112 protein-coding genes, 1 other RNA gene and 2 pseudogenes (1 of these 115 running past the window's edge) are annotated in these 112,085 nt (G+C 69.6%); 49 read left to right on the top strand and 66 right to left on the bottom strand.

Translation table 11 applies throughout. The features are described 5' to 3' along the window. The 15 genes from fdhF to MKK84_RS23315 all read right to left on the bottom strand — a co-directional run. Positions 1-2,500 carry the 5' portion of a formate dehydrogenase subunit alpha gene (fdhF, locus tag MKK84_RS23385; RefSeq protein ID WP_243924178.1) on the bottom strand. 362 nt of this gene lie to the left of the window's left edge, so the window shows 2,500 of its 2,862 coding nt (coding positions 1-2,500); the start codon lies at positions 2,498-2,500; its stop codon lies off the left edge, out of view. Positions 2,501-2,510: 10 nt separating this feature from the next. Next, positions 2,511-4,070 carry a formate dehydrogenase beta subunit gene (locus tag MKK84_RS23380; protein ID WP_243924176.1) on the bottom strand — a complete coding sequence of 520 codons (1,560 nt, stop codon included), beginning with the start codon at positions 4,068-4,070 and terminating at the stop codon, positions 2,511-2,513. Further along, complete coding sequence (locus MKK84_RS23375; protein ID WP_243924175.1) at positions 4,067-4,540, bottom strand: formate dehydrogenase subunit gamma; 474 nt, start codon at positions 4,538-4,540, stop codon at positions 4,067-4,069. Before MKK84_RS23375 ends, MKK84_RS23380 begins: the two co-directional genes overlap by 4 nt. Before the next feature lie 386 nt (positions 4,541-4,926). Next, positions 4,927-5,583 carry a glutathione S-transferase family protein gene (locus tag MKK84_RS23370; RefSeq protein WP_243924326.1) on the bottom strand — a complete coding sequence of 219 codons (657 nt, stop codon included), beginning with the start codon at positions 5,581-5,583 and terminating at the stop codon, positions 4,927-4,929. Positions 5,584-5,679: 96 nt separating this feature from the next. Beyond that, entirely contained in the window at positions 5,680-6,138 is a 459-nt protein-coding gene (locus MKK84_RS23365; protein ID WP_243924174.1) for a cytochrome c-type biogenesis protein, read from the bottom strand. Positions 6,139-6,218: 80 nt separating this feature from the next. Continuing rightward, positions 6,219-8,219 (bottom strand): heme lyase CcmF/NrfE family subunit, encoded by a 2,001-nt coding sequence (locus MKK84_RS23360; RefSeq protein ID WP_243924173.1) that lies wholly within the window; start codon positions 8,217-8,219, stop codon positions 6,219-6,221. A 10-nt stretch (positions 8,220-8,229) separates the two neighbouring features. Then, the gene (gene ccmE, locus MKK84_RS23355; RefSeq protein WP_243924172.1) at positions 8,230-8,742 is read right to left on the bottom strand and encodes a cytochrome c maturation protein CcmE; all 513 of its coding nucleotides are present in this window, start codon (positions 8,740-8,742) and stop codon (positions 8,230-8,232) included. Positions 8,743-8,896: 154 nt separating this feature from the next. Beyond that, the gene (gene ccmI, locus MKK84_RS23350) at positions 8,897-10,393 is read right to left on the bottom strand and encodes a c-type cytochrome biogenesis protein CcmI (protein WP_243924171.1); all 1,497 of its coding nucleotides are present in this window, start codon (positions 10,391-10,393) and stop codon (positions 8,897-8,899) included. Positions 10,394-10,591: 198 nt separating this feature from the next. Next, positions 10,592-12,010 carry a sensor histidine kinase gene (locus tag MKK84_RS23345; protein WP_243924169.1) on the bottom strand — a complete coding sequence of 473 codons (1,419 nt, stop codon included), beginning with the start codon at positions 12,008-12,010 and terminating at the stop codon, positions 10,592-10,594. A gap of 249 nt (positions 12,011-12,259) precedes the next feature. Continuing rightward, positions 12,260-14,914, bottom strand: a complete 2,655-nt coding sequence (locus tag MKK84_RS23340) for a hypothetical protein (RefSeq protein WP_243924167.1) — start codon at positions 14,912-14,914, stop codon at positions 12,260-12,262. Positions 14,915-15,137: 223 nt separating this feature from the next. Then, complete coding sequence (locus tag MKK84_RS23335) at positions 15,138-16,157, bottom strand: ABC transporter ATP-binding protein (RefSeq protein WP_243924166.1); 1,020 nt, start codon at positions 16,155-16,157, stop codon at positions 15,138-15,140. A 43-nt stretch (positions 16,158-16,200) separates the two neighbouring features. Then, positions 16,201-17,046, bottom strand: coding sequence for a carbohydrate ABC transporter permease (locus MKK84_RS23330; protein ID WP_243924165.1), 846 nt, complete (start codon positions 17,044-17,046; stop codon positions 16,201-16,203). Positions 17,047-17,048: 2 nt separating this feature from the next. Continuing rightward, the gene (locus MKK84_RS23325; protein ID WP_243924325.1) at positions 17,049-17,999 is read right to left on the bottom strand and encodes a carbohydrate ABC transporter permease; all 951 of its coding nucleotides are present in this window, start codon (positions 17,997-17,999) and stop codon (positions 17,049-17,051) included. A 54-nt stretch (positions 18,000-18,053) separates the two neighbouring features. Next, entirely contained in the window at positions 18,054-19,310 is a 1,257-nt protein-coding gene (locus MKK84_RS23320) for an ABC transporter substrate-binding protein (RefSeq protein ID WP_243924164.1), read from the bottom strand. Between the two features lie 66 nt (positions 19,311-19,376). Further along, positions 19,377-20,870, bottom strand: coding sequence for an alpha-glucosidase/alpha-galactosidase (locus MKK84_RS23315; protein WP_243924161.1), 1,494 nt, complete (start codon positions 20,868-20,870; stop codon positions 19,377-19,379). Positions 20,871-20,957: 87 nt separating this feature from the next. On the opposite strand from MKK84_RS23315, the gene MKK84_RS23310 reads away from it, so the two are divergent. Further along, positions 20,958-21,890, top strand: coding sequence for an AraC family transcriptional regulator (locus MKK84_RS23310; RefSeq protein WP_313899365.1), 933 nt, complete (start codon positions 20,958-20,960; stop codon positions 21,888-21,890). Positions 21,891-21,975: 85 nt separating this feature from the next. Here MKK84_RS23310 and MKK84_RS23305 read toward each other — a convergent pair whose 3' ends face one another. Together MKK84_RS23305 and MKK84_RS23300 are read right to left on the bottom strand one after the other, a co-directional pair. Continuing rightward, entirely contained in the window at positions 21,976-22,653 is a 678-nt protein-coding gene (locus tag MKK84_RS23305; RefSeq protein ID WP_091717324.1) for a response regulator transcription factor, read from the bottom strand. Between the two features lie 35 nt (positions 22,654-22,688). Continuing rightward, on the bottom strand, positions 22,689-23,060 hold the full coding sequence (locus MKK84_RS23300) for a PepSY domain-containing protein (RefSeq protein WP_243924159.1): 372 nt from the start codon (positions 23,058-23,060) through the stop codon (positions 22,689-22,691). A 256-nt stretch (positions 23,061-23,316) separates the two neighbouring features. On the opposite strand from MKK84_RS23300, the gene ssrA reads away from it, so the two are divergent. Continuing rightward, positions 23,317-23,693: a transfer-messenger RNA gene (gene ssrA, locus MKK84_RS23295) on the top strand. A gap of 340 nt (positions 23,694-24,033) precedes the next feature. Next, positions 24,034-24,747 carry a hypothetical protein gene (locus tag MKK84_RS23290; RefSeq protein ID WP_243924157.1) on the top strand — a complete coding sequence of 238 codons (714 nt, stop codon included), beginning with the start codon at positions 24,034-24,036 and terminating at the stop codon, positions 24,745-24,747. 288 nt (positions 24,748-25,035) lie between these two features. On the opposite strand, the gene MKK84_RS23285 is transcribed toward MKK84_RS23290, so the two are convergent. The 6 genes from MKK84_RS23285 to MKK84_RS23260 form a co-directional block, all read right to left on the bottom strand. Next, on the bottom strand, positions 25,036-25,401 hold the full coding sequence (locus tag MKK84_RS23285) for a c-type cytochrome (protein ID WP_243924155.1): 366 nt from the start codon (positions 25,399-25,401) through the stop codon (positions 25,036-25,038). A gap of 291 nt (positions 25,402-25,692) precedes the next feature. Then, positions 25,693-26,034, bottom strand: a complete 342-nt coding sequence (locus MKK84_RS23280; RefSeq protein WP_243924152.1) for a hypothetical protein — start codon at positions 26,032-26,034, stop codon at positions 25,693-25,695. A 95-nt stretch (positions 26,035-26,129) separates the two neighbouring features. Beyond that, positions 26,130-26,540 carry a 3TM-type holin gene (locus MKK84_RS23275; protein ID WP_243924150.1) on the bottom strand — a complete coding sequence of 137 codons (411 nt, stop codon included), beginning with the start codon at positions 26,538-26,540 and terminating at the stop codon, positions 26,130-26,132. A 2-nt stretch (positions 26,541-26,542) separates the two neighbouring features. Then, complete coding sequence (locus MKK84_RS23270) at positions 26,543-27,196, bottom strand: hypothetical protein (protein WP_243924147.1); 654 nt, start codon at positions 27,194-27,196, stop codon at positions 26,543-26,545. Between the two features lie 115 nt (positions 27,197-27,311). Next, entirely contained in the window at positions 27,312-28,769 is a 1,458-nt protein-coding gene (locus MKK84_RS23265; protein ID WP_243924145.1) for a DUF2793 domain-containing protein, read from the bottom strand. Between the two features lie 15 nt (positions 28,770-28,784). Further along, on the bottom strand, positions 28,785-32,681 hold the full coding sequence (locus MKK84_RS23260) for a glycoside hydrolase/phage tail family protein (protein WP_243924143.1): 3,897 nt from the start codon (positions 32,679-32,681) through the stop codon (positions 28,785-28,787). Positions 32,682-32,835: 154 nt separating this feature from the next. Between MKK84_RS23260 and MKK84_RS23255 the strand changes: the two genes are divergently transcribed. The 3 genes from MKK84_RS23255 to MKK84_RS23245 all read left to right on the top strand — a co-directional run bounded on the left by MKK84_RS23255 (position 32,836) and on the right by MKK84_RS23245 (position 35,193). Next, positions 32,836-34,533 carry a methyl-accepting chemotaxis protein gene (locus tag MKK84_RS23255; RefSeq protein WP_243924141.1) on the top strand — a complete coding sequence of 566 codons (1,698 nt, stop codon included), beginning with the start codon at positions 32,836-32,838 and terminating at the stop codon, positions 34,531-34,533. A gap of 73 nt (positions 34,534-34,606) precedes the next feature. Continuing rightward, positions 34,607-34,909 carry a type II toxin-antitoxin system RelE/ParE family toxin gene (locus MKK84_RS23250; RefSeq protein ID WP_243924139.1) on the top strand — a complete coding sequence of 101 codons (303 nt, stop codon included), beginning with the start codon at positions 34,607-34,609 and terminating at the stop codon, positions 34,907-34,909. Next, a complete protein-coding gene (locus MKK84_RS23245; RefSeq protein ID WP_243924137.1) occupies positions 34,909-35,193 on the top strand; it encodes an addiction module antidote protein in 285 nt (94 codons plus the stop codon). The genes MKK84_RS23250 and MKK84_RS23245 overlap by 1 nt, the downstream gene beginning before the upstream one ends. Here MKK84_RS23245 and MKK84_RS23240 read toward each other — a convergent pair. The 10 genes and pseudogenes from MKK84_RS23240 to MKK84_RS23195 form a co-directional block, all read right to left on the bottom strand. Beyond that, the gene (locus MKK84_RS23240) at positions 35,124-35,660 is read right to left on the bottom strand and encodes an NlpC/P60 family protein (protein WP_243924135.1); all 537 of its coding nucleotides are present in this window, start codon (positions 35,658-35,660) and stop codon (positions 35,124-35,126) included. The two genes, MKK84_RS23245 and MKK84_RS23240, sit on opposite strands and share 70 nt — an antisense overlap. Continuing rightward, positions 35,657-36,532, bottom strand: coding sequence for a DUF2163 domain-containing protein (locus MKK84_RS23235; RefSeq protein ID WP_243924133.1), 876 nt, complete (start codon positions 36,530-36,532; stop codon positions 35,657-35,659). Before MKK84_RS23235 ends, MKK84_RS23240 begins: the two co-directional genes overlap by 4 nt. Before the next feature lie 10 nt (positions 36,533-36,542). Further along, entirely contained in the window at positions 36,543-37,184 is a 642-nt protein-coding gene (locus MKK84_RS23230) for a DUF2460 domain-containing protein (RefSeq protein ID WP_243924131.1), read from the bottom strand. A gap of 54 nt (positions 37,185-37,238) precedes the next feature. Continuing rightward, positions 37,239-37,812, bottom strand: a pseudogene (locus MKK84_RS23225) (phage tail tape measure protein). 14 nt (positions 37,813-37,826) lie between these two features. After that, positions 37,827-38,246, bottom strand: a complete 420-nt coding sequence (locus tag MKK84_RS35735) for a phage tail assembly chaperone (RefSeq protein WP_313899366.1) — start codon at positions 38,244-38,246, stop codon at positions 37,827-37,829. Between the two features lie 240 nt (positions 38,247-38,486). Beyond that, positions 38,487-38,813: pseudogene (locus MKK84_RS23215) on the bottom strand (gene transfer agent family protein); the annotation flags it as partial. Positions 38,814-38,829: 16 nt separating this feature from the next. After that, positions 38,830-39,240, bottom strand: a complete 411-nt coding sequence (locus MKK84_RS23210) for a phage major tail protein, TP901-1 family (protein ID WP_243924129.1) — start codon at positions 39,238-39,240, stop codon at positions 38,830-38,832. A 104-nt stretch (positions 39,241-39,344) separates the two neighbouring features. Further along, positions 39,345-39,761 carry a DUF3168 domain-containing protein gene (locus tag MKK84_RS23205; protein ID WP_243924127.1) on the bottom strand — a complete coding sequence of 139 codons (417 nt, stop codon included), beginning with the start codon at positions 39,759-39,761 and terminating at the stop codon, positions 39,345-39,347. Beyond that, the gene (locus MKK84_RS23200) at positions 39,758-40,135 is read right to left on the bottom strand and encodes a head-tail adaptor protein (protein ID WP_409566536.1); all 378 of its coding nucleotides are present in this window, start codon (positions 40,133-40,135) and stop codon (positions 39,758-39,760) included. Before MKK84_RS23200 ends, MKK84_RS23205 begins: the two co-directional genes overlap by 4 nt. Continuing rightward, positions 40,135-40,695 carry a hypothetical protein gene (locus MKK84_RS23195; RefSeq protein WP_243924126.1) on the bottom strand — a complete coding sequence of 187 codons (561 nt, stop codon included), beginning with the start codon at positions 40,693-40,695 and terminating at the stop codon, positions 40,135-40,137. The genes MKK84_RS23200 and MKK84_RS23195 overlap by 1 nt, the downstream gene beginning before the upstream one ends. Positions 40,696-40,722: 27 nt before the next feature. On the opposite strand from MKK84_RS23195, the gene MKK84_RS23190 reads away from it, so the two are divergent. Then, entirely contained in the window at positions 40,723-41,460 is a 738-nt protein-coding gene (locus tag MKK84_RS23190; protein WP_243924319.1) for a S1 family peptidase, read from the top strand. 879 nt (positions 41,461-42,339) lie between these two features. Here MKK84_RS23190 and MKK84_RS23185 read toward each other — a convergent pair. Beyond that, entirely contained in the window at positions 42,340-42,567 is a 228-nt protein-coding gene (locus MKK84_RS23185) for a hypothetical protein (protein ID WP_243924124.1), read from the bottom strand. Between the two features lie 507 nt (positions 42,568-43,074). Here MKK84_RS23185 and MKK84_RS23180 point away from each other — a divergent pair. Then, a complete protein-coding gene (locus MKK84_RS23180) occupies positions 43,075-43,983 on the top strand; it encodes a S1 family peptidase (protein WP_243924122.1) in 909 nt (302 codons plus the stop codon). Between the two features lie 175 nt (positions 43,984-44,158). Further along, positions 44,159-44,704, top strand: coding sequence for a DNA starvation/stationary phase protection protein Dps (gene dps / locus MKK84_RS23175; protein ID WP_243924120.1), 546 nt, complete (start codon positions 44,159-44,161; stop codon positions 44,702-44,704). A 174-nt stretch (positions 44,705-44,878) separates the two neighbouring features. Here dps and MKK84_RS23170 read toward each other — a convergent pair whose 3' ends face one another. From MKK84_RS23170 to MKK84_RS23150, 5 genes are all read right to left on the bottom strand, one after another. After that, entirely contained in the window at positions 44,879-46,168 is a 1,290-nt protein-coding gene (locus MKK84_RS23170) for a phage major capsid protein (protein WP_243924118.1), read from the bottom strand. Positions 46,169-46,194: 26 nt separating this feature from the next. After that, complete coding sequence (locus MKK84_RS23165) at positions 46,195-46,695, bottom strand: HK97 family phage prohead protease (protein WP_243924116.1); 501 nt, start codon at positions 46,693-46,695, stop codon at positions 46,195-46,197. Between the two features lie 360 nt (positions 46,696-47,055). Beyond that, complete coding sequence (locus MKK84_RS23160) at positions 47,056-48,243, bottom strand: phage portal protein (RefSeq protein WP_243924114.1); 1,188 nt, start codon at positions 48,241-48,243, stop codon at positions 47,056-47,058. Between the two features lie 348 nt (positions 48,244-48,591). Next, entirely contained in the window at positions 48,592-49,899 is a 1,308-nt protein-coding gene (locus MKK84_RS23155; protein ID WP_409566535.1) for a DNA-packaging protein, read from the bottom strand. After that, positions 49,865-50,515, bottom strand: coding sequence for a helix-turn-helix domain-containing protein (locus MKK84_RS23150; protein ID WP_243924112.1), 651 nt, complete (start codon positions 50,513-50,515; stop codon positions 49,865-49,867). The genes MKK84_RS23155 and MKK84_RS23150 overlap by 35 nt, the downstream gene beginning before the upstream one ends. Before the next feature lie 357 nt (positions 50,516-50,872). On the opposite strand from MKK84_RS23150, the gene MKK84_RS23145 reads away from it, so the two are divergent. Together MKK84_RS23145 and MKK84_RS23140 are read left to right on the top strand one after the other, a co-directional pair. Continuing rightward, complete coding sequence (locus MKK84_RS23145; protein ID WP_243924109.1) at positions 50,873-51,967, top strand: sensor histidine kinase; 1,095 nt, start codon at positions 50,873-50,875, stop codon at positions 51,965-51,967. Positions 51,968-52,063: 96 nt separating this feature from the next. Further along, positions 52,064-52,492 (top strand): SufE family protein, encoded by a 429-nt coding sequence (locus MKK84_RS23140; RefSeq protein ID WP_243924107.1) that lies wholly within the window; start codon positions 52,064-52,066, stop codon positions 52,490-52,492. A 171-nt stretch (positions 52,493-52,663) separates the two neighbouring features. Here the strand turns inward: MKK84_RS23140 and MKK84_RS23135 are convergent, their stop codons facing one another. Together MKK84_RS23135 and MKK84_RS23130 are read right to left on the bottom strand one after the other, a co-directional pair. Beyond that, positions 52,664-53,518: a DUF6456 domain-containing protein gene (locus MKK84_RS23135; protein ID WP_243924106.1), complete on the bottom strand. Its 855-nt coding sequence runs from the start codon at positions 53,516-53,518 to the stop codon at positions 52,664-52,666. 95 nt (positions 53,519-53,613) lie between these two features. Beyond that, a complete protein-coding gene (locus MKK84_RS23130; RefSeq protein ID WP_243924105.1) occupies positions 53,614-53,835 on the bottom strand; it encodes a hypothetical protein in 222 nt (73 codons plus the stop codon). Positions 53,836-54,064: 229 nt separating this feature from the next. Here MKK84_RS23130 and MKK84_RS23125 point away from each other — a divergent pair, with 229 nt between their 5' ends. Further along, positions 54,065-56,212 (top strand): S9 family peptidase, encoded by a 2,148-nt coding sequence (locus MKK84_RS23125; protein WP_243924104.1) that lies wholly within the window; start codon positions 54,065-54,067, stop codon positions 56,210-56,212. A gap of 10 nt (positions 56,213-56,222) precedes the next feature. Here MKK84_RS23125 and MKK84_RS23120 read toward each other — a convergent pair whose 3' ends face one another. Beyond that, the gene (locus MKK84_RS23120) at positions 56,223-59,666 is read right to left on the bottom strand and encodes an AsmA protein (protein WP_243924103.1); all 3,444 of its coding nucleotides are present in this window, start codon (positions 59,664-59,666) and stop codon (positions 56,223-56,225) included. 392 nt (positions 59,667-60,058) lie between these two features. On the opposite strand from MKK84_RS23120, the gene MKK84_RS23115 reads away from it, so the two are divergent. The 8 genes from MKK84_RS23115 (at position 60,059) to MKK84_RS23080 (ending at position 67,408) form a co-directional block, all read left to right on the top strand. Continuing rightward, positions 60,059-60,256, top strand: a complete 198-nt coding sequence (locus tag MKK84_RS23115) for a hypothetical protein (RefSeq protein WP_243924102.1) — start codon at positions 60,059-60,061, stop codon at positions 60,254-60,256. A gap of 299 nt (positions 60,257-60,555) precedes the next feature. After that, on the top strand, positions 60,556-62,910 hold the full coding sequence (locus tag MKK84_RS23110) for an ATP-dependent helicase (RefSeq protein ID WP_243924101.1): 2,355 nt from the start codon (positions 60,556-60,558) through the stop codon (positions 62,908-62,910). Between the two features lie 421 nt (positions 62,911-63,331). After that, the gene (locus tag MKK84_RS23105) at positions 63,332-64,048 is read left to right on the top strand and encodes a PhoH family protein (RefSeq protein WP_243924100.1); all 717 of its coding nucleotides are present in this window, start codon (positions 63,332-63,334) and stop codon (positions 64,046-64,048) included. 133 nt (positions 64,049-64,181) lie between these two features. After that, positions 64,182-64,415, top strand: coding sequence for a hypothetical protein (locus tag MKK84_RS23100; RefSeq protein ID WP_243924098.1), 234 nt, complete (start codon positions 64,182-64,184; stop codon positions 64,413-64,415). 146 nt (positions 64,416-64,561) lie between these two features. After that, entirely contained in the window at positions 64,562-64,846 is a 285-nt protein-coding gene (locus MKK84_RS23095; RefSeq protein ID WP_243924096.1) for an accessory factor UbiK family protein, read from the top strand. A gap of 294 nt (positions 64,847-65,140) precedes the next feature. Further along, on the top strand, positions 65,141-65,650 hold the full coding sequence (locus MKK84_RS23090) for a YbjN domain-containing protein (protein WP_243924094.1): 510 nt from the start codon (positions 65,141-65,143) through the stop codon (positions 65,648-65,650). Positions 65,651-65,676: 26 nt separating this feature from the next. Then, positions 65,677-66,480, top strand: coding sequence for a pyrroline-5-carboxylate reductase (proC, locus tag MKK84_RS23085; RefSeq protein ID WP_243924092.1), 804 nt, complete (start codon positions 65,677-65,679; stop codon positions 66,478-66,480). A 103-nt stretch (positions 66,481-66,583) separates the two neighbouring features. Then, positions 66,584-67,408, top strand: a complete 825-nt coding sequence (locus tag MKK84_RS23080; protein WP_243924089.1) for a TetR/AcrR family transcriptional regulator — start codon at positions 66,584-66,586, stop codon at positions 67,406-67,408. Positions 67,409-67,434: 26 nt separating this feature from the next. Here the strand turns inward: MKK84_RS23080 and MKK84_RS23075 are convergent, their stop codons facing one another. Together MKK84_RS23075 and MKK84_RS23070 are read right to left on the bottom strand one after the other, a co-directional pair. Further along, the gene (locus MKK84_RS23075) at positions 67,435-69,330 is read right to left on the bottom strand and encodes a methyl-accepting chemotaxis protein (protein ID WP_243924087.1); all 1,896 of its coding nucleotides are present in this window, start codon (positions 69,328-69,330) and stop codon (positions 67,435-67,437) included. A gap of 655 nt (positions 69,331-69,985) precedes the next feature. After that, entirely contained in the window at positions 69,986-70,420 is a 435-nt protein-coding gene (locus MKK84_RS23070) for a histidine kinase (protein ID WP_243924086.1), read from the bottom strand. A gap of 230 nt (positions 70,421-70,650) precedes the next feature. On the opposite strand from MKK84_RS23070, the gene argJ reads away from it, so the two are divergent. The 3 genes from argJ to MKK84_RS23055 are packed head-to-tail and all read left to right on the top strand — an operon-like array spanning position 70,651 to position 73,033. Then, positions 70,651-71,901 (top strand): bifunctional glutamate N-acetyltransferase/amino-acid acetyltransferase ArgJ, encoded by a 1,251-nt coding sequence (gene argJ, locus MKK84_RS23065; RefSeq protein ID WP_243924085.1) that lies wholly within the window; start codon positions 70,651-70,653, stop codon positions 71,899-71,901. Beyond that, complete coding sequence (locus MKK84_RS23060; protein WP_243924084.1) at positions 71,898-72,608, top strand: SIMPL domain-containing protein; 711 nt, start codon at positions 71,898-71,900, stop codon at positions 72,606-72,608. The genes argJ and MKK84_RS23060 overlap by 4 nt, the downstream gene beginning before the upstream one ends. Continuing rightward, a complete protein-coding gene (locus tag MKK84_RS23055; RefSeq protein ID WP_243924083.1) occupies positions 72,605-73,033 on the top strand; it encodes a (deoxy)nucleoside triphosphate pyrophosphohydrolase in 429 nt (142 codons plus the stop codon). Before MKK84_RS23060 ends, MKK84_RS23055 begins: the two co-directional genes overlap by 4 nt. A 10-nt stretch (positions 73,034-73,043) precedes the next feature. Here the strand turns inward: MKK84_RS23055 and MKK84_RS23050 are convergent, their stop codons facing one another. From MKK84_RS23050 to MKK84_RS23035, 4 genes are all read right to left on the bottom strand, one after another. Continuing rightward, entirely contained in the window at positions 73,044-74,021 is a 978-nt protein-coding gene (locus MKK84_RS23050; protein WP_243924082.1) for a Gfo/Idh/MocA family protein, read from the bottom strand. Between the two features lie 95 nt (positions 74,022-74,116). Further along, positions 74,117-74,539, bottom strand: a complete 423-nt coding sequence (locus MKK84_RS23045) for a DoxX family protein (RefSeq protein WP_243924081.1) — start codon at positions 74,537-74,539, stop codon at positions 74,117-74,119. Positions 74,540-74,576: 37 nt separating this feature from the next. Continuing rightward, a complete protein-coding gene (locus tag MKK84_RS23040; RefSeq protein ID WP_243924079.1) occupies positions 74,577-75,209 on the bottom strand; it encodes an alpha/beta hydrolase in 633 nt (210 codons plus the stop codon). 59 nt (positions 75,210-75,268) lie between these two features. Next, positions 75,269-76,192, bottom strand: coding sequence for a ring-cleaving dioxygenase (locus tag MKK84_RS23035; protein ID WP_243924077.1), 924 nt, complete (start codon positions 76,190-76,192; stop codon positions 75,269-75,271). A gap of 121 nt (positions 76,193-76,313) precedes the next feature. Between MKK84_RS23035 and MKK84_RS23030 the strand changes: the two genes are divergently transcribed. After that, positions 76,314-77,279, top strand: coding sequence for a LysR family transcriptional regulator (locus MKK84_RS23030; protein ID WP_243924075.1), 966 nt, complete (start codon positions 76,314-76,316; stop codon positions 77,277-77,279). A 317-nt stretch (positions 77,280-77,596) separates the two neighbouring features. Then, positions 77,597-78,292, top strand: coding sequence for a GntR family transcriptional regulator (locus tag MKK84_RS23025; protein ID WP_243924073.1), 696 nt, complete (start codon positions 77,597-77,599; stop codon positions 78,290-78,292). Positions 78,293-78,340: 48 nt separating this feature from the next. Here the strand turns inward: MKK84_RS23025 and MKK84_RS23020 are convergent, their stop codons facing one another. From MKK84_RS23020 to MKK84_RS23005, 4 genes are read right to left on the bottom strand one after another with little or no spacing between them, the layout of a single operon-like run. Continuing rightward, the gene (locus tag MKK84_RS23020) at positions 78,341-78,907 is read right to left on the bottom strand and encodes a GbsR/MarR family transcriptional regulator (protein WP_243924071.1); all 567 of its coding nucleotides are present in this window, start codon (positions 78,905-78,907) and stop codon (positions 78,341-78,343) included. Between the two features lie 34 nt (positions 78,908-78,941). Continuing rightward, positions 78,942-79,064 (bottom strand): DUF2474 family protein, encoded by a 123-nt coding sequence (locus MKK84_RS23015; RefSeq protein ID WP_243924069.1) that lies wholly within the window; start codon positions 79,062-79,064, stop codon positions 78,942-78,944. After that, positions 79,064-80,071 (bottom strand): cytochrome d ubiquinol oxidase subunit II, encoded by a 1,008-nt coding sequence (cydB, locus tag MKK84_RS23010; RefSeq protein ID WP_243924067.1) that lies wholly within the window; start codon positions 80,069-80,071, stop codon positions 79,064-79,066. Before cydB ends, MKK84_RS23015 begins: the two co-directional genes overlap by 1 nt. A 7-nt stretch (positions 80,072-80,078) precedes the next feature. Then, on the bottom strand, positions 80,079-81,497 hold the full coding sequence (locus tag MKK84_RS23005) for a cytochrome ubiquinol oxidase subunit I (RefSeq protein ID WP_243924065.1): 1,419 nt from the start codon (positions 81,495-81,497) through the stop codon (positions 80,079-80,081). Between the two features lie 252 nt (positions 81,498-81,749). Here MKK84_RS23005 and MKK84_RS23000 point away from each other — a divergent pair, with 252 nt between their 5' ends. Beyond that, entirely contained in the window at positions 81,750-82,964 is a 1,215-nt protein-coding gene (locus MKK84_RS23000; protein ID WP_243924062.1) for a pyridoxal phosphate-dependent aminotransferase, read from the top strand. 7 nt (positions 82,965-82,971) lie between these two features. Here the strand turns inward: MKK84_RS23000 and MKK84_RS22995 are convergent, their stop codons facing one another. After that, on the bottom strand, positions 82,972-83,898 hold the full coding sequence (locus MKK84_RS22995; protein ID WP_243924060.1) for a dihydrodipicolinate synthase family protein: 927 nt from the start codon (positions 83,896-83,898) through the stop codon (positions 82,972-82,974). A 329-nt stretch (positions 83,899-84,227) separates the two neighbouring features. Between MKK84_RS22995 and MKK84_RS22990 the strand changes: the two genes are divergently transcribed. The 3 genes from MKK84_RS22990 to MKK84_RS22980 all read left to right on the top strand — a co-directional run bounded on the left by MKK84_RS22990 (position 84,228) and on the right by MKK84_RS22980 (position 86,886). Continuing rightward, positions 84,228-85,004 carry an amino acid ABC transporter substrate-binding protein gene (locus tag MKK84_RS22990; protein WP_243924058.1) on the top strand — a complete coding sequence of 259 codons (777 nt, stop codon included), beginning with the start codon at positions 84,228-84,230 and terminating at the stop codon, positions 85,002-85,004. A 446-nt stretch (positions 85,005-85,450) separates the two neighbouring features. Further along, on the top strand, positions 85,451-86,131 hold the full coding sequence (locus MKK84_RS22985) for an amino acid ABC transporter permease (RefSeq protein ID WP_243924057.1): 681 nt from the start codon (positions 85,451-85,453) through the stop codon (positions 86,129-86,131). Then, a complete protein-coding gene (locus MKK84_RS22980) occupies positions 86,128-86,886 on the top strand; it encodes an amino acid ABC transporter ATP-binding protein (RefSeq protein WP_243924055.1) in 759 nt (252 codons plus the stop codon). The genes MKK84_RS22985 and MKK84_RS22980 overlap by 4 nt, the downstream gene beginning before the upstream one ends. A 16-nt stretch (positions 86,887-86,902) precedes the next feature. Here MKK84_RS22980 and MKK84_RS22975 read toward each other — a convergent pair whose 3' ends face one another. The 3 genes from MKK84_RS22975 to MKK84_RS22965 are packed head-to-tail and all read right to left on the bottom strand — an operon-like array spanning position 86,903 to position 89,567. Continuing rightward, entirely contained in the window at positions 86,903-87,058 is a 156-nt protein-coding gene (locus MKK84_RS22975) for a hypothetical protein (protein WP_243924053.1), read from the bottom strand. Beyond that, on the bottom strand, positions 87,055-87,558 hold the full coding sequence (locus tag MKK84_RS22970; RefSeq protein WP_243924051.1) for a DUF2243 domain-containing protein: 504 nt from the start codon (positions 87,556-87,558) through the stop codon (positions 87,055-87,057). The genes MKK84_RS22975 and MKK84_RS22970 overlap by 4 nt, the downstream gene beginning before the upstream one ends. Positions 87,559-87,560: 2 nt before the next feature. Next, positions 87,561-89,567, bottom strand: a complete 2,007-nt coding sequence (locus tag MKK84_RS22965; protein ID WP_243924049.1) for an OPT family oligopeptide transporter — start codon at positions 89,565-89,567, stop codon at positions 87,561-87,563. Positions 89,568-89,789: 222 nt separating this feature from the next. Between MKK84_RS22965 and MKK84_RS22960 the strand changes: the two genes are divergently transcribed. The 3 genes from MKK84_RS22960 to MKK84_RS22950 all read left to right on the top strand — a co-directional run bounded on the left by MKK84_RS22960 (position 89,790) and on the right by MKK84_RS22950 (position 91,027). Beyond that, the gene (locus tag MKK84_RS22960) at positions 89,790-90,248 is read left to right on the top strand and encodes a DMT family transporter (protein WP_243924047.1); all 459 of its coding nucleotides are present in this window, start codon (positions 89,790-89,792) and stop codon (positions 90,246-90,248) included. Between the two features lie 39 nt (positions 90,249-90,287). Next, the gene (locus tag MKK84_RS22955; protein ID WP_243924045.1) at positions 90,288-90,731 is read left to right on the top strand and encodes a DMT family transporter; all 444 of its coding nucleotides are present in this window, start codon (positions 90,288-90,290) and stop codon (positions 90,729-90,731) included. A 71-nt stretch (positions 90,732-90,802) separates the two neighbouring features. Continuing rightward, a complete protein-coding gene (locus tag MKK84_RS22950) occupies positions 90,803-91,027 on the top strand; it encodes a hypothetical protein (RefSeq protein WP_243924043.1) in 225 nt (74 codons plus the stop codon). A gap of 34 nt (positions 91,028-91,061) precedes the next feature. On the opposite strand, the gene egtD is transcribed toward MKK84_RS22950, so the two are convergent. Then, complete coding sequence (gene egtD / locus MKK84_RS22945; protein WP_243924041.1) at positions 91,062-91,985, bottom strand: L-histidine N(alpha)-methyltransferase; 924 nt, start codon at positions 91,983-91,985, stop codon at positions 91,062-91,064. Next, a complete protein-coding gene (locus MKK84_RS22940) occupies positions 91,982-92,959 on the bottom strand; it encodes a methyltransferase (protein WP_243924039.1) in 978 nt (325 codons plus the stop codon). The genes egtD and MKK84_RS22940 overlap by 4 nt, the downstream gene beginning before the upstream one ends. A gap of 613 nt (positions 92,960-93,572) precedes the next feature. Here MKK84_RS22940 and MKK84_RS22935 point away from each other — a divergent pair. Further along, on the top strand, positions 93,573-94,148 hold the full coding sequence (locus MKK84_RS22935) for a YgjV family protein (RefSeq protein WP_243924037.1): 576 nt from the start codon (positions 93,573-93,575) through the stop codon (positions 94,146-94,148). A gap of 216 nt (positions 94,149-94,364) precedes the next feature. Next, positions 94,365-95,105: a DUF4336 domain-containing protein gene (locus MKK84_RS22930; RefSeq protein WP_243924035.1), complete on the top strand. Its 741-nt coding sequence runs from the start codon at positions 94,365-94,367 to the stop codon at positions 95,103-95,105. 24 nt (positions 95,106-95,129) lie between these two features. Here MKK84_RS22930 and MKK84_RS22925 read toward each other — a convergent pair whose 3' ends face one another. The 3 genes from MKK84_RS22925 to MKK84_RS22915 form a co-directional block, all read right to left on the bottom strand. Further along, positions 95,130-95,375 carry a hypothetical protein gene (locus MKK84_RS22925; RefSeq protein WP_243924033.1) on the bottom strand — a complete coding sequence of 82 codons (246 nt, stop codon included), beginning with the start codon at positions 95,373-95,375 and terminating at the stop codon, positions 95,130-95,132. Positions 95,376-95,638: 263 nt separating this feature from the next. Further along, complete coding sequence (locus tag MKK84_RS22920; RefSeq protein WP_243924032.1) at positions 95,639-95,938, bottom strand: hypothetical protein; 300 nt, start codon at positions 95,936-95,938, stop codon at positions 95,639-95,641. 57 nt (positions 95,939-95,995) lie between these two features. Beyond that, positions 95,996-96,262, bottom strand: a complete 267-nt coding sequence (locus tag MKK84_RS22915; RefSeq protein WP_243924030.1) for a hypothetical protein — start codon at positions 96,260-96,262, stop codon at positions 95,996-95,998. A 154-nt stretch (positions 96,263-96,416) separates the two neighbouring features. Here MKK84_RS22915 and MKK84_RS22910 point away from each other — a divergent pair, with 154 nt between their 5' ends. Further along, positions 96,417-96,677, top strand: coding sequence for a hypothetical protein (locus MKK84_RS22910; RefSeq protein WP_243924028.1), 261 nt, complete (start codon positions 96,417-96,419; stop codon positions 96,675-96,677). 133 nt (positions 96,678-96,810) lie between these two features. After that, positions 96,811-96,999, top strand: a complete 189-nt coding sequence (locus MKK84_RS22905) for a hypothetical protein (RefSeq protein ID WP_243924026.1) — start codon at positions 96,811-96,813, stop codon at positions 96,997-96,999. Between the two features lie 12 nt (positions 97,000-97,011). Here MKK84_RS22905 and MKK84_RS22900 read toward each other — a convergent pair whose 3' ends face one another. The 3 genes from MKK84_RS22900 to MKK84_RS22890 form a co-directional block, all read right to left on the bottom strand. Next, positions 97,012-97,257 (bottom strand): hypothetical protein, encoded by a 246-nt coding sequence (locus MKK84_RS22900; RefSeq protein ID WP_243924024.1) that lies wholly within the window; start codon positions 97,255-97,257, stop codon positions 97,012-97,014. A 106-nt stretch (positions 97,258-97,363) separates the two neighbouring features. Further along, the gene (locus tag MKK84_RS22895; RefSeq protein ID WP_243924023.1) at positions 97,364-97,786 is read right to left on the bottom strand and encodes a hypothetical protein; all 423 of its coding nucleotides are present in this window, start codon (positions 97,784-97,786) and stop codon (positions 97,364-97,366) included. Positions 97,787-97,867: 81 nt separating this feature from the next. After that, positions 97,868-98,626, bottom strand: coding sequence for a CDP-diacylglycerol diphosphatase (locus tag MKK84_RS22890; protein WP_243924021.1), 759 nt, complete (start codon positions 98,624-98,626; stop codon positions 97,868-97,870). Positions 98,627-98,722: 96 nt separating this feature from the next. Between MKK84_RS22890 and MKK84_RS22885 the strand changes: the two genes are divergently transcribed. The 6 genes from MKK84_RS22885 (at position 98,723) to MKK84_RS22860 (ending at position 103,785) form a co-directional block, all read left to right on the top strand. Next, complete coding sequence (locus MKK84_RS22885; protein ID WP_243924019.1) at positions 98,723-99,103, top strand: hypothetical protein; 381 nt, start codon at positions 98,723-98,725, stop codon at positions 99,101-99,103. Positions 99,104-99,250: 147 nt separating this feature from the next. After that, positions 99,251-99,553, top strand: coding sequence for a hypothetical protein (locus MKK84_RS22880; protein WP_243924017.1), 303 nt, complete (start codon positions 99,251-99,253; stop codon positions 99,551-99,553). Positions 99,554-100,055: 502 nt separating this feature from the next. Continuing rightward, on the top strand, positions 100,056-100,571 hold the full coding sequence (locus MKK84_RS22875; protein ID WP_243924015.1) for a MucR family transcriptional regulator: 516 nt from the start codon (positions 100,056-100,058) through the stop codon (positions 100,569-100,571). Positions 100,572-100,679: 108 nt separating this feature from the next. After that, on the top strand, positions 100,680-100,931 hold the full coding sequence (locus tag MKK84_RS22870; RefSeq protein WP_243924013.1) for a hypothetical protein: 252 nt from the start codon (positions 100,680-100,682) through the stop codon (positions 100,929-100,931). A 106-nt stretch (positions 100,932-101,037) separates the two neighbouring features. After that, on the top strand, positions 101,038-102,081 hold the full coding sequence (locus MKK84_RS22865) for a phosphatase PAP2 family protein (RefSeq protein WP_243924011.1): 1,044 nt from the start codon (positions 101,038-101,040) through the stop codon (positions 102,079-102,081). A gap of 237 nt (positions 102,082-102,318) precedes the next feature. Next, positions 102,319-103,785 carry a protein adenylyltransferase SelO gene (locus tag MKK84_RS22860; protein ID WP_243924009.1) on the top strand — a complete coding sequence of 489 codons (1,467 nt, stop codon included), beginning with the start codon at positions 102,319-102,321 and terminating at the stop codon, positions 103,783-103,785. A 7-nt stretch (positions 103,786-103,792) separates the two neighbouring features. Here the strand turns inward: MKK84_RS22860 and MKK84_RS22855 are convergent, their stop codons facing one another. Further along, complete coding sequence (locus MKK84_RS22855; RefSeq protein ID WP_243924007.1) at positions 103,793-104,008, bottom strand: hypothetical protein; 216 nt, start codon at positions 104,006-104,008, stop codon at positions 103,793-103,795. A 338-nt stretch (positions 104,009-104,346) separates the two neighbouring features. On the opposite strand from MKK84_RS22855, the gene MKK84_RS22850 reads away from it, so the two are divergent. The 7 genes from MKK84_RS22850 to MKK84_RS22820 all read left to right on the top strand — a co-directional run bounded on the left by MKK84_RS22850 (position 104,347) and on the right by MKK84_RS22820 (position 110,427). After that, positions 104,347-105,255 (top strand): ABC transporter substrate-binding protein, encoded by a 909-nt coding sequence (locus MKK84_RS22850; RefSeq protein ID WP_243924005.1) that lies wholly within the window; start codon positions 104,347-104,349, stop codon positions 105,253-105,255. Between the two features lie 107 nt (positions 105,256-105,362). After that, positions 105,363-106,580, top strand: coding sequence for an ABC transporter permease (locus MKK84_RS22845; RefSeq protein WP_243924003.1), 1,218 nt, complete (start codon positions 105,363-105,365; stop codon positions 106,578-106,580). An 11-nt stretch (positions 106,581-106,591) separates the two neighbouring features. Continuing rightward, on the top strand, positions 106,592-107,524 hold the full coding sequence (locus MKK84_RS22840) for an ABC transporter ATP-binding protein (protein ID WP_243924315.1): 933 nt from the start codon (positions 106,592-106,594) through the stop codon (positions 107,522-107,524). Beyond that, positions 107,521-108,264, top strand: coding sequence for an ABC transporter permease (locus MKK84_RS22835; protein WP_243924001.1), 744 nt, complete (start codon positions 107,521-107,523; stop codon positions 108,262-108,264). Before MKK84_RS22840 ends, MKK84_RS22835 begins: the two co-directional genes overlap by 4 nt. A gap of 256 nt (positions 108,265-108,520) precedes the next feature. Beyond that, entirely contained in the window at positions 108,521-108,739 is a 219-nt protein-coding gene (locus tag MKK84_RS22830; protein ID WP_243923999.1) for a hypothetical protein, read from the top strand. A 643-nt stretch (positions 108,740-109,382) separates the two neighbouring features. After that, positions 109,383-109,952 (top strand): hypothetical protein, encoded by a 570-nt coding sequence (locus MKK84_RS22825; RefSeq protein WP_243923997.1) that lies wholly within the window; start codon positions 109,383-109,385, stop codon positions 109,950-109,952. Between the two features lie 43 nt (positions 109,953-109,995). Further along, positions 109,996-110,427, top strand: a complete 432-nt coding sequence (locus MKK84_RS22820) for a hypothetical protein (protein WP_243923994.1) — start codon at positions 109,996-109,998, stop codon at positions 110,425-110,427. Between the two features lie 9 nt (positions 110,428-110,436). On the opposite strand, the gene MKK84_RS22815 is transcribed toward MKK84_RS22820, so the two are convergent. Beyond that, the gene (locus MKK84_RS22815) at positions 110,437-111,684 is read right to left on the bottom strand and encodes an ABC transporter substrate-binding protein (RefSeq protein ID WP_243923992.1); all 1,248 of its coding nucleotides are present in this window, start codon (positions 111,682-111,684) and stop codon (positions 110,437-110,439) included. Positions 111,685-112,085 lie beyond the last annotated feature (401 nt).

The raw sequence follows: 112,085 nt of genomic DNA, 5'->3' as shown, positions 1-112,085 counted from the left end.
TGCGCCGGGTCTGCGCGCCGACATTGTACTGGGACAGGATCCGGCCCGTGGTCAGGATCAGCGGGAACTTCGCCCCCGTGCGCTCCTCGGTGGCCACGAACTCGGTGATCATGAACCGGCCTTTGCCGCGGACGAACCGGTCCACGTGCATCATCGGTGTGCCGAGCGGCGCCTTCTCGTTGCAGGGCCACTGCACCGAACCCAGCTCGTCGAGCTTGGCGTAGGACACGCCGGTGAAGCTCGGCGTCAGGCCTGCGATCTCGTCCATGATCTCGGACGGGTGGTTGTAGTTCATCGGGTAGCCCAGCGCGTTGGAGAGCAGCACCGTGCCCTCCCAGTCGCCGTAGCCGCCCATCGGGGCCATGACCTTGCGCACGCGGGAGATGCGGCGCTCGGCATTGGTGAAGGTGCCGTCCTTTTCCAGGAACGAGGCGCCCGGCAGGAAGACGTGGGCGTATTTGGCGGTCTCGTTCAGGAACAGGTCCTGGATGACGATGCACTCCATCGCCATCAGGCCCGAGGTCACATGGTGCGTGTCGGGATCCGACTGCGCGATGTCCTCGCCCTGGATGTAGAGGCCCTTGAAGCTGCCATCGACGGCTTCATCCAGCATGTTGGTGATGCGCAGGCCCGGCGCGCTGTCGAGCTTGGCGCCCCAGAGCGCCTCGAAGCTCTCGCGGGTGGCATCGTCCGAGACGTGGCGGTAGCCGGTGAGCTCGTGCGGGAACGAGCCCATGTCGCAGGAGCCCTGGACGTTGTTCTGGCCGCGCAGCGGGTTCACGCCGGCGCCGAGCTTGCCGATGTTGCCGGTGGCCATGGCGATGTTGGCCATGCCCATCACCATGGTCGAGCCCTGGCTGTGCTCGGTGACGCCCAGCCCGTAGTAGATGCCGGCCGCGCCGCCCTTGGCGTAGAGCCGGGCCGCACCGCGGACCTCCGCCGGGTCGAGACCGGTGAATTGCTGCTGCGCCTCCGGGGAGTGCCGCTCCTCAGCGATGAACCGCGCCCAGGATTCGAATTCGGGCAGGTCGCAGCGCTCGCGGACATAGGCCTCGTCGATCAGCCCCTCGGTGACGATCACGTGCGCCAGCGAGTTGATGAAGGCGACGTTGGAGCCGGGCTTCAGCGGCAGGTGGAAGTCGGCCTTGATGTGGGGCGACTTCACCAGATCGATCTTCCGCGGATCGGCGACGATCAGCTTGGCGCCCTCGCGCAGGCGCTTCTTCATGCGCGAGCCGAAGACCGGGTGGCCGTCGGTCGGGTTGGCGCCGATCACCAGAATCACGTCGGAATTCTCGACCGACTTGAAGTCCTGGGTGCCGGCCGAGGTGCCGAGCGTCGACATCAGGCCGTAACCGGTCGGCGAGTGGCAGACGCGGGCGCAGGTATCGACGTTGTTGTTGCCGAAGGCGGCGCGCACCAGCTTCTGGACGAGGTAGGCCTCCTCGTTGGTGCAGCGCGACGAGGTGATGCCGCCGACCGAATCCTTGCCGTACTTGGCCTGGATCCGCTTGAACTCGCTCGCGGCCCGGTCGATCGCCTCCTCCCAGGAGACCTCACGCCACGGATCCGTGATCTTCTCGCGGATCATCGGCTTGGTGATGCGGTCCTTATGGGTAGCATAGCCGTAGGCGAAGCGGCCCTTGACGCAGCTATGACCCTCGTTGGCCTTGCCGCCCTTGTACGGGACCATGCGGACGACCCGCTCGCCCTGCATCTCGGCCTTGAACGAGCAACCGACGCCGCAATACGCGCAGGTCGTCACCTCGGCGTGCTCGGGCTGACCGAATTCGTGGATCGACTTTTCCTGGAGGGTCGCGGTCGGGCAGGCCTGCACGCAGGCGCCGCAGGACACGCACTCGGATTCGAAGAAGTTAGTCGGGCCGGCCGCCACGCGGCTGTCGAAGCCTCGCCCTGCGATGGTCAGCGCGAAGGTGCCCTGGACCTCCTCGCAGGCGCGGACGCAGCGGTTGCAGACGATGCACTTCGACGGGTCGTAGGTGAAGTACGGGTTCGACTCGTCCTTCGGCAGGTACTTCTCGGCGGTCGGCGCGACGTGGTTGTCGCCGTCGTAGCCGTAGCGCACGTCGCGCAGACCCACGACGCCAGCCATGTCCTGCAATTCGCAATCGCCGTTGGCTGCGCAGGTCAGGCAGGTCAGCGGGTGATCGGAGATGTAGAGCTCCATCACGCCCTTGCGAAGCTTGGCGAGCTTCTCGTTCTGCGTGTGCACCACCATGCCGTTCTCGGCCGGGGTCGTGCAGGAGGCAGGCGTGCCGCGCCGCCCCTCGATCTCTACGAGGCAGAGGCGACAGGAACCGAACGGCTCCAGCGAGTCGGTGGCGCAGAGCTTCGGGATCTGCGTGCCGGCGTGCATCGCCGCCGCCATCACCGAGGTGCCGGCCGGCACGGTCACCGACATGCCGTCGATGGTCAGCGTGACCGTCTGCTCGGCGACGCGGATCGGCGTGCCGTAGTCGATCTCTTTGATGAGGGCCATGGGAGCCTCCTCACTCGGCCGCGACGGGCAGCGAGCCCGCGCGGGTGAAATCCTCGGGGAAATGGGTGATCGCGCTCATGACGGGCATCGGCGTCAGCCCACCCATGGCGCAGAGCGACCCATCGGTCATAACTTCGCAGAGATCCGCGATCAGGCTGAGGTTCGCCTCCGGCCGGATGCCGGCGATCACCTTGTCCATGGTCTCGACGCCGCGGGTCGCGCCAACGCGACAGGGCGTGCACTTGCCGCACGACTCGGTGGCGCAGAACTCGAAGGCGAAGCGAGCTTGGGCCGCCATGTCGACGGTGTCGTCGAACACCACGATGCCGCCATGGCCGACGAGGCCCTTCTGGGCGGCCATCGCCTCGTAATCCAGCGGCGTGTCGAGGAGATGATCGGGGAAGTAGGCGCCCAGTGGCCCGCCGACCTGCACGGCCCGGACCGGCCGGCCCGAGCGCGTACCGCCGCCGAAATCCTCGATGACCTGCCGCAGGGTGATGCCGAAGGCCATCTCGATCAGGCCGCCATGCTTGATGTTGCCGGCGAGCTGGATCGGGAGGGTGCCGAGCGACCGGCCCATGCCGTAATCGGCGTAGGCCTTGGCGCCGTTGTGCAGGATCCACGGCACGGCCGTGAAGGTCATGACGTTGTTGACCAGCGTCGGCTTGCCGAGGAAGCCCTTCAGCGCCGGGATCGGCGGCTTGGCGCGCACGATCCCGCGCTTGCCCTCCAGGCTCTCCAGCAGCGAGGTTTCCTCGCCGCAGATATAGGCGCCCGCCCCAAGGCGCACTTCCAGGTGGAAGCTCTTGCCCGAGCCGAGAACGTCGTCACCGAGCACCCCGGCCTGGATACCGTTGGCGATCGCTTCCTTGAGGGTCGCGAAGGCCTGCGGATACTCGGAGCGCAGATAGATGTAGCCACGAGTGGCTCCCGTCGCCACGCCCGCGATGGTCATGCCCTCGATGAGGTTGAAGGGGTCGCCCTCCATCATCATCCGGTCGGCGAAGGTACCGGAATCACCCTCGTCGGCGTTGCAGACCACATACTTCTGGTCCGCCTTGGCGAGCATCACGGTGTTCCACTTGATGCCGGCCGGGAAGCCAGCACCGCCCCGGCCACGCAGGCCGGACTCGCGCACCGCCGCCACGATGCCCTCGGCATCGAGCTTCAGAGCCGCCTCAAGGCCGCGATAGCCGCCATGAGCCCGGTAATCGTCCACGGAGACCGGATCGATCACGCCGCAGCGGTGGAAGGTCAGGCGCTGTTGCCGGGCGAGGAACGGGATCTTTTCCGGGTCGCCAAGGCGCAGGGCATGGTCGCCGCCCTGGGTCAGGCCGGCATCCAGCAACGCCTCGACATCGGCGAGCTTGACCGGCCCGTAGGCGATGCGCCCCTCCGGCGTGCCGACTTCGACCATCGGTTCCAGCCACGCCAGACCGCGGGATCCGGTGCGGACGATGGTCACGTCGAGGCCTCGGCGCTCGGCGCCGGCAAACAGCGCGCGGGCGACCTTGTTGGCACCAAGGCCCAGGGCGACGGCGTCGCGGGGAACGTAGAGCGTGACGCTCACTGGCGCACCTCCGTCAAAGCGGCTTCAAGGGCGTCTGCGGTCAGGTGGGCGAGCGGCTCACCGTCGATGAGGGCGGCCGGGCCGTTGGCGCAGAGGCCGAGGCAATAGACCGGCTCCACCGTGGCGCTGCCATCCGCTGTGGTCTCGTGCCAGCCGCAGCCGAGGCGGCCGAGGATCTCGCGATGGAGCGTATCGGAGCCCATGGCCTGGCAGGCCTCGGCCCGGCACAGCTTCACCTCGTGCCGGCCAGCCGGGTGGGCGCGGAAGTCGTGGTAGAAGGTGATGCAGCCGTGCACTTCGGCGCGCGACAGGTTCAGCGCGTCGGCGATCAGCGGCACGGCGCCGGAATCCACGTAGCCGAATGTTTCCTGCAACGCGTGCAGGATCGGCAGCGTGGCCCCTTCGAGATGGGTGTGCTCAGCGATGATCCCGGTGGCGCGCTCGGCGCTCCAGGGCTCGTGACGCGCCATGGTTTCCAGCCCAGTCTGTTCCTGTTCTAATGCGAAGAGGAACAGAAATGCCGGTTCGCTTCAATCGCGCAGTCCGGTCGCATGACAAAGGATGTCTGTCGCGCTGTCACCCGCTTTGTGCGAAAAGCAGGGTGACATGTTAAGCGGCTGTCAGAAAAAAGGTTTTTACAACCGGCAAAGCATCAACCGGTCACGTGTGTGCCGCACCATGAATTGGTGCCATGCAAAAAATTGCAACTCCGGCGTGGCGTAAGCGCGCGTGCCTGCGGCCTTGGCGACCTTGTACGCGCGGTCAAGCCGCTCGATAACGGACCATCGATCATTGTGCCGCCGAGGAATCCCTTCGAGGCGCCCTAGCCGGAACAGCCCATTCGCGCCCTGACGGGTCAGAACTCCATTTCGAGTTCTTCGATCTCATCCGGCTCGTCGGCGGCGGCCTCGGCCCATTCCACCATCAACGGCCAGTGCAGGATCGTGTCGCGATACAGGGCGGCGCGGGGTGGGAGGGCGACATCGTAGGTTCGGAAGCGGGTGCAGACGGGTGCGTACAGGGCGTCAGCGAGGCAGGGCTTGGCCCCGAACAGGAAGGGCCCGTCATAGCGGTCCAAGCAATCGTCGAAAATCGTGACGATGCGCTCGATATCGGCCTTCGCGCCGTTGAATACGCGGAAGGCGGGATGGAAAGCGCGGAGGTTCATTGGCAGCGCCGAGCGCAGATTCACGAAACCGGAATGCATCTCACCGGCGATCGAGCGGCAATGGGCACGCTCCGCGATGTTGCCCGGCAGAAAGCCGGCCTCCGGAAACGTCTCGGCGAGATATTCCGCGATGGCGAGCGTATCCCAGACCACTACGTCGCCGTGGCGCAGACGCGGCACGAGGAACGAGGGCGACAGATGGAGCAGCTCGGCCCGGCTGCCGGCATCGGTGCCGGACAGGACCTCCGTCTCGAAATCGAGACCCGACATCCGGCAGATCAGCCAGCCCCGCAGGGACCACGAGGAATAGTTGCGGCTTGAGATGGTGAGCGTAGCGGCCGTCATCGTCCTGCCCCCGGGCACGCCGCCGAACACGCGGCCCACGATGCCCGATCCAAGACTCGTGCCGAGCCGAACGAGCGAATCGCGGCGGCCTGGATATTACTCCCGTCTCAGGAGCGCGGCGACCTCCGCCTCCTCGGCGGCCGACAAGCTTCGACCGGTCGCCGGCACTCGGCGGCGCGCGAGGCGCCAGATGCCGAATCCGCCGAGCAGCACGGCAAGCACGGGCGTCAGCCACAACAGCAGGGTGTGCGGGGCGAAGACCGGGCGCAGCAGCACGAACTCGCCGTAGCGCGCCACGACGTAGTCGAGCACCGACTTGTCGCTGTCGCCCTTCTCCAAGCGCTCGCGCACGATCAGACGCAGGTCCTTGGCGAGCGGCGCGTCGGAATCGTCGATCGACTGGTTCTGGCAGACGAGGCAGCGCAGCTCGGCCGAGATCTCGCGCGCGCGATGCTCGAGGACAGGATCCTTCAGCACCTCGTCGGGCTGGACGGCGTAGGCGGGGGTAAGGAGCACGGAGAGCAGGAGGACAGCAGCGCCGAAACGACCCCGCATGCCGCTTTCGCTGCCGCTGCGCAGGGCACTTGCCCCGTCAATCGGGAGCGGGAGAGACGCGGAGGCCTTCATGTCCATCCTCACTCGGCCGGCACCGCGTTGGGCAGCGGCCGCGCCTTCGCCTTGGCGGGGGCGCCGACGCGCATCCGACGGTCCGTGAGCGAGAGGCCACCGCCCGCCGCCATCACCACGGCGCCGAGCCAGATCAGCAGCACCAGCGGCTTGTAGTACAGCCGCAGGCCGACGCTGCCGTCCTGGCCGATCTCGCCGAGGCTCGCATAAACTTGGCTCACCCCAATCGTCAGCAGGCCGGATTCCGTCACCGCCATCTTGCGGCTCGGATAGAAGCGCTTGCCAGTCTCCACCTGCCCGACCTCGTCGCCGGCGCGGGTCCGAATCGTGAGATATGCGGCGGCCTCCTCGTAGTTCGGCCCCTTGCGCGGCGCGACGCGCTCCAGGGTCGCCGTGTAGGGCCCCGTCGTCAGGCTCTGACCGGGCTTAAGGGTCGCCAGCCCCTCCGCGGCCCATCCCTGCGCGGCGATACCCAACACCACCACGCCGACGCCGGCATGAGCCAGCGCCGTGCCCCAGGCCGAGCGCGGCAGACCGATGGCGCGGCGCCCGATCTGGCCGAGCGAGCGGGCCCGGCTCGATCCATAACCCCGGGCACGGGAGACGATCTCCAGCGCCGAGCCGATCAGCAGATAGACACCGAGGCCGATCCCCACCGGCGCCATCACCGGGCCGCCCCAGGTCAGGGCCAGCACCCCGAAACCGACCACTAGGGCCAGCGCCAGGGCAGCGAACAGGCGCTGCGCGGCGGCGAGCACGTCGCCGCGCTTCCAGGCCAAAGCCTGCCCGGCCGGGACGATCAGCAGGAGCGGGATCGCCAGCGGCACGAAGGTGGAATTGAAGAAGGGCGGCCCGACCGTGATCTTCTCGCCGGTCAGCATCTCGAGGAGCAGCGGATAGAGCGTGCCGACCAGCACCGTGGCGCAGCCCGCGACCAGGAACAGGTTGTTGAGGACGAGCGCCCCCTCGCGGGAGATCGGTGCGAACAGCCCACCCTGCCGCAGCAGCGGCGCCCGCCACGCGAACAGCGTCAACGAGCCGCCGATGAACAGTATCAGGATCGCCAGGATGAAGACGCCGCGGGTCGGGTCGGTGGCGAAGGAATGGACCGACGTGATCACGCCCGAGCGAACAAGGAACGTGCCGATCAGCGAGAGCGAGAAGGTGAGGATCGCGAGCAGCACCGTCCAGACCTTCAGGGCGTCGCGCTTCTCCATAACCACGGTTGAGTGCAGCAGCGCCGTGCCGGCGATCCACGGCATCAGAGAGGCGTTCTCGACCGGATCCCAGAACCACCAGCCGCCCCAGCCAAGCTCGTAATAGGCCCAGTAGGAGCCCATCGCGATGCCCAGCGTCAGGAAGCTCCAGGCGGTGAGCGTCCAGGGCCGCACGGCGCGGGCCCAGACGGCGTCGATCCGCCCGTCGATCAGCGCGGCGACCGCGAAGGCGAAGCTGATCGAGAAGCCGACATAGCCGATGTAGAGGAGTGGCGGGTGGATCGCCAACCCGACATCCTGCAGCAGCGGGTTGAGATCGTTGCCCTCCAGCGGCGCCGGGATGACGCGACTGAACGGGTTCGAGGTCGTGATGATGAACAGCACGAACACGAAGGTGATCAATCCCTGCACGCCGAGCGTGTTGGCTCGCAACCGCGGCGGCACGGAGTTCTTCGCCGCCGCCACGCAGGCGCCAAACAGGGTGAGGATCAGCACCCACAGGAGCATCGAGCCCTCGTGGTTCCCCCAGACGCCGGAGATCTTGTAAATCAGCGGCTTTTGCGTGTGCGAGTTCTCAACGACGTTCTGGACCGAGAAGTCCGAAGTGACGTGCGCGTAGGTAAGCGCCGCGAAGGCGAACAGGATGCAGGCGAAGGCGCCGAGCGCCGCCTGCGAGGCGATCTGGCGGAGTGCCGGGTCGCCCGAGCGGGCAGCCCAGATCGGCATCACCATCTGGACGAGGGAGATCGCCAGGGCGAGCGCGAGCGCGAAATGGCCGGTCTCGACGATCATGCAGGTTCTCTCACCGCTCGCTGCGGGGGCCGAGGGTCGAATCCGCCGCGGCGGTGGATGACTTGACGGCGGGGGCCGCCTTGTTCGGGCCGCCCTCCTGCCAACGCCCCTGCGCCTTCAGCGCGTCGGCCACCTCGCGGGGCATGTAGGATTCGTCATGCTTGGCGAGCACGGTGTCGGCGCGGAACTGGCCGCCCGGCTCCAAGACGCCCTCGGCGACCACGCCCTGCCCCTCGCGGAACAGGTCCGGCAGCAACCCCTTATACTGGACCTCGATGGTGGCGTTCGTGTCGGTTACGGCGAAGTCCACCGTCTGGTCCGGTCCGCGCTTGAGCGAACCGTCCTTCACGAGGCCGCCGAGTCGCAGGCGGGTTCCTGGTGCGATGCTCTGAAGCGCGATGTCGGTGGGCGAACGGAAGAACACGATCGAGCCGCTCATGGCGAACAGGATCAGCCCCACCGCGAGCGCCAGCACGCTGCCGCAGGCGGCAATCAGGATCAGGCGGCGGCTCTTACGCGTCACGATACTTCCACCCCGCGGTCCGGTCGGCGGTCGCCCGCCCAACCCCGAACCGTTCTCATTCTAGCTCCTCAGGGTGTCGGCCTCAGGAGAGCGCCGGTCAAGGGCGGGCATCAGGACCGATTGTCGTACGGCCGTCGCCGCGTGACGGTCACGCTCAGGGATTGGGCTTCGGCGGCAGGTCGAGTTCCCGGGCGAGTCCGTCGAGCCGCGTCACCGCATCGCCGTTGGCGGCGAGCGCCATCCGGGCGCGATCCAGGGTCCTGACCGCCTGTTCGCGCTCGCCGAGCGCGCTGTAGGAACGCACGAGGCGCATCCACTCGTCCGGCGTACCGCCCCGGGCGGCGAGGCGCCGGTCGAGCCCCTCGACCATGCCGCGAATGGCGGCGTCGCGCTCCGCCTGCGGCATGGCGCGCACGGCTGCCATCGCGGCTTCGGTCTCGGCCCGGGCCGCCGGTCCGGCTGGCGCCGGGGCCGGCTCGGTCAAACGCGACGACCCACCCGCCGGCTCCAGACCAATGGCACGAGCGCCCTGCTCGACCTGCGCCAAACCCTGAGGATCGGCGGCGAGCGCCGTCCGGGCACGGGCCAGGGCCGCGGTGGCCTGATCGTGCTCACCCAGCACGGCCCGGGACCGAACCAGTCGCAGCCACTCGTCCGGTGTGCCGCTGCCGGCCTTCAACCGGGCATCGAGCCCGTCGACCATGCCGCGGATCGCGGCCTGCTGCTCGGCCGGGACCTTCGGGGCCGCCTGCGGCACCGAGGGCGGCGGCGCAGGCTCACCCTTGAGGCGCGCCAGGCTCTGCCGGACGATCCCGAGCCACGGCGCGTCCGGCGCGCTGGCAGCTTCGAGGGCGGCGAGCTGGCGGATCGCCCCGTCGGTATCGCCCGCCTGCTCGGCGGCACGGGCGAGAAAGAACCGGGGTTTCGGCGCATTCGGATCCTTGGCCTGCGCCTTCTCGAACAGCGCTTTGGCTTCGGGGGTGACGGTGCCGTCGCCCGCCGCCGTGAGGGCTTCGGCTTGATCGGCCAGGAGTTCGGCGGTCTCGCCCTTCAGCCGGGCGATGTTGCCGTAGGCGCGGGCGGCATCGTCGAAACGGCCGGTGCGCATGTAGACCGGGGCGAGCACCGCCCAGCCACGGGCGTCATTCGGATCGCGGGCGAGCCGCGCCTCGATCTGCCCGACGGCCTTCATCAACTCGTCGGTGCCGCCGCGGGTCGCCTGCCGGTCGGCTTCGGTCTGCGCCGGCAGTTCCGGCGAGCCGTAGAGGCCGTAGGCGATCAGCGCCACCAGCGGAATGGTGGAGACCGCGAAGGCCGAGGCCGCCCGACGCCGGCGCAGGCGCGGCTCGGCCGGGCGCGCGGCCTCGACGATGCCGGCATCCTCGGCCTCCAGCCTGACCTCGCGGCTTGCCCGAAGCAGGCGCCGACCCGCCTCCGCCCTGGCGGACTCGGCCTCCTCCGGGGCGATCAGGCCGCGCTCCTGATCACGCGCTATTTCGGCGATCTGATCCTCGTAGAAGGCGGTCTCGGTGGCAATCGCGGTGCCACCCGCCTCGCCAGTCGGCACGACGGCGCGCCGCGACAACGGCCAGAGCAGGCCCAGGACGGCCGCCGCGGTCATGGCCGCCAGAATGAACCAGATCGCCGTCATCGAACCTTCGCCAGCGGGCCGAACCGGCCCGTACGTCTCTCCACACCATGTGGAGCCGGCGGCGGAACGCCACGACGCCCCCCGGCGGCGGCACGGTGTCACGCAACTGCCGCGCGAAGACAAGAGCGAAGACAAAGGACACAGTGGCACGAAGACTTGGACCGGACCGCGAAACACGATCCGGTGCCCTGGATCGCGTCAATGCGCCGCCGCACCCACGGGCGCATCGCCCGGCACCTCCAGCACCGCCCGCAGGCCGCCGAGCGCCGCCTCCTCCAGCGTGAAGCGACCCCGATAGAGCGTGGCGAGATCCGCCACGATGGACAGGCCGAGACCGGAACCGGGCTTCGATTCGTCGAGCCGCCGCCCCCGGCCGAGCACGGCCTGGCGCGCCTCCGGCGGAAGACCGGGACCGTCATCCTCGATGGCGACGACCAAGTGGGGATAATCGGCTTTGGTCACAGCCTCCGCCCGGATCGCCACACGGGCATGGGCCCATTTCGAGGCGTTATCGACAAGGTTGCCGACCATCTCCTCGAAGTCCTGGCGCTCCCCTCGGAAGCGCAGGCCTGGCGGGACGTGGACGTCGTAGGCGATGTCCTTGTCGCGATAGATCTTGCCGAAGGTGCGCACGAGGCCGGCCAGCGCCGGCTCGACCTCCGTCGAGGTACCGAGCGTGCCGGCGAGCGCGGCGGCCCGCGCCCGGTCGAGGTGGTAGTTCACCTGATCGCGCATCACCGCCGCCTGCTCGCGGATCTTCTGGGCCAGTTCCTCCGGTGCGTCCGAGGCGCCGACCTCGTTGACGATGATCGAGAGCGGCGTCTTGAGGGCGTGGGCAAGGTTGCCGACCTGCGTGCGGGCGCGCTCCAGGATTTCGCGGTTGGTCTCGATCAGCAGGTTCACCTCGCCGGTGAGCGGGGCGATGTCGCGCGGATAGGTGCCGGTGATCCGGTCGGCCTCGCCACGGCGGACGGCGCCCAAAGCCGCGCGCATCTTCTTCAAGGGTGCAAGGCCGAACCGGATCTGCAGCAGGGTGGTGAGCGCCAGCGACAGGCCGAGCAGGCCGAACGTGATGGTCAGCGAATTGCGGAAGCGGTCGACATCGTTGACGATCTCGTCCGCCGGCCCGGCGACCCGGACCGTGTAGCGGCCCTCCTCGCCGAGATCGACGTCCCGCTCCATGATGCGCAGGAGGCGCCCGTCCTGCGCCCGGCCGTAGCCCTGGCGGATCTGCCCGACCCCGATCTTGCCCTCGGAATCGGTGGCGGGCGGCAGCGGCACGCCGACCAGCGAGCGGGAGGTGCGCACGTCCCGGGGCTTCGCATCGGGCTTGCCGACCTGCCAGTACCAGCCCGACAGGGGCAGATCGAAGCGCGGATCGCCCAGCGAGAAGGTCCGGCTCTCGGGATCGTTCGGCGAGACGAGATCGGTGGCGAGGTTGTTGGTGAAGACGAGCAGACGGCTGTCGAAGGCGCGCTCGGTGTTCTCGCGGTAGAGGGTCGTGAGGATCCAGGCAGCGATCAGCAGGATCGCGGAGCTCGACAGGAAGGCCGAGACGGCGAGCCGCACCGCGATGGAGCGGCGGCGCAGGGAGAAGAGGCCGATCAGGTCAATCACGACGCGGTCACCACGCGACCCGGTCCCTCAAGTACGGCCCCTGGCGGCCCGGCCTGCCGCCGCCCCGATCTGCAGCGCCGCTTCGTCCGGGTCAAGAATGCATGCCGGCTGCTCGGGGCGAGCCGGTTCCCCCATTCGGAGAGGGCCGGCCCACGCGATGAGCCTTCGTCACGGAAGGCGGCGCGTCGAAACCTCCTTCAGAAAGGCCGACGCCCCATGGGCGCCGTGCAGAGTGACGGCGCCCTCACCTCACACAATCGGAGACGTGAAAGACCGCGTTGGCTGCACGGGGGCAAGCACGACCGCATCGATGTACGGCCCGACATCGCCAGGGCTGAAAATCGTCAAGGGCGTGTCGTTCGTCTTCAGCGTGACCGGCAGGGTCTTCTGCCAGAAGCTCACCCAGCTATACGTGTACCTCAAGCGCGTCGATCCGACGAGATCATCGGCTTCCGAGATGGAGATCTTCAGATCCACGACCTGCGGATTGTACTCATGCTTGCCGGCAACCTGTGCATTCGAATACACGATCGTGACATCGTAATCGCCCGATCCGACCGAAGCGGGCCGGCTGATCTGAAGCGCGTTGGCCGCCCCGCCACCGAGACCGGTCACGTAGCCGCTGCCGGACACGTTGGAGCCGTCGGACTGCTTGACGGTCACGAACTTCGCGGAGCCCAGCACCTGCGCCTTCTCGGCGGAGACCCGATAGGCGTTCGCATCCGCCCCGGAGTTTCTCTTGGTCGTGAGCGTTTGAACGCGCAGCTCGGCAGATGACGTGAGAACGATCTCGTTGATCCCCTCCGTGAGATGAACGGTCAGCCCGCTCTGCCAGCGGCCGGCCTGGTCGGCAGAGGGAATCGGCAGATCACGCCCGTTCAGGGACAGCGTGATTGCCGCCGGCCCGGACGAGGACCACGCGAGCACCACATCGTAATAGCCGCGCTCGATCGCCGTCACGTAGAGATGGGCCGCCCCTTGATCCGGAAGCACCGCGTAGCCCGCGTCATCGATCCCCCAGTCCAGTTTCGATCCGCCACTCAAGCGGAAGGTGGTCGACGGGTATTCGGTGACCTCGCCATCGCCGAGGTATTTGAGGAACAACTTGTCCAGGGTTATGTCGGACCCGGGCAGCTTCGAGACCCCGTCGGAACTCGCCCGGATGGACAGCGTATGCTCACCGGCTGTCAGCACGACGGACCGCTCGGCGCTGCCCCGGTAATTCCACCGATCCGTGGTCGTCAAAGAAAGATCCGCCGCGTATTGAATGAGCCCCTGATCTTCTCCATCCACGAACAGGGCATGCCGCCCGGGCGTTCCGGGTGTCGATCCGATCACCTGAAGGCGATACAATCCGTCCTTCGGAACGGTGACCTTCCAATCGAGCCGCGATCCGGGATCGTTGAACTGGCCGACATCGCGGCCGCCGGACGCCAGGAACTGCCAGCCATTGGACGCGGTGGGGCTATGCGAGAAGACCTTGGCGTTCGTGATGGAGAGGTTTTCCGCCTCGGCCGAGATCAGCCACGTCTGTGAGGAGAACGACTGGACCACATCACGCAGTTGGGCCGGCGTGATCAGGATCTGATAGCCGGAATACCGGTCGCAGCCCGGAACGGTGAGGCTGAAACCGCCATTCGTGAGGTCGATCTTCCGCGCGGCCTGGATGACCCGCGGGGTTTCCGAGAGTCCTTCCGTGCCGCAATGCACGACCTGCCTGACCTCGATGTCCACGCTGGTTCCGAACAGGGCCGTATCCAGCCCCGTGACAGCCAGCGCGACATCGCCATCCTGGCCGCCCCACAGGATCGTGGCTCGCCGGTTGTCCGTATCGATGGCACCGATCGCCCGAAGCATGTCGGCCGTCTTGGCGGACGGCGTCGTCATCTGAACGGTCTCGCTCCCGTCGAGATCGCCATACCACTTGAACATCCACCAACCGCCGTTGGCTCCCGCCGGCCGCGCGGTGTTGTCGGACAGATTGCCGGCATAGTTCCAGTAGGCGGCCTGAGCATCGATCTTCGTCTGCTCGAACAGGGACATCCACTGGATGAGCTGGCCCGGAACGCTCATGTCCCGCAGCATGCCGTATTCGGTGATGTTGATCGCGATCGGCGAAATGCCGAGCGAAGTCTCGACAGCGCGATACTCCTGATAGTGAATCGGATAAGTCTTCAGATTGTCGACCCCCAGCTCGTGCCAGATGAAGACATCTGGAAGACACTTGTTGTCGCGCGCGAAGGTCAGCAGGTCGGTCGACTGGTCCTTGCGCCACTGCGTGTGGGCGGGGCCGCCGATCCGCGCATGGCCGAGTCCGTGGCGAGCCCAGACGGCCTGGATCTTGTCGTAGGCCGCCTTCCAGTCGTCCAGGAACTGCTGCTTCATCTTGGACCAGTTCGCGTACCAGTTCCCGCCATCGGGCTCGTTGAACGGAACGAAGACGTAGCGCTCGGGACGAGCCGACTGGGTGGCGACCGCTTCGGTCACGAACTCGATGACTTCGAGATAGTCCCAGACTCCGTTCGCAGTCTCCGCGAATGTCCCGTCCTTCAGGTTGTAGGTCCGGGTATCGCCGGGGCGCACGCCGCCGTTGTAGGCCCAGTCCGGGTAATAGTCCTGAATGTAGATGCACATGTCCTTGCCGTAACCGGCGAAGAAGCTCTTCTCGACTTCCAGGACATCGCCCGACGGGTGCTGGGTTCCGTACGGGGCCTTCTGCGAGGCGTTGGTGATGTGCGCCCCGTTGATCAGGGCCTGCGTCGGGACGCCGTCGTCGCCGAGACCGTAGAGGAAGCCGCTCGCGCCGCCACGGAAGGCTCCGGTTCTTGCTTTGTTCCAAAAATCGGCCTTCACGGTATTGTCTGACCCGTCGCTCGTCTGAGCGTGCGTGGTGCTATCCGACATGTGGACCTCCGGGTGATGGGGGGTCGCCCCTGCCATACCGCTTCACGGGCCTGGCTCTTCTGCCGACGACAAACGGCTTTGCCGGCCGCACCTTGCGGTGGGCCGGTTGTCAGGAACGCGTGTCGTCGATCAGAACTGGGAGCCGCTTGAGGGACGCCCGCAGCACCGTCGCGTGCCGGGGGAAAGCGCCCGGTCGCGGGCGCTCCATGAGAGGCTTTGATGATCAGATGCGCAGGGCTTCGCCGTTCGCGGTGAAGCGGTGCAGATGCGCCCGCTCGGGGACGACCATCACCGGGGCACCGCGGTCGATCCGGAATTCACCGGTCACACGGGCATTCACGGTCGCACCCTCGTTCAGCCGAACATGGACGAACGTGTCGGATCCCAGGTGCTCTGAGAGAGCGGCGATGCCGGGCAGCCCGTCGGCCGTGCCGTTGCCGGCAGCGGGCACGATCGTGAGATGTTCGGGCCGGATCCCGATGACCGGGGCGCCCAGCGCGTCCGCCGCCGGGCCGCGGAGGATGTTCATCGTCGGCGAGCCGATGAACTGCGCCACGAACAGGTTGGCGGGCGTGTTGTAGATCTCCAGGGGCGAGCCGATCTGCTCGATGCGGCCCTTGTTGAGCACCACGATCGTGTCGGCCATGGTCATGGCCTCGACCTGATCATGGGTGACGTAGATCATCGTGGTGCCGAGCTGCCGGTGCAGCTCGGAGATCTCGATCCGCATGCCGGCCCGCAGGGCGGCGTCGAGGTTCGAGAGCGGCTCGTCGAACAGGAACGCCTTCGGCGCGCGGACGATGGCCCGGCCGATGGCCACGCGCTGGCGCTGGCCGCCCGACAGCTGGCTCGGACGGCGCTCGAGAAGCTCGGTCAGGTTGAGCCGGCTCGCCGCCTCCGCCACCTTCCCGGCGATCGCCGCCTTCGGCACGCCGGCCATCTTCAGCGGGAAGCCGATATTCTCCGCGACGCTCATATGTGGGTAGAGGGCGTAGGACTGGAACACCATGGCAAGGCCGCGCTCAGCCGGCGGAGCCTGGCTCACATCCCGCCCGTCGATCTCGATCGTGCCGCCGGAGATCTCCTCCAGACCGGCGATCAGGCGCAGCAGGGTCGATTTCCCGCAGCCCGAGGGCCCGACGAAGACGACGAACTCACCACCCGCGATCTCCAGATCGAGGGGCGGAATCACGGTCTTTTCGCCGAACGTCTTCGAGACCTGCCGCAGGCGGATGGACGTCATCGCACACCGAACCCTTTGACGTTGTTCAACGATCCGCGCCGGATCAGCCCTTCACCGCACCCGCGGTGAGGCCGGTGATCAGGAACCGCTGCACGTAGACGAAGCCGAGCGCCACCGGCACCGCGGCCAGCACGGAGGCGGCGGTCAGCGAGCCCCAATCCGTCTGGTGCGATCCCTTGAAGAGCATGATGCCCGGCGTCAGCGTCCGGCGGGCATCGTCGTTGATCAGCACGTAGCCGAACATGAACTCGTTCCAGGCGGCGATGAAGGCGAAGACGGCGATCGCCATCAGGCCCGGGAGCGTCACCGGCAGGAGGATGCGCCGGATGAAGCCCAGGCGCGAGCACCCGTCCATCGCCGCCGCCTCCTCCAGCTCGCGCGGGACGGCATCGAAGAAGCCCTTCAGCATGAAGCTGGCGAGCGGCACCATGAAGGTGGAGTAGACGATCACCAGCGCCGCGTAGGTGCTGAGCAATCCCATGTCGCGGATCAGGACGTAGAGCGGGATCAGCAGCAGGACGCCGGGGATCATCTGCGAGACGATCAGCCCCCCGGTGACGATCTGCGTCACCGACAGATACGACCAGCGGCTCATCGCGTAGCTGGCGAAGACCGAGAGGCTGACGGTCAGGATCGTCGAGGCTCCGGCAACGATCAGGCTGTTGCCGAAGTAGATGAGGAACGGGCTCTCCAGCACGACCGCGCGGAAGTTGCTCAGGGTCGGGCTCGCGATCCACAGTGTCGGTGCCGTGCTGAAGACCTCGGCGGCCGGCTTGAACGCCGTGTCGAGCATCCAGAGGAACGGGAAGACGCAGAACGCCACGAAGAACACGAGCACGAAGCCGGTGGCGAGCCCGGACAGGGTCCGGTGACGTGCGGAGACCACCATGATCAGCGGGCCTCCCGCGCCCGGACGACGAGGGCCTGGACGAGGAAGAGCGTCGCCATCGCGGCCATCGACAGGGTGGCCAGGGCGCAGGCGAGGCCGACGTCGAACTCCTGCATGGCGTAGCGGTAGATCAGGATCGGCAGCGTTTCCGTCGCGTCGAGCGGACCGCCCTGGGTCATCACCCAGATGAAGTCGAAGTTGATCGCGGTCCAGATCACGTGGATGACGATCAGGGTCAGCGATACCGGCCGCAGGTGCGGCAGCGTGATGACGAAGAAGCGCCGGACGATTCCGGCGCCATCCAGCGCCGCGGCTTCGTACAGGTCGTCCGGGATCGACGTCAGCGCCGCCAGCAGGCTGATCGTGTAGAAGGGAAAGCTGCGCCAGACATTGACCAGGGTCACCGTGAGCAGAGCGGTCTCGCTGCGTCCGAGCCAGTCATGGGGTTCGGCCAGGACGCCCATACGGACCAGCCAGGCATTCAGGACCCCGTAATCGGGATTGAGCAGCCACGCCCAGTTCACGCCCGCGATGGCGATCGGGATGACCCAGGGCAGGATGATGAGGCCGCGCACCAGGGCACGCCCCCGGAACGGTTGGGCCAGCGCCAGGGCGGTGGCGAGCCCGCAGGCATATTCTCCGGCGACCGACAGGATGGTCCAGACCAGCGTATGCGTCAGCGCCGGGAGGAAGTGCTCGTCGTCCAGCACCATCCGGAAGTTGTCGAGACCCGCGAAGCCGCCGACCGTGGCATCGATCAGGCTGGCATGGTGCAGGCTGTTCCACACCACGCCGGCCAGTGGGGCGGCGATGAGGGCCGCGACCAAGACCGCGACCGGGGCGAGGAAAGCGCAGGCGGCCCGGACCCGCGCCGACGGCCAGAAGACGCGTCGGGCAGCGCGTCCGATGCCGGCCTGCGGCCGGGACGCGATCGATCCGGTTGCCATATCCATGGTTGTCACGCCCGCGCCTCCCCGCGCCTGGATCCCGAGAGCCGAGTTCGGCGGTTATTCCGAGAGTTGTCCGGAGCGTTTCAGGCTCTTGTTGATGGCTTGCGCAAGCCAGGCCGCGACGGCGGGTGGCTTCTCGCCCTTGAGGAGCACGCGCCCGAGGGCGGTCTCCATGTCGCGCGGGATCGACCCCAGGACGATCGGCGGGAAGGCGATGCCGATCGGCACCAGATCCGTGAACGGCTTGCCCCAGACCGGATCACCGGTCACGTCGGAGCGCGGCGAGCGATCCGGGAACACCTTGGTCTGCACGTCCCGGCTCAGCAGGAAGGTGGCGAACTTCCAAGTGGCATCGAGGTGCTTGCCGGTGAAGATGTAGAGCGGGGCGATCTCGAAGAAGGTCGCGGCCGTTCGTCCGGCCGGCGGCGGCGCCACGGCGACATCCCGCATCGTCTGTGGATTCTGGTCGATGCGGCCCTTCATCCAGGAGCCGTTCATCACCATCGCGTACTGGCCGAGGGCGAAGTTGGTGTCCTCCTCCTCCCAACCCCAATTGGCCGATTGCGGCGGGATCGCCTTCTCGGAGAGCAGCCGCCCGTACAGCGCCAGCACCCCGGTCGCCCGTTCGAGGTCCTCGGGCGCCTCGGCCCAGGTGTTGCGGTATTTCCCGTCCGGCATCCGCTTGGCGATCTCGACGCCGTTCTGGCCGAGGTAGGTGAGCAGCTCCTGCGGTGCGCGGGCCCCCTTGCCGACGATGCCGAAGCCCGGCTTTCCGGTCTTGGCCTGAATGGCGGCGGAGGTCTGAACCAGCTCGTCCCAGGTCTTGGGCGGCGCCGCGATGCCTGCCGCCTTCAGCGTATCGGCATGATAGAGCAGCGCGCGCAGCCCAAGATAGTTGGGCAGCGCCCGCAGCTTGCCGTCGATCGTCAGATTCCGGACGACGTTGGGATACAGCGCGCCGAGGTCGGGCCAGGTCTTGGCGTGGGCGCTGAGGTCGGCCAGCACGCCCATCTTGTTGAACTCGCCGAACCACTCGCTCAGGCCCCAGGCGATGTCGGGGGCATCGCCGCCCGCGAGCGCCGTCACCAGCTTATCGTGCAGGGCGTCGTAGGCGATGACCTGCGTCTTGACCTTGATGTCGGGGTTGGCGGCCTCGAAATCCACGATGGCTGCCTGCGCCGCCTTGGCCTCGGCCTGGAGCGGGTCCCACGCGACCCAATAGGTGAGCGTCGTCGGCTCCGCGCATGCGGGTCCCGCGGCGAGCAGCGGGAACAGGGCTGCCATCGCCAGCATCTGGCGCCTGAAGATCCCCACGGTCTTCCTCCCTCGATGTGTTTCTTGTCGTTGACGGCCGGGTGGATGCTCCGCCCGGCCGTTGTCTCAGGCGACGATCTGCTCGTCCGGCGCGACGGTCTCGTTGCCGGTGCGCTGCGCCGTCCGGATCTCCTCGACCGACCGGACCGGGAGCCGCGCGGCCCCGGCCCAGTCCCGGCGCCGCACCGTCGCGTTCGCGAGCCGCCTCTTCGCGCCCTCGATCGCCCCGGCGTATTGCGGCAGCCACGCGGCCTGGGCGACGACCATCTCGTCGACCATCTGCCAGACCTCGTCCGGCGTGCAGACCGCGCCCACCAGCGGATCGTTCAGCACGGCCTGCTTCAGCAGATCGAGATCCCCGGTCACCGCGGCTTTGACCGACATCCGCTGGACGTTGATCGACGCGATGCAGGGCGCCGCGCAGGCATCCGACAGGGTGAGGCCGGCGACCATGTTGAGGCCGAACCGATCGACGAAGCCGGTGCTCTCGACGATCGCGTCAGCGGGTAGATTCGTGATCAGGCCATTGTTCTTGACGTTGAAGTGGCCGCGATAGACCCGCCCGGTCTCCAGTGCCTCGATGATGTAGCTCGCGTGCTCGACGGTCCTGCGGGCCGGGTCGATGAGCCGGCTGGAACTGGCGAGATATTGCGGAAACTCCTGCTCGAACCAGTTCCGGCCCTCGGTGCAGACCCGCAGGTAGCCCCCGGTCTCGCCGTGGATCCAGTCCGATAGGTCGATCCAGCGCTCGATCTCGTCGGGGCGCTTGCGGTACCAGGGCAGATACTCGGACAGGTGGCCGTTGGACTCGGTCGAGTAGACGCCGAAGCGGCGCAGGACGTCGATCCGGACCTTCTCCTGCTTGGAGATGACCGGATGGCGCTCATAGGCGGCCAGCAGTTCCTCGGCCGACACGCGCCGGCCGTTCCAGCGGATGTCGACGTACCAGGTCTGATGGTTGATCCCGGTGCAGACGTATTCGATCGCGTTCGGATCTTCGGCGCCGAGAACCTCGGCGATCTGCTTCCAGCCGTGCTGGATGCCGTGGCACAGGCCGATCGTATCGACCCCGCCGTGATCGATCGCCGCCCAGGTGTTCATCGCCATCGGGTTGGCGTAGTTCAGCATGCGCGCCCCCGGCTCGGCGACCTCGCGGATGTCCTTGCAGAAATCGAGGAGTGCCGCGATCGACCGCTGCCCGTACAGGATGCCGCCGGCACAGATCGTGTCCCCGACGCATTGGTCGATGCCGTAGCGGAGCGGGATCCGGATATCGTCCGCGAAAGCCTCCAGACCGCCGATCCGGGTGCAGTTGATCACGTACCGGGCACCGGCCAGCGCCCCCCGCCGGTCCGTCGTGGCCGAGACTTTGGTTGGCAGCCCGTTGGCGGAGATCATCCTGTTCAGGATCTCCGAGATCATGCCGAGATTACGCGCGTTGATATCAGTAAGAGCGACCTCGATATCGTGCAATTCAGGAACGCACAGAATATCCCGCACCAATGTTCGCGTAAAACCGACGCTCCCCGCGCCAATGATCGCAATCTTGAAGCTGGCCATCGTGCCCTCCCACGGCCCGCAACACCTGGACCGTGCACAGAAATATTCTTGTTGCTGTGAGATAACGCTACGCCCGGGGCTCGGGCCGTGGAAGAGGAAATTGGAACCTTCGCGGGTAATTTTATGCTCGAAGCGCTGGAGCAGGCGGGGCCCTTCCGCAGAACCATCTCGTTCCCGCACCGGCATGGCGGCTTCCACGTCATGCCGACGAGCGCCGGGCACGAGCGGGCGCAGCCGGGCGCCTACGATTGGGACGGGCTGAAGCGCGGGCAGACGCCATTCTCCGTCCTGCAGCACACCGTGGCGGGCCGGGGGCGCCTGCAATACGAGCGGCGCCTGTGGCGGCCCGAAGCCGGGCAGACCATGCTGGTCTCGATCCCGCATACCCACCGCTACTGGATCGAGCCGGGCGAGGAGTGGTCGTTCTTCTGGATCGCGATCACCGGCCGGGAAGCCCTGCGGCTCAACCGGGCGATCCTACGCGTCGCCGGGCCGGTCTTCCGCCTGCGAACCGAGACGGTGGATGCCCTCGCGGCCGTCTGCTCGTCGCTGCGGGTGCCCCTGTCCGGTGCGGGACAAGCGTCCAGCTTGGCCTATCAGGCGATCATGCTGGTCTACGACGATGTGATGGCCCGCGAGGCGCGGAACGACGCCGCGACGGGCAACGAGTCCGTCGATCGCACCATCGCGTTTATCCGCGCGAATCTGGGCAGTGCACTCGATATCGACACGCTGGCGGCGGTTGCCGGCGTGAGCCGGTCCCATTTCAGCCGCCTGTTCACCCGCACCAAGGGTGTCGCACCGGCCGAGTTCGTGGTTCGGCAACGGATGGATCTGGCAGCCCGCCTGCTGGCCAACGGTCAGCTCAGCATCAAGGCGGTCTCCAGCGGGTGCGGGTATCCCGATCCCAACTATTTCGCCAAGGTCTTTCGGCGCGTCTACGGGATCAGCCCGACCGAGTTCCGGAGCACCGGGATGTACGCGGTCCCCGGCCGCGAAGACGGGCAGACGCCTCTGTGATCAGTCCGGCTCCGGGCTTTGGACCGGCCGCCGACGCCTGCGCGCATGAAGACCGCCGGCATCGTGCCGGGGTCCGGCGCCCCGCTCAAACCCGCGCCGGCGGCTGGTTGGGATCCACGAGGTAGCCGAGGCCACGCACCGTCTGGATCAGGTCCACGGCGAGCTTCTTGCGCAGGCGCCCGACGAACACCTCGATGGTGTTGGAATCCCGGTCGAAATCCTGGTCGTAGAGGTGCTCGGTGAGCTCGGCCCGGGACACGACCCGACCGGTATGGTGCATCAGGTACGAGAGCAGCCGGTATTCGTGGCTCGTCAGCTTCACCTGCGCGCCGTCGACGAAGACCTTGCCGGAGCGCGTATCCAGGGTGACCGGTCCGCAGGCGATCTGGCTGGAAGCGTGGCCGGCGGCGCGGCGCAGGAGCGCGCGGACCCGGGCCATCAGCTCCTCCATGTGGAAGGGCTTGGTGACGTAATCGTCGGCGCCGGCATCGAAGCCGTCGACCTTGTCGGACCAGCGGTCCCGGGCGGTGAGGATGATCACCGGCGTCTTCACCCCGGCCCGGCGCCATTTCTGCAGCACCGTGACGCCGTCCGCCTTGGGCAGGCCCATGTCGAGGATGATGGCGTCGTAAGGCTCGCTCTCGCCGAGATAGCCGCCCTCCTCGCCGTCATAGGCCTTGTCGGCGACGTAGCCGGCCTCCTCCAGGGCGGCGACCACCTGCCGGTTGATGTCCTTGTCATCCTCCACGACGAGCAGACGCACGGTTCACTCCCCTCCGAAACGATCTCGGCGCCCGCTTAATATTGCCCAGCCACACTGCCGGTGCGCGCGTCCACGATGACGTGCACGAAATGACCGTCTCGGCGCAAGGCAGTCAGCATGTAGACGAGGGTGTCCTCATGACGGCAGAGGCTCGCCCGCTGGATCTCGGCCCGTGGAATCACCGACCGGGCCGCCCGGATCGCCGCCACGGGGGGGATCACCCGGCGCTCGCCGACCTCCTCGCGCATGTCGGCCGGCGAAAGGCAGGTCTCGATCCGAAGCGGCGCCTGGCCGGAAACTGCGCCCGTCTGCGGGGCCGGCCCATCATCGGCCATGGAGCCGAGGCCGCCCGCGGCGAGGGCCGCGGCAGTCAGGCCGATAGCAACGAGGGCGATGGCGTAGCGCATTGGTAGGAGATGTGGACCGGGGGCACTGAATGTGCCCTGAATACATGGCCGTTGACGTCCCGCGGCGGGCGCGTCGTTGGGTAGGCGTAGGGCTGGACATCGGGGTGCAAACGGCATCGTGCCGGCACTACGGCTGAGGTCGCGCCCGGTTCCCCCGCGGCGCACGCCGAAGATTCCCCGCGTCCGGGGGAAGGTCCGCGGCTCCGTGTCCGACACGGGGCGCAATTTGTTGCTGGACCGCGGATCCGCTTCCGGAGTAAGGTCCTCGCGAAGTTGATGACCGGTTCATAATAACGCTTCAGGACCCGGGGGCGGTACCCGGCGCCTCCACCAGAAGCATCCTGCCCTCGATACCACACGGGGTCAGAGCGAGCGTCCGGCATTGCGGACAGCGCGCTGCCAGGATGCTTCTCGTGGGGGTGAAACAGGTTCGACTGGGCGGTAAAGGGATCGCGAGTTCTGTCCTGCTTCGGCAGGGTAAGATGCGACTTTCGGTAAGGACTCGACCGGTTTGGCGCGGGCAACCCCCGTTCCAGGCACCTGACCAAAACTCTAAATGCCAACGACAACGTCGGCATGGAGATGCGCCTCGCGGCGTAATCTTCCGGGGCGTGGGCACGCCTAGCAACAGAACCCGGGGCTTCGGCCCCGGGGCCCGCTTTTTCCTCTCCGAAAATGTCCGAGGACACTCGGTCGATGCACCCGGCCGTGCATGGCTGCCTGCGCCGTGACGGATCCGGCGCGCATCGCGCCGTATTGCCGAGAGCATCCCGAACGGCACGCTGACGGTTGGTGCTTCGCGAGCGATCGCCTCACGCCCGCACGCGTCCGAACCTCAAAGCTCTGCGCCAACAGGTCCCGCGGCAGCAATCCGCGTTCGGGACAGCTCCGCATTGCCTCTGCTGGCTATTGAGTTGAGGCAAGGCATTGAACCCAGCGCGATGTGAGCGATTGTATTGTCATGGAGGATGCCATGACAGCAATCCGAACCGTGATCGCCGCTTCCTTGGTCAGCACCCTGCCAATCGGCGCGGCATTGGCGCAGACCGATCAAACGAGTACTGGCGGCGGCGCATTGTCGGCAGAGAAAGTAGCCAACACCACCGCAGTTGGACAGACCAAACCACCGAGCCGCGATGCCAGCCCAACATCTGTCACGCCGATCGAGCGCCCGACGCCGAGGCAGGTCTTAGACGACGCGATCTCCACCAAGATCTGCGTCGGGTGCTCTACCGAGCCCGCGCCGCCAGATCCGCTGTCCTTGCGGATCCGTCCGTCCGTCACGCCGGAACGGCGCGATCGTCCGTTCGACGAGCGCGGCGGCCAGCGCGATGCGGGCCTGACCTCGGTCGCGCCTCAGCAGCAATCGGATCTCGATACCGTCGCCCTGGCGTCCGCGCATCGCGAGCGCGCGGACTCTGTCCGAGAAAAGACCGCCGGACTCTGGCAATCCTGGTTGGTCTCCGTTTGCGAGGGCTGCGGCGACCAGAAGCCCACCAGGGCCCTCTCGGTGGGGGATTGGCCGAGCCGTTATGGACCCGCCACCACCGGGTCGATCGCCAACAAGACGGTGTCGGTTGCCGCGCGCCCTGATGCCAAAGCCGCAGCACCGCGCCCGCACGCCAGTCTCGAAGCGGATCTCTCGCCGGACAATATCGGCTCGATCCGGCGTATGCCGCAGCGGTGACGGGGGCGTTCCGCGTCAGGGCGCCCGTCCAAATGGCCCAGGCGTTCCGTCGCCTCGCGTTTCGGCGCGACGGAGCGAGCCAGGCCGCGGGGGTCTAGCGCCCCGGAACAGGGGACGAAGCCGGAGGGTTGCTCCTTCAGTCCAAGGAGTCGAACATGCTGACAGGTAGCCTACTGTGGCTTTTGGGAGTGCCGATCCCGGTCCTCCTGTTGATCTGGTTTTTCTTCCTGCGAGGCCGATAGCGGAAAGGGCCGAGCCGTGAAACGAAACGGCTCGGCGACTTCAGCGTCAGGACTGCGTCTTGAGGTAGGCGATCACGTCGTTGATCTTCTTATCGTCCGTATAACCTTGGAAGATCATCTTGTTGCCCGGCACCTTGGCCTTCGGGTTCTTCAACCACTCGTGCAGGTTGGCCTCATCCCAGGTGATGCCCGAGTTCTTCAAAGCCGCTGAGTAGTTGTAACCCTCATAGGTGCCCGCTTTGCGCCCGACGACGCCTTTCAGGTCGGGACCCACGCCGTTCTTCTGGAAATTGTGGCACGCCTTGCAGGGGGCGAACGCCTTCTCGCCCGCGGCCGCATCCCCGGCCTCCTGAGCCTGCACCGCAATCGGAAGCAGGGCAGCGATGACGACGCCAAAAACAACTGAACGCACAGAACGCCTCCCGAAACTCAGCTTCCTATGCCGAACGATTCCAAAGCTTGGCATAGTGAGGGGTTAGACGTTGGCGCATCCGACTTAATCCAACTCCCGGCGGCGCGCTGAGGGGTCGGTGCCGGAGGGCGAAGAAAAAAACCCCGCGCGGGGGCCGCCGGCGGGGCTGGGAAGGTTGCGTTCACGGAGATTAGACGCCCCGGCGACCGCTTTAATCCGTGGCCCGACCCCTGATGGGCGGCACCGGAGGCCGGCAGCCTCCCGCGCGATACGCGCCCATCCCAAATCCGTTCAGTGCCCCGTCGTCAGCCCGACCTTGGCCAGCACGATCCCCCCGAACGCCAGCAGCGCCGCCGAGGCCAGCCCCCAGCCGATCCGGTACAGCGTCCGCACCTGCCCGTTCACCTCGGCCAGCCCCTTCGCCGCGTCGGACTTCGCCCCGTCCACCGCCTTGTCGATCCGCCGCTCGATCTCGTCGCGCGCCACGAAAAGCTCGATGTCGCGCCGGTAGGCCACGCCCTCCAGCTTCTCGTCCATCCGATCGAGCTTGCCGCCGAGCACGTCCATCTGACGACCGGTCGCCTCGACGCGCTCGATCAGGCGCCCGATCCATTCGGGCAGCGTGTCTACCATGGCCCCGCTCCTTCGCGCGCTGCCCCCCGCCCGCGGAGCTCGCGTCCGCGGTACAGTCTCGTCCGTCATCGGTGCGCTCCCGCGGCTCTCGAGGCTCACCCCTTCGGTCCCACAACCTGCGGCACGATCTTGTCGACCGAGCGCGCCAGCATGTAGGCGCCGATGCCCACGGTCAGCAGCGACCACAGCTCCGCCGGCACGCCCTTGAGCGCCGTTACCACCTCGACCTGCAGCCCGAGCATCGGCGCCACGACGCCGACCCAGGTGATCATGGCCAGGGCCCACAGCACGGTGATCGGCCGGGCGTTGCGGGCGAGCGGGCTCTCGGAGCCGGCATCGGCCTTCATCACCTCGGCCATGGCCCGGCTGAGGTCGCCCTGCTGGTCGATCAGGGCCTTTTGCAAGTCGAGCTGCACCTGCAGCCGCTGGCCCTCGTCGGGCAGCACACGCGCCAGGATCGGGCCGACGGCGCCGAGCAGCGCGGGGAGGATGGCGAGGAATCCCATGGTCAGGCACCCTTCTGCATGTTGTGACGGACCGCCTCGCGCAGGCGCAGCCACCAGGCGGTCGGTTGCGGGCTCGACGCGGCGGGTGGAAGCGCGGCTTCCAGGGCGGCCAGGAAGCTTCGGTGGTAGGCGGCGATCCGCGCACCGTTCTTCGCCCCATCGCCGTTGACGATGGCCCGCGCGCCCACCGGATCGTCGGTCGGCTCCCCGAAGTAACGGCCGAGCGTGTGGCCGGGCCGGAACAGGCCGTCACGGGCGCCCAGCACCAGGATCGCCGCGCTCGTCGCCGGCACGAGCGCCAGATCCGGATCGCCCACGAGGTCGAGCCTAAGCAGCCGGCCGAAGGTCCGGTAGTTGGCAAGCCACGTGAGCTGGCTCGCGCCGCGGCCGTAATAGACCCGACCGTTCACCGGCGTGCCGTAGGCGTGGCCGCGCCCGAGGCCTTCCTCGCGGATCGAGAGGTCGAGCCGGCACTCGTGCCACGCGGTCGCCAGCGTGTAGGCGATCGGGCGCAGGTCGGCGGGCCAGCCCAGCCGTTCCCAGGCGTCGAGGAGCGCGGAGAGCCCGTCGACCTCAACCTGCGCGAGGTGCGGTCCGCATGGTCCGGCGGCGCGGAGACGGGCGAAGAACGTCGCCCGCACGAGCGGTGCAGTCATGGCATCCTCACGATGGAAAGAGCGGCCGCGCAAGCTCGTCGGGGATGGCCGCGCGCCAGCTGGGCGGGAGGAGGCGCAGGGCCTCAGAAGGGCGCGTTGTCGCCGGCCGACCGGCTCACAGCTCCGCGCTGGCAGTCCAGGCGACCGGGCAGTAGTCGCCGGCGGCTCCCGCCGCCCCGAACCAGACCCGCAGGTCCTCCGGGCTGGTCGCACCGAACACGATCGACCCGGTGTAGCTGCCGCTGCCGTCGTTGGCGGCGACCACGGTCGGAACGGCCCGCATCCCGGCGATACGCAGGGGCACGACGCCGCCGCCGAATGCGCCGGAGGCGTTCGCCCGGAAGAGGATGAGGGTTCCGGTTTGATAGTAGCGCTGACAGCGGCGCATCTCGTCGTCCCGTCGCTCGAACGCGGTGGCCATCCTGCCCGGTTCGAGCTGCGCGAGGCTCACGGTGCCCGCGGTGAACTCGACCACCGTGTTGGATCCAGCCGTCAGGGTGGTGGACGTGCCGGAGCCGGCATAGGCGGGTAGGCTGGAGGCGCCGGAGGGATAGACGCGCCCGGCGGCCGTACCGCGCCAGGACAGGGCGTAGGGACCGCCCTCCGGCAGGGAGAGGCCGCCCTCGATCACCTGCACGAGCGATCCGGCGGTGATCGTCACGGTCACGTCGCCGTTGCCGGCAGTGGCGAACGACAGGGTGGCGCCGTTCGCCCCCGCCTTCCACCGGTCCACGCTGTAGGCACCGGCCGCGTAGGCGAGCTGCGATGCCGACGCGTTGCGCTGGTTGATCGCGAAGCTGCCGTTGATGAGGCGGTTGCGGAAGGCGAGGCCCCGGGCGGCGATGAAGGCCGTGGTGGCAAGCTGGGTGGAGGCATCGCCTGGGGCGGGCGTCGGCGCCGTCGGGCTCGCCGCGAAGGCGACGACGCCCGTGGCCGCCGAGGCGGTGAGCGCGGTGGTGAAGGCCGCGCCGTCCGGCGAGGTCTTGAGGACGAAGTCGTCGCCCCCGAGGGTGCCGAACAGCGCCCGGGCCGAGTAGCCGGTCTGGAACACGAAGCCCGCGTCTCGCGCCGCCGCCTTCTTGTTGACGCTCACCCGCATGTCGCCGGAGCCGGGGGTGACGTCGTCCCAGCTCAGCAGCGCCGCATCCGCCTTCACGGCGAGGCGGTTGACGCTGTCCGCCTCCGTGTTGATCCCAAGACGGCTCAGGCTCTGGACCATCGTGAGGGTGCGTCGGACGCTCGTCCAGGCGGTGCCGTCGAAGATGTAGAGGTCGGCCTCGTCCACCACGTAGGCGAGCCAGCCAGCCCGCGGGACCAAGCCGGCCCAGACGCCATCGGCGTAGTGCACCACCTGGCCCGCGAGCCCGGCCCAGGCGCCCCCGGGGTTCGACGTCACCACGAGGTAGCGGTCGCCCTCGGTGGGGCTCGGCGGCGGTGCCGAGAGATCCTTGTCCAGGCAGGCCAGCTGGATCACGGCGTCGAGGAGGCCGAGCGCCTCGTTGTGGGTGACATGCTTCTGCGCTTGGCTCGCCGCGATCAGCGGCAGGCCGAGATGGGGCGTCACATCGGACATGGGGGCTCCCTGGGGTCAGGCCGAACGGACGGGGATGCGGGCCCGGCAGGCGGGACCGGGACCGGCGACGGCACCGATCTGCACGACGGCCATGTCGAGGCTCCGCTGCGGGCCGCCAAGATCGGCCGTCTCGTCGGCGTAGAGGAGCTGCTGAGCGTCGGTCCGGAGCGTGCGCAGGGCCGCACCGCTGCCCGCGAACAGCGTCACCGCGTAGGCCTCCGGATCGTCCAGGGGGATCTCGGCGGGCTCCCAGGCATCGCCGTCGCGGCGTCCCCGCCGGATCCACGAGAGCAGCACGCCCTGCGGCGTGCGGCGTGCCCGCAGGTGGACCGGCCGCAAAGGCCGCAGGGCGCCGAGCCCGGCGGTCGCAGTCAGCTCCGTGAAGGCCGGGTCGCCCGGATCGCGCCCCGCCGGCCCGATCCGGTAGCGGAACCCGCGGCCGACCGCGTCGAGCCGGTCGACCAGCGGCACCACCGCGCCGTCGTCGAGGCGCACGATCAGGCTGCCGGCAGGCGACGTCCGGCCGGCGGCGTCCTCGCTGCCGGCGAGCCCGCGCAGGAGCCCCGAGAGCCGGTATGTATCGGTCCCGGTCAGCACGGCCTGCGCCGCGCCGAGCAGTTCCACGGCGCCGTCCGGTCCGATCAGCGCGAACAGGTTGCCGCCGGCCAGCATCGCCTGCTCGCCGATCGACGCGAGCGCCCCGCCCCGCCGCAGGGTGACGTCGAGGTGCCGGTGCCGGTCGATCCGCCAGAGCGGTCCGGCGGGCAGCGCCGACAGGGTCCGGCCCAGGCAGGCGGGGTAATCGACGAGCCCCTGGAGCGCGAGCGGCCCGGCTCCCTCCGCCCGCCAGATCGCGGCCGCCCCGAGCCAGGGCTCGGCCGCCACCGCGAGGTATTGCAGGATCGTGGGGCTGCCCCGATCCGCCGGCAGGTCGAGGGCCAGAGCCAACGGCGGCCCCGGGAAGGACGGGGGCGCCACTCCGGTCAGCGCCATGCTGCGCGGCAGGCCGCGCCCCGGCCCCGCCCGGGGCGGGACGCCGCTCGCCTCGATCCGTCGTCCGGTGGGGGCGTCGTCGATCCGGTCGATCTTGCGCAGCACCGTGCCGCCCGGCACGTCCGCTGGAACCGCCAGGAGGTCGCCGGGCTCCAGCTCGACCCGGCGCGGGCTCAGTGTGAAGACCGCGCTGTCGCGGGCCGCGATGATCCGGTCGAGCATAGCCTCGGCGAGGCCGTCGCCGGTCTCGCGCCGGGTGACGATCGCGGCCTCGATCCGGGTCTCGTGTCGCCGCTCGCCCACGGGCCGGACGGCCGACGCCGTGGCGCGGCGGTAATCCGGGCTCTCGGATTCGGTGAGGCCGAGCGCGACCGAGCGCGGCAGGGCGCTCTCCTCGGCCCGGACCTGACGGAGCACCGGCTTCTCCTCGGAGAGCCGGACCAGGTCGGCCTCGTCCAGCACCAATGGCCGGTCCCGGCGCGGCCCGCGCAGGTGCAACCGGCCCGCCACCGCCGAGACGTCGAGCCCGTAGACTTGTGCCAAGGTTTCCAGGGCGCCCCGCGCCGAGAGCGGCCGGTCGAGCACGTAGCCGTCGAGATAGGCCGCCGCCTCGATTGCGACCGGGGCGTCGAAGCCGAAATCGGCCAGGATTCTCAGGACAAGCAGGTCGAGGTCGCAGCCCTCGATCCGCCCGGTGATCCAGTGGCCGACCCGCCAATTGCCGATATCGGCCCAGACCCCGCGCACGGTCGGGAAGGCCGGATAGGGCCGCGCGTCCCAGGCCCAGATGAAGATCCCGGCCGGATCGACCATCCGCCCGCCATAGACCGGCGAGACCGGGTTGTCGGCCTCCCGGAAGCCCGGCACCGCCGGGTCGAACCGGGCGATCGCCGCCTCCAGGCCGCGGAGCTGGATCAGCTCGTCGCGAAGCGCCCGGGATTGCGGCGGGAAAGCATTCTCGACCGATTTCGGATCGGGGAAGACGTTGGGCCCGTTCGTGCCCTTGTCGACCGCCGGGACGCCGAGTTCGGTAAGCCAGATCGGCTTTCCCATCGGCACCAAGGCGGTCGCCCGGGTCTCGACGCCGCCGTCGCGCTCGACATGCGGGTTCGACCACCACGCCACGAGGTCCTTGACCCGGTAGATCCAGGCCTTGCCGATAGCGCCGTCGGTGATCGGAACGCGGTCCTGGGCGGCGCGGGCCGCTCCGTCGGGGTAGTACCAGTCGAAGGCTTCGCCGGAGCCGCCGCGCTCCTTGAGGTAGGCGCGGTCGTAGATGTCGCCCGCAGCTGCGAGGTCGGCGTGGTCCGGCTTGTCCCGCCAGTCGGAGACCGGGGCGTACCAGTCGATCCCCACCGCCGCGATGTTCGGGTCGGCGAACAGGTCGTCGAGGGGGAAGCGGATCGTTGCGCCCCCGTCGAGGACATGGGCGCCGTACTCGGTCCAGTCCGCGCCGTAGACCAGGGCAACGCCGGGGCCCAGGCGTGCCCGCACGGCAGCCGCGATCGCCCGGAAGGCCTGCACGGCCGGGTAGCCGGCGGCGCCCCGCACCCGGGTCAGCCCGACATACTCGCTGCCGATCACGAAGCCCGCGATCGGCACGCCGGCTTGGGCCCAGCGGGCCGCGAGATCGGCGTAGTGCAGGATCTCCGCGTCGTAGCCGTTGGCGAAGAAGGCCGCGACCTGCGCGTCGGCAACCGACGTCCCGTCCGGACTCCCCGGGAGGCCGGGGGCCGGATCGCAGGTGATGCGGCCCCGCCAGGGAAAGGGCGGCTGCGTCGCTCCGGGCACACGCGGATCGGGCAGCCCGTTGCCGGCCGGCACGTCCATCATCACGAAGGGATAGAGCAGCACCTCCAGCCCGCGGCGGACCAGCTCGGCGACCAGCCGGGTCAGGCCGTCATCGCTCGGGGTCCCGCCATAGGCCGGATTGCCGTCCGGCAGGATCGAGACCACCTCGGCGTCCGCGCGGGTGATCCCGGCGACGCGCCAATCGGCCGGCAGGGCCTGCTTGTGCCGCGCCTCGACCTTCGGCACCACCCGGCAGGAACCGGCCCGCATATCGGTGCCGAACCACGTCGCCACCACGGCGACCCGCCGCAGGTTGGGGCAGAGCGCCTGGAGTGCGTCGAGCGAGGCGAGGACGTCGGTGGCGCGCTGGAGCTGGTGCCGGTTGGCGGCCTCGGTCCGGCCGAGGCCAAGATCCACGGTGACGAGGTCCGGGTCGAGCCCGAACTCGCTGGCGCCGGGGATCATCTCGACGGCGCGGATCCGGCCATAAAGCCCGTTGATGGGGCGGATCACCTCGAAGGCGAATTGCGGGATGCGGTTGCCGAAATCGGCGAGCGGCAGACCCTCGAACACGACGTAGGCGAGGCCACGATAGGCGGGCGTGGTTTCCGCACCCTCCTTGGCGACGATCAGCGGATCGGGCTCCTGGTCCGGCCCGCCGGTGTGGACCCGGATGGTGAGGCCGACCTGATCGATCTCCCGGCCGTCCGCCCAGATCCGGCGGATGCAGGCGATCTCCCCCTCGCACAGCCCGACCGCGAGGTTGGCGAAATAGCTGTAGCGCGTGGTGACGGTCTTCTGCCCGCTCATGCCTTTGGCGGGCGTGGCGGCGCGCTGCACCGTGGTGTTGGCGACTTCGAGCGGGCGCGTCGCCCAGATCAGGCTGCCGCCGATCCGGGCGCGTCCATAGACCCGCGGGATCGGATCGCCCTCCGTGGAGGTGAGCCCGGCGACATCGGCAAGCCGCGGCCCCGCGACGAAGCGGGTGTGCGGCCCCGAGCCGGACAACGCGCCGTCCAGCCCGGCGCCCGCGACGGCGCCCAGGGTGCGCCCGACGACGGCGCCGATCGGACCGCCGAGGGCCGTGCCCACCGCCGCCCCGGCCGAGGACAGGATCAGGGTGGCCATGGCAGGACTCCGAACGGAATAGACTTTGCGTCGATAAGCGAAGAGGTTCGCAACCGACTCAAAGGTCAGACGAGCCGATTTAACCGATGATGGGTCGCAACGCTGCCCCGAACGACAACGCCTCAACCGCAAAGATACTGAAAGCCGCAGAACGATGATCAAAAAGTTCGGGATCAAGCCGAAGATAATTCACAAGATCGTCCTGATCGTCCTCGTTATCGGGGCGATCATCGGCGGCTGCATCTGGCACGAGACCGGGCGCTTGGAGGCGATCGGCCAGCAGTACACACGCTTCATCGACCACGACGCGAAGATGGCCGAGGGCGCGCGGCAGATCATCCGCCTGTTCCATCAGACGAATTACGCGATCTACCGCGTCATCGCCGAGACCGAGGCCGAACGGATCCAGCAGGCGAGCCAGGAATTCGACACCGCGGTGATCGGGCTCCGGGAGACCTTCGCGGCCTTGATCGCGGAGGCGCCCGAATTCAGGGATCAGGTCGACACACTGCGGGGCCGCGTGGAAAGCTACATCTCGGACGTGTCGGAGGCGCGCATCCTCGGCGAAGCCAATCTCAACGTCGACGCCCTCGCCCTGATGCACCAGAAGATCGATCCGATCGTCGCCGACCTGGGTCGAAGCACCGGTGCGCTCAGCGAGGGCATCAGCGACCGCATGGCGGCCGGCGCGCAGGATCTTGCCGGGCAGATCGAGAGGATGCGCCGCGACCTCTGGACGTATACCGGGCTCGGCCTGCTCGCCGGGCTCGTTACCGCCGTCGCAGTCGGCATCTTCGGCATCGGGCGCCCGCTCGGCCGTCTCGTCGCGAGCCTGGAGCGGATGGCCGCGGGGGATGCCGAGGCACGGATCGCCGGAGATCGGCGGCGCGACGAGATTGGCGCCGTCGCGCACGCCGTCGATCGCATCCGCGCCCTCGTGGCCCAGCGCACTGCCGCAGAGGCCGAGAGCCGACGCGTGGCGGACGCGACGGTTGCGAGGGAACGGCAGCGCGCCATGACGGACCTGGCGGACACGTTCGAGGCGACGGTCGGCGGGATCGTCGGGACGGTCTCCGACGCCGCAGCCGCGCTGCGGGCGACCGCGTCGGCGATGAGCGTCACCGCCCGCGGCACGGCCGAGCAGTCCACGACGGTGGCGGGCGCAGCCGAGGAAACCGCCCGGACCGTGAACACCGCAGCGGTCGCGGCCGAGCAGCTCGGGGTCTCGGCCGCCGAGATCGGCCGCCGGGCGGACGAATCGGCGCGCTTGACCCAGGCAGCCGTGACCGAGGCCGAGCAGAGCACCGGCCAGGTCGGCGCCCTCAGCGCGGCGGTGACGGAGATCGCGGACGTCGTGCATCTGATCGCGCAGATCGCCGGTCAGACCAACCTGCTGGCGCTGAACGCCACGATCGAGGCGGCCCGCGCCGGCGAGGCCGGCCGCGGCTTCGCCGTCGTGGCGGGCGAGGTCAAGGATCTCGCCGCCCAGACCGCCCGGGCGACCGAGACGATCGGCCAGCGCATCGGATTGCTCCGGAGCTCGACCGAGGCGGCGGTGCTGTCGATCACCACGATCGGCGAGCGGATCCGCGCGGTCGGGGCCGTCACCGCCGCGATGGCCGCGGCGATCACCCAGCAGGGTGCGGCGAGCCGGGAGATCGTCCAGAGCGTGGCGCAGGCCGCCGCGGGCACCGACGCCGTGACCCGGACCATCACGGGCGTCGCCGCGGCCGCCGGGGAGACCGAGACCGCGTCCGGCCAGGTGCTCGGTTCGGCGGATGAACTCGCCCGGCAGTTCGCGGCGTTGCGCGGCGAGGTCGTGCGTTTCCTGGCGACGGTGCGGGCGGCGTGACGGTGCCGGTTCGAGACCGCACCGCCGCCAACATCGCCTTGCCGCGACGTATCCGAGCAGATACGTTCTCTGCGTGACGACGATCCTGCTGTCCGACACGTTCCGGGCCTGGCTCGCCGGCCTGCGGGATCATCGCGTCAAGGCTCGCGTCGCGGCGCGGATCCGTGCCGCCGGGCTGGGTCGCCTCGGTGATGTGAAACCGGTGGGCGCGGGCATTTTCGAGATGCGGATTTCGTATGGCCCCGGATACCGTGTCTATTATGTCCGCCGCGGCGAGGTGACGTATCTGCTGCTCTGCGGCGGAGACAAGTCGAGTCAAATCCGGGACATTCAGCGGGCCAGAGACATGGCCGCCAAGCTTGATGGGAGCGCCTGATGCGTTTCAGTGCCTTTGACGCCTCGGAGTTCCTCGACAGCGAGGCGGCCATCGCCGAGTACCTCGCCGCCGCCCTCGATGATCCCGATCCCGAACTGTTCATCGCCGCCCTCGGCGATGTCGCCAAAGCCCGCGGCATGTCGCAGATCGCCCGGGAGGCGGGTCTGGGCCGGGAAAGCCTCTACAAGGCCCTGACGCCCGGCTCGAAGCTTCGCTACGAGACCGTCCGCAAGGTCATGGACGTCTTAGGCGTCAAGCTCACCGTCGCAACCGGATCTTCGTGAAGCGGGTCTGACCTGCCGTCCGGAAATCGGAACGCCCCGGTCATGTGCCGCCGCCACCATCCTGTAAGCGCCACCTCGGTGACGACCGCGCCGTCATGGGCGTGGATCATGGCGCCGTCACCGGTGGCGATGGCGCAGTGGCAGGCCGGGAGGTGGCGGCGGAAGGCGAAGAGCAACACGTCGCCCGCCCGCGGCGCAGCCTCTGCCGCCGGCACCGGCACGAGGTGGCGGAGGGCCGCCTCGGTCAGCGGATCGGTGCCGGGGGCAGCCGATACCGCCCAGGTGCCCGAATAGGGCGGCACCGCCTCGGGCTCGGCGCCGTAGAGCCCGCGCCAGACCCCGCGCAGCAGCCCGAGGCAGTCGCAGCCGATTCCGCGCAGCGAGGCCTGATGACGGTAGGGCGTGCCGAGCCACAGCCGCGCCTCGCCCAAAGCAGCCGCACCGATCTCCCGCCGCATCGCGCTCATCGGTACAGGCTCCCGCCGTCGAGGATGGGATCCGAGCCCGGCACCGCGCGCATCACCGCGTCGTTGCCGGGCATGTGCGGAAAGCCCTGGAAGTTGATCGCGTTGGCGAAGCGGTCCCGGCAGGTGGCGAGGCGCTTGTCGCAGCCTGCGGTCAGCGTGAACCGGTCCCCGGCGGCGACTGGCCGGGCCGGCGCGGTCCAGAGCTCGATCAGGCCGCCGAGCTGCAGGCGCACATCCGCGGCGAGCCCGGCATTGGCGCCTTCGGTCCAGGCGAGACGGCCGCCGGTGAACAGGCTATCGGAAAAGTCCCCCGCCAGAGTCGCCGTGAGGGTCGCGGGTTCGGGGACGCCGACGACGTTGCCGGTGGTCCGCCACGCCGCCAGATCGACCCTGCAGCGCCCGTCCCCGAGATCGGCCCCGCAGGTGGCGCGATAGGTCCGGCCACGCTCCGCATCCAGCCGGTGTGCGAGGCCGCGCAGTTCCGCCACGAAGGCATCGCCCTCCCGGCGCACCTCGCCGATCGTGGCGAGGTCGAGGAGCAGGCGGGTCTCGGGATTGGCCCAGTCCACCAGCCAGGTCTCGACCGCGGCGCCGTCGTAGAGGCCGCCGGCGATGTCGGCCTCGGTCAGGCCGAGGCTGCTGAGCGCCCCGGCCACGTCGCCCCCCGAGACCGCGAAACCAGATTCCGCGCTGGCCTCGGCGGCGTCGAGGCCGGTCCGGGCGAGGTGGACGAGGCCGGCAAAGGTCAGGTCGCGGTCGTGGTCGGTGAAGCCGAGGGCGAGGCCGTCCCGCCGCAGCAGGGACCAGCAGCGGCACAGGGTGGTCACGCCCCCCGCGAGATGGGCCGCGAAGGCCTCCGGGATGTCGCGCATGGATCCTCCCTCAGGGCACGATCTCGACGAGCGGCACCCGCGGGATCTCCCCGGCCGTGAAGGCCGCGAGATCAATGGTGAGTTCGTCGGTGTCGAAGCGGACCGGCACGTCGAAGGCGAAGCCCGCGGTGACGGCGGCTCCGGGCGCCGGGACATGGCCGGGCGTGAAGGTGACGCGGCCGGTCGTCGCGTCGCACGCGAAGCCCTCGGGCCCGACCTCCTGGCCGGAAACCGCGACCCGGACGCTTCCGGCCACCGGCTTGGCGATCCGGCGGCGATAGGGGGCGAAGCCGGTCCCGTAGGTCTTCACCAGCGGGAAGGTCGCGGTGGTGCCGTCGCCGGTGCCGATCGGCTGGTCGAGGGGGCCGATCGCCCGGCCCGGCGGCCCGGAGCGACCATCGACCCGGTCGCGGAAACGGAAGCCGTAGAGGCGGCCGCGCCGCTCCTCGAAGAAGGCGAGGACGGCGTGGAGCGCGTCGAGCCCGCGCAGCCCGAAGCCGGCATCGTAGCGGCGGCGGGAATCCGCCCAGCGGCCGTTCCGGTGCTCCCGTCCGGAGGCCAGGGTGACGATCTCGGTCAGCCGCTGCGGGCCGCCGCTCGCGCGCAGCGACACGTCGAGGGGAAACAGCACCTCGTGGAAATCGTCGGCCATGGCGGTCCCGAGGGTTGGCGAGGGAGGGTTGGCGATGGACGGCTCTTCGGCGTCTCACGTCGCCCGCTGGCCGCGCGCCACCGCGCGGGCGAGGCTCGCCGTGACCTGCGCCTCGGACCGGCGGAACGCCCCCGGGTCGGGCGTGGCGATGTTGACCGTCACCGAGACCGGCCGCGCCGAGGCCCCGCCCCCTGCGACGCCCAGGCGCCCGTCCGCGCCGCGGGCCAGCGGCAGGATCGCCTCCGGCCCGGCCTCGCCCATGAGGCCGGTGCCGCCCGCCATGGGGAAATAGGTCGGCGCCGCCACCACCCCGCCGGCCGCGAAGGGCTGGACCCGCCCAGCCCGGAACACACCGCCCCGGGCGAAGCCGGGCTCTGAGCCGGCGCCCAGCACGGAATTGATGAGCCCGGTGACCCCGGACTGGATCGCGCCCCCCGCCGCCCGGGTCGCCGCGCCGGCGAGCCGGGTGCCGATCATGCCGAGCACGCCGTCGAGGCTGCGCCCGGAGGCGGCCCCCCCGGGTCAGCGCCGTGTCGAGGCTGCGGCCGAAATTCTGGGCCAGTCGGTCGAGGTTTTGCAGCCGCTCGGCCCGGGCGGAATCCTGCGTGTCGGCGTCGGTGTCGGCCATCGGTCAGCCTCGTCTCAGGTCCGGTCGGGGTAGGCGGCGAGCAGATCCTCGAAGCCCGCCCGGGTGAGCGCCTCCGGCCGGGCGCGCGGGCCGAGGGCGGCGGCGAACTCCCGTGGGGTCGCCGACCAGAAGTCACCGGGACGCCAACCCAGCACGCCGAGGCCGACGGCCAGGGCGTCCTCCCAGGGGAAGGCGTTTGGCAGGCGGGTCGGAACCGACGCATCCGGCTCCGATCCTTGAGCGCTCTCCGCCGAAGGGGGTGCCAACCGCCTCGAACCCGGCGCGGGTCCCCTCTCCCGTGCGGGAGAGGGACAGGGTGAGGGATACGCGGATTCCGAAGGCGGCGTGCACGCGTCACGCGTCGACGGATCGATCAAATCTACGGGTTCTCGTCCCTCGCCCCGACCCTCTCCCGCACGGGCTTGTGCGTTCACACTTCTCGGCTGGATGCCAAAGGCTTGAGAACCAAGCGCGTTTCCCCTCCCCTGGCGATCCCGGGCCTGCCCGGGATCGCTCGAGCCTGCGGGGAGGGACCAGGGGTGGGGGTGGTTCAGGATCGAGCGTGACGGTGCCTCCTGCCCCACCCCCACCTCCTCCCCACAAGGGGGAGGAGAGCGCGTCTCGGCCAGCGATGTGTGAACTTCACAGCCCGCACGGGAGAGGGGGCCCTGAGGCGGGTTTGCAGGCCCCGGCGCCTCCCCGAACGCCGCGGCGAGGACGGCTTCGAGGGCCGTCGTGACGGCCTCGAGCCCGCCGGCCAGGGGCAGCTGGGCGACCGCCGCGTCGTCGAGGTCGTGGCCGCCGCCCCGCAGGGCGACCCCCAGCAGGGCGATCAGGTCGCGCGCCGAGAGGCGGCCAGCCGTGAAGCGGGCGGCGAGGCCCGTGAGATCGCCGGCCCCGAGCAGATCCTCCAGCTCGGCCAGCGCCCCGAGGGTGAGGCAGAGGGTGTAGCGCCGGCCGCCGAGGTCGAGCGGCACCGCGCCGCGGATCCGGTTCGCCATGGAACGCCCCACGGGCTCACGCCGCCGCGAAGGCGAGCGCGCCCGCCGAATCGAGGCTCATGTCGAAGGTCACCTCGCCGGCGTGGTCGCCGCGGTATTCCAGGCTCGCGATCTGGAACGGGCCCTCCAGGATCCCGAAGCCCGGCACCACGACCTGGAAGGTCTCGATCACCCCCTCGAAGAAGATCAGGCGCAGCCGCGCGTCCGAGGCCTGGTCGCGGAACACGCCCGAGCCTGCGATCGCGGCCCGGCGCACACCGGCCCCGGCGAGCAATTCGCGCCAGCGCCCGGCGGAGTCGGCGTTGGTGACGTCCACGGTCTCGGCGTTCAGGGTGATCTGGCGGCTGCGCAGGCCCGCCACCGCCACGAAGCCGCCCGCGCCATCGCCGGCCCGGATCAGCAGGTCCTTGCCCTTCTGCGCGCCCATCGGTTGCCTCCTCGTCATCACAGTGGCTCATGAGGCTGACGCCTCCTGGACGAACCGCCGCATTGGCGGCGACGCGCATTCGCGCTTGCCGACGGCCGTCGGGATCAAAGGGTCTCGGTGACGGCCTCGACGGTGAGGCTCGCCCGCGCCTCGCCGGTCCGGGTGTCGCGGTGGGCCTTGATGGCGCGCACCCGCAGGGTGACGAGCCGGCAGCCGGCGAGCGGCATGGCCGTATCGGCGAGGAGCGCCGCGATACGCTCGGCGGCGTCCAGCGCGGTGCGCACCGAACCGGGTCGGGCGATCACCACGATCTCGTGGGTATGGCGGTGACGCTCGGCGCCATCGACGGAATCGTCCTGGATTCCGGAATCGCCGAACAGGGCGTAGACCGGGAGCACGCCCCGGGGCGGCTCGTCGTAGAGCCGGACACGGCCACCCAGCAGAGCCGCGAGGGCGGCATCCGGGGTGAGGCGTGCGATCAGGCCGGCGCGCAAGGCCAGGAGCGGGCTCGGATCGGTCACGACAGGTTCTCCCGCGGCAGCTCCTCGACGTGGCAGATGCAGTCGCGGCCCCGCCCGTCGGGTTCGGTCACCGCGCGGATCGCGAAGCGGCGGGGGCCGGCGGCGAGCCGCATGGTCGGATCGAGGTCGGCCCGGCCCCGCAGGGCGATGCGGTAGGCGGGGAGCGTGTCGGTCCGGCCGCCCTCGGGCCGGTCGACCAAACCGGACGGCGCCAGGGCGCCCCACAGGACCGGGCCGGCCACGTAGCGGCGCAGCACGCCGCCGAACCCGTCCGGCACCTCCAACGGACGTTCCAGCACGAAGCGCCGCCGACGGGTGCCGAGCGGCGGGTGTCGGGGCAGGCTCGCCATCGCGCGGTCTCCGGTGCCGGCCATCACAGGCGCATCCGGCGGAAGGGCGCGGCGAGGTCGGCGGCGTCGGTGCGGATGCCGTCCGCCTCGTCGCCCCGGTGCTCGTAGCGGGCGGCGGCCAACCGGAGGATCGCGAGCCGCAGGGGCGCCGGCAGGGGCGGCCCGTCGCCGCCGAACCCGGCCGCCACCTCGATCAGGATCGTGCGCCCGGCGGGGTCCGGCACCGCCGGATCGATCAGCAGGCCCGGCGCCTCGATCGGGTCGGGGCCCGGACGCACCAGCCCTTCGGCGAGGTCGGTCACGCCCCCTACCCCCGCGAGCCCGGCGCGGAGGACGGACACCAGCGGGCTCAGCGGCAGCGGCACCTGCCCGTCCGGCGGCCAGGCGGCGAGTGCGATCCGGTAGCGGCCCGGCACCAGGATCCGGCGCGTCTCGATCTCCAGACTGGCGCGCACCGCCACGATCAGGGCCTGGAGCAACGCGTCCTCGGCCCCCGCGTCGTCGGAGTCGAAGCGCAGGTAGGCGCGCAGCTCCGCAACGCTCACCGGCTCGACGGCGGCGGCATCGATGCGTAACGGGATCATGGTGCGTCCCTCTTGAGCGGTAATCCGATGCGGGTCTCGAAGCGCCGCCCGGCGGCTCTCGCCGCCCTCGCGGTCGCCCTGTCGCTGGCAGGCGGCTCCGCGTGCGCCATCGTGGGCGGGGCCGAGACGACGCCCGGCGGGGCCGTGATGGTCCTGTCCTCGAAGGGCGGCGTCTGCACCGGCGTGGTGCTCGCTCCCGACACGGTGCTCACCGCCGGCCATTGCCTCGCCGACGCCTCGCAGCACCGCGTGCATTTCCGCGACGCGTCCGGCGCGCCGGTGCTGGTCGAGGTGGCGGCGCGGGCGCTGCATCCGGGCTACGACGCGGGCGCCGCGAAGGCCCGGCGGCGGTCCATCGACCTCGCGCTCCTGCGCACCGCGACGCCGCTGCCGGCGCGCTTCGCGCCGGTGGCCTTGAGCGCCGCGCTGCCACGGGCGGGCGAAGACCTGACCCTCGGCGGCTACGGCGCCGCCAAGCCCGGGGATCCACGCTCCACCGGCACCTATCGCAGCCTGAATCTACCGGTGATCGAGCCCTACGGGCCGAGCCGCATCCTGGTCTGGCTCCAGGGCAGCGCCGGCGGGGCCTGCCAGGGCGATTCCGGCGGCCCGATCATCGGGCCGGACGGCACCGTGCGGGCGCTCGCCGCCTGGATCGGCGGTACCTGCGGCGGCCTCACCCAGGGCGTCCTGGTCGGACCGCAACGCGGCTGGATTGATCAGGTGCTCGGCGGATGGGGTCGGAGCGCCCGCTGGACCGAGTAGTACGCCGCTCGGGACGACCCGCCCGCTGCGCAGTCTGCATCGCCCACGGCCCCGCTGGACCGAATACGGATCGGTTACTGAACCGAACGCGTTAATGCCCGACTCCGTCTCGCGACAGGTCTCGGGAATAACGGGTCGGCGCGATGCCGAGATCTTTTGCCGACCGGGCGGCCATCCCAAGCGGGATTCGTCGCACGGCCCGACAAGGGCGGTTGCGCACGCGAAGACGAGCCGGCCCCGGGGTATCCGCGACGCATGTTGAACCACCGACAACGCCTGGGCTGGGGCCTGACGCTCTCGATGACGGCGATTATCCTCTGGGCTGCGGCCTCTTATCTGCGCGGCACTGTGATCTGGTGGCTCTGAGCCATCTCACGGCCGCGCCCGGCTGCGTTGCGAGCCCCTCGCGGCCGTGACGCCAACTTGGCCGAATGCGGCACCGGCTCACTCCTCCGCGCGCTTGCGGATTCACGCCTCGTGCGTGGCAACTCGGCCGCAGGATGGTGCGCAGGCCGCCTCTCTCGGGCGGGAGAGGGACAGGGTGAGGGATGAGACTTGTCCGAATGAGGCCCGACCGGCACGCATCGTAATGGCGCGCTCGATCCTGAACGTTCTCGTCCCTCACCCCAACCCTCTCCCGCTCGGGAGAGGGGGCCGGTCGCGCTCCGTCACGAACGTCAATGTCGAACCCAAATGCGTTAAACGCGTAGCCCCCGCGGCCCGCGGTGTTCACCAATCTCCGGTTGGCACCGGCGTGGATGGCAGAACGCGACGTGCCTGTCGGCGCAGGATCGTCGCGTGGCGATCGGGAGCGGCCCGAGGCTTTGCTCCGATACGCGCTCTCAGGTCGGACCCGCATCCCCTTCGGCAAAGCGCATTCTAATCACGGCGCCGATGCTTGAGATAAGCACCGAGCATGAATCCACCCTGCAGAGCCGACATGTAGGCCAGCAGGATCAAAATATCGGCAAACTGGAAACTCGACTTCAGAATGATGCGGATAATATCAGCGACGAGGAATACCAAACAGGCAATAATGACAAAGCCGACGCGGAAGTACCACCCCATCACCGCGCCAGCCAAGGCAATCACCAGCAAGCCGATCATTGTTTCGGATCCCCAGGCCTACTGCTGCAATCAGGTCGCTCATGGCTGAGACATCCTAATATTCTTCCCGGGAGACCCGTGTGGCAGATACTCGACGTGCATGCAGCGTCCCGTGCCCTTCGGTCAAACATGGCACCAGCCCTTACCGAGGCGGGTTGCGCGTGTCCTCGTTCATAGCACGGTAGGGCTACCGTATCGTTTCGCAAGCGGATGGCATTTGCCAAAAACGCCCCCTCTGTCCGGGAAATCGAAGGATCGCCTCGGCTCCGTGTGCCGACCGCGACCCGAGGCGGGGGTCACGACGGTCGCGGACACACCGTGTGACGCGGGCCCGTCGGCACGCCGCCCCGCGCGAAGCCCCTGAAAAACCTTCGCGACGCCGGCCTGGATGGAACGGATCCGCAGGGAACATCAGCTTGGCCAGGACATTCCATTGCACTAGGCTCCCCCACGTCGCCCGCCTGTCTGGGGCGTGCCACCCGCGCCGACCGCGCCCCGGAGTGCCCGATGTTCCCTCGCCCGATCCGCAAGACCGGCTTCCGCGGGCATTGTGCACGCGGGCGTTTCGGGGGCGGCCTGCTGGGTGCGGCGTTGCTCGGGGCGCTGGCCGGGCTCCTCCCCGCGCCCGCCTCCGCGGTGATCAACGGCGTGACCACCCGCGATCCGAACGGGGCGCGCAGCTTCGTCGTGCGCATCGAGAGCACGGAGGGCGAAATCTGCTCCGGCACGCTGATCGCCCCGGATCTCGTCCTCAGCGCCGCCCATTGCGTGATGCGTCCGGCAGGCTACACGGTGATCGGCGTCGACCGGGGCTTCCGCCAGCGCCGGACGGCGGTGATAGCCACGACGATGCATCCCGATTTCGTGCCCGGCACGACACCGGAGGAGCAGCCCGGCGTCGATCTGGCGCTGCTCAAGCTCGAACGCCCCCTCGGCCCCGATTACGCCCCCCTCGATCCGCGCGGCGCCGGCTCGATCACCACGGGCGAACCGGTCGACATCGCGGGCTTCGGCGTGGTCGCCGAAAACCGGCGGGGCTCGGCCCGCACCCTGCGGCTGGCGCATCTCGTCTCGATCGGCTCGCTGCAGGTCGCCAACCGGGTGACCGTGGTGACCGACCGGCGCCGCATGGCCGAGACCTCGGGGGCCGGCGCGTGCCTGGGCGATTCCGGCGGCCCGATCCTCACCGGGGGCCCGGGCGGCTACCGGATCGTCGGCGTGGTGAGCTGGTCGAGCGGTGCGCTGCAGCAGGGAACCCGCCGGACCGCCTGCGGCGGCTTCACCGCGGTGACCCCGGTAGCCGAGCATGCCGGGTGGATCTCGGCGCGCGCGGCCGAACTGTCTCAGATGCAGGTGAGCGATGCGCTGCCGCGCGGCAACCGGCCCGTCTGGACGGCGCGCACCCGCCGCAACTAGCCGCCGGTAAGCGCGTCGGAACAAGGACTTAGCGCAAGCCCTGATCGCACCGCGACAGCTAGGCGTGCCATGTGCTGGCAGACACGCGGCGTTCCCCGGATCGGTCGCGCCCGGGGAACCTGTGGCCGCATCGACACTTTCGAATCCGAACCTCTTAAGCTCACGGAGCGAAACCATGGCCGACACCGGCACCAGCAACACCCCCCGGTCGCACAAGACCCGCAACAACACCGACTCGAACGCCAAGAAGGTCTCGATCGAGGCCCTCAACGCCCGGCTGGCGGACGGCATCGATCTGGCGCTGGCGATCAAGCAGGCGCACTGGAACCTGAAGGGCCCGCAGTTCATCGGCGTCCACGAGATGCTTGATGGGTTCCGCACCGAGATCGACGAGTTCAACGACAGCGTCGCCGAGCGCGCGGTCCAGCTCGGCGCCACGGCCTTCGGCTCGACCCAGGCCGTCGCCGAGCGCACCAAGCTGCCGGCCTACCCGACCGGCATCTACGCGATCGCCGATCACATCGCCGCGCTGATCGACAGCTACGCCGCCTACGCCAACGCGGTCCGCGAGAACATCGACGAGACCGACGAGGCCGGTGATCCCGACACGGCCGATCTCTTCACGGAGATTTCCCGGGCGGTCGACAAGCAGCTCTGGTTCCTCGAGGCCCACGTGCAGGAGCCGACCGGCGCCCTGCGCGACGGCAATGCGGGCCGCTGAGAGCACATCCAGCACGCTCTCTATCTCTCGCCGACGCCACGATGCTCACGCATCGCTGGCGGACGCTTTCTCTCCTCCCCCTTGCGGGGAGGAGGTGCAGGAGACACCGCGTCGCTCAAGCCTGCACCACCCCCACCCCTGGCCCCTCCCCGCAAGGGGGAGGGGAAAGACTGCTCAAGCGAACTTCAGCAGCTTGATCGCGGCGAAATCCTGCACCCCGCCGCCGACGCGCTTGGTCGTGTAGAACAGCACGTAGGGCTTGGCGGAATACGGGTCGCGCAGCACGCGCATCCCGGTGCGGTCCACCACGAGATAGCCCCGGCGGAAATCGCCGAAGGCGACCGACAGGCTGTCCTTGGCGAGGTCGGGCATCGCCTCGGCCTCCGTCACCGGGAAGCCGACCAGGGTCGCGGGCCGGCCGGCGGCGAGCGGCGGCTGCCAGAGGTAGTTGCCTTCGGAATCCTTGAACTTCCGGATCGCGCTCTGGGTGCGCCGGTTCATCACGAAGCCGGCATTCTGGCGATAGCCCGCCCGCAACCCGTAGATCAGGTCGAACAGGGCGTCCCCCGGGTTGCCCGACGGGAAGGCCCCGGCCGCGCCCGTCGCCACGAACCCGAGCTTGCCCGGAACCCAGGCGGCATTGGCGACCGTGTTGTAGCTCAGAAAACCCTGCGGGCGGCTCACGCCGTTGCCGGTCACGAAGGCGACGCCCTCCTGCTCGGCGAAGGCGGTCTCGATCTCGGCCGAGAGCCACGCGTCGAGATCGACCACGGCGTCGTCCAGCAGGGTCTGGGTGGCGGCCGGCATCGCGTAGAGTTCCATGGCGGGGAACGCGATCTCGGAGAGCACCGGCGCGTCGGTCTGCGGGCGCGGGGCGGTCTCGGCCGCCCAGCCGGTCACGGGGGCGCCCACCGACACCGCACGCTTGTACTGCGCTCCCGAGATCTGCTGCACGCTGGCGATGGCGCGGATTGGCGAGATCTCACCGAGGCGCGTCAGCACTGTGCGCTCGATCGTGCCGGGCACGAGGTAGCCGCCATCCGGCCCCGAGCCGGTCGAGAGGGCCTTGGATTCCAGGCGCTTGAGACCCGCGCTCTCCCCGGCCCGGACGTAGAGGTCGAAGGCCGCCTTGTGCTCCTGCGCGCCGGCATCCTGGCGCGGCCCCGGCTGGCCGAGCGGCGGCCGGGCCTGCTCCAGATGGATCCGGTCGAGACGGGTGCGGGCTGCGTCGAGGGCGGCGTCGATCCGGGCGAGCTTCTCCTCGGTGAGCCCATCGGGCCCGAGGCGGCCCTCGATCTGTCCGATGCGGGTGTCGTTGGTCTCCTTGAAGGCCGCGAAGGCGGCCGACAGCTCGTCGAGGGCGGAGCGGACCGGGGCCGCCTCGGGCCGGACGGCCTTGTTCTCCAGATCGGGGAGAGCGGCCTTGGTCTCGAAGGCGGGCGCGAGCGGGGTATCGGCGTGCATCGGGAACCTCTGGGAAGGGGGTGAAGTCAGGGCCGCAGGGTGGATGCCGGTGCGGGCTTCGGGGCGATGCGGCGGGCCAGGCCGCGGATCTCCGTGGCCAGGGCATCCGCAAGGGCATCCGCACCGGAACTCGCCCGGGCCTGCGGCTGGAGCGGGAAGGTCACCAGGGAGATCTCCCAGAGATCGACACGGTGCAGCCGGCGCTCGCCGCCCGCGCCCCGCCGGGCCAGCAGCGTGCGGAAGCCGATCGACAGGCCGTCGAGGCCGCCGCCGCGCAGCAGCGCGTCGACCTCCCGGGCGCGCTGCACCGCGAGGTTGAGCTGCCCTTCCGCAAACAGGCCGTGGGCATCCTCGCGTAAGGACAGCCACCGGCCGATCGGCTCGGCGGGATCGTGCTGGAACAGCAGCCGCACGCCGGCCGGCCCCTGGCGCGCGAGGCTCGCCGCGAAAGCGCCCGGCACGACCACGTCGCGGCCGAGATCGGGCACGCCGAACACGCTGGCATAGCCGGTGAAATGGCCGTCCATGGGAGTCCTCGGGGGTGGGTTCCGGGAGGGGCAGTCCGTTTTGCGACGCGCCCTCCCGCCCCCCTTTGAGGGCTTGCGGATTCGCGCATCGGGTCTGGCCATATCGGTTCAGGGTCGAGGGCGGGTCCCCTCTCCCGAGCGGGAGAGGGACAGGGTGAGGGTCGAGAACTTTCAGACCGAGGCGCGCCCCGTCGGCACATCGATCACGTGCTCGATCCTGAGAGTTCTCATCCCTCACCCCAACCCTCTCCCGCACGGGAGAGGGGGCCTGTCGCGCTTGGCCGCAAGCGTCGATGTCGGCCTGAGATATGTGAACGTCGGAGCTTTTGCTGTGGAGAGAGAGAGAGGCGGCGCGTATCGTCAGCCCGCCGCCGCTCCGGGCATCTCCGGCGGATAACCCACCGCCTCGCGCTTCTCAGCGACCGACAAGAACTCCGCGGCCTGGACGCGGCGCCACAGGGATTCCCGCTCGGCGGCGAGCGCCTCGATCCGGTCGAGGTCGGGTTCCAGGTCCACCGGCCCGAAGGCGGGCTCGAGCCAGACCGCGAGGGCCTGCGCGGTGCGGCTTGCCAGCGGGATCAGGGTCTGGCGGTAGAGCGCCCGGTTGGCCTCGGCGTAGTTGGCGTGGGTGTTGTCCCCGGGCAGGCCGAGCAGCAGGGGCGGAACCCCGAACGCCAGGGCGATCTCCCGGGCAGCCGCATTCTTCGCCTCCACGAAATCCATGTCCCGGGGCGACAAAGCGAGCGGCTTCCAATCGAGCCCGCCCTCCAGCAGCAGCGGCCGGCCGGCATTGGCGGCGCCCTGGTAATTCGCCTCCAGCTCCGCCTTCAGCCGGTCGAATTGCGGCTCGGACAGTGTCGCGCCCGCGAAGACCAGCGCCCCGGAAGGCCGGGCGGCGTTGTCGAGGAGCGCCTTGTTCCAGGCGCTCGCCGCGTTGTGGATGTCGAGGGCGGCCGCCGCCGCCGTGATGGGCGCGAGGCCGCCGGTCTCGTCGTCCGGATTGAACAGGCTGAGGGCCAGGATCGGGGCGATCTCGGCGATCCCGGGCGCCGGCAGGTCGAACCGGCGGCTGCGCCCGCCCGCGGTGTAGACGTAGGAAGCGGGCCAGCCATCTGGCCCCGGCAGCATCCGCATCCGGCCCGGCCGGAGGGCCTGGAGCGCCGCGACCCGGCCGTCGAGGGCGACCGCCTCCAGATAGGCGGTCCCGGTCAGGAGAAGGTCTGCGTAGACGGTCTCCAGCAGTTGCGTGCCGCTTTCCCGCGGGTTCGGCCGGGCGAGCAGCGCCAGCAGGTCGCCGCCCCGTTCCGCCCCGGGTCCGGTGGCGATCATCGGGAGGCTCGCGGCGCTCTCGGCGACCAGCCGGACCGCCCGGTGGACCACGGGGTTGCGCGCATAGCCGGCTTGCGCGAGCGCCGCCGGGTCGCGGGGCGTCCAAGAGGCCCGACTGTCGGCATAGAGCGCGAAAGCCGGGGCGGCCTTGGTGGCGGGGGCCATGTCGCGGGCATCGCGTCGGGTGACCCGCGCCAACCGTTCGAGAAGGTTCGCCATGCCGGTCTGGTCCTGCGTTAGGGTCGCGCGATGCACGGGCCGCGGCCCCGCGCGATCCGGCCGCGCCTGGATCGCGCGGGATGTCCCGCGGACCCTCACGGGCCCGGATAATCCCAGGGACAGGGAAAAAAGCGGGGTTTAGACTGCGCTCCGCGCGCAACAGTGGTGCGGACGCCACAGTGGACCACACACAATCGTGTATACAGGATGCAGTTCGTTCCTGAGACCACGAACCGCCTCTCGGCGCGCTTCCCATGGAGGCGCGCCGTATTGTTTTCCGGCCGGCCTTGAGCCGTTGTTGTGACGCGCGCTCTCGCGCCGAACCGGTGGCTACTCCGGCAATGACATCTAGAGCCGCCGGATGCGGGGTTCCGCCCGCACCTCCAGCATCAGATGCGTCAGCGCCCAGACCAGGGCGTCGAGCCGGTCGGGCGAGCCCCCGCCGGACAGGCCGTCCGGCCCGAAATCGCACAGTTCGTCCTCCAGCGCCGGAAACGCCCCGACATGGTGGACGAGGCCGCGGGCATAGAGCAGCGAGACCGGCTCGGCCCGCAGGTACTTACCCCGCGTGGCGTGGACCCGGGTGACCGGCACGGCGGGATCGCACTGCGCCAGCACGGAAGCCGCCATCTCGCCGCCCTGGTTGACCTCGACCACGAGGGCGTCCGCGGCGAACCGGTGGTAGAGGGCCAGCGCCGCCCCGGCCCAGGCCTGCGGCGTGGCGCGGGGCAGGCTCGCATCGGCCAGCACGTAGGCCTGCCCATTCGCGCGGCCCGCCGCCACGATCCCGCAGGCATCCGAACGGGCCCCCGAACTCGCGGGCGGATCGACCGCCACGACGATCCGCCCGAGATCCGGCGCGGCAGCGACCCGGCCAGCTTCGAGGCCGGCGCGGTCCCACAGGGCGTCGTCCCGGTCCTCGATCAACTCGCCATCGAGTTCCTGGCGGCCGAGGCGTGTGCCGGCGTAGCGGCCGACCACGCGCTCGAGGAAATCCGGCGCGAGGTGCTCGGCGTTGTCGCGGGTCCGGGCCCGGCTGACCACGGTGCGCGGGTCGTCGAGCAGGCGCCGGATCAGCGGCACCGGCCGCGGCGTGGTGGTGACGAGGTTGCGCGGCCGGGCGCCGAGGCGCAGGCCGAATTGCAGCATGTCGAAGGCGGCGTCCGGCCGGCGCCACTTGGCGGCCTCGTCGCACCATGCGGCCCCGAATTGGGGGCCGCGCAGGGCGTCCGGCTCCTCGGCCGAGAACGCCTGGGCGACGGCGCCGTTCGCCCATTCCAGGCGCCGCCGGCTCGGCGACCAGACCGGCCGGGTCCGGCCGTGCCGGGGCAGGCCGAGGATTCCCGACGGGCCCTCGATCATCACCTCGCGCACGTCGAGATGCGTCTCCCCCACCAGCGCGATGCGCCCGACCGGCTCGGGCGTGAAGGCCGGATCGCCCCGCGCCAGGGCATCGACCCACTCGGCCCCCGTGCGGGTCTTGCCGCTGCCGCGGCCGCCGATCACAGCCCAGGTCGTCCAGAGACCGGTATCGGCCGGCGGCAGCTGATCGGCGCGTGCCCGGTGCAGCCAATCGGCGTCGAGCGCCCGGATCAGTTCGGATGGCAGTGTGGCAAGAAAATCAGGCAGGCGCCCCGCCGCCGACAAAGCCATCATAGCGTCGCGCGATCTCCGCGCGGAGCCCGGGCAGGTCGCGTTCGAGATTGTCATCGCCGCCCTCCCCCGTCGCGCCGTGGGCGCCCTCGGCATCGACCTCGTCGAGCAGCCGCTTCAGACCACCGAGGTCGCGCAGGACCCGGGCGGATTCGGCGAAAGCCGCCCCCTCCCCGCTCAACGCCGCGTCGAGGGCGGCGATCTGCCGGGCGATGTGGCCGCGCAGATGGGCACGCAGGGTCGCGGGATCGATCACCGACGCCGGATCGCGTGGCGCGCCGCGGCGTGTCGGCCGTACCAGCGGCGTCAGCTGGATCGCCGCGCTCAGCCATGCCATCGCGTTTTGCCCGAAGCCCAGGGCCGCCGCGACGTCGGAAGGATCGTTGCCCGGTTGGCTCAGGAGCCGGGCGACCGCAAGGCGCCGCGGCTCGGGCCATTTCGCGACCACGGAGCGCCAGTGTGGCGGCCGCGGCCAGCCGGCCCGGGCGTTCCAGGTCTTGATCGTACTCGGGTGTATCCCGGTGCGGGCGGCGATCTCGGGGATCGTCAGCTCGGTCTCGCGCAGGAGCTGCAGCACCGCGATGCGCCGTTCCGCGGGGTGCGCAGCGCCTACCTGCATCGCCGCCTCTCCGCACACTTTTCGACCGTGCCTTGGTGATAGCCCAGCAGCGGGCCGGTGTCAAGCTCAAATTCCTATCATGGGCATATTTTGAGAGCCGCGCTGCTGCAACGCTTCGGCTGCCCAGGCATGACCCGCTCGATGGAAACGGTGCCGCCGCACGCCCGCCCCCCGGCACGGGCCGCCTTCGCTCCATGCGCCGTGGTACGTTGCCGGCGGGTCGATCATCCCGCTCCCTGTGCATGAGCACTCCAAAGGCGGCTGAAGACCGGAACGGCGCCCCTGTCGGCACGTTGACCGGCGCTATCCACTCACACTTGACTCCTCACACACGCGCTACAGCGAATCGGATCGAGAATGGTCGGACAGCCCCCAGGGTCCGGAACGGCTGAGCCGAAGGGCGATGGTCCTGCGGAGGATTCCGGAACGGTGCCGACCCCGGGGACCGCCGAGGCGGCGGCCCTGAGCGACAGCTTCAAGCGCTTCGCCGACGTCGTTCCGCTGATGATGTGGCGCTCGGATGCGCACGGCCACGCGATCCACCACAACGAGTGCTGGCTGGCGTTCACCGGGCGCCCGCTCGCGGCGGAACTGGGCCTCGGCTGGCGCGAGGGCCTGCACCCCGAGGATTTCGAGCGTCACGCCGGTATCGTCGCGGACGCGTTCGAATCGCGGGCGCCGTTCACGGTGGAATTCCGTCTGCGGCGTCACGACGGCGTCTATCGCTGGTTGCTCGACACGGCCCGCCCGCTGGTCGAGGACGGGCGGTTCGAGGGCTATCTCGGCTCCTGCTTCGACATTACCGACCGCAAGCATGCCGAGGAGCATATCGAGCACGCGCTCGCCGAGAAGGAGACGCTGCTCGCCGAAGTCTACCACCGTGTCCGCAACAACCTTCAGGTGATGGTCAGCCTGATCGGCCTGTATGGGCGGGCGGCGCCGGATGCCTGCCGCGGCAGCTTCGAGGCGCTGGGACAGCGGGTCCGGGCAATCGCCCTGGTGCAGCAGCACCTGCACGAGGCGCCGCACATCGCCTCCATCGACCTCCGGGACTACCTGCACCGCCTGGCTTCCGGCCTGGGCCAGCTCCGGCGGGCCGGGCGCATCAGCGTTCAGGTCGAGGGCGCGGGCAACGGCCTCGTGGAGCCCCGCACCGCCAACGCGCTCGGCATGATCGTGGCCGAAATCGTGGCCGAGTGCCTGGACGCCACGGCCGAGCACGTCGCCTGCGCGATCAGCATCGGCCTGGACGCCGCCGCAGGCCAGCCGCTCTGCGTCTCGATCGTCTCCGGCGTCAGCGAGATGGCGGCCTCCGGCCGGCCCAACGTGCCGAAGCTCGGGCCCCGGCTCATCGCGGCTTATGCGGCGCAGGCCGAGATTGCCGTGTCCGGGGATGCCAGCCCGGCCGATCCCCTGAGGCTGACCCTGCCGCCGACCGCCACCGCGCAATGACGCGCGGCGTAACGACCTGCCGCGTCGCCCGGCCCCGTCGCCACGGCCGCCGGACCGGCCTATAGCGGCACGGCCCCTTTCCGGATCCGGACGAGCATGCTGCCCCCGATCGACACCATCATCGAGAATTTCGAAATCGTCGAAGACGACGATATGCGGCTCGAATATTTGATCGAGCTCGGCCGCGCCCTGCCGCCGATGCCCGAATCCCTGCGCAACGAGGCCAACCGGGTCCATGGCTGCGAGAGCCAGGTCTGGATCGACACGGCCGCCGAGGGCTCGGGCGCGGAGCGGCATCTCAGGCTGCAGGGGTTCAGCGATTCGTTCATCGTCCGCGGCTTCGTCGCGCTGATGGTGGCGCTCTACACCGGCAAGACCCCGCGCGAGGCTGCCGAGACCGACGGGCTGGATCTGTTCCGGCAGCTCCGCTTCGGCTCCCACGTGACGTCGAAGCGCTCCAACGGCGTGCGGGCGATGGCCGAACGGATCCACCGGGACGCAACCCAGCTCGCCGCGCAGGGGTGAGGTTTTCGGACGCCGGGCGTAACCTCCACTCCCCCGCCTAGCGGATTCGCACGTCTCTGCCCGACACCACGGGTTTGAGAATTGAACGCTTTTCCCTCCCCCTTGTGGGGAGGGGAGAGCGGATCGGCCTGCGATGTGCAACCATCGCAGCCCCAGGGGGGCCGCCCGCCCTCACCCCCGCCACAGGCGCAGCCGTGCCCGCTCCGGCCCGGTCGCCTCCCGCTCCAGGCCGTAATGCTCGGCGAGCCGACCGAGGGCGATGCGGGCCACGACCTTGGCGGAGCGGGCCGGCCAGCGCCGCTCGACCTCGATCCGCTCCAGCCCCTTCAGGAAGCCGCAGAGATCGATCAGCAGGCCGGACAGGTCGCTTCCGACCGCGTCGAGGGCGCCACGCACCCGCTGCCGGGCCGCGACCACGTGGTCGGCCGCCGAGGCCGGGTCGCGCGGGCCGCCGCCATCGACCCGCGTGGCCCCGAACTCGCCGCCCATCCGGGGCAGCAGCGCGGCGGCGGTCATGTCCCGCCGCAGCCGCTCGCCGGCTTCGAAGCAGGCGGCGTCGATCAGCGGGACGCCGTCCCGGCCTCGGCGGCGCACCATCCAGGCGAGCGGGTTCTCGGCAGCGTTGCGCAGAACGGGCTCTGCCGTCCGGTCCTCCTGCTCCACGACCAAGTCGCGGTGCTGCGCCGCGAAGGCGGCCTCGCCCCCCGCTGCCTGTCGGCGCAGGCGCGACCGACCGGCCGTGCTGATCGTCAACCGCGTGCCAGCGGCATCCCAGTCCGCTAGATCGGCCGCCGCGAGGGCCCGGCCGGAGGCGGCCGCAAAGCGCCCGCTTCCCACCGAGATGCCATCGCCCCCGCGCCGGACGATCAGTGAATCCTCGGCGAGCGGATCGGGCCGGGCATAGGCGCCTGGCTCGCCGAGCCGCGCCAGCAGACGGGCGGCCTCGCGAGGCAGATCGGTCGCTCGCTTCGCGCGTCGTTTCGACGGGTCGACGCCGCGGGGATCTTGCCCGGTGCTTCTGTTCATGTTTTGTTCCTTTGAGGATCAACGCAACAGCCTGCGCGCTCAGCCTCTCAGGAAATTCGAGAAATTCAAGGCTTTTTTGCCTATATCCCCAGCGATCAGTTTGGATCTCGCCGGGCCTGGCGGGTCGGCGGCCGATGCAGGATATCGGCGATCTCGTCTTCCGACTTGTCCCGCACGTCGTAGCCCATCGCCTCGAGTCGATCGATCAGCGCCGCGCTGCTGGTCGCCGAGCGCGCGGCCCATTCCGCGAGAATGTCGTTCACCTGCTCCAAGTCCGGCTTGGGGTGATCGGGCTTCGGATCGGGGGCTTCAGCCATGTCGGCACCTTCGATTCGGACCGGCGACCACCCGCGCGGATGCGCCGCGGCCAGCGTCCCAACGCCTGAGTCCGGAACCGGCTCCACGCGACTGCCGCGCCCCGCTCAGGACGCGGCGGCCTGGGACCAGCCCTGCACCGGACCGCCTTGCATCCCGCGCGCCAGCGCGACACATGCCCTGGCCCGCAGGCGACGGGATTCCAGGCGACGGGATCCAATGGGAGACACGATGACGGAGATCGGCCGAGGCTTCCCGGCGCACCAGACCGGGATGCCGATTGCCCACCCCATCGCCGAGGCGCGGCCCCGGCGGTTCAGCGTGCACGGGCAGGAGATCACGGATCCCTATGCGTGGCTCAAGGCCGAGAACTGGCAGACGGTCCTCAAGGACCCCGCCGCGCTGCCCGAGGACATCGCCGCCTACCTGAAGGCCGAGAACGCCTTCGCGGAATCGGCGCTTGCCGGGACCGTGGATCTCCGCAGGCAGCTTGTCGCCGAGATGCGCGGACGGATCCAAGAGGACGAGAGCGGCGTCCCGGATCCGGACGGGCCGTTCGCCTACTACACGCGCCACCGGGAGGGCGGGCAGCACCCGTTGATCTGCCGACGGCCGACGACCTCGCCCGACGTGCCCGAAGCCGGACCGGACCCGGACGAGACGATCCTGATCGACGGCGACCAGGAGGGCGCGGGCCTTCCGTTCTTCGAGATTGCCGCAGCCGTCCATTCCGACGACCACGCGCGCCTCGCCTGGAGCGCCGACACCAAGGGATCGGAACTCTACACGATCCGGGTCCGCGACATCGCGACCGGTCTCGACCTCGACGACCGGGTCGAGGCGACCTCCGGCGAGGCGGTCTGGGCCGCGGACGGATACAGCTTCTGGTACGTGGCGCTCGACGCCAACCACCGCCCCGCCAAGGTCCTGCGCCACCGCCTCGGCACGGCGCAGAGCGCGGACGAGACGATCTACACCGAGCCGGATGCCGGCTATTTCGTCCATATCGGCAAGACCCAGTCCGGCGCCTTCCTCGACGTGACCGCGAGCGACCACGAGACCTCCGAGGTCCGGCTGCTCGACCGGCAGGCGGCGGAGGCATCGTTGCGCCTCGTGCATCCGCGTGAGCCGCTCCTGATCTACGGGGTGGAGCACCGGGGCGACCGGCTGTTCATCCGCACCAACGCGGACGGCGCCGAGGATTTCAAGATCGTCACCGCGCCGCTCGACGATCCGGGCCGGGCCAACTGGACCGACCTCGTGCCGCATCGGCCGGGGGTGATGATCCGCCACCTGCACCTGCTCGCGGATCACCTGATCCGGCTGGAAATCGAGAATGCGCGGCCGCGGATCGTGATCCGTGACCTCGCCGACGATGCCGAGCACACGGTCGCCTTCGATGAGGAGGCCTATTCCCTCGGCCTGCGCGCCGGCCTCGCCTTCGACACGGAGACGATCCGTTTCGTCTACTCGTCGATGACGACCCCATCGGAGACCTGGGACTACGGGTGCCGGTCCAAGGCACGCACCCTGCGCAAGCGGCAGGCGGTGCCGAGCGGGCACGACCCGGCGGCCTACGTGACGCGGCGGCTGTTCGCCACCGCGCCGGACGGCGAGCAGGTGCCGATCTCGCTGCTGCACCGGCGGGATCTGGTCCTCGACGGCAGCGCGCCGCTGCTGCTCTACGGCTACGGCTCCTACGGCACGCCGATGCCGGCGGCGTTCCGGACCAGCCTGCTGAGCCTCGTCGATCGCGGCTTCGTCTACGCCATCGCGCATATCCGCGGCGGCACCGAGAAGGGCTGGCGCTGGTATCTCGATGGCAAGCGCGAGAAGAAGCCCAACACGTTCACGGACTTCATCGCCTGCGCGCGGGCGCTGATCGCGGCCCGCTACACCGCCGAGAAACGCATCGTCGCCCACGGCGGATCGGCGGGCGGCATGCTGATGGGGGCGGTGGCCAACATGGCGCCCGAGCTGTTCGCCGGCATCGTGGCCGATGTGCCCTTCGTCGACGTGCTCAACACGATGCTCGACGCCGAACTGCCGCTGACCCCGCCCGAATGGCCCGAATGGGGCAATCCGGCCGAGAGCGAGACCGCCTTCCAGACGATCCTTTCGTACTCGCCGTACGACAACGTCGCCGCGCAGGATTACCCGGCGATCCTGGCACTCGGCGGCCTCACCGATCCGCGGGTGACCTACTGGGAGCCGGCCAAATGGGTGGCGCGGCTACGCGCCACCATGACGGGGGGCGGCCCGGTGCTCCTGCGGATCAACATGGAGGCCGGCCACGGGGGCGCCGCCGGACGGTTCGACCGGCTGGAGGAGGTGGCGTTGATCCATGCGTTCGCGCTGATGGCGGTGGGGAAGGCTTGAGACCCGCCGGTCAGGGCTGAGCCTCCGCGGGTGCGGGCGGCTGGGCGATCCCCTCACCGAGGCTCCGCGCCCGGCGCGCCGCCTCCTCGGCGGCGGCTTTCTCCGCGGCAGCTTTCTCCGCCGCGGCCTTATCGGCAGCCGCCTTGAGGGCCGCCGCGCGGGCCTTGTCCATCTCGATCCGGGCGCGGCGGCGCTGCCGCTCCACCTGATCGGCCTCCGTCAGCTCGATCGTCTCCAGCTCGCGCTGGAGCACGAAGGCGGCGAGCCCGTTCGACAGGGCGCCGACATCGAGCACCTGGTCGGGGGCCGAAAGCGGTCCCGCGAGGCCGAGCTGGATCGTCGACGGTCCGGTGCTCCAGCCCCGGGGCACCGGACCGCCGGTCAACGTCCCGCGGGCGTCGAGGCGGGCGTTGCGCAGGTCGTAGCCGATCGTGCCGGCCCAGCGGGCGGACCCGAAATCGATGTCGTACTGGCCGGCCCGCAGGATCCCGCCCACGATCGTGGCGGCGGCGCGTGCGGGACCGCTGGCCTGGGCCGCCGCCTTGCCGAGTTCCTCCGCGACCAGGGCCTGCAGGCGCCCCTCACGCAGCGGGTCATCGATCTCCACTGCCCGGGCGAGCGCGCGCCCTGGCGCGCCCGGATCGGCCGCCGGGATGCGCAGGTCCTTGAGGATCAGCGTGCCGCTGCCCGAGAGCCCGTCGCCGAGGCCCGGGAGCGTCTCGGCGGCGGTGGAGAAGCGCAGATCCGCATCCAGGCGGCCGCCGATCGGGCCGCCGCCGAGCCCGGCGATCGCCACGTCCGCCAGGCTGCCGGAACCCGAGAGCGCCGCGCCGGCGCCCGCTCGGGTGATCGTGGCCGATCCCGCGATCCGCCCCCCGCCGAGCTTGGCCGTCAGGTCGCGCAGGGTCAGGCTGGCCTCCGACAGGCCCAGCGCCACGGTGGCGTCGGTCGCCGCGAGGCCGCGGCCGAGATCGAGCTTGGCGATGCGCGCATCGAGGGTGATGGCCGGGAAATGACCCGGCGACCCGAACCGTCCGTTCTCCTGCACCGGGAGCACGAGCGCGGCCGCCACCTGGGGCAGCGACAACCGGTCGAGGGTGAGGCGACCGCGCAGGATGCCGCCGGGCGCGTGCAGCAGCGTCCCGTCGACAGCGGATCCTGCGATCTGCCCGGTCAGCGCCGCGGCGCTGGCGCCCGCCTCCTGAGACAGCGTGACGGTCAGGTCGGCAGGCCACGCGCCGGGCTGCAGGCTCGCGGCGCCGGCCAGCGTCAGGAAGGGCGCGAGATCGGCCGTTTCAACCCGGAGCGCGCCCCCGGTCGGCAGCGCGTCCGCGCCGAAGAGGATCGGCCGGGCCGTCGCGATCCGTAACCCCGCCACCGTCCCGTCGGCCGTGATCGCGAGGGCGGACTCCTCCGGCCGCTCGGCGCTCAAGCGCAGCTCGGCCGGTCGCTGGAGGCCCGGGATGTCCGCCCGCCCGAACCATGTGCCGGCCCGGGCGGTGCTCAAGGCGGCGGTGCCGCCCTCGATCCGTGCCCCGCGGCTCGCCAGCGTCAGATCGAGGGTACCGCCGCCCGCGCTGCCCTTCGCCTGCGTGCGCAGCGCCCCGGCGGTGCCCTCGCGGTCGAGGGTGACGGCGAGGTCGAGGGGCGCGTCCTTCAGGAAGGGCGGCAGCAGGCGCAGCTCGCCGACCCAGACCCGTTCAAGCAGGCCGAGCAGCGGCGCCGCCACCGGGGCCTTCAGGCGGCCCGAGACGCGCCCGGTCCCGTCCGCGCCGATCCGGCCGGACAGCGTGGCGCTCGCCCCCGCGAGATCGGTCACCGCGAGACTGTCGACCACGACGCTGGCGCCATCCGTCTGGATGCTGGCCGCGATGGTGCCGTTGCCGGATCCGATGGTCCCGAAGCGAACGTCCCGGGCCTCCAGGGTCAGGGCGAGATCGAGGTCGCGCAGGGTCCCGAGCGTCGTCCCGAGGGGCGGCAGGGCCGCGATGTCGATGCCGTTCGCCCGGATCTGCGCATCGAACCGGCCCCGGACCCCGGCCTCAGCGGCCGTGTAGCGGGCGTTCCCGGTGATCCGGGCGGGGCCGAGCGCGACGCGCAGGTTGCGCAGGGACAGGCTCGCGGGATCCGCGGACAGATCGGCCGCGGCCTCGATCCGGCGTCCGTCGAGCAGCGCGGTCAGCGGCCCCTCCACGCCGAGGCGGCGCAGATAGCGGCCCAGCGCCTCCGAATCGGGCGCGACGAGCGCCACCGGGCCGGTCAGGCGGAACGGCGCCGTCTCGACCTGCCCGCTCACGCTCAGAGTCGAGTCCGCCGGGCCGGTGACCGAGAGGCGGCGCAGCAGCAGGCCGCCGGCGCGCTCCACGGTGCCGGTCAGCACGAGGTTCGACAATTCGTCGCCCCCGAGCACGGCGCTGCCCACCGAAAGGTCGAGGTCGAGCATCGCCGGAAGCGCACCGCCCCAATTGGGCAGGCCGCGGGCGATCAGGTTCTGGCCCTCGGTCGAGGTCAGGAAGGCGTCGAGGTCGAGGCGGCGGGCCTCCAGGCTCAGGCCGGCGCGCCATTGGCGCAGGTCGAGCCGGCCGGTGCCGCCGAGCCGCAGGGTGCGCCCGCCGGGATCGATCGCGAGATCCACCCCCTCGAACCGCACCAGCGCGCCCCGGGCCTTGAACGCCCCGCTCAGCGAGAACGGCAGATAGGCGCCCGCGACCTGGGTGGGCGGGCCGACCACAAGGCGGGCGGTGCCCTCGGACTCCACCTGGACAGCGCCGCCGCTCTCCTGGGGGGCGAGGCCGAACCGCGCGTCCGCCTCGAATCGCGGATGGGCATCGCCGCCACCCGAGATCTTCACCGCGACCCGCCCGTCCGATCCCGGCGTGCCGCTGACCGCCCGGAACGGCACGCCGCCGCTCGTGCCCTCCACGCGCCACGGCCCGACGAGGGCCGGCGCCTGCAGGGTCAGATCCTGGGCGTAGAACTGATCGGTCCGGCCGGTCGCCGGCACTTGCGTGGTGACGAGGAATTGCTGGACGTGCAGCGCCTCGATCGCGAAATCGCGCCCACGCAGGGATTCGCCGAGATCGGGCGGCAACTTCAGGGCGTCGGGACCGGCGAGCGGGAGCCTGATCTCGGCCCGGCCGACCCGGGTTTCGGTGAAGCGGAACTCGCCCTTCAGGAGCGGCGCCAGCGCGATCTCGGCCTTGACGAACCGGGCGTCGAGGCTCGGGCGCTCCGGGTCGGTCCCGATATGCAGGCGATCCACGCGCAGCCGCGGCGAGGGCAGGAGCCGGACCTCGATCCGCCCGTCGGTCCGGGCCGGGACGCCGAGCGATTGGGCGATCGCCCGGTCGACCAGGGCGCGGTGGGCCTGCCAATCCACGAAAGGCGGGACGGCCAGCGCCGCCACGAGAACCAGGATGACGGCGCCCGCCAGCGCGGTCAGAAGATCACGCACCGTTCCCGTTCCGCACTCGTGTCCGCGCGGGACCGCCCCCCGCGTGCCCCCGCGGGCAAATCGCACCGGCCTTAGCACGATAAGGGGCCGGGGGCGCCAGCGCGGGATCTACGCGGTCAGGACCATGTCGCCCTGTCGCGGCCTGACTATCCGCAGGAACGGATCGTTCATGGCCGGAAAAGAGACGGTATGATTTACCCACCGATCTTGATCGAAATTCCAGTCTCGAAATGTATAATCATACGGCAGAAGGCACTTAGGTCCGGTCTAAAAATCTAGTATGCTTGATGGTACATTCGCAAAAATTGTCAACTTGCCGCGAGGTGCGCAACGGGATCGCCGCCAGGATGTTTGAGGCCCGCCAAACAGGCACGTCAGCACAGGAAAACATCATGCCCCAGAAGGCTCATACCGAGGCTGCCGAGCACCACGAGAAGGCCGCCAAGTCGCATCGCGCAGCCGCCGAGCATCACGGCAAGGGCGACCACGCGGCAGGCCACAAGCACTCGACGGAAGCGCACGGCCACGCGGACAAGGCCAAGGAGCATTCGACCAAGGCTCACGGCAAGAGCGCCGAGAACCACAAGTAAGTAGCGGTTTCCGGGTCCGGCTTCCGCCCAAGGTTGGGCGGGGGTGGGATCCGGAGCCCTTTGCCAGCGGGGCCGATCGGGACTTCGCCACGTCCCTCGCCGCGCGGGACGCAAGTCTCGTCTCGGGTGCCCTGCCGGTAGCTGTTCGAGCACTCGCGGACCGGGCTCGGCGCAGCGCTCGGATTGTACAGCGACGCCGCAGCCGACGGGCAAGATCCACCACCCCGCCCCACACCCTCCGGTCGCATCCCCACCCGAACCACCTCGACGCCGTTCGCGATTTGGTCCAGGGAAGCAGGATGCAGAACCACCCGCATGCGCAGCCCGCCGGGGACGGCGCTCCGTCCTCCTCCATCGCCGCCCGCGCCATGGGCGCGCTCCGTCGCGACGCCGCCTCGTATCTCGAAGGCCTCAACCCCGAGCAGCGGCGCGCCGTCGAGACCACGGAGGGCCCCATCCTCGTGCTGGCCGGCGCCGGCACCGGCAAGACACGGGTGCTGACCACCCGCATCGCCCACCTGATCTCCACCAACCGGGCGCGCCCATTCGACATCCTGGCGGTGACCTTCACCAACAAGGCCGCCCGGGAAATGAAGCACCGGATCGGTGCGCTGATCGGCCCCGCCGGCGAGGGCATGCCCTGGCTCGGCACCTTCCACGCCATCGGCACCAAGATCCTGCGGCGCCACGCCGAAATGGTCGGGCTCAAATCCGATTTCACCATCCTGGGCACCGACGACCAGCTCCGGCTGATGAAGCAGGTGATCGCTGACCAGAACGTCGACGAGAAGCGCTGGCCCGCCCGGGCCCTGTCACACGCCATCGACGGCTGGAAGAACCGCGGCCTCTCCCCCGAGCAGGTGCCGCCCGGCGAAGCCTCGGCCTTCGCGTTCGGCAAGGGTGGCACCCTCTACACCGCCTATCAGGCCCGGCTCGCGACGCTGAACGCCGTCGATTTCGGCGATCTCTTGCTGCTGTGCCTCAAGCTCTGGCGGGAAAATCCCGACGTTCTGGCCAACTACCAGGACAGGTTCCGCTACATCCTGGTCGACGAGTATCAGGACACCAACGTCGCCCAGTACCTGTGGCTGAGATTGCTGGCGCAAAACCGGAAAAACATCGCCTGCGTGGGTGACGACGACCAGTCGATCTACGGCTGGCGCGGCGCCGAGGTCGACAACATCCTGCGCTTCGAGCACGATTTCCCCGGCGCCGTGGTGGTGCGACTGGAGCGCAACTACCGCTCCACCGGCCACATCCTGGCCGCCGCCTCCGGGCTGATCGCCAAGAACGAGAGCCGCCTCGGCAAGACCCTGCGCACCGACGACGAGCCGGGCGAGCGCGTCACCGTGACGGGCGCCTGGGATTCGGAAGAGGAGGCGCGGATGCTCGCCGAAGCGATCGAATCCCTCCAGGCCAAGCAGCACGCCCTGTCGGAGATCGCCGTGCTGGTGCGGATCTCCGCGCAGATGCGCGAAATCGAGGATCGGTTCGTCCAGCTGGGCCTGCCCTACCGGGTGATCGGCGGCCCCCGCTTCTACGAGCGGGCCGAGATCCGCGACGCGCTGGCGTATCTACGCGCCACCGTGAATGTCAGCGACGACCTCGCCTTCGAGCGGATCGTCAACACCCCGAAGCGCGGCCTCGGCGACGCCACGCTCCAGCAGCTCCACACCTACGGCCGGGCCAACCGCCTGCCCCTGCGAATCGCCGCCGAGCGCCTGTGCGAGACCGACGAGTTGAAGCCCCGGGTCCGCTCGACCGTGCGGGCGCTCACCGAGAGCTTTTCCCGCTGGGCGCGGCTCGTGGAGTCGCAGCCGCACAGCGAGGTCGCGCAGACCATCCTGGAGGAATCCGGCTACACCGAGATGTGGCAGAAGGACCGCTCGGCCGACGCCGCAGGCCGCCTGGAGAACCTGAAGGAATTCGTCCGCTCAATGGAGGAATTCCCCGACATGGCGGCGTTCCTGGAGCACGTCTCCCTGGTGATGGAAGCCTCCGAGACCGAGGGCGCCGACCGCGTCTCGCTGATGACGCTCCACGCCGCCAAGGGCCTGGAATTCGACACCGTGTTCCTCCCAGGCTGGGAGGACGGCTTGTTCCCGAGCCAGCGGGCGCTGGACGAGAGCGGGCGGGCGGGCCTGGAGGAGGAGCGGCGGCTCGCCCATGTCGGGCTGACCCGAGCCCGCAAGCGAGCGAAGCTGTCCTTCGCGGTCAACCGGCGGATCCACAGCCTCTGGTCCTCGACCATCCCGTCCCGGTTCATCGACGAATTGCCGGAATCCGCGGTCGACGTGGTCGAGGCGCCGGCTCATTTCTCCGCCGGCGCCTCGCGGTTCGACCGCAACCCGACGCCATTCGGATCGAGCTACGGCACGCCGGGCTGGCAGCGGGCGCAGGCCAACACGGCGCCCCAGGGCGGCCGCGGCTTCGGCTCGGCACCGGGTGGGCGATCCGGCGGCCCGCGTCAGATCGAGGGCGAGCTGATCGCCAAATCGACCGGTACGCCGTCCGCGTTCGAGGGGGGCCAGCGGGTCTTCCACACCAAGTTCGGCCCGGGAACGATCGCCGGCGTGGATGGCAATAAGCTGACCGTTGACTTCGATAAGGCCGGCCGGAAGATGGTCCTCGACAGCTTCATCCAGGCCGGGTGAGGCAGGTCCCGCCGACCAAGCCCGGACGTTTCAGGGCGGCAGGGTCGGCCGGCTTCGCCCCCCGCGGGCGGGGAGGTATCGTGATCGTGCCGGATGTCGCGTGTTCGCGTCTCCCCAATTCCGAGCCTGATGCATCCGTGCCAGCCTCACGACTTTTTCGCGGCGGCCGAGTCTACCGTCACCCCCTGGTCACACCCTGCGCGCAATCGTGGAGCACGGATCACGCTGGTGCGACAGTTGCATCACGTATTCGGCCGCGCGCGGCATGTCGTGACGCTCTCCACAGGCGGGCGCGCGCGGTGCGGAACCTTTGGGAAGGGGCCCGTATTAGTTCCGCGATAGACGTTGATCCGGGAGCACGCAGGTAAACGGCAGTTCAAAAGCAGATCCAGGTTGGCAAGTCCCGTTGGAGTGTACATCCATGAAGAGACGCCGCGCACGACTTGAACTGGTTGAAGACCGCACGTCCCGCATTCACCGCACACGCTTCGACGAAGAACGCAACCTCGCTCCCATCCAGCCCCTCACCGAACGCCAAGCCGAGTATCTCGACGCCCTCGCGCGCTCCCCGCAGGTCATCGTCCTGGGGCCGGCCGGCACCGGCAAGACCTTCATCGCCGGCACCCGCGCCGCGGATCAGCTCCGCCAGCGCCGCATCTCCAAAGTCGTCATCACCCGCCCGAACGTGCCCTCGGGCCGCTCGCTCGGGTTCTTCCCCGGAACCCTCGAAGAGAAGATCGCGCCCTGGGTCGCCCCGCTGACCGAGGCCATGAAGGAGCGCATGGGCGCCGCCGCCTTCGAAATCGCCCTCAAGACCGGCGACATCGAGATCGTCCCGTTCGAGGTGATGCGCGGACGGACCTTCAAGAACTGTCTCGTGATCCTCGACGAGGCGCAGAACACCACGGTCAACGAAATCAAGATGTTCCTGACCCGCATCGGCGACGATTGCCAGGTCATCATCAACGGAGACATCTCGCAGACCGATCTGCGCGAGACCTCCGGCCTGCGTACGGTGATGCATCTCGTCAAAAGCCGGATGATGCCGATACCGGTGGTTGAGTTTACGCGAAACGACATCGTGCGCTCCGGGATCTGCGCCGAGTGGGTCAAGGCGTTCGAGGAAACGAATCTGTAACTCAGCAGTTGATGGCGGCGGGTCCTCGACGGCCCGCCGTGCCGCCCTGCGGCACGAGACGACTCTCCGCACCTCCCGTCCGGGAGGATGAACCGGGCGCCATACCCGGCCATCAGAGAATTGGAGTCTCCTCGTGAGGAAACTGACCTTCGCCTTCGCCGTCCTGGCCTCGCTGGGTGGTGCCGCCCTCGTCCAGCCCGCCTCCGCGGCCCCCGCCATGCCGGGCGCTGTCACGACGTCCGATGCCGTCACCCAGGTCCGGATGACGCCCATGGAGCGGCGCATGACGCATCGCCGCATGATGCGCCACCACATGCACCGGCGGATGGATCGCCGGATGATGCATCACCGCATGCACCGCATGTGATTCCCGTGCGGAGCGGGGCCCGACCGGGCCCTGCTCCGCTTCCTGCGATCCGGGCGTTGCCCGGCCCTTCGAAGATTCCTATCTCGTCGTCTGGAATCGTGCCGTCAGGCGGCCGTCGCGGCAGCCGGCCGATCCGGGAGACCAGGATGCCCCCCTCCAATCGCCTGTTTGACGACCTCGCCCGCCTGATGACCGACGCGGCTGGCGCCGCGCAGGGGGTGCGCCGCGAGGCCGAGACCGTGGCCCGGGCCCAGCTCGAACGTGTGATCCGCGACCTCGACATCGCCTCGCGCGAAGAACTCGACGTGCTTCGCGATCTCGTGACCAGCCTGCAGACGCAGAACACGGCGCTCACGGCCCGCGTCGCAGCCCTTGAGGCCAAATCCGGCTCCGCTGCCGCGGGTGCGGCGGGCCTGAGCGAGGTGGTTTGAGTCCGCGCGGCAACGGCCGGAGCTTTTACACAGGAAGCCGCGGCGACGATCCGGTTTCCTGTTCACTGCTTAGGGCCTGCGCTTTGTGTCGCGAGTCAGGGCCGGTCTATAGTCGGGCAGAGGGTGATTCGAGCGCTGCGGGGCGATGTCCGCGGAGCTTCGACAGTCGATCGCATCACCACCGGCGCAGATCTGCCGGCTGTTCCAGGTCTCGGAGTGTTCTCGGCACTCCGGTTTCGCATCACCGCTCACGACGGACCGGACTTCTCGTCCGGACCGTCATTTTGGATCGTCATGCCGCTGCTCAACGTCGACTTCCACGACCCGGACAGGAACGAGCATCCGCTCGACGTTGTCGAGCGTTTGGCGTCGTTGCGCGACTGGATCTTCGATCGGGCCGAGACCGACGAGATGTCGGTAACGAGCCCCGGCCGCTGGACCGACTACAACGTGGCCTTCACCTGGATCGAGGATGTCGAGGCGCTTCACGTCGCCTGCGCGTTCGATCTGAAGGTGCCGGATCGGCAGCGGACCGAGGTGATGCGCCTCATCGCGCTGATCAACGAGCAGCTCTGGGTCGGGCATTTCGACCTGTGGTCGAGCGACGGCGTGGTGATGTTCCGCCACGCGCTGCTGCTGACGGGGGGCGCGGTCCCGACCCACCCGCAATGCGCCACCATGATGAAGACCGCGGTCGACGCCTGCGAGCGTTACTTCCAGGCCTTCCAGTTCGTGCTCTGGGCCGGCAAGAGCGCCCGCGACGCCCTGGACGCCGTGCTGTTCGAGACCGAAGGCGAGGCGTGACCGCCCAAGACCCTCGTCCGGCATCGATGCCCGCCTCGCTGGTCCTGGCCGGGGCCGGCAAGATGGGCGGATCGATGCTGGCGGGCTGGCTGGCGGCGGGCCTGGATCCGCGCCGCACCACGCTGATCGATCCGGTGCCGAGCCGGGAGATCGTCGCCCTCTGCACGGAGCGGAGCATCGCCCTCAACCCGCCGGACCCGGAGCCCGGCGCCGTCTTGGTGCTCGGCATCAAGCCGCAGGGGCTGGAGGCAGCCGCCCCCGGACTCGACCGCCTGATCGGCCGCGACACGCTCCTCGTATCGATCCTGGCCGGCAAGACGGTGGCTGACCTGACCGGCCGGCTCAAGCGGGCGCGGGCCATCGTCCGGGCGATGCCGAACCTGCCGGCCAGCATCGGCCGCGGCGCGACCGGGGCCTATGCCAGCCCGCAGGTCACACCCGGGCAGCATGCCGCGGCGGACGCCCTGCTGGCGGCGAACGGGACCGTCGCGTGGCTGGCCGACGAGGCGCAGATCGACGCGGTGACGGCGGTCTCGGGCTCCGGACCGGCTTATGTCTTCCTTCTGGTCGAGGCGCTGGCCGAAGCCGGGATCGCGGCCGGGCTCGATCCGGAGGTGGCGCGGCGCCTCGCCCGGGCGACCGTTTCGGGATCGGGCGCGCTCCTCGACGCCAATCCCGCCGAGGCGGCGGAACTGCGCCGCAACGTGACGTCCCCCGGCGGGACCACGGCGGCGGCCCTCGACGTGCTGATGCGCCCGGACGGGCTCGGCGCGCTGATGCGGGAGGCCGTGGCGGCAGCCCGGCGGCGGGCCGGGGAACTCGCCGACTGACATCCGGTCGGACCCGTGCGGCATGGCCGCGCGAAACCCCTGCCCTTCCGTGGCGGACTGCCTACATCAGGCGGAATAACCGACAGGAGCGGGCGACAGACCCATGACTGAGAGCAAAGGCCTTTCGAAGCGCCCCCGCAAGGCCACGAGCCCAGCCAAGACGAGCGGTGCATCCGAGGGCGTCGCGCCGGAAAGCGGTGCGCCCGAGGCCCCGCCTCGGATCAGCACGGCTGCGAGTGAGAGCAGCGCACCGAAGCTCTCGCCCCGGGAGGCCGCCGTCGAGGGGCTGATGCGGCTCGCCGCCGAGCAGCCCTGGAACGACATCGAGATCGGCGACATCGCCCGGGAAGCAGGGCTGACACTCGCCGAACTGCGCGATCTGTTCCCATCGAAGGGTGCCGTCCTCGGCTGGCTCACCCGGATCATCGACCGCAAGGTGCTGGAGGGCGACCTCTCAGGCCTCGAGGAGGAGCCGACCCGCGAGCGCCTGTTCGACGTGCTGATGCGCCGCCTCGATGCAATGGAGCCCTACAAGCCGGCCCTACAGCGGATCGCCTACGCGTTGCGTGGCGAGCCGCTGTCGATGCTGGCGCTGAACGGCGTGATGCTGAACTCGCACCGCTACATGCTGGCAGCCGCCGGGATCGACACCGAGGGACCGCTCGGCCAGCTGAAGCTCCAGGGCGTGGTGATCGCCTTCGCCCGCGTCACGCAGGTCTGGCTCGACGACGACGATCCGGCGCTCGCCCGGACGATGGCCCGGCTCGACAAGGAGATCCGCAACGGCGAGCGCATCATGGAGCGGGCCGAGGATGCCCGCCGGCTCACCGCGCCGCTGCGCGCGCTGGGCCGCGCGTTCCTCGACCGTCGGCCGCGCGGGCGGCGCAGCCGCGACGGCGACGAGACGGATCCCGCCGCCGCGATCTGAGCGCGTGCGGCGCTCAGATCGCCGACTCACACGGCCTGGATGTCGCGCAGGAAGTTACTCACCTCCTGCTTGACCGCTCGTGACTGCTTGGACAGCTCGGCCGCTGCGCTCAGCACCTGCGAGGCGGCGCTGCCGGTCTCGCTGGCAGACGTCAGCACACGCGATACGTTGGTCGACACGTGCTGCGTTCCGTTGGCCGCCTCGCTGGCATTGCGCGAGATCTCGCTGGTCGCGGCCGTCTGCTCCACCACCGTCGAGGCGATCGCTCCGCTGATCTCGTTCACGCTCGTGATCGTGTGCGCGATCTGCTGCATCGCCGCGGCCGCCTGCGTCGTGGCCGCCTGGATCGCGGTGATCAGCCCGCCGATCTCGTCGGTGGCCTTGCCGGTCTGGCTGGCCAGTTCCTTCACTTCGGCCGCCACCACGGCGAAACCCCGCCCGGCCTCGCCGGCGCGGGCCGCCTCGATCGTGGCGTTGAGGGCCAGAAGGTTGGTCTGGGCCGCAATTCCCGAGATGGTCGTGACTGCCGCGCCGATCTGCTCGGAGGCTGCACGGAGGCTCGCCATGGCGGCGTTGCTGGCCTCGGCCTCGTGGGCGGCCAAGCCAGCCGCCTCGTTGGCGCGGAGCACCTGACGCTCGATCTCCTGAAGCGACGAGACCATCTCTTCGGCCGCCGCCGCCACGGTCTCCACGTTCATGGACGCGAGATCGGCAGCCGTGCTGGAGGCGACCGCTTGGTTGTTCGTGTCTTCCGCAATCTGCGTCATCGAGTGTGCCGTGGCATCGAGCTCGTCGGTGGCCAGGGTGACGATCTCCAGGGAGGCCGCTACCCTTTGATCGAAGATCTCGACGAGTTGGTCGCGACGCTCGGCCCGGCGCTCACGTGCCTCCCGGTCGGCCGCCTGGGCGGCTTCCAGCTCGGCCCGGACGATGGCGTTCGTCCGGAAAACCTCCACCGCCTTGGCCATGGCGCCCAGTTCGCCAGCGGCATTCTGCGAGGGGACCACGAGATCCGTGTCACCGTCGGCCAAGCGCGCCATGGCATCCACCATGCCCTCGATGGGCGTGATGATGCTGCGCGCGATGAGTGAGGCCAGAGTGACGCCGATGATCAGGGCCAGTGCGCCGAGGCCGATCTCGATGCGCCAAGCGCGCAGGGCCAGTTCCGCGGTCGACGCCTTGATCGCCGTCGACGCGCTCAGGATCCGCTCCCGAAGTTTGGCGCAATCCGCCGCGATGGCGTCCGTATGCGGCTTGATGCCGGTCTCGAACGTCGCCTTCGAGGCAGTCGCCGCCTCGTGGAAGCTGTCGAGCTCCGCCTTGTAGGTGACGAGCGCGTCCGCAAGTTCCTTGACCTGCCCGGCAATGGCCGCAAGGCGAGGGCCTCCGAGCTCCCGGAGCTCGGCACGAGCCCGCTCGATCTTGCCCCGGAATTCCTCCTGATAGAGCGGTTTCGGATCAATCACGGAGCGCGCGGCCGCGAGACGCGCGGCCAGCACGGCATTCTCGAAGCGGCTGGCCTGCAGCCTCGCTTCATGATCGCCGTCCTGGTTTATCTCCGCGAGCAGGCCCTCAATGAGGTGGGCGATAGTGTTGCCCGCCTTGATGAGGCGCAGCTTCGCGGCATCAAGCCGGGTGCCGGCTTCCGCGAGGTGGTCCAGATCCGCCTTCATCGCGGCCGCGCTGCCGACGATGGCGTCATACCGATTTCTCCCCTCCTCGGTCAGCGCCTTGGCCTTACGGTGTATGGCGATCTCCTCCAATGCGCTCCGCACCGTCTGCATGGCGGTGATCTGGGCAGCTTCCGGCGCCAAGCGGTAATGCTCGGCTTTAGCTGAGAGCTGGGCGGCGAGGCCGTCCATCGCGATGATCTCCTGGGCGCTTTCTCCGATGAAGGTCAGCCGCTCGTATTCGCGATTCAAGTTATCTTGCTGGTAGGTTGCAAATGCACCGATGACGGCGGTGATCGCGACGAGAATAGCGAACCCCGCGTACAGACGAATACGAATTCCTATTATCACAGCAACCTGCCCCTTGGCTGAGACGGTCTTTGATGGGACCTAGCTCTACCAGCAAGCGATTCGCACATGACAGTATCGTGACATTTTAACCACGTAACCTAAAGTTTTATTGTCGAAATACAGCTTATGCTCACGGAAAACGTGCCTTGTTCTGAGCAAATTTCACGAGCCGCCGTGTTACGCGCCCAACTGGGTTTTCGAGTTATTCAAGAACAGATCCAAAATATGTGACTCAAACCCTATCATGTTTTCGATCAACTTGGACGAGATGATGAGCGTCACACGTCGAGATCTTGAACATCGTGCTTTTGCGTGGCCCGATCCTCGGGTCTTGGCCGGAAGGGTCGTCTGAACTGCGGCACGAGTTCCAGATTCACGAGCGATCGACCAATGCTGATCCGCCGGCTCTACGCGGAACGGCATTGCTGGACGGATAGGAATCAAGCCCCTGTCAGACGCCAGACGGCTCGCGCAGTGCGATGACCGGTTCGGCTCCGATCAGCCCTGCGGGCCCACGCCGGCGCAGGTCGTCAATATATCCCGGCAGCGCGTACGATCAGGCGGCGCGATCGGCCAGCGCTTCGCGCATCAGGGTCGCCACCATCCCGCTCTGGAGCTGCTCATGCCGGACCCAGAGCGCGTCGGGGATGTGGGCCGGTGCCTCCGGCTCCCGATCATCGCGCGCATCCCCCGCGAGCACGATGCGCAGCCCCGGACGCAGCGTCCGTGCCTCGACGGCCAACTGTGCGCAGCACAGGCCGCCCTGCAGGCCGGAATCCACCACCATAACGTCGACCGGCAGGCCGAGCGCCAGCACCGTCATGGCGTCGACCCCGCGGTCGCAGGCGGTGACCTGATAGCCCAACAGGCGGACCTGCGCGGCCACCTCGTCGCGCCAGCGCTTGTGGCGGCCGACGACCAGAACCTGGATCCGGTAGCAACCGCCCTGGGGCATCGTGCTGGAGGCAGTCCCGATGTCGGCTGTGGGCATTCCGCACTCGACTTCGCGCTGGCTTTGCGATGCAGCATGCTATGCCACGACGCAATCCTGACGCAAGCCTGCCGCCGCGAAGGCGCCGCATTCTGCGCCGGAATCGCCCAAACTGACGGCAGCCGGGATCCCTGATCAATGGTCGGGCATACGGTTGACGCAGCCGAGGTCCTGCGCTCAACACCGGGCCGCCCGCGGAACACCACCGCGCGCTGCCGGAGCCCGAGCCGATGTCGTCCGCGAAGTCCCCGCCTGTCTCCCCGCTGGCGCCCACCGCCGTGCCGGAGCTTCCACCCCTGCCGGGGGTGCGAATCGCCACCGCCCAGGCCGGGATCCGCTACAGCGGCCGCACCGACGTGCTCTACATGGCGCTCGAAGCCGGGACCCAGGCGGCCGGCGTCTTCACCCGCTCGAAATGCCCGTCCGCGCCGGTCGATTGGTGCCGTGAGGCGCTGGCCGACGGTTCGGCGCGGGCGCTGGTGGTCAATTCCGGCAACGCCAACGCCTTCACGGGCCGCCTCGGCCGAGAGGCGGTGGCCCGCACGGTCGAGATCGCCGCGCAGGCGGCGGGCTGCGGTGCCCGCGAGGTCTACGTTGCGTCGACCGGCGTGATCGGCGAGCCGCTGCCGGCCGAGCGTTTCGAGGGCGTGCTGGCCGATTGCGCGGCCCGGGCCACGGACGGCTCGGCCGCCTGGGCCGAGGCGGCGCGCGCCATCATGACGACCGACACCTTCCCGAAGCTCGCGACCCGCAGGGCCACGATCGACGGCGTGACGGTGACGCTCAACGGCATCGCCAAGGGCGCCGGCATGATCGCCCCCGACATGGCGACGATGCTGTCCTTCGTGTTCAGCGACGCCGCGCTGCCCCAGGCGGTGCTCCAGACGCTGCTGTCGGCGGGCACGAAGACCAGCTTCAACTGCGTGACGGTGGATGGCGACACCTCCACTTCCGACACGCTGATGCTGTTTGCGACCGGCAAGGCCGGCCATGCCCAAATAACCGACCCGGCCGATCCGCGGCTGGCAAGCTTTAGAGACGCCCTGGACAGCCTGCTGATCGAGCTGGCCCAGCTCGTCGCGAAGGACGGCGAGGGCGCGCGCAAGTTCGTCACCATCCGGGTCACGGGGGCGGAGAGCGACGCCTCGGCACACCGGATCGCCCTATCAATCGCCAACTCGCCGCTGGTGAAGACCGCGGTGGCGGGCGAGGACGCCAATTGGGGCCGGGTGGTGATGGCGGTCGGCAAGGCCGGCGAGCCCGCCGATCGCGACCGGCTCGCCATCTGGTTCGGCGACGTGCGCGTGGCCGTCGCGGGTGCCCGCGACCCGGATTACAGCGAGGCGGCGGCGAGCGCCGTGATGCGCGAGCCGGAGATCGGCATCCGGGTGGATCTGGGCCTTGGCGAAGGTCAGGCCCGCGTCTGGACCTGCGATCTGACCAAGGGCTACATCGAGATCAACGGGGATTACCGGTCGTGAGGGCCGGCCTGGCCGGCGCCATCCTGCTCGTTGCGCTGGCTTCCGGGGCCCGGGCCGACGATTCGGCCTGTACCCGCCACATCAGCGTGATCGGCCGCGCCGCCGAGGCGCGGGGGCCGGATTTCGCCGAAGTGACGGTGGGCATCGAAGCGCGCGCGCCGACCGCAGCGGTGGCCCTCGACGCGGCCTCGAAGGCCGTAGCGGGGGTCTCGGCGCAGGCCCGCGCCCTCGGGGTCCTGGCGGCTGATATCGGCACCGCCGCGGTGTCGCTGCAGGCCGCCACGCGGTCCGTGTCCCGGCCGGGCGGCCTCAGCGAGGAGCCGGACGGCTACCGGGCGAGCAACCTCGTGAACGTCCGCCTCGCCGATATGGGCCGGCTCGGCGACCTGCTGCGCCAAGCCCTCGATGCCGGAGCCAATCGGATCGACGGCGTCAGCTTCGGCCTGCGCGACCCCGATCAGCTCGACGCCGCCCTGCAGGTGGCCGCGGCCCGCGACGCACGCAGCCGGGCCGTGGCGCTCGCCGAAGCCCTCGGCGTCAAGCTCGGCCCGCTCTGCACGCTCGGCCCCGCGGGCGGCGCGCCCTACCCGCTCGCGAACCGCACCCTCGCGGCGCCGATGGCCGCCAAGGGGCGGCGCGTGCCGATCGAGGCCGGGACGATCCAGATGTCGTCCGAGGTCGCCGCCACCTTCGCGGTGTCGCCATGAGCACGCCCGAACGGGCTCCGCTTCGCCTCCTGCTGGTGGTTGCCGTCGCCCTCGTCGATGTCGACGGCCGCGTGCTGGTCAGCGAGCGCCCGGCGGGCAAGCAGCTCGCTGGCCTCTGGGAGTTCCCCGGCGGCAAGGTCGAGCCCGGCGAGCGGCCGGAGGAGACGCTGATCCGCGAACTGGCGGAGGAACTGGGCATCCAGGTCGAGGAGCCGTGCCTCGCGCCGCTGACCTTCGCCAGCCACGCCTATCCGGACTTCCACCTCCTGATGCCGCTCTATGTCTGCCGGCGCTGGACCGGCACGCCGCGCTCGATGGAGGGTCAGGCGCTGAAATGGGTCCGGCCGAAGGCCCTGCGCGACCTCGCGATGCCGCCGGCCGACGCGCCGCTGATCCCGTTCCTGATCGATCTCCTGGAGGTGTGACGGCACCGCCTCAGAGCGCCAGGATCGCCTCGACCGCCTCCTGCACGGCGAGCGCCTCCGCGAAGGTGGCGAGGTGGTGGGGCTCGCCCCGCGCCATCCGGACGACGCCGTCGAGCTGGCGCCGCAGGGTGATCGGACGCAGTTTCTCGTTGGGGATTGCGTCGGGCGCCGGCTCGAAGCGGCCATCGGCGGCACGGCGCTCGGCGATGGCCCAGTCGCGCAGCCGGACGGCGCCCGCATCGCCCTCCAGCGTCCAGGTGTTGTGATCGTCCTTGTCGGTGCCGCCGACCCGGCCGGTCAGCGTCACGGGGATGCCGCCCGCCGTCAGCGTCACGGTGATCGCCCGCTCGGACAGGCCGGGCTCCGGGAATTCGACGCGGCCGGTGATCCCATCCAGGGGGCCGAGCAGGCGGCGGGTGAGGAACAGGAAGTGCGAGACCACCTCGCGGGTGAAGCCGCCCTCCGCCCGGGCGTCGAGCCAGCGCGCCGCATCGTCCTGCCAGGGGCGCGGCCAGCGGGCGAATTCCAGCGCAATGGCGAGGCGCCGCGGCGTGCCGACCGCGCCCTCGGCGATCCAGTGCTGAAGCGCCGTCACGCCGGGCGACGACGCGAAGGGGAAGTTCACCGCGCCGGCCTGTCCGGCCTCCGCCACGAAAGCGCGGGCATCGGCGAGGTCGATGGCGAGCGGCTTCTCGCAGAAGACGCTTAGGCCCGCCGCCAGGGCTGCCCGCGCATAACCCAGATGCGAGGCCGGCGGCGAGGCGACGTAGAGGCAGGCACTCGCCGCCACGACGGCTTCGGCATCGGCAACCCGGGGCACCGTCGGGAAGGCTGCACCGATCCGGGCGAGGGCCTCCGGCGACGGGTCCCAAATCGCCGCGACCCGGACGGGCGGCTCCGATGCCCCGTGGATGGCGCCGAGCAGGCGCTCGCCCATGATTCCCGCACCGATGATCCCGAGGGCGAGCGTGGCGTCGGTGGCCGGCATGGAAAGTCCCGCATGTCGGACGGCGCGGATGCGCGTCCCGGCCGCAGCCTTACGGAACCGAACCGGTGCGGGAAAGTCAGCCGGCCGGCACAGCTTCAGGCGCGACCCCGCCGGGCATCAAGGCTGAGCGGGCCGGCACCGAAGGCCGCGACCTGCAACAGGCCGCCCGCGACGGCGAGGTTCTTCAGGAAGTGGAACATCTGGTTCTGGTCCCCCAGAGCCGCGTGGAAGGTCACCGCGGTGGCCACCGCGAAGAGGGCCAGCGCCAGGGCCACGAGCCGGGTGCGATAGCCGGCGATCAGCAGCAAGCCACCGCCGATCTCCACCAGCGTTGCCGCCCCATACGAGAGCGTGGGCAGCGGCAGGCCGGCCGCCTCGATGGTCGCGAGCGTCGCGGCGGGCGCAGCGAGCTTGCCGACCCCGCTCACGAGGAAGAGCGCGCTCATCAGGACCCGGCCGGTCACCGGCAGCAGGGCCGCTCCGGTGGCGGTCGAAACGGGGGCGATCGAGGAGGCCATGGACGTTGTCCTTTCGTGGGGCGAGAGTGCGCGTGCTTCAGGCTGCGTGCGGAATTTCGAGGTCGCGGAGCCAATCCGCCGCGCGGTCGAGATCGGCCTGCGACAGGCCATGGCCGGCGGGCAGGATCCGATGCTCGACCTGCGCACCGGCGGCGGAGAGCTGCGCCGCGAGGCGGCGGGCGTTCTCCACCGGCACGATCGGGTCCATGGCGCCGGACAGGATCAGGACCGGACGTCCCGCGAGGTCGGCCGCCGGGGGCTCGGCGAAGGGCACCATCGGACGGATCAGCACGGCGCCCGCCAGGGTTTCCGGCTGCAGCATCAGGAGCGCGGCGGCGATGTTGGCGCCGTTGGAGAACCCCAGCGCCACCGGCGCGCCGAGCCCGTAGCGATCGCGCGCCGCCGCCACGAAACCCGCGAGATCGCCCGTGCGTCGGCGCAGATCGGCCTCGTCGAACACGCCCTCCGCCAGCCGGCGGAAGAAGCGCGGCATGCCGTTCTCGGAGACCGCGCCCCGGGGCGAGAGCAGCGCGGCGTCCGGCGCGAGCATCCGGCCGAGCGGAACGAGATCGGCCTCGTTGCCGCCGGTCCCATGCAGGAGCAGCAGCGGGTGCGCGGCATCGGGGCCGGGCTCGAAACGATGGATGAAACCGAGGGATCCGTCAGTCATGGCAACCTCGCAAGGCTCTGGATCCCGCCCCGCGCTGTTGCGGGGCGGGTCTTGAGGGTTCAGGCGACCTTGGGCAGCACCGCCTCGATCTCGGCCCGATGCGGCTCCAGCCCGGCGGGCAGCTTCAGCGCGGACCCGAGGGTCTCGATCGGCTCGTCGACCGCGAAGCCCGGCGCATCCGTGGCGATCTCGAACAGCACGCCGCCGGGCTCGCGGAAGTAGATCGAGCGGAAGTACTGGCGGTCGCGCTGCTCGGTGGCGTGGAGACCCCGGGCGGCGAGCGCTTCGCCCATCGCGGCCTGCGCGGCATCGTCCGCCGCCCGGAACGCGATGTGGTGGACCGAGCCGGCGCCGGGCCGGCCGGGCAGAAACCCACCCACGGCCCGCAGGGTCACGAAGCCGCCGAGCGCGGCGCTGCCCGCGAAGCGGATCAAGTTGCCCTCGTGGCCGGTCTCGCGCAGGCCCAGCACCTCCGTGAGGATCGCGGCTGTGGGCTCCGCCTTGTCGAGGAGCAGCGTGACCCCGTGCAGGCCGCGGATGGCGTGCTCGGCCGGCACCTCGCCGGAGGCCCAGGCCTCGGCCCCGGTCTCCTCGACGCCCACCAGCGCGAGCATCATGCCGTCCGGGTCGCGGAAGCGCAGGGTCGGCTCGCCGAAGACCTGAACCAGCGGCTCGTGGGCGACGCCCTTCTCGATCAGGCGATGGGTCCACCAGCCGATGGAGGCGCGGGGGATCCGGAACGCGGTCTCCTGCGTCTCGCCGAGCCCGACGCGGCCGGGGGCCGCCCGCTCGATGGGGAAGAAGGTCAGGATCGTACCCGGGCGTCCGGCCGCATCGCCGTAATAGAGGTGATAGGTGCCCGGATCGTCGAAATTGACGGTCTTCTTCACCAGCCGCAGCCCGAGCACGCGGGTGTGGAAGTCGAGGTTGCGCAGGGCCGGCCCGGAGAAGGCCGTGACGTGATGGAGGCCGGTCTGGATCATGGCACTGACTCCTGAGGCTGCCGCGCCGGGCGCGGGGCGTTGTGCGATGACCACAATCTGCCCCTTGCCAATGCTGCAGAAAATAGAAACGATGGAAACTCATCGTTTCCGAATTTGACCCATGAGACTGCCGGATTTCGAAGCCTGGGCGGTGTTCGCGAAAGTGGTGGAGATCGGCTCCTTCGGCCGGGCTGCCGCGGATCTCGGGCTGTCGAAGGGTACGGTCTCGAAGGCGGTCGGCCGGCTGGAGATCCGGATCGGGGCGCGGCTGTTCAACCGCACCTCGCGCAAGCTCGCGCTCACCGAGGCGGGGCAGGCCGCCAAGGCGAGCGCGGCGCGCATCCTGGCGGAGGGCGAGGCGGCCGAGGCCCAGGCCCTGGCGGGCGCCGCAGAGCCGCGGGGGCTGGTGCGGCTCGCGGCCCCGATGACCTTCGGGGGGATGCACGTGGCGCCGCTGCTGCCGGATTTTCTCCGTCAGCACCCGGCCGTGTCGGTGGACCTGCACCTCTCGGACGCGGTGGTCGATCTCGTGGGCGGGGGATTCGACATCGGGCTGCGCATCGCGGCCCTACCGGATTCATCGCTGCGCGCCCGCCGGCTCTGCGCCATAAGGCGCTCCCTCGTGGCGACCCCCGCCTATCTCGACCGGCATGGCCGCCCCCGGCATCCGGACGAGATCGCCCACCACGCCTGCCTCGGCTACGCCTACCTCCCGACCCCGGACCGGTGGCGTTTCGCGGATGCGACCGGTGCGGAGGCCGTGGTGACGCCCGGCGGGGCTTTGCGGGCCAACAACGCCGAGGCGCTGGCGCCGGCGCTCCGGGCCGGGCTCGGCCTCGCGCTCCAGCCCGATTTCATGATCTGGGACGACTTGGAGGCCGGCCGCCTGGAGCGGGTCTTGCCCGACTGGTCACCGCCGCCGATCGCGTTGCACTTGGTGACGCCGCCCGGCGACCCCCGGCCGGCGCGCGTCACGGCCCTGGTGGCCCATCTGGCGCAAAGACTTGCCCATGCCCCATGGGCAGCCCCGCACATATCAACAGCAACGCGAGATCCCGCCACTCCGGCGCAGCCTAATGTATTTTAGGGCAGCGTGTCCGCCGGCAAGCTACCAGTGATTGAAAATTCAGTACCGAATGCAACGCTCTGACCGGGCGCACGATGCTGCTCATGAACACTTGGAACGCCTTCTGCATCGTACAGCGCAGACCTCGGTCTCACGCGGCCTATACGGTGCCTAGAGACCGACAAGACTGGCCGGCCTGACGAGAATCGTTCCTTCAGGTTAATCTTCGACTTGCGCGGCAACCTGACGTATGCAAGGACTATAGTCCGAGCCGGCGCAGCGCGACTTCGCTGCGTGGGATCCTATGTGTGAGTGTATTCCGTCCTGTCGAGGCCTCGATGTTCATAGCGGTTCCCGGGCGGCGTTCGCCTGACCGGCTGCAGCACAAGACGGTCGCGGCGGCGGTGGCCGATTCGCTGCGGCAGCGGATCCTGAACGGAGAATTGCGCCCGGGCGTCCAGCTCCGCCAGGATGCGCTGGCCGAGGAATTCGGAATCAGCCGGATCCCGATCCGGGAAGCGCTCCTGCAATTGGAGGCCGTCAACCTCGTCAAGATCGTGCCGCATCGCGGTGCCGTGGTGACGGGCCTGTCCCTTGAGGAGGTGGAGGATATCTTCAGGCTGCGCGTCCAGCTCGAGCCGCAGCTCCTGCCGCTCTCTGTCCCCCACCTGACCGACGAGGACTTTCAGGATCTGCGCGCCGTGCAGAAGGCCTATGGCGAGGCGCTAAGCGGCGGCGAAATCATGCGCTGGGGCGAGTTGAACCGGCGCTTCCACTTCGACCTGCTGCGCCACGCGGACCGGCCACGCTCCCTGACGATCGTGTCGGGCCTGCTGCAGGATTGCGACCGCCCGACGCGCCTGCAGCTCCAGGCCACCGGAGACGTTGCGCGCGCCCACGAGGAACACGCGCAGATCCTCGATCTGTGCGAGGCCGGCAAGGTCGAGGCGGCTGCGGAGGCCCTGCGCGCCCATATCGAGTCAGTCGGCGTCTGCCTCGTGGGGATCTATCGGGACGGGCTGGCCCGGCTCTGACCGGTTGCGCGCCGCCGCGCCCGACCGGAAGCCGCAGTCCCCGAAGCCTCAATCCCGCTTGTCGGCCCGGCCGCCGCGGCCGGTCAGCCGATCCTTCATCTCCAGCACCTTCTGGACCTTCGTGCCGAGGCTGAGGAGCTGGACGAGGCGGTCGGTCTCGAGCCGGCGCATGTCGTCGTACCAGCCGGTGAAGAGCTCGAACAGGTCGTGCATCTCCCCGAGGCGGGCCTGGGCATGACGCTCGGCATCGGTCTCGACGCGCTGCATCAGCAACTCGCGCAGGATCGTCAGGGTCGGGTCGATCTCGCGCTTCTTGCGCTCTTCGACCAGGGTGCGGACGATCTGCCAGACATCCTCGGGGGTGGCGAAGTAGTCCCGCCGGTCCCCGGGCCTGTGCTGGAGGCGCACGAGGTTCCAGGCCTGCAGCTCCTTCAGGCCCATGCTGACGTTGGAGCGCGACACGCCGAGCCGCTCGACGATCTCGTCGGCGTTCAGCGGCCTCTCTGCCACGAACAGCACCGCGTAAATCTGACCGACCGTCCGGTTGATCCCCCACCGGGAACCCATCTCGCCGAAATGGAGCACGAAGGTCTGGACGAGGGGGGGCAGCTGCACGGGGCGTTCCGACGGGGTCTGGATCCGCAGCCTATCAGGTCCTGAGCCAGAACCGGAGCAGCGTCGCGACCGATCCAAGCGTCACGATGCTGAGCGCCCAGATCGCCACGAACCAGGCGAGGCGCTTCCACAGGGGCAGCGGTGAGGCGGTGATCATCAGTGATATCCGTGCGTGTCGACCTTGCCGCGGAACACCCAATACGAATACGCGGTGTAGGCCAGGATGGTCGGGATCAGCGCCGCGGCGCCGACCAGCAGGAAGATCTGGCTCGCCTCGGGGGCGGCCGCCTGCCAGATCGTGATCCGCCCCGGCACCACGTCGGGGTAGATGCTGATGCCGAGCCCTAAGAACGACAGGCCGAACAGCCCGAGCGCGATCAGGAACGGCGCCCGCTCGCCCCCGTTCCGCAGGGTCCGCCACAGGGCGTAGCCCGCCAGCGCCACGAGGAGCGGCACCTGCGCGGTCACGAGCACGTTCGGCATCGCCATCCAGCGCTCGAAGTAGCGCACCTGCAGGAACGGGGTGGCGGCGCTCACCAGGGCGACCGCCGCCACGGTCCCGACGGTGAGCTGCTGGGCCAGACGCCGGGCCTGGAGCTGGAGCAGGCCCTCGGTGCGCATCACCAGCCACGTGGCCCCGAGCAGCGCGTAGGCGATCGCGAGACTCACGCCGACCAGCAGGCTGAACGGCGTCAGCCAATCCCACCAGCCGCCCGCATAGGCGCGGCCCTCCACGGCGATGCCCTGGAGCAGCGCCCCCAGGGTGATCCCCTGGGCCAGGGCCGCCACCACGGAACCGACCGTGAAGGCCATGTCCCAGACGGCCCGGTGGCCAGGATCCCGCCAGCGGAACTCGAAGGCGACGCCCCGGAAGACCAGACCCAGCAGCATCGCGAGGATCGGCGCGTAGAGCGCCGGCAGGATGACCGCGTAGGCGAGCGGGAAGACCGCGAACAGCCCACCCCCGCCCATCACCAGCCAGGTCTCGTTGCCGTCCCAGACCGGGGCGATCGAGTTCATCGCGGTGTCCCGGTCGGGTCCCGGCCGCAGGATCGGGAACAGGATGCCGATGCCAAGATCGAAGCCATCCATGACGATGTAGGCGAAGACCGCGAAGGCGATGACGAACGCCCAGAGGATGGTGAGATCGACGCTGTACAGCATGACTGCCTCACTCGGCCGGCTGGAGATGACGGTCGGGATCGACCGCGGGGGCGGGCGTGATGCCCGCGGTGCGGATCGGCACGCCCGGCTGGAGACCGGGCTCGCCGACCTGCGGCGGCTTGGCCATGAGGCGCAGGATGTAGAACGTCCCCATGGCGAAGACCGAGAAATAGACCACCACGAAGGCGGTGAGCGAGGCGGCCACCGCCGGCCCGGCGAGCGGCGATGCGGAGTCCGCCGTGCGCAGCAGGCCGTAGACCGTGTAGGGCTGGCGCCCGACCTCGGTGGTGATCCAGCCGGCCAGCACCGCCACGAAGCCGGCCGGCCCCATGGCGAGGGCGAAGCGGTGCAGGGGGGCCCACGCGTAGAGCCGGCCCTGATAACGGGCGAGCAGACTGAGGCCGCCGAGCAGGAGCATCAGCAGCCCCAGGCCCACCATCACCCGGAACGACCAGAACACGACCGGCACCGGCGGCCAGTCCTTACGGGGCAGGCTGTCGAGGCCGGCGAGCGGCGCGTCGAGGGCGTGCTTGAGCACCAGCGAGGACAGCTTCGGGATCTTTACCGCATAGCGGATTGTCCCGGCCTCCTGATCGGGCAGGCCGAACAGCACCAGCGGCGCCCCGTCTGGATGGCTCTGGTAATGGCCCTCCATGGCCATGACCTTGGCGGGCTGGTGCTCCAGGGTGTTGAGCCCGTGCGCGTCCCCGGCCAGGATTTGGGCGGGGGCCACCAGCGCGGCCATCCACATCGCCATCGAGAACATCGTGCGGGCGGCTGGGTTGGCCCGGTCGCGCAGCAGATGCCACGCGCCGACCGCGCCCACCACCAGGGAGGTCGTAAGGTAGGCGGCCAGCACCATGTGGACGAGGCGGAACGGGAAGGACGGGTTGAACACCACCGCCCACCAGTCCAGGGGCACGAACTGGCCCTGCGGGTTGGTGCCGTAACCGGCCGGCGTCTGCATCCACGAGTTCACCGACAGGATCCAGAAGGCCGAGAAGAAGGTCCCGAGCGCCACCATCAGGGTCGCGGCGAAGTGGAGCCGCGGGCCGACCTTCGTCATGCCGAACAGCATCACCCCGAGGAAGCCGGCCTCCAGAAAGAACGCCGACAGCACCTCGTAGGCCATCATCGGCCCGAGCACCGGCCCGGTCTTGTCGGAGAAGACCGACCAGTTGGTGCCGAACTGGTAGGACATCACCAGCCCGGACACGACGCCCATGGCGAAGGCGATGGCGAAGATCTTCAGCCAGTAGCGGAACAGATCCATGTAGACCGGCCGCCCGGTGGCGAGCCACAGGCCTTCCAACACGGCGAGGTAACTGGCCAGTCCGATCGAGAAGGATGGGAACACGATGTGGAACGCCACCGTGAACCCGAACTGCGCACGTGCGAGGATCAGCGGATCGAGATGGGCGAGCACGGCAGGCCTCCCGCCAAGCGATGGCGACTCACGGTCTAGCAATTTCAGAAATTTCTGAAAAAACGATAACTTCTGCGTGTGGTTTGGGCCGGTGCGCCACGCAGGGTCTCTGGACGCGTGGTCCGGAACGCGGCAGGTTCAGTCCCTCACTCACGATCGGGATGCGGCAGGCCCGGCGACGCATCGGGCCAAAGGGCCGCGGAGCGCCCCCCTGTTGGCTGCGCCCGGACCTCACGAGAGCCCCCGCGCCCCATGGCCGATTCCCTTGCCGCGCCCTTTGCTGAAGCCGCTCCGGTCGATCTCGCCGCGCTCCTGTCGGACCGCATCCGCGGCATCGGCACGAGCCAGATCGGCCTCGTGGCGGATCGCGGGCGCGACGACCCGGAGGTGGTGAAGCTCTGGATCGGAGAGGGCGACCTCGCGACGCCGCCCTTCATCATCGAGGCGGCGCACCGGGCGATGCTCGCGGGGCATACCCGCTACACGACCTCGCTGGGCCTGCCGGCCCTGCGCGAGGCGCTGGGCGCCTATCACGCCCGCCACTGGGGCGTGGAGATCCCGCCCGACCGGTTCGCCGTCACGGCCGGCGGCATGAACGCGATCATGCAGGCCGCCCAGGTGCTGCTGGAGCCCGGCGACGAGATCATCATCCCCTCTCCCGCTTGGCCGAACCTGCGGGAGGCCGTGCGCATCACCGGCGGCGTGCCGGTGGCGGTGCCCTACCGCAGGCAGGCGGACGGGCGCTTCGCCCTGCCGCTCGCCGATATCGAGGCCGCGCTGACGCCCCGCACCCGGGTGATCATGATCAACTCGCCCTCGAACCCGACGGGCTGGACCATGCCGCTCGCCGAGATGACGGCCCTGCGCGACCTCGCCCGCGCCCGCGGTCTCTGGATCCTGTCGGACGAGGTCTACGCGCATTTCACCTACGGCAACCGGATCGCCCCGTCCTTCCTGCAGATCTGCGAGCCGGACGACCGGCTGATCGTCACCAACACGTTCTCGAAGAACTGGGCGATGACCGGCTGGCGCGCCGGCTGGGTCATCTATCCGCGCGGGTTGGCGCCGACCTTCGCCAAGCTCGGGCAGTACAGCACCACCTCGATCTCGACCTTCGTGCAGCACGCCTGCATCGCGGCGCTGAACGAGGGCGACGGCTTCATCCGCACCATGGTCGACCGTTGCGCCGAGGCGCGCGCGATCCTGGTGGACGGCCTGTCCCGGCTGCCGGGCGTCACCGTGGCGCCGCCAGACGGCGCCTTCTACCTGATGGCCCGGATGGGCGGCGACGAGCCGAGCCTCGACCTCGCGCTGCGCCTGCTGCGCGAGGCCAAGGTCGGTGTGGCCCCCGGCACCGCCTTCGGGCCGGAGGGCGAGGGTCTGGTGCGGATCTGCTTCGCCATCAGCCCGGAACTGGCGCGGGAGGCGGTGGAGCGCCTCTCCGCCGTGTTCGGCCGCGCAGGCTGAACCGAGCCTACCGCCCCCAGCGCAGCACCAGCGCGTCGTTCCGGCGGGCGAGTTCGATCAGGCCCGCCCGGGTCGCCGGGTGGAGCGGCTGAAGCGGGAGGCGCGCGGTCTCGTGGGCGATCACCCCGCCCTCCTGCATCAATGCCTTGCAGGCGAGCAGCCCGCATTGCCGGTTCTCGTAGTTGATCAGCGGCAGCCAGCGCTCATAGGCGTCGAGAGCTTCCTCTCGGCGCCCGGCCGCAAAGGCGTCGGTGATCCGGCGGATCCCATCCGGATAGGCACCGCCGGTCATCGCCCCGGTGGCGCCGGCATCGAGATCGGCCATCAGGGTGATCGCCTCCTCGCCGTCCCAGGGGCCGACCACGGCATCGCCGCCGAGCGCGATCAGCTCGCGCAGTTTCGCGGCCGCCTGGGCGGTCTCGATCTTGAAATAGCTGACGTTGGCGATTTCCCGGGCCATGCGCGCCAGGAACGCAGCCGAGAGGGGCGTGCCCGAAACCGGCGCATCCTGGATCATGATCGGGATGGAGATCGCGTCCGAAACCGTGCGGAAGAAGTCGTAGACGCCGATCTCGGGCACGCGGATCGTGGCGCCGTGATAGGGCGGCATGATCATCACCATGGCGGCCCCGGCATCCTGTGCCCGGCGCGAGCGCTCGGCACAGACCTGCGTGGCGAAATGCGTCGTGGTGACGATCACCGGCACGCGGCCGGCCACATGGTCCAGCACGGCGTGCATCACGCGCTCGCGCTCGTCGTCGGTGAGCACGAATTGCTCGGAGAAGTTCGCGAGGATGCAGATGCCGTGGCTGCCGGCATCGATCATGAAATCGATCGCCCGGCGCTGCCCGTCGAGATCGAGGGCGCCGGAGGCGTCGAACACCGTGGGGGCGACCGGGAAGACGCCACGATAGGCGTGAGCGAGCGAAGTCATGGGCGGTCCTTCTGCGGCGGGGCCAAGAGTCCACCCCGCGAATCGTTCGATGCCCGGGGCGGGCCGCCTCCTATCACGAACGCCGCGCGGCATCGTCGCGGGGCACAGCCGCCGATGTGACAGGATGGTCAGCTTAGTTTCAGCCCCTAACCCAGAACAATCCAGACGCGGCCGGAGTAGACCGGCGCGAAGGAGCTCGGCTTCACCACGATTGATCCGTTCGCTTGCCTTGACGGCTCGGCTCGATTCATTGACGAAATGAACGCGCGGGGCCGGATCGACTTCGACGGCCGCGAGAGAACATTGTTATCGGCGTGAGGTATTTTCGGATGCGACTTTTCTCGACCGGTCTGGCCGCGGTGCTGGCCGTCTCGGCTCTCATCCTGGGCGCGCCCGCCCGGGCCGACGACCTCGACACGATCCGGGCCGCCAAGACCCTACGCATCGGCACCGAGGGCACCTACGCGCCCTTCACGTTCCACGATGCCTCCGGGGCGCTCGTCGGGTTCGACGTGGAGATCGGCCGCAAGGTCGCCGAGAAGCTCGGCGTCACGCCCCAGTTTCTCGAGGGCAAGTGGGACGGGCTGATCGCGGGGCTCGACGGCGGACGCTACGACGTGGTGATCAACCAAGTCGGCATCACCAAGGAGCGGCAGGCGAAGTTCGACTTCTCGGAGCCCTATATCCGGGCTCGCGCCGTGCTGATCACCAAGTCGGACCGAACCGACATCACATCCTTCGCCGACCTGAAGGGCAAGAAGGCCGCCCAGAGCCTGACCAGTAACTTCGCCCGCTTGGCCGAGCAGTCCGGCGCGCAGCTCATCGGCACGGACGGGTTCGATCAGTCGGTCCAGTTGGTGATCACCGGACGGGCCGACGCCACCGTCAACGACAACCTGTCGTTCCTCGACTTCCGCAAGCAGAAGCCGAACGCCCCCATGAAGATCGCCGCCGAGCAGGCCGACGCGGACGCCTCCGGGATCATCCTGCGCAAGAACAACCCCGCGCTGAAGGCCGCCCTCGACAAGGCGCTCGACGAGATCAAGGCCGATGGCAGCTATGCGGCGATCGCGCAGAAGTACTTTGAGGCGGACGTCTCGAAGTGAATTTTCAGAGAGGCAGTGCCGCGACGCCGCTCACATAGAGCTAGGTTGATCCGGGCTGTCGGTAAGAAGGCGAAAGCATCAGCGCCTCTCCCTGCCTCGCAAAGGCTACCGGATCTACACATCGTGTGCAGGGAACAGGCGGCAAGATAAAGCGCGGGTCCCCTCTCCCGTGCGGGAGAGGGACAGGGTGAGGGATCAGGTCTTTCAGGATCGGGCGCGCCCCGTCGGCGCATCAATCCCGTGCTCGATCCTGACAGTTCTCGTCCCTCACCCCAACCCTCTCCCGCTCGGGAGAGGGAGCCCGTAGCGTTCTGTCACAAACCGCGTGCCTCGAACGTTGGTCGCCCGCTGCCGCTCTGCCGGGGGAAGAAAACGCGCGGTTCGAGCCCCTTCTTCGGTGAAGATATGCGAAGTAACCCCGTTCCCCCGAAAGGAGACGCCGCCCCGTGCCGCATTGGCTCGACCTCATGCTTCAATCGCTCGAGCCACTCCTCGTCGCAGGCTTGCGCTTCACCGTTCCGCTGACGCTGATCGCCTTCACGCTGGGGCTCGCCCTCGGTCTCGGAACCGCCCTCCTGCGCCTGTTCGCCCCCCGCCCCCTAGCGGCCCTGGCGTGGCTCTACGTGTGGATCTTCCGGGGCACGCCGCTCCTCGTCCAGCTCTTCGTGATCTTCTATGGCCTGCCAAGCCTCGGGATCCTGATCGACGCCTTCCCGGCCGCGGTGATCGGGTTCACGCTGAACGTCGGCGCCTACACGTCCGAGATCATCCGCGCCGCCATCGCGTCCATCCCGAAGGGCCAGTGGGAGGCGTCCTACGCGATCGGCATGACACCCGCCCAGGCGCTGCGCCGCACGATCCTGCCCCAGGCGGCGCGGGTCGCGGTGCCGTCGCTCGCCAACACCTTCATCGCCCTGGTGAAGGACACCTCGCTCGCCGCCGCCATCACCGTGCCGGAGCTGTTCCAGGCGGCCCAGCGCATCGTCGCGGTCACCTACGAGCCGCTGATCCTCTATATCGAGGCCGCCCTGATCTACCTCGTCCTGTCCTCGCTCCTGTCCTGGCTGCAGACGCTCTTGGAACGGCGCCTCGGGCGCTATGGCGGCTATCTGGAGGCGCGCGCGTGATCGCCCTATCGGCCATCGAGAAACGCTTCGGCGCCAACCCGGTCCTGCGGGGCGTCGATCTCGCCATTCCGGAGGGGCGGGTGACGGCGCTGATCGGCCCGTCGGGCTCGGGCAAGTCGACGCTGCTGCGCTGCGTGAACCTGCTGGAGATCCCGCAAGGCGGCACACTCACCGTCGGCGACCTCCGTCTCGAGTTCCGACCGGGACACCCGCCGGCCCGGCGGGACGTGCTCGCCGTGCGCCGCCAGACCGGCATGGTGTTCCAGAACTTCCAGCTCTTCCCTCACCGCACCGTGGTCGAGAACGTGATGGAGGGCCTCGTCACGGTAGCCCAATGGCCACCGGCCAAGGCGCGAGCTCGGGCGCTGGATCTGCTGGAGCGCGTCGGCCTCGCCCACAAGGCGGCGGACTGGCCCGCCAGCCTGTCGGGCGGCCAGCAGCAGCGGGTGGCGATCGCCCGGGCACTCGCGCCCTCCCCGCGCCTGCTGCTCTGCGACGAGCCGACCTCGGCCCTCGATCCCGAACTCGCCGCCGAAGTGGTGGACGTGCTGGCCGGCCTCGCAGGCGAGGGCACGACCATGCTGATGGCGACCCACGACCTGCGCCTCGCGCGTCGCGTCGCCGCCACGGTGGTGTTCCTGGAGGGCGGCACCATCGTCGAGCAGGGCGCCGCCGCCGACCTGTTCGGAAAGCCAGGGGATCCGCGCACGCAGCGCTTCGTCCGGACGCTGCTCGGCGAGGCGGCGGGCACCTGACCGGCGGCCGCGCGGCTCAGCGCGGCAGGCAGCGCAGGTTCAGGAGGTCCTCGATCGACAAAGCGGTCTCGAAGAATAGCGGTCGCCACGCCGGCAATGTGGCGAGGATCAGGCCGGCCGCCAGGGCGAGCCAAGGTACGGCGGCCCGAAGGTTGGGCGCGGCAGCCCTCATGTCGGCCCGCGCGCCGTCGCGGTGTCCTCCGCCCGGCCGATCTGCACGAGGCCGAGGCCCACTGCCAGCATGGCGCCGCCCCAGAGCAGGAAGCCGAGATCCCAGTAGAGCCACTGCGCCCGCGGCATCAGCTCGTTGACGTGATGGACGCCGAGCACCTCGTGGTCGATCACGCCCTCGACGAGGTTGAACACGCCCCAGCCGATCAGCACCGACCCGGCGAGGAGCTTGCCGGACCAGACGAGATGCGTGCGATGCGCCGCGCGCCAGAGGACGAACAATCCGAGCACGACGAACACGTAGGTCGCGCTGTGGAAGATGCCGTCCCATCGGGTGTTCAGCTCGAGATTGCCGATCGAATCGATCGGGTACCAGCTGCTCACCATGTGGTGCCATTGCAGCACCTGATGCAGCACGATCCCGTCGAAGAAGCCGCCGAGCCCGAGCCCGAACAGGAGGCCGGCGCTGAGGGGAAATCCTCGGTCTCGGGTCGCGTCCATGCTCATGTCCCGGGCTCAGGACGGCCCGGGGTCGAGACCATCCGCAGGTAGACCGTCAGGGCCGCCAGGAACACCACGAGCCCGAGCCCGGTCGCATAGGGCGCGAAGCCCTTTCCGACGACGGCGAGCGCCGCGCTGTGCCCCGCCATGAGATCGGCACCGGCGAGCAGGACGCCGACGCAGCTCTCCCCGACCAGAAAGCCCGAGGCGAGGAGGACGCCGCGGCGGCGGGCGACGCCCACCACCGTGTCGGCCCTCTTGTCGCCCTTGGCCCCGACCCGGGCGCGCAACCGGCGCTGGGCCACCCAGCCGAGCACGCCGCCGATGGCGATCGTCATCTCGACGGAGAGCGGCAGGTACATGCCGATCCCGACCGTGAGCGCCGGGAAGGTGAAGTCGCGCCGCTTCAGCCGGGTCTCGACGGCGACCAGCACCACTCCGAGCCCGGCACCGATCAGCACCATGCGCCAGGGCAGCTCACTGTGGACGATGCCGTTGGCGATCTGGGTCATCAGAGCGGCCTGGGGCGCCGGCATGGCGCTCGCCGCATCCTGGCCCTCGCGCAGCGGCGTGCCGACGAAGCCGTAGGCCTCGTACAGAAGCGACAGAATCGGGGCGATCACCACGGCCCCGATCCCGACGCCGAGGATCAGGGCGACCTGCTGGTGCCAGGGCGTGGCGCCGAGCACCTGCCCGGTCTTCAGGTCCTGCAGGTTGTCGTTGGCGATCGAGGAGGTCGTGACGATGACGGCGGTCAGCAGCAGGGCCATGCCGGTGACGAACCGGTCGCCCTCCGGCCCGGCGGAATGGCCAAGGATCAGCGGCAGCAGCAGCGCGGTCGCCATCGTGGTCAGGATGCCGATCCCTGAGATCGGGCTCGACGACGAGCCCAGCAACCCCGCGAGGTAGCCGCAGGCCGCCGCCATCAGGAAGCCGAACAGGATCGTGAACAGGGTCGCGGATAGCGCCAGCACGATCAGCAGGCCGCCGAGATCGGCGGGCTTTGCGAAGACCCAGAACAGGTCCGCCAGCGGCACACCCAGCGCCAGCGTCCCGGCGGCGACCCAGGTGATCGGTAGGTCACGCTCCTCGCGGGGATGGTCCCTGCCGAGGCCGCCGGCGCCGGACAGGGCCGCGCGGATGCTGCCCAGGATCGGTTTCGCCAGCGAGCCGACCGTCCACACGCCGCCGACCGCGATGATCCCGGCTCCCATCAGCCGCACGTGGCTCGACCAGACCGCCTCGGCCGCCGCCCCGGCGGACTGGCCCGGATCGGGCGACAGCGCTGTGAGCACCGGGACCGCGATCCCCCAGGCGATCACGACGCCGGTCAGCAGCGCAAGGCAGGCCCCGATCCCAACGAGGTAGCCGACACCGACCAGCGCCAGCGAGAAGCCGGTCCCGGTGCGGAACGCCGCACCGCCGAGGCTGATCGCGCCGTTCATGCCCTCGCCCAGGATTTTCAGCCCGGTTGTGGCGAACCCGATCGTCCCGGCCACGCCTGCCGCAGCCAGCAGATCGCGCAGGCCGTGGCCGCCCTCCTCCTCCTGTCCGGTCCGGAGCACCTCGGCAGCGGCGATCCCCTCCGGATAGGGAAGTTCGCTGCCGGCCACGAGGGCGCGGCGCAGGGGAATCGAGAACGCGACGCCGAGCAGCCCCCCGAGCAGGCAGACCGCAGTGGTCTGCCAGAACGGGAAACCCTGCCAGCGCCCGATGAGGACGAGGCCCGGCAGCGCCAGGATGACATTGCACAGCGTGCCGGCGGCCGAGGCCTGCGTCTGCACGATGTTGTTTTCGAGGATGCCGGCGCCGCCCATCAGCCGGAACGCACCCATCGAGATCATCGCGGCCGGGATCGACGACGAGAACGTCATCCCGGTCTTCAACCCCATGTAGAGGTTGGCGGCCATGAAGACGATCGTGATGGCCGCGCCGAGGGCGATGCCGCGAAGCGTCAGCTCTACGGGACTCTGCTGCGTCTTGGGCGGCGTCGGGCTGCGCGCGTCCATCAGTCCCCCTGGCTGTCATAAGCAAACAGCGCGAGGGTACAAAACTTTCCCGAGACGGCGCTTGCAGCCTTTCGACCAAGCGTTGCAGGCCCCGTTGCTGGCACCTGGGGCGATCTGACCCGGGGCGTCCCGCCGGTTCGATGCAGTCATCCGCCGCCCCGGCGGGTTTGGCAGCAGACCGACTGCGTTGTCGGCTCCGCTCCGAGACAACCCAGACGCCCCATGTGGTATCTCTACGGCCTTGCCCTGCTGGCCGGCGTCGCGAACGCCATCGAGCCGGGCCAGAATGCGACGCTGGCCAAGGCCACGGGTCAGCCGATGCTGGCCGGAATCTTCTGCTTCGCCCTGGCGATCGCCTGCTTCGCAATCATCATGGCGGTAGCCCGACGCTTCGCCCGGCCGGGCGCCGGGCAGGTGGGGGCTGAGGACGTCGCCGCCGTCCCCTGGTGGGCTTGGCCCGGGGGTGTCCTCGGCGCCGCCATCGTCCTGGCGCAGCTCTACGTCTCGGAGCAGATCGGCGCTGCCCCTTTCCTGAGCTGTGTGATCACGGCGGGCGTGATCGGCTCGATCGCCCTCGATCATTACGGGCTCGTCGGGTTCGATCGCCACCCCGCCGGCCGCTGGCGTCTGGCCGGAGGCGCCCTGATGATCGTCGGCGTCGCCCTGGTGGCGGTGTTCTGAAGGCCCCGCGCGTCCCCGCTCCGTCATCAAGGTCTCGGCATGTTGTTCCTCTACGGGTTCGCCCTGCTGGCCGGGCTCGCCAGCGCGGTCGCGCCGGGCCAGAACGCCACCCTCGCCAAGGCGTTCGCGCGGCCGCTCCCGGCGGGCGTGCTCAGCCTGCTGGTGAGCCTCGCGACCACCGGGGTGATCATGCTGGCGACCGGGCAGTTCGGCCTGCCGGGGGCGGACCGCCTCGCCGAGGTACCCTGGTGGGCGTGGTTCGGCGGACTGATGAGCGCGGGCCTGATGATGGCGCAGCTCTTTATCGCCAAGAAGATCGGCGCCGCGACCTTCCTTGGGCTGATCGTCACTGCAGGGGTGATCACCTCGACCCTGCTCGATCATTTCGGGCTCGTCGGATTCAAGGTCCACCCGGCAAGCCTGTGGCGCGTCCTCGGCGGCGCCCTGATGATCGGCGGCGTGGGACTTGTCGCGCGGTTCTAAGGGTGGCCGGAGGGATCCCAGTCCATCACTACGGCGTTTTACCCGGTCGCAACCCCTGCCCGGAGCATACCGTGGGGCTCGCCGCTTTCGCTTTCTTCGTGATTCCCTGGATGGCCGTTGCCGCCTGGCTGTTCCTGAGGCCCGGGGGCCTCCGCCAGGGGGTCCCGGCGGCGCCCTGGCGCCCGCTCGCGGATTACCCACCGCCGGCGCGGGATCAGCAGCACGCAGCCGAGACGCAGAGCCTCGAATCCGGCTCGGCCCACGATGGCAAGCACGCGCCGATCGAGGTCGTCTGACGCCGGGATCAGTCGTTGGGATCAATCGTCGGGATCAGTCCTGGGCCTGCAACAGATGCAGTTTGAAGCTGCCACCTTCGGCCTGCCAAAGCGCACGCGGCTGCCAGCCGGCCTCGCGCGCGAGCGCCTGGAACGCGTCCGCCGTGTACTTGTGCGACGTGTCGGTTCGGATGCTCTCGGAGGCCGCGAACGCGATGGTGTGCGCGCCGAGCCGGTAGGTTTCGGGCCGAGTCGCCACGAGATGCGCCTCGACGCGGAATGGATCCGGCAGCAGCCGGATCTGGTGCCGGAAATTATCGGTGTCGAAATCCGCCCCGCATTCGCGGTTCAGCCGGGTGAGGATGTTGCGGTGGAACGCCGCCATCAACCCGTCGGCGGCGCCGTAGGCGCGCTGCAGACGCTCAGGGTCGGCGGTCCCGTCCGCACCCACCAGGAACAGGCTGGGCCCGAGCGTTTTGCGCGCCCGCTCCAGGAACCGGCCAGCCTCGCTGGGATCGAAATTGCCGATGCTCGTGCCAGGATAGAAGCCAAGGATTCCCCCCGGACCGGCCTGGACCGGCAACGTGACCGGCTTCGAGTAATCCGCGCAGACCGGCACCATGGCGATGCCCGGATAGTCCGGCGCGAGCCGCCGGATCGCCGCTTCCAGATACGCACCCGAGATGTCGATGGCGATGTAGGCCGCGGGCTCGGGGAGCGCGTCGAGCAGCGTGCGGATTTTGCGGCTCGCGCCGCTGCCGAACTCGACCACGGTCACGCCCGGCCGGACCTGCCGCGCCACGTCGGCGGCGGCCTGAGGTAGGAGCGCGGTCTCCTGGGCGGTCGGGTAGTAGTCGGCGCTGTGGCAGATCCGGTCGAACAGGTCGGAGCCGATCTCGTCCCAGAGGTATTTTCCGGGCAGCGTCTTCGGCACGGCGGTCAGGCCCGCAAGGGCATCGCGGAGGAACGCGTCGCTCATGCGTGCGACCCCGGGCGCGTGGCCGTGAGGACGACGAGGGCGAGGCGCTCCACGGCGTCGTAAGCCTCGGTCGCCAGCTCCTCGCCGTACGCGTCCGGGTCGAACTCGCGATAGGTCCAGTCCAGGCCGGCGCCGATGCACAGCTCGGCTACGGCGTCGCGGAACGGGTCCTTCCCTTCGACGATGGCCGCGCCAGTGAACAGGACCAGAGTACCACCGGGCGCGAGACGCTCCACCGCCTGCTCGGCCAAGGCGAGCGACAGGCCGGCCCCGAACGGGCCGCCGCCATCCCGATAGGCCCGCGCGGCGGGGTCGATCATGAAGGGCGGGTTCGACACGATCAGGTCGAACGAACCCTCGACGTCGCGCAGCATGTCACTGCGGCGGACCACGACGCCTTCGGTCCCGGCGAGGCGAGCGTTGACCTGGGCCGCGCGCATGGCGGCGGGGTTGATGTCGACCAGCACGATTTCGGCGCCCGGCTTGCGCTTGGCGATGCAGATCCCGGCGGCGCCCGAGCCGCAGCCGAGATCGACCGCCCGGCGCACCGGGGCGGTTCGACCCTCGACGTGGGCGATCACCGCGCCCACGAAGCGCATCGTGTCGGGGCCGAAGAACACCGCGTCGGCGGCGCTCGGCGGATAGGCGGAATGGGCGAAGAGTTCGCCATCGAGGCTGGAGAACCGTAGTGTGGGCCGCAGGAGCGGCCCGTCCTCCACTACGGCGCCGGCTTCGCGCATCAGCCGCAGGATCGGTTCGGGGAGCAGCCCGGCCCGGAACGGCCGGCTCCAACCGAACACGTCGCGCAGGGCCTGCGCCTCGGCGTTGCGCGGCCGCACGTTGACATGGGCGTGGCTGGCCGGGGTTACCGTGGTGAAGCTGTAGCCCATGTCGCGCAGGGCGCGCGCCAGCGCCAGTACGGCTCCCTCGTCGGCGGGGAACACGTGTTGGGGAAACGGTTCGGATCGCGTCATCGGCCGGTCCTCAGCTGTCCATCTGGCGCGCCACACAGGCGCCGAACCAGAGGGTCTCCGCCGCCTGCCGGGCGTTCCAGGGTGCGGTCGCCGACCCGCGGGTACGGGCAGGTCCAGTCGTCGGGCAAGGCTGCACCTACCGCGGGCCGAATGGCCGCGGTCTCGCACTTGATTGAATGCCCGGAAAACCGATCGCTTTAGGCGTTGTTCCGACTACGGAAACACCAATTTTGACGATTAATTTATGTTAATACAGTGTTGTTGGATGATAAGACGTCTATGCTTCCCGTCTGCATGGAGTGATCCAGGATGGACCTGCCGATCCTCCGCAGGGTTGCCAAGATTACCCCTTCCGTCAATCCGCAGGATACGGGTCCCACGCCCCTCCCCCGCCGAAGGGCGAGCGGGTTAGCCAATAGGTCTGGCAAGGCCAGTCAGGGGCGAGCGTGGGTCGTGTTTCCCGCTCGGGCCAAGAAATCCGCACCTGTAGAGACCGAAAGGTCACGCTCACGCCGTCGTGTCCCGGCGACGGACCGGCATTAACGATCCGCTTACCATGAAAACCTAGCGCATCCGATAGAAACGGCGCATCCGCGCCGGTCGGGCGCTAACGATGAACGCCGTCGATTACTTGTCTGTCTGGGCGGTCTCGGCCGCGGCCCATCTCGATCTGTTCGGATCGCTGGGCCTGTGCCTGGGTTTTACGGCCGGCATCATGCCGCGGCGGGACCGGATCCTGCTGGCCTCTGCGGCCTGCGCAGCCGCCTTCGGCATCCACTATCTGACGCTCGGGGCGCTCACCGGCACCGCCATGTGCGCCATCTCGGTGCTGCAGAGTCTCGTCGCGCTGACCTGCCTCGGCCGTCCGGGCCGGAGCGGCTGGGTGCCGCCCCTGTTCGCGGCCAGCACCCTCGCGGCGGCCTGCCTGACGGCTGCCACCTGGAACGGCTGGCCCTCGGCCTGCGCGGCGTTCGGCACGCTGCTCGCCACGGGGGCCCGCCTCCATGCAGCACCGCAGCCCATGCGTCTGCTCTTCCTCGGCGCCTCCCTGTGCTGGGCCGGGCACAACCTGCTGGTCGGCTCGGTCTTCGGCCTGACCTGCGACCTGCTGACGATCTTCGGCCTGACGATCGCGTTGCTGCGTGCCCTGCCGTCCCGCCCGGTCACGCCGGTTGGCCTGCGGGCGTAGCTAAAGAGTTCTCCGCCGAAGTGGACACCGGTGCGGCGCAGAAGAGCGTGTGACAACAAGGGCTTAGACCCGTGCCCGATGACAACGCGATCGGGAACGGCGCTCAGGATACGCCGCCCCTGCGGCGATCCACCCCGGAAACCCCGCAGGCCTCCGGCGTTCCGGTAAAGCCAATCCTGGCGTGCGAGGCCGCCGGCCTTCCACCGGAGATCCCGTTTGTCAGAGGCCACCTATCCCCCGCTCGACGTACTCAAGCCGGTGGCCGAGGGTGTCTGGATCGTCGATAGCGGCCCGCTGCGCGCCCTCGGCATCCCGCTGCCCGTGCGGATGACGATCATCCGCCTCCGCGACGGCGCGCTCTGGCTGCACTCGCCGACGCGCTACGACCCGCGCCTGCACCGGGACATCGCGGCGCTGGGGCCGATCCGCCATCTGGTCGCGCCGAACATCGCGCATTGGACCTACCTGAAAGCGTGGCAGGACCATTGCCCGGAGGCGCTGACCTGGGCGGCCCCGAACCTGCGCCAGCGGGGGCAGGTCCAACGCTCCGGCCTGCGGGTCGACCGGGTGCTGGGAGACGCGGCGCCGCCGGAATGGGCCGCGGATCTACGCCAGACCATCGTCCCCGGCGGCCTCGGGTTCCGGGAAGTCGGCTTCTTCCACGGGCCGAGCCGGACGCTGATCCTGACCGACCTCGTCCTCAACCTCGAACCGGCCAAGATGCCGGCGTTGCTGCGGCCGTTCCTGCAGCTGGCCCGCATGACCACGCCCCACGGCCAGCCGCCGCCCTACCTGCGCCTCGTCATCAAGCTGCGTCGACAGGCGGCGGCACGGGCGGCCGCGGAACTCGTCGCGCTGGTGCCGGAACGGGTCATCTTCGCGCATGGATTGTGGTTCGCGGGGGATGCGACCGCACGCCTGCGCCACGCCCTGCGCTGGCTGGGTCGGTTCACCTGAGAGCGCGCCGGACCGCGACCCTTGTTAAGAGTCGTTGACGAGCTGCCGCAGGATCCAGGCCCGCGCGGCGGCGAGATCCGCGAAGGTCGGCGGACAGATCGGGTCGACCGGACCGAACCCGGCTTCCAGGAACCACTTGCCCGCATCGGCCCCGTGCTGCTCCGAGAGGCGGACCAGCACCGCCACAAGGAAGCCATCCGCGAAGACGAGCTGGCTCTCGGCATCGTCGCTCTTCGTCGCGACCTGCGCGGGTTGCAGGTTCAGGATCATGGGGCGCCCGGCTTTCCATCGTGCGTCCGGCGAGCGGATGTGCGGCGACGGGACGTGCTCCGCAGCGTTCCGCGCCTCCCTGTCCAATCAGCCCCCCACACCGAAGTTCCTGACCGGCACCGCCCCGGAACACGGCCGAGACCGCCCGGCCAGCCGAACTCTCCTAAAGCGCGTCACAACAAAGGCTCAGAGCCGCGTTCGATTGCAATGCGATCAGGCACGGCTCCAGGCGCGCCGCTGGAACCCGGGCCAACACGGCGGCGTCAGCCGCCGGTCGGCCCCATCACAACGGTGCCGTCCGCCGGGTTGAGGGCACTCACCCGGGGCCCGCGAATCTCGGGGCTGCGTTGCTCCAGGGCGTCGAGAACCGTGTTGGCTGCCGCGATGATCGCGCCCGGCGAGCTGCCCGGAATCTCCGGCCGGATGGCCTCGACCAGCCGGGCGAGCACCGTCTGCTCGATCTGCGGATGGTCCGAGCCCTGCGCCTGCCGCCAATATGCTGCATAGACTTTCTCGGCGATCGTTCGCGCGGTCTGATCGACCTCCGGCGTGTCCTGATTCATCGCGCACCTTTCATCCCGCTGCTCCGAGCGACTAGGGTGGCTTATGGCGCCGCGCCTTCAAGGGCCGTCGCCAGCCTCAGGGCCCGGATCGCCGCTCTCGAGGGACTTGGCGAGTTCGGTCAGCACCTCCTCGACCATGGGGGGCCAGGTTGCGTGCTCCGCATCCATCAGGCGCGCGGCGCTGACCAGGGCGGTGATCTGCGCATCGTAGACCGGCCGCCCGACGAGTTGCGCGTAGCGCACCCGGGCGGCGAGCGCCGTCGCCAGACGCTGGACCTCCGCGAGTTTCCCGTTCGGCGCGCGGATGCCCTCGCCGTTGCCCATCCCTGCGCCCCCTTCACGTCCGCGCGCGATCCCTTCCGGTTGTCATAGGCCATGACCGTCGCCCCGTCAGCGGGCCGCGCGACGTCCGTGGGAACTTCCGCCGTCCGCGAGCGTCGATTTCGCACATAGACGCTTGTCGTTTCAGGAGCTTCCCATGCGTACGCCGCTGATCCTCGCACTGACCGTCTCCCTCGCCTTCGCCGTCCCCGCCTTCGCGGATCCGGTGAGCGAGACTGGCACGGGCGGCGGCCCGACCACGGCCGCGAAGGCCCCGCACACCGCCGCGACGGGCCAAACCGTGCCGAGCCCGAGCGCTCTCAACCCGAAAGAGACCGGCAGCATCGACCGGCGCAGTGTCAACGAGCAGCGCAACGATGCCATCACCAACGGCATCTGCATCGGCTGCGCACGCTAACTGCGAATGGACCCGAAGCGGAGCGATCCGCTTCGGGCCGTTTCAAGGCAGCCATCGTGCAAAGTGACTTGAACGGCCGCACAGCATCGGCCACATCACCGATCCCCGACCCACCACGAACAGGAGTTGACGCGTGGCAAACGAGGCTGTCGATCAGACGACAGAGAAGACCTATTACGGCCTGACACTGTCCCAGCTCGCGGAGCGGATCAGGAAACTGGCGACCGAGCGCGGCCTGACCGGCGAGGTTTTCGACCGCGTGACCGCCAAGGCCGTCGCGATGATCCCGACCATCCGGCTGAACGACAACGGCCAGCGGTAGAGCTGGGCCGGCTCAGCGCTCGGCGCGCAGGCTCTTGATGATGCGGCTCGCGATCTTGCGCACGGCCGCATCGTCTCGCGATTCGCTATCGCCGGTATCCCAGAGGTGATCGAGGCTGCCGTCGAGTTCGTCCAGCAGTTCCGGATGGCGCTGGGCGAGGAAGCGGATCGTCCCGAACAGTAGGTGCTCGGTCGCCATTTCGCGGCGGCGGGCCTCGACGATCGGGTCTTGGGGCGAGGTTTGGGCTTGCTCTGTCATGCGGGCCCAACGAGCGGCCTGCGCGCTGGTTCGGCTGGATCGGCGCGGTGCGGTGCCGCGGAGGCCGAGTGCGCGTGCTCGACAAACCGATGCGATGCCCCGGCGCTCAGCGCCGTAAGCCGCCGATCCAGGCTGTCAGCGGTTCCACGAAGGCCGCCCAGGTCCGTGACCAGACTGTCCCGCTCCGGCCGTCCTCGGGGCGGCTGGCCATGAGCGCGGCCACCAGGGCGTCCTCCCGCGGCTTGCATTCGTCCAGGGCGTTGCGCTCGTCCCCAGCGCGGCTTTGCCCCGAAGGCTGATGCGCGGACGCTTCGCGCAGGCAGCGGTGCCAAGCCAGTTCCAGGGCGCGCGGATCAACCGCCTCAGCCGACGGGCCGGCGCGTACCGGGACGGTGGCCAGGGTCAGGATCGCACACAAGCCGAGGAGAGCCCCCGGGCGCGTCAGCTCCGGAAGCCTTTTCGGACCTGTGTCGCAACGCGCTTCCCACCGCCGGATCACGTCCGACGGATAGCGCTCGGGCAACGGCATGCGCATGCCTGTCCTATGCCCCAAGGCCAAGCTTCTAGATAGAACGGATCGGCAACAGTGGGGCGTGTTCGGCGCCGCGGCTCAACTGCCCCGGCCGGGTCGGGTGACCCGGCAGGTGTGGTCCATCAGCGCTTCGGCGCTTGCCTCCGGCATCCTGTAGGCCAGGACGATCATGCCCGCGCCGGGATCGTCCGGATCGGCGGCGACCGCCGCGAAGCTCGCATCGTGGAGGTTCCCCTGCCAGCCCGGCACGCGGGCCAGCGCCGCGAACGGGTTGAAGTGCTCAACCGCGTCGGCCGGCACCCGCAGGGCGAGGTATTGATCCTCATCCAGGAGCACGGGGAACGGCGCCCAGCTCTCGCCGATGGTGGAGCCATGCGCCTTCAGGGCCGCCATGACGCCGCGATGCATGCAATCGAGGTGGATGTGGAGCTGGTCCTGGCTGCGGCCATCGACGGAGTTCACCCCCAAACCCACCGCGGCAGCCGGCAGGCGCCCCTGGAGGGCGTCCGACACGAAGTGCCGCGCGCGGAGCGCAGCCTGCCAGTACGCGACGCCGCGGGGGCCCTGGAGTACCGGGGCCTCGATCCCCGACACGTTGTCGGTGGGCATCACGACGACGTGGGTCGGCTCGCCCGGCGCGCGCAGCACCGCCGAACCCGGCCGCTCGCCGTCGCCGAGATCGACGGACAGGCACGGGAAGCTTCGACCCGCGGCCTTCTTGGCGAGGACACAGCCCTGCAGCGCGACCCACAGCACGTCCCGCGCCGGATTGGCCGCGTCGGCGACCGGGATCAGCGTGAATGCGAGCAGCGTCCCGATGGCCAGCATACGGCGCATGATCAGACCGTCCGATCCTCGTCGGCCGTTCAGCAACAGGCAACGGCCGGCAAACAGTGTATCCTCAAGCCGTCAGCACGAGGTTACGGACCGCCAATGCTTGAATCGGACACGCGGCACCTGCGTCTGGTGCGGATCGCGGCCTGGATCCTGGTGGCCTTCATCGTGGCCGTGACCCTCGTGCCGATCGGCCTCCGGCCGGTGGTGACCCATAATCCGAGCATCGAGCGGATTGCCGCCTACGCGCTTGCCGGGCTGCTGATGATGGTGGGCTACCCGCGACACCGGCTTCAGATCCTGATCGGCAGCGTCCTCCTGGCCGGCGGCCTCGAGGCCGCGCAGACCCTCACCAGCACGCGCCACGGCCGGTTCGAGGATTTTCTGATCAAGGCGGGTGCCGCGCTGGCCGGCGCGGTGACGGGTCTCGTGGTCGCAACATTGGCAGCCCGACGCCCGACACGCCTCTCGGATCGATAGCGCCCGCGGGCCCCGACGGCGGAGGCCCAACCTCACGAGACAGGCGGTCCGATTTCGGCGCACCGGACCGGTTTCCCCCGGCAACCGCCGATCAACCGGCGCATTGTCTCACGGGGGCGTGACAAGGTTCATGCACGCGAGGATGGCATGTTCGGCGCGGCCAAGCTCACGGGACGGTTCTGGTTTCGCAAGACGTGGACGGGCAAGCTGGTCCTGCTCGTCGAGGAGGAGAAGCCGCGGTGGTTGAGCCGCGGCCGACTCACCAAGCTGCGCTGGCGCGACGCGCGGCTGCTCGATCTGGCGGAGGCGCCGATGCGCACGCTGATGACCCTCGAACGGACGTATCGGGCGGATTACGGTTCGAGCGCTGCGCGGGTGCTTCAGTCAGTCGTCCCGTCCGGGACACGGGGCGCCATAGCCACGCCGCACGGGACGGCAGCCAGCGCCTGACGGCGGCGGAGGAGCGCCGAGCCGCGCCCTTCGGGCCACGACAGCCATGCTGTCTCTGGTGGGCTTGAATGTTCATACATCTCAAGTCGGAGCGCGGGTTCCCCCTCGTCTTGCTTGTGGGAAGAGAGCTTCTCGGATCCGCCGCGGGCGCTTGAGCAGCCCAGCGTTGAGTGGATCAGGTCTCCTCCACAGACAGGGGGCCCGTGCCCCTTCGACCTCGCGGGTGAGCCCACGAGGCGTTCCTTTGCAAGCTCGCGAGCAGAGTAGGCAGGGGTCGGGCAGACACGTCTTCGAACCGAATGCGTAGACCTAAGGCCCGCAAAGGGGCCCACGCAAGATTGTAACTGAACGTCTCCGGCAAGAGCGCAGCGATTGATCCATGTTGTTATTTGCCGTGCAACCGGTAGATAACAACCGTGATTGGTTATATTCGATCAGACCAGCCCTTGACGGATGGCAGAGAAAGCCACGTTCATGGCGCATTCCCGCGAGAGAGGCGTCGATGGAAGATAACACTTCAGCCCCGCACCAAGACACGATCGATTTCGTCGAGCTGACCGCCGATATCGTCTCGGCTTATGTAGCCAACAACTCCGTTCCCATGCCGGACCTGCCGACGCTTCTGTCCGGCGTCCATGCTGCGCTGTCGAGCCTTGGCCAAGGTTCGACACCTGCGGAGCCGGACTTCAAGAAGGCGACACCCGCGCAGATCAAGAAGTCGATTACGCCGGACGCGCTGGTCAGCTTCATCGACGGCAAGCCGTACAAGACGCTCAAGCGCCACCTGACCGGCAACGGCATGACGATCGAGCAGTACCGGCAGCGCTACGGCCTGCCGCCCGATTACCCGACGACGGCGTCGACCTACTCGGCGATGCGCGCCGAGTTCGCCCGCAATGCCGGCCTCGGTCACAAGCGCCGGGGCCCGGCAGCAAAGGGCGCGGCCACGACCGAGACCGTCGCGGCGGCACCGGAGCCCGCCAAGGCGACGCGTGGCCGCAAGAAGGCCGACGCGTAGGCCTGACCGCTTCGGTCCGGCGATCCCGGGCGATGCGCCCCTGCGCTCGCCCGGGCCGCAACGACGCGTGCGGCCGACCGTTGCCCCTCGATCAGCCCGGAGCCGACATTGAACCGATCGATCCTCGCCCTCCTCATTGCGGCCGCGACGCTCAGCGGCCTGTCGGCGGTTCGGGCGCAGGATCGGACCGGGGCGGATCCTAAGGCCGAGACCGCGACCAAGCCTGCAGCCGACACGCGGGATCCGGGCAAGACGGCAACGGAGGCCGTGACCAACCCCGCCACCGTGCCGCCGACCGAAGGCGCCGTCGGCAGCGGCAAGCCGCCGGCTGCCGGCACGGCCCCCGCGCCGGGCCGATAGGCCGGCCACACACAGGGCCCGCCCGCGCGTCCGCGGGCGAACCATTGCGGCCCTCATGCGTCTGCCCGGTGCGGCCAAGCATCGGCCGCGGGGTGAGCAGAGCCGGATGATATCTCACGAGCGGGTCGGGGCAGCCCGACCCTGGGCCGGCAACCACAATGCGGGCGCGTATCCCTCTTGGTCGCGCAGGCTACGCCGGTCCACCACGGGAATTGCCGCCCCCGATCCCCGGCTCTGGGCCCTGAGCCTCGCCCTTATCGGGATCGACGCCGCCTGGATGCGAGCGGCCGGCATGACGATCGCGCCGACCGGCTTCGTCGTGGCTGCCGCCATCGTGGTGGCCCTACTGGTCGCGGCGGCCTGCCTCGCGACCGTGAAATCGGATCCGCCCTTGCGCGGCATGGCGCTCGCGAGCGCATTCCTGATCACCTTCACCCTACCGGTGGCGGTTCTGCACTTCCTCGCCGCGGGTCTGGGGCTGCCCTTCATCGACGACGCGCTGGCTCGGTTCGAGGCGCGGCTCGGCTTCGACTGGACGGCCTACGTGGCTTTCCTGGCGCACCATCCCACCCTGTCGTGGTGGCTGGCGCTCGCCTATCATTCCAGCGGACCGCAAGTGGGCGTCGTGGTCATCGCGTTGAGCGCGACCCGCCGGCTCGGGCGGCTCTGGGCCTATATCCGGCTGTTCTCGGTCACACTGCTGTGCGTGATCGTGCTCGCCACCCTGTTGCCGGCGCTGGGACCCTACGCCCATTACGCGCCCCGCATCATTCCGTCGGACCATCTGGAGACGGTCGGCGCGCTCTGGCATCTGGAGCCGGTGGCACGGCTGCGGGCAGGCACGCTCGGCACGCTCGCGCTCGGCGACCTGCGGGGGCTGGCCACCTTCCCGTCCTTCCACGTGTGCCTCGCGCTCCTGACCGCCTGGGCGCTGGCACCCCTGCCCGTCCTCGGCCCGTTCGCGATCCTCCTCAACGCGGCCGTGATCGTGGCGACGCTGGGCGCGGGCGGCCACTACCTGCCGGACGTGCTGGCTGGGGCGACCCTGGCGATCGCGGCCCTGGCGGTTCGGGCGCGAGTCCGGCGGCGCACGCCGTCCGCCGTCCCGGCCTGTCCGCTTCCTGGGGCGATCAGCCCGGCCGATGCCTGAGCGGGGTTGGCCGCGAACCATCCCACCGCCAGCTGATTAGCCTGACAGGGGGATCCGACGGACCATGCCTGAGACGCGGTGGACGAGGCGCGCCAAGCCGGACGGCTGGCTATCTCACGGGCGCCGCGGCGGAGGGGTTCTGGTCTCTCTCGGAGACGCTGACCGGAACCGCCTGCACGGTCCCGGTCGAAACCCGCCCTGCTTGCCCGCGGCAACGCCGCTCCATAGATCATCCCAATGACGGCACTTCCCTTCGACAACAGCTACACCCGCCTGCCGGAGCGCTTCTACGCGCGCCGCCCTGCGACGCCCGTGGAGGCCCCGCGCCTGATCCACCTGAATCGGGCACTGGCGGACGAGCTCGGGCTCGATGCAGACTGGCTCGCAGGTCCGGACGGGGTGGCGGCGCTGGCGGGGAACACGGTTCCGGACGGCGCCGATCCGATCGCGGCGGCCTATGCCGGGCACCAGTTCGGCCAGTTCGTGCCGCAACTCGGGGACGGGCGCGCAGTCCTGCTCGGTGAAGTAATCGACCGGACCGGCATCCGCCACGACATCCAGCTCAAGGGCTCCGGCCCGACCCCGTTCTCCCGGCGCGGCGACGGCCGGGCGGCCCTCGGACCGGTGCTGCGCGAGTACCTCGTCAGCGAGGCCATGGCGGCGCTCGGCATTCCGACCACCCGGGCGCTCGCGGCCGTCGCCACCGGTGAACCCGTGGTGCGCGAGACCCCGCTGCCCGGGGCCGTGCTCACGCGGGTCGCGGCGAGCCACATCCGGGTCGGCACCTTCCAGTTCTTCGCGGCCCGGGGTGACGTCGAGGGCCTGCGGGCACTGGCCGACCATGTCGTGGCCCGGCACTATCCCACGGCGGCGGAGGCGGCGAATCCCTACCGGGCGCTGCTCGACGCGGTCATCGCCGCCCAGGCCAGGCTGGTGGCGCGGTGGCTGCTCGTGGGCTTCGTCCACGGGGTAATGAACACCGACAACATGGCGGTGGCCGGCGAGACGATCGATTACGGCCCCTGCGCCTTCCTCGACGCCTACGATCCAGGCACGGTTTTCAGCTCGATCGATCAGAACGGGCGCTACGCCTACGGCCAGCAGCCGCGCATCGCGCTCTGGAACCTCACCCGGTTCGCCGAAACCCTGCTGCCCTTGCTCGCTGATGCCGAAGAGCAGGCGGTCCGTGAGGCCGAAGCAGCGCTGTCCGGCTACGCACCGGCCTTCGAAGACGCCTATCACGGCGGCCTCAATCGCAAGATCGGGCTCGGGCCGGTCCGGGACGGCGACCCCGCGCTGGCGGGCGACCTCCTGAAGCGGATGGCCGAGAACCAGGCCGACTTCACCCTGACCTTCCGGACCCTTTGCGGAGCCGTTGAGGGCGACGGAGCCGTACGCGACCTGTTCGTCGACCCGACCGCGTACGACGACTGGGCGGTTCGCTGGCAGGCGCGCCTCGACGAGGAAGCCCGCGACCCGGCCGAGACCGCCGCCGCGATGCGGGCGGTGAATCCGGCCTTCATCCCGCGCAACCATCAGGTCGAGGCGATGATCGCGGCCGCCGTGGAGCGGAACGATTTCGCACCCTTCGAAACCTTGTTGGCGGTGCTGGCACGGCCCTACGCCGACCAGTCGGAGTACGCCCGCTACGCGCAGGCGCCGGAGGACGGCGGGGTCGGCTACCGGACCTTCTGTGGCACGTAGTGCGCCTTCACGCCTGTGGCCACGTGTAGATCTCGTGCACGGTGCCCGCGGCGCGGAACCAATGCACCCGCGTGGCCGGGTTGAACCCGTGATCCCGGTACGAGGTGGCGATCACCGACACGAGGGAGGCCGCCAGGGAGCGGTCTTGGATGTCATAGGCCAGGAGTTGCGGCGTACGCCCGTCGTCATGGGCAAGATCACGGACGAAGATCGAATACGACATGTGTCAGACTCGGCTCCACCTGGAACAACCTATACGTGCATATATCGCCTGGATCGCTTGGGTTCAGTGCAAGTTCGTGTCAAGGTTAAGCGGTCTTAACTGGATTTCGGAGACTTGATGGAGTCTTCGCGAACCAGCGCGCCTCGGGCCGACCGATACGACCCGGCTCGGATGACTGAAGCAGGGTCAGCATCAGCTTCATAGCTACTGCAGCGGCGACGCGGCCCCCTCGGGATGAGCAGGTGAACGGGATCGCGCGATGTTTCTGCCACGGGGTCGTGTACCGTGATCCGGCCCGGTGCCGATCCTGGGCGGCGCGGACTGGGGAACCCGGATCGATGGGCAAGCGGATACTGGCCGGACTCGTCGCGCTGCTGATCGGCCTGACGGTCGCGCAGGCGGCGCCCGTCGTGGTCAGCTCCAAGCTCGACACGGAGGGCGGGGTTCTCGGCGCCATCATCCTGCAGGCGCTCGGAGCCAAGGGCATCCCGACGGTGGACAAGACCCAGCTCGGGTCGACATCGATCGTCCGCCAGGCCCTGCTGGAGGGCCAGATCGACATCTACCCGGAATACACCGGCAACGCGGCGTTCTTCTTCGGACGGCAGGATCTCCCGGTCTGGAAGGACGCACAGGCCGCCTACGAGACCGCCCGGCGCCTCGACCGCGAGGCCAACGACTTCGTCTGGCTGGCGCCCGCCTCGGCCAACAACACCTGGGCGATCGCGGTGCGCGACGACATCGCCAAGGCGAACGCCCTCGGGACGATGAGCGATTTCGGCCGCTACGTGGCCGGTGGCGGCCCGATCAAGCTCGCCGCCTCATCGGAATTCGTCTCCGCGCCCGCCGCGCTCCCGGCCTTCGGCCGGACCTACGGCTTCGGCCTCAGGCCGGACCAGCTCGTCATCCTGGCCGGCGGGGACACCGCCGCCACGATCGCGGCGGCGGCGCGGGGCACCTCCGGAACCAACGCCGCCATGGTGTTCGGGACCGATGGCAGCCTCGCCGCCGCCCGCCTCATCGTGATGGCGGACGACCGCGGCGTCCAGCCGGTCTACCAGCCAGCACCCGTGGTCCGCGGAGCTGTCCTCAAGGCGCATCCAGAGATCGCGACAGTGCTCGATCCGATCTTCCGCCGGCTTGACCTCGCAACGCTGCGCGACCTCAACGGACGGGTTCAGATCGGCGGCGAACCCGCCTCCGCGGTGGCGGCGGATTTTTTGAAGGCGGCGGGGTTCGTGCCGTAAGGCGGAGGCGCGCGGTCTGAGCCGAACCGGTTTCCACTTCGGCGGAGCGCACGCTAAGTCCAGGCGACGCGCGGCCACGCTCCTGCGGCCGCGCCCGGAGCCTCGGGATGGGCCAACCCTCTGCAGCCGGCGCGCGCATTGACGCCCATCCGGCCAGCCGGATCGTATCCGGCCTCGATTTCCTGGGCGTGGCCCTCGCGGCTTTGCTGAGCGTGGGCCTCGTCGCGCTGCCACTGATGGTCGTGCGGCCGAACCGGATCGCAGACGGCACCGCGCTGATGGTTTGGTCGGCGCTGCCGGCCGGTCCGGCGCTCGCCCTTCTCTGCGTCTCCGGGCTCGCCACGCCGCTGCTGGCCCTGCGGATCCCCCCGTCCGTGCGGCTTGCCGCGGGCGCGGCCACGCTGCTGCTCCTCGGCCTTGCGGCCGGGTGGGCAGCCGATCACCTGACGCCGCCCGGCGACCGCTACAGCCGGGTCTCGCCGGAGGCCGGCTGGTGGTTGGCCTTCGGTGCCGCCGGTCTCGCCACCGGGGACGGGCTAGCCCGCCTGCGGCCCGGCCCCGGGATGCGGGTCGCGGCGCTGGCGGCCGTCGCGATCCTGGCGGGGCTCGCCCTCCGATCCGGGTTCTGGGACAATCTCTCGGTGATGCGGGAATATGCCGGTCACGCGGATACGTTCGGCCGGGAGGTCCGGACCCATCTCGGCCTCGCCTTCGCGTCGGTGGCGGCGGCCGCCCTGGTCGGGATCCCGGCCGCGATCCTGTCGCGCCCGGTGCCGGCCCTGCGGCGGGCGCTGCTCGCAATTCTCAATGTAGTCCAGACCATCCCCTCCCTGGCGCTGTTCGGGATGCTGATCGCGCCGCTGGCCTGGATCGGCCGGACGATCCCCGGGGCCGCGGAGACGGGGATCGCGGGGATCGGCCCCGCCCCGGCCGTCGTAGCCCTGTTCGCCTACGCGCTTCTGCCTGTGGCGGCCGCGACCGTGACGGGGCTCGATGCCGTGCCCGCACCGGTGCGCGACGCGGCACGCGGTGTCGGGATGACCAGCCGCCAGCGCCTCCTCCAGGTCGAGCTGCCGCTGGCGCTCCCGGGCCTCCTCACCGGGATCCGTATCGTGCTGGTTCAGAACATCGGCCTTGCGGTGATCGCGGGCCTCGTGGGCGGCGGCGGACTCGGCGTATTCGTCTTTCAGGGCATCAGCCAGAACGCGGGCGACCTCGTCCTGCTCGGGGCGCTGCCGACCGTCGCCCTGGCGAGCAGCGCTGCCGTGCTGTTCGATGCCGCCATCGCGGTGAGCCGCGGCCGGGCGGCGGAAATGCGCCCGTGATGCCTGATCCGATGATCGAGCTCGCCGGGATCAGCCGCGTCTTTGGGAACCGAACAGTCGTGTCCGACGTGAGCCTGCGGGTCGAGGCCGGCGCCGTGCTGACCATCGTGGGCACCTCGGGCTCCGGCAAGACGACCCTGCTGCGGATGATCAACCGTCTCGTCGAGCCAAGCGCCGGCACGGTCCGGATCGCGGGCCGGGACATCCGAGCGGTCGCCCCGCACATCCTGCGCCGGGGGATCGGCTACGCGATCCAGAGCCACGGCCTGTTCCCGCATCGGACCGTGGCGGAGAACATCGCAGTGGTGCCGCGGCTGCTGGGCTGGGACCGTCGGCGGATCGACGCGCGGGTCGACGCGCTGCTCGGCCTGTTCAACCTCGATCCGGCCGCCTACCGGGACCGGCTCCCGGCGGCGCTGTCGGGCGGCGAGCAGCAGCGGATCGGGGTGGCCCGGGCGCTCGCCGCCGAGCCGCCGATCCTGCTGATGGACGAGCCCTTCGGCGCCCTCGATCCGATCATCCGCCGCCAGGCCCAGGCGGATCTGCGGGCGATCCAGAGGCGCACCAGCACCACCATCGTGCTGGTGACCCACGACATGGACGAGGCGCTGCAGCTCGGCGACAGGGTCGCCGTGATGGACCGGGGCCGGCTCGTACAGGAGGCCGATCCGGCGGCGCTGATCGGTGCGCCGGCCACCGCCTTCGTCGGTGCCCTGCTCGGCGGCGGCGACCAGGCCTTCCAGCTCATGGCGCTGCGCCTCGTGGACGATCTCGTGGAGCCCGGCGCGGCGCCAGGTGCACCGATCCCGGTGGGCACCTCGGTGCGCGCGGCTTTGGCCGAGGCCCTGTGGTCGCAGCGCCCGGCCCTGCCGGTCAGCCGCGACGGCGTGCTGCTGGGCCGGGTGACGCGCGCCGCGCTCGAGGCGCAGGGCGCCCGCCCGTGAGCCGTGCGGGATATCTGGCACATCTCGCGCTGCTGGCGCTGCTCGGCGCCTTCCTGCTCACGCCACAGAGCTTCGCGGGCCTGTTGCGCCCCTTTGCCCCCGGCGACACGGCGCCGATCTACACGCAGACCCCGCTGCTGACGCTCACCGTCAACCACCTCCTGCTGGTCGCCGCCGCGACCCTGGCGGCGAGCGTACTGGCGATCGGCTTCGCGGTCGGGGCGACCCGTCCGGCGGGACGCGACGTCCTGCCCTTCGCCCGGGCGGTGGCCAATCTCGGCCAGACATTCCCGCCGGTGGCGGTGTTGGCGCTCGCCGTGCCGGTCTTCGGGTTCGGGCCGCTGCCGACTCTCGTCGCCCTCGTGCTGTACGGGCTGCTGCCGATCTTCGAGACGACGCTTACCGGCCTCGAAGGCCTCGATCCGGCGCTGTTGGAGGCGGCGCGCGGCATGGGACTGACCGACCGCCAGCGCCTCGTCCAGGTGGAACTGCCGCTCGCGCTGCCGATGATCCTGGCCGGGATCCGGCTCTCGGCCGTCATCGGCCTCGCCACCGCGACGATCGGCTCGACGGTCGCGGCCAGCACGCTCGGCGAGGTCATCATCTCCGGCCTGCTCACGGGCAACACCGCGTATGTCCTGCAGGGCGGGCTTGTCGTCTCAGCGCTGGCGATCCTGATCGACGCAGCTTTCCACATCCTTGAGCAGGGTGCAGCGCAGCGAACTGGATTGCGTTCCTAGAATCGACTATAAGTCCGGCGGGCCCGTACGCGCGGGTCTGGGGCGTGGAACCCCCTGTCTGATGGTTGGTGCCGACCACAACGGCACCCGCACCTTGACCACACGGTCGGGGAGCCTGCGACGTATGTCCAGGCGTTCCGGCGCTAAAGGTCGTAGGGACCGTTCAGACACGGTTTTCCAACTCCCCGACTCGGGATGGTCGAAGGCTTGTTCGCGGGGGCGTACCGCGGACCAAAGCCGGCCGGGAGGACGGGTCATGGCTCCCATCGATCCCGAACTGCGGATACGCCAGCTCGCCGAGTTGCGCGCGGCCTACAACGCGAGCCCGTGCGCAACGGACGACCACAGCGAGACCCGGACAGCGTGGCATTCGCGGGTGCTGCTGGGGCGGATCCTCGTCGTCCTGAGCGACTCGGACAGCGGCGCCGGTGCGCGGGAGACACGGCCGGGCGGCAAGGCCTGCGCCGACCTATGAGATTCCCATCCGTCGCGCGCCGGCTCACGCAGCCAGCTGCGCGGTGACGAGCCCGCTGCTATTCCAGGCCTCGGCGATGCCGTCCACCAGCTCGGCGCCGGGCTTCCGCTGAACGGCCCCGGTGGGTGCGGGGGGGTCGCAGTGAGGACGGCGCGCCTGGGTGGGCTGCTCTCTGCCGAGTTGCTTCAACCCGGCCAGGCGCCTTAGATTCGTGACGACGCTGGATCGCGCAACTCACAGCCAAGTCGTCCGTGATGGTTCGATGAAATTTTTGAATTTTCCGTTACAGGATCGCGCGCTTTATCTTTATTTATAATATAAATTGTTCGCATAAAATTCCGTTTCTATCTTGTGAAGGACATTCGCAATCTGGAACCCGGTTGGTATTTTGCATCAAACGGATGACAGACCATCTCAAGAGATCATAAACAGAAATCAATGACGCTATCGCTTCGGTGTCGCCTACAATGGCGCCTTCCTGTCATGCGCGACACCGCCAATCGAATACAATATCTCTGCGGAACGCTTGAATGAATATCGCGCTGAGATCAATATTTACTCGGCGCCGACGATTCGGCCGGCCTGAGTTGGACACTCGGACCGAAGTCGACCCGTCTTGCATGCGCCAGACTGGGAGGTCGTCATGATGGGCAAAGAATTTGCGTTCGCGTCACCCGCGACATGTTCGGCGGCGGCATTCGGCCTGCTGCTCCTCGGCTCCACAACGGCCGGCGCCGACGACATGCCGCGGCAGGGTGATTTCCGGATCACCTACACGTCGACCGTGCTGGCCGCGCCGAAGCCCGTCACCATCGGCGAGAACCGCGTGGCCTCGGCCTCGATCGCCATGATGACCGCGGTCAACGAATCCGGTGGCAAGCTCCTGCACAACATGGCCGGGCGCTGCACCTCCGCGCCGACGATCGACAACGGCGCCAAAACCCTGGAGAACCACGGCTATTGCGACTACGTCGATGCCGACGGCGACCACGTGTTCGAGAAGTGGGACTACCCGCTCCAGCCGTTCGCGGCGGTGAACGAGGGAACCGGCCAGTGGATCGGTGGCACCGGCAAGTTCGCGGGCCTGTCCGGCACGATGACGATCCGCTCGCGCCGGCTGAACACCCTGACGGATGGCGCCGTCCAAGTGGTGGGTGAGAAGCTCGGCAGCTACAGCTTTACCGGCACGGTCGCGAGCGCCAAGCCGGATTGAGAACCGGCGGGACGGCGGGCGATCCGGGCGCTATACGCGCCCGATGACGCCCGCCGACCGAGACAGGTTCGAGAAGTGCCTCGCACTGGCCGCACAGGGCGCGACCATAGGCGAGCGCGCCGCCGCGCAGGCTGCCGCCGCGCGTATCGCTGCGGGCGCCGGCCTGACCCTCGCCGAGGCGATGCGCGCGGCCCGTCCCACGCGGGTGGAGTCGCCGCCGCGTCCGCCGCCCCGGCGCGCCTACGCCTGGGCTCAGCCGAAGGAGCCGGTGAAACCCATCACGGTCGAGGAATTGCTGCGCCAGAAGGCCGAGACCGAGGAATGGCGCAAGCGCGCGGCGGCCCGGGCCAAGCGCCAGAGTCGGCAGGCGCAGCCGGATCAGGACGCCTACGCGGCCGAGCAGCGCGCCCGGCAGGCCGAGCGCGACCGCGCCTGGGCGCAGGCCCGGGCTAAGGCAGCGCCCGACGATGCGTAGGCCCCGGCCTCACTTCTTCACGCGGCTGCAGGTGCTCTCCGATAGGGGCTGGAACGCCTGCTCGCCCGGGATGGTCTTCAGGATTTTATAGAAATCCCACGGCCCCTTGGAGTCCGCGGGCGTCTTCACCTGCGCCAAGTACATGTCGTGGACCATCCGGCCATCGACGCGCAGGGTCGCGTTGCGGGCGAAGAAATCCTGGATCGGCAGTTCGCGCATCTTGGCCATGACTTTGAGCCCGTCATCCGTCCCGGCGGCCTCGGCGGCCTTGAGGAAGTGGAGCACGGCCGAGTAATCACCGGCCTGCACCATGGTGGGCATCCGGCCGCCCATCCGCTCGCCGAAGCGCTTCGCGAAGGCCCGCGTCTGGTCGTCCATGTCCCAGTAGAACCCGGTCGTCAGGATCATGCCCTGGGCGTCCTTGAGGCCGACGGAGTGGATGTCGGTCAGGAAGATGTTGAGCCCGCCGAGCGTCTGGCCGCCCTGCGGGATGCCGAACTCGCTCGCCTGCTTGATGGTGTTGATCGTGTCGGCGCCCGCATTGGCCATGCCGATGATCTTCGCGCCCGACCCTTGAGCCTGCAGCAGGTAGGACGAGAAATCGGGATTGGGGAACGGGTGCTTGACCGAGCCGAGCACCTGGCCGCCCTTCGCCGTCACGACGCGGGTGACCTGCTTCTCCAGATCGTGCCCGAACGTGTAGTCGGCGGTGATGAAGAACCACGTGTTGTTGGGGTCGTCCGCCAGCGCGGTGGCGGTGCCGGCCGCCAGCGAATAGGTGTCCCAGGTCCAGTGCGCCCCGGTCGGCGAGCAGGCGGCGTTGGTCAGCGCCATGGAGCCAGCGCCGGAATTGATGTCGATCTTGCCCTTGGCGCGGGCGACCTCGCGGACGGCCAGGCCCGCCACCGAGGAATTGGTGTCGAAGATCGCGTCGACGCCCTCGGTGTCGAACCAGCGGCGGGCGATCGCGGAGGCGATATCGGCCTTGTTCTGATGGTCGGCAAAGATCAGCTCGACCGTGCGGCCGTTGATCGGGCGGCCAAAATCCTCCACGGCGAGCTGCGCCGCCGTCACCGAGCCCCGCCCGGCGAGGTCCGAATAGCCGCCCGACATGTCGGTCAGCACGCCGATCTTGATGCCGCCATCGGCGTATTGGGCGCGGGCCGGCGCGGCGGTGAGGTAGGCCGCGAAGGCGGTCGTCACCAGGGTCGCGCCCCCGCGAAGGGCCAACTTCCGCCGTGAAATCTGATCGGCCATAGGTTTCCTCCCCAATCGTTGGTTGTTTTTGGTTTTGTTGATGCCGCGCATCGTCCCGGTCGCGGAGCGCCACAGGACCGACAGCGCCCCTGACCCAGATGATCCCACTCATCGCCCTCATCCTGAGGTGCTGCAGCGGAGCGGAGGCCTCGAAGAAGCCCTTCAGAAGCCGCTGCGATCCCTGGAGCCCTCCTTCGAGGCCCGCTGCCGCGGGCGCCTCAGGATGAGGGGGTGGGTTAGATGGCCGTTCTCAATGGGCCTCCTGTCTGGACCATCGCGATCGAGCACGGCTCTACGACGCGCGCGTTTCGCCGAAGAACCCGATCAGGGCCTCGTTGAAGCGCTCGACATCCTCGAGATTTGTCAGGTGCGCGCCGCTAAGTTCGCGATACTGCGCACCG

The sequence above is a fragment of the Methylobacterium sp. E-065 genome (genome assembly GCF_022829605.1).
In the GTDB taxonomy this organism is placed as follows: domain Bacteria; phylum Pseudomonadota; class Alphaproteobacteria; order Rhizobiales; family Beijerinckiaceae; genus Methylobacterium.
Note: the sequence above shows the minus strand (reverse complement) of the source record. Positions and strands in the feature narration are given on the sequence as shown.

Coding starts and splice junctions, on each gene's coding strand:
- MKK84_RS23375 (WP_243924175.1), bottom strand. CDS start 4,540: ATGGCGCGTCACGAGCCCTGGAGCGCCGAGCGCGCCACCGGGATCATC.
- MKK84_RS23370 (WP_243924326.1), bottom strand. CDS start 5,583: ATGACGGCCGCTACGCTCACCATCTCAAGCCGCAACTATTCCTCGTGG.
- MKK84_RS23365 (WP_243924174.1), bottom strand. CDS start 6,138: ATGCGGGGTCGTTTCGGCGCTGCTGTCCTCCTGCTCTCCGTGCTCCTT.
- MKK84_RS23360 (WP_243924173.1), bottom strand. CDS start 8,219: ATGATCGTCGAGACCGGCCATTTCGCGCTCGCGCTCGCCCTGGCGATC.
- ccmI (WP_243924171.1), bottom strand. CDS start 10,393: ATGACGGCGATCTGGTTCATTCTGGCGGCCATGACCGCGGCGGCCGTC.
- MKK84_RS23340 (WP_243924167.1), bottom strand. CDS start 14,914: ATGTCGGATAGCACCACGCACGCTCAGACGAGCGACGGGTCAGACAAT.
- MKK84_RS23335 (WP_243924166.1), bottom strand. CDS start 16,157: ATGACGTCCATCCGCCTGCGGCAGGTCTCGAAGACGTTCGGCGAAAAG.
- MKK84_RS23330 (WP_243924165.1), bottom strand. CDS start 17,046: ATGGTGGTCTCCGCACGTCACCGGACCCTGTCCGGGCTCGCCACCGGC.
- MKK84_RS23325 (WP_243924325.1), bottom strand. CDS start 17,999: ATGGATATGGCAACCGGATCGATCGCGTCCCGGCCGCAGGCCGGCATC.
- MKK84_RS23315 (WP_243924161.1), bottom strand. CDS start 20,870: ATGGCCAGCTTCAAGATTGCGATCATTGGCGCGGGGAGCGTCGGTTTT.
- MKK84_RS23300 (WP_243924159.1), bottom strand. CDS start 23,060: ATGCGCTACGCCATCGCCCTCGTTGCTATCGGCCTGACTGCCGCGGCC.
- MKK84_RS23290 (WP_243924157.1), top strand. CDS start 24,034: ATGACAGCAATCCGAACCGTGATCGCCGCTTCCTTGGTCAGCACCCTG.
- MKK84_RS23280 (WP_243924152.1), bottom strand. CDS start 26,034: ATGGTAGACACGCTGCCCGAATGGATCGGGCGCCTGATCGAGCGCGTC.
- MKK84_RS23275 (WP_243924150.1), bottom strand. CDS start 26,540: ATGGGATTCCTCGCCATCCTCCCCGCGCTGCTCGGCGCCGTCGGCCCG.
- MKK84_RS23270 (WP_243924147.1), bottom strand. CDS start 27,196: ATGACTGCACCGCTCGTGCGGGCGACGTTCTTCGCCCGTCTCCGCGCC.
- MKK84_RS23265 (WP_243924145.1), bottom strand. CDS start 28,769: ATGTCCGATGTGACGCCCCATCTCGGCCTGCCGCTGATCGCGGCGAGC.
- MKK84_RS23260 (WP_243924143.1), bottom strand. CDS start 32,681: ATGGCCACCCTGATCCTGTCCTCGGCCGGGGCGGCGGTGGGCACGGCC.
- MKK84_RS23255 (WP_243924141.1), top strand. CDS start 32,836: ATGATCAAAAAGTTCGGGATCAAGCCGAAGATAATTCACAAGATCGTC.
- MKK84_RS23245 (WP_243924137.1), top strand. CDS start 34,909: ATGCGTTTCAGTGCCTTTGACGCCTCGGAGTTCCTCGACAGCGAGGCG.
- MKK84_RS23240 (WP_243924135.1), bottom strand. CDS start 35,660: ATGAGCGCGATGCGGCGGGAGATCGGTGCGGCTGCTTTGGGCGAGGCG.
- MKK84_RS23235 (WP_243924133.1), bottom strand. CDS start 36,532: ATGCGCGACATCCCGGAGGCCTTCGCGGCCCATCTCGCGGGGGGCGTG.
- MKK84_RS23230 (WP_243924131.1), bottom strand. CDS start 37,184: ATGGCCGACGATTTCCACGAGGTGCTGTTTCCCCTCGACGTGTCGCTG.
- MKK84_RS23210 (WP_243924129.1), bottom strand. CDS start 39,240: ATGGGCGCGCAGAAGGGCAAGGACCTGCTGATCCGGGCCGGCGATGGC.
- MKK84_RS23200 (WP_409566536.1), bottom strand. CDS start 40,135: ATGGCCGGCACCGGAGACCGCGCGATGGCGAGCCTGCCCCGACACCCG.
- MKK84_RS23195 (WP_243924126.1), bottom strand. CDS start 40,695: ATGATCCCGTTACGCATCGATGCCGCCGCCGTCGAGCCGGTGAGCGTT.
- MKK84_RS23190 (WP_243924319.1), top strand. CDS start 40,723: ATGCGGGTCTCGAAGCGCCGCCCGGCGGCTCTCGCCGCCCTCGCGGTC.
- MKK84_RS23185 (WP_243924124.1), bottom strand. CDS start 42,567: ATGATCGGCTTGCTGGTGATTGCCTTGGCTGGCGCGGTGATGGGGTGG.
- MKK84_RS23180 (WP_243924122.1), top strand. CDS start 43,075: ATGTTCCCTCGCCCGATCCGCAAGACCGGCTTCCGCGGGCATTGTGCA.
- dps (WP_243924120.1), top strand. CDS start 44,159: ATGGCCGACACCGGCACCAGCAACACCCCCCGGTCGCACAAGACCCGC.
- MKK84_RS23170 (WP_243924118.1), bottom strand. CDS start 46,168: ATGCACGCCGATACCCCGCTCGCGCCCGCCTTCGAGACCAAGGCCGCT.
- MKK84_RS23165 (WP_243924116.1), bottom strand. CDS start 46,695: ATGGACGGCCATTTCACCGGCTATGCCAGCGTGTTCGGCGTGCCCGAT.
- MKK84_RS23160 (WP_243924114.1), bottom strand. CDS start 48,243: ATGGCGAACCTTCTCGAACGGTTGGCGCGGGTCACCCGACGCGATGCC.
- MKK84_RS23155 (WP_409566535.1), bottom strand. CDS start 49,899: ATGATGGCTTTGTCGGCGGCGGGGCGCCTGCCTGATTTTCTTGCCACA.
- MKK84_RS23150 (WP_243924112.1), bottom strand. CDS start 50,515: ATGCAGGTAGGCGCTGCGCACCCCGCGGAACGGCGCATCGCGGTGCTG.
- MKK84_RS23145 (WP_243924109.1), top strand. CDS start 50,873: ATGGTCGGACAGCCCCCAGGGTCCGGAACGGCTGAGCCGAAGGGCGAT.
- MKK84_RS23140 (WP_243924107.1), top strand. CDS start 52,064: ATGCTGCCCCCGATCGACACCATCATCGAGAATTTCGAAATCGTCGAA.
- MKK84_RS23135 (WP_243924106.1), bottom strand. CDS start 53,518: ATGAACAGAAGCACCGGGCAAGATCCCCGCGGCGTCGACCCGTCGAAA.
- MKK84_RS23130 (WP_243924105.1), bottom strand. CDS start 53,835: ATGGCTGAAGCCCCCGATCCGAAGCCCGATCACCCCAAGCCGGACTTG.
- MKK84_RS23125 (WP_243924104.1), top strand. CDS start 54,065: ATGACGGAGATCGGCCGAGGCTTCCCGGCGCACCAGACCGGGATGCCG.
- MKK84_RS23115 (WP_243924102.1), top strand. CDS start 60,059: ATGCCCCAGAAGGCTCATACCGAGGCTGCCGAGCACCACGAGAAGGCC.
- MKK84_RS23110 (WP_243924101.1), top strand. CDS start 60,556: ATGCAGAACCACCCGCATGCGCAGCCCGCCGGGGACGGCGCTCCGTCC.
- MKK84_RS23105 (WP_243924100.1), top strand. CDS start 63,332: ATGAAGAGACGCCGCGCACGACTTGAACTGGTTGAAGACCGCACGTCC.
- MKK84_RS23095 (WP_243924096.1), top strand. CDS start 64,562: ATGCCCCCCTCCAATCGCCTGTTTGACGACCTCGCCCGCCTGATGACC.
- MKK84_RS23090 (WP_243924094.1), top strand. CDS start 65,141: ATGCCGCTGCTCAACGTCGACTTCCACGACCCGGACAGGAACGAGCAT.
- proC (WP_243924092.1), top strand. CDS start 65,677: ATGCCCGCCTCGCTGGTCCTGGCCGGGGCCGGCAAGATGGGCGGATCG.
- MKK84_RS23080 (WP_243924089.1), top strand. CDS start 66,584: ATGACTGAGAGCAAAGGCCTTTCGAAGCGCCCCCGCAAGGCCACGAGC.
- MKK84_RS23070 (WP_243924086.1), bottom strand. CDS start 70,420: ATGCCCACAGCCGACATCGGGACTGCCTCCAGCACGATGCCCCAGGGC.
- argJ (WP_243924085.1), top strand. CDS start 70,651: ATGTCGTCCGCGAAGTCCCCGCCTGTCTCCCCGCTGGCGCCCACCGCC.
- MKK84_RS23055 (WP_243924083.1), top strand. CDS start 72,605: ATGAGCACGCCCGAACGGGCTCCGCTTCGCCTCCTGCTGGTGGTTGCC.
- MKK84_RS23050 (WP_243924082.1), bottom strand. CDS start 74,021: ATGCCGGCCACCGACGCCACGCTCGCCCTCGGGATCATCGGTGCGGGA.
- MKK84_RS23045 (WP_243924081.1), bottom strand. CDS start 74,539: ATGGCCTCCTCGATCGCCCCCGTTTCGACCGCCACCGGAGCGGCCCTG.
- MKK84_RS23040 (WP_243924079.1), bottom strand. CDS start 75,209: ATGACTGACGGATCCCTCGGTTTCATCCATCGTTTCGAGCCCGGCCCC.
- MKK84_RS23035 (WP_243924077.1), bottom strand. CDS start 76,192: ATGATCCAGACCGGCCTCCATCACGTCACGGCCTTCTCCGGGCCGGCC.
- MKK84_RS23030 (WP_243924075.1), top strand. CDS start 76,314: ATGAGACTGCCGGATTTCGAAGCCTGGGCGGTGTTCGCGAAAGTGGTG.
- MKK84_RS23025 (WP_243924073.1), top strand. CDS start 77,597: ATGTTCATAGCGGTTCCCGGGCGGCGTTCGCCTGACCGGCTGCAGCAC.
- MKK84_RS23015 (WP_243924069.1), bottom strand. CDS start 79,064: ATGATCACCGCCTCACCGCTGCCCCTGTGGAAGCGCCTCGCCTGGTTC.
- cydB (WP_243924067.1), bottom strand. CDS start 80,071: ATGCTGTACAGCGTCGATCTCACCATCCTCTGGGCGTTCGTCATCGCC.
- MKK84_RS23000 (WP_243924062.1), top strand. CDS start 81,750: ATGGCCGATTCCCTTGCCGCGCCCTTTGCTGAAGCCGCTCCGGTCGAT.
- MKK84_RS22995 (WP_243924060.1), bottom strand. CDS start 83,898: ATGACTTCGCTCGCTCACGCCTATCGTGGCGTCTTCCCGGTCGCCCCC.
- MKK84_RS22990 (WP_243924058.1), top strand. CDS start 84,228: ATGCGACTTTTCTCGACCGGTCTGGCCGCGGTGCTGGCCGTCTCGGCT.
- MKK84_RS22975 (WP_243924053.1), bottom strand. CDS start 87,058: ATGAGGGCTGCCGCGCCCAACCTTCGGGCCGCCGTACCTTGGCTCGCC.
- MKK84_RS22970 (WP_243924051.1), bottom strand. CDS start 87,558: ATGGACGCGACCCGAGACCGAGGATTTCCCCTCAGCGCCGGCCTCCTG.
- MKK84_RS22965 (WP_243924049.1), bottom strand. CDS start 89,567: ATGGACGCGCGCAGCCCGACGCCGCCCAAGACGCAGCAGAGTCCCGTA.
- MKK84_RS22960 (WP_243924047.1), top strand. CDS start 89,790: ATGTGGTATCTCTACGGCCTTGCCCTGCTGGCCGGCGTCGCGAACGCC.
- MKK84_RS22955 (WP_243924045.1), top strand. CDS start 90,288: ATGTTGTTCCTCTACGGGTTCGCCCTGCTGGCCGGGCTCGCCAGCGCG.
- egtD (WP_243924041.1), bottom strand. CDS start 91,985: ATGAGCGACGCGTTCCTCCGCGATGCCCTTGCGGGCCTGACCGCCGTG.
- MKK84_RS22940 (WP_243924039.1), bottom strand. CDS start 92,959: ATGACGCGATCCGAACCGTTTCCCCAACACGTGTTCCCCGCCGACGAG.
- MKK84_RS22935 (WP_243924037.1), top strand. CDS start 93,573: ATGAACGCCGTCGATTACTTGTCTGTCTGGGCGGTCTCGGCCGCGGCC.
- MKK84_RS22925 (WP_243924033.1), bottom strand. CDS start 95,375: ATGATCCTGAACCTGCAACCCGCGCAGGTCGCGACGAAGAGCGACGAT.
- MKK84_RS22920 (WP_243924032.1), bottom strand. CDS start 95,938: ATGAATCAGGACACGCCGGAGGTCGATCAGACCGCGCGAACGATCGCC.
- MKK84_RS22915 (WP_243924030.1), bottom strand. CDS start 96,262: ATGGGCAACGGCGAGGGCATCCGCGCGCCGAACGGGAAACTCGCGGAG.
- MKK84_RS22910 (WP_243924028.1), top strand. CDS start 96,417: ATGCGTACGCCGCTGATCCTCGCACTGACCGTCTCCCTCGCCTTCGCC.
- MKK84_RS22900 (WP_243924024.1), bottom strand. CDS start 97,257: ATGACAGAGCAAGCCCAAACCTCGCCCCAAGACCCGATCGTCGAGGCC.
- MKK84_RS22895 (WP_243924023.1), bottom strand. CDS start 97,786: ATGCCGTTGCCCGAGCGCTATCCGTCGGACGTGATCCGGCGGTGGGAA.
- MKK84_RS22890 (WP_243924021.1), bottom strand. CDS start 98,626: ATGCGCCGTATGCTGGCCATCGGGACGCTGCTCGCATTCACGCTGATC.
- MKK84_RS22885 (WP_243924019.1), top strand. CDS start 98,723: ATGCTTGAATCGGACACGCGGCACCTGCGTCTGGTGCGGATCGCGGCC.
- MKK84_RS22880 (WP_243924017.1), top strand. CDS start 99,251: ATGTTCGGCGCGGCCAAGCTCACGGGACGGTTCTGGTTTCGCAAGACG.
- MKK84_RS22875 (WP_243924015.1), top strand. CDS start 100,056: ATGGAAGATAACACTTCAGCCCCGCACCAAGACACGATCGATTTCGTC.
- MKK84_RS22865 (WP_243924011.1), top strand. CDS start 101,038: ATGATATCTCACGAGCGGGTCGGGGCAGCCCGACCCTGGGCCGGCAAC.
- MKK84_RS22860 (WP_243924009.1), top strand. CDS start 102,319: ATGACGGCACTTCCCTTCGACAACAGCTACACCCGCCTGCCGGAGCGC.
- MKK84_RS22855 (WP_243924007.1), bottom strand. CDS start 104,008: ATGTCGTATTCGATCTTCGTCCGTGATCTTGCCCATGACGACGGGCGT.
- MKK84_RS22850 (WP_243924005.1), top strand. CDS start 104,347: ATGGGCAAGCGGATACTGGCCGGACTCGTCGCGCTGCTGATCGGCCTG.
- MKK84_RS22845 (WP_243924003.1), top strand. CDS start 105,363: ATGGGCCAACCCTCTGCAGCCGGCGCGCGCATTGACGCCCATCCGGCC.
- MKK84_RS22840 (WP_243924315.1), top strand. CDS start 106,592: ATGATCGAGCTCGCCGGGATCAGCCGCGTCTTTGGGAACCGAACAGTC.
- MKK84_RS22830 (WP_243923999.1), top strand. CDS start 108,521: ATGGCTCCCATCGATCCCGAACTGCGGATACGCCAGCTCGCCGAGTTG.
- MKK84_RS22825 (WP_243923997.1), top strand. CDS start 109,383: ATGATGGGCAAAGAATTTGCGTTCGCGTCACCCGCGACATGTTCGGCG.
- MKK84_RS22820 (WP_243923994.1), top strand. CDS start 109,996: ATGACGCCCGCCGACCGAGACAGGTTCGAGAAGTGCCTCGCACTGGCC.
- MKK84_RS22815 (WP_243923992.1), bottom strand. CDS start 111,684: ATGGCCGATCAGATTTCACGGCGGAAGTTGGCCCTTCGCGGGGGCGCG.